At 58.1% G+C, this 115343-nt stretch carries 93 protein-coding genes and 1 pseudogene (2 of these 94 cut by a window edge); 54 read left to right on the top strand and 40 right to left on the bottom strand.

The features are described from left to right. The 6 genes from AV059_RS02120 to AV059_RS02145 form a co-directional block, all read left to right on the top strand. Positions 1 to 747, top strand: the 3' portion of a protein-coding gene (locus tag AV059_RS02120) for an ABC transporter ATP-binding protein (protein ID WP_058991885.1). It extends 3 nt beyond the left edge of the window; only the last 747 of its 750 coding nucleotides appear in the window; its start codon lies beyond the left edge, outside the window; its stop codon occupies positions 745 to 747. Continuing rightward, entirely contained in the window at positions 740 to 2173 is a 1434-nt protein-coding gene (locus tag AV059_RS02125; RefSeq protein WP_058991887.1) for a hypothetical protein, read from the top strand. Before AV059_RS02120 ends, AV059_RS02125 begins: the two co-directional genes overlap by 8 nt. A gap of 168 nt (positions 2174 to 2341) precedes the next feature. After that, the gene (locus tag AV059_RS02130) at positions 2342 to 2575 is read left to right on the top strand and encodes a DUF2249 domain-containing protein (protein WP_058991888.1); all 234 of its coding nucleotides are present in this window, start codon (positions 2342 to 2344) and stop codon (positions 2573 to 2575) included. Positions 2576 to 2678: 103 nt separating this feature from the next. Beyond that, a complete protein-coding gene (locus tag AV059_RS02135) occupies positions 2679 to 3554 on the top strand; it encodes a hypothetical protein (RefSeq protein WP_058991890.1) in 876 nt (291 codons plus the stop codon). A 70-nt stretch (positions 3555 to 3624) separates the two neighbouring features. After that, positions 3625 to 4461, top strand: a complete 837-nt coding sequence (locus tag AV059_RS02140) for a hypothetical protein (RefSeq protein ID WP_058991893.1) — start codon at positions 3625 to 3627, stop codon at positions 4459 to 4461. 203 nt (positions 4462 to 4664) lie between these two features. Next, positions 4665 to 5216 carry a hypothetical protein gene (locus tag AV059_RS02145; protein ID WP_058991895.1) on the top strand — a complete coding sequence of 184 codons (552 nt, stop codon included), beginning with the start codon at positions 4665 to 4667 and terminating at the stop codon, positions 5214 to 5216. 8 nt (positions 5217 to 5224) lie between these two features. Here the strand turns inward: AV059_RS02145 and AV059_RS02150 are convergent, their stop codons facing one another. Then, the gene (locus AV059_RS02150) at positions 5225 to 5728 is read right to left on the bottom strand and encodes a GbsR/MarR family transcriptional regulator (protein WP_058991898.1); all 504 of its coding nucleotides are present in this window, start codon (positions 5726 to 5728) and stop codon (positions 5225 to 5227) included. Between the two features lie 144 nt (positions 5729 to 5872). Here AV059_RS02150 and AV059_RS02155 point away from each other — a divergent pair, with 144 nt between their 5' ends. Then, positions 5873 to 6226, top strand: a complete 354-nt coding sequence (locus AV059_RS02155; protein WP_058991900.1) for a transcriptional regulator — start codon at positions 5873 to 5875, stop codon at positions 6224 to 6226. Between the two features lie 122 nt (positions 6227 to 6348). Further along, entirely contained in the window at positions 6349 to 7224 is an 876-nt protein-coding gene (locus tag AV059_RS02160; protein ID WP_058991903.1) for a fructosamine kinase family protein, read from the top strand. 44 nt (positions 7225 to 7268) lie between these two features. Here the strand turns inward: AV059_RS02160 and AV059_RS02165 are convergent, their stop codons facing one another. From AV059_RS02165 to AV059_RS02180, 4 genes are all read right to left on the bottom strand, one after another. Beyond that, positions 7269 to 8648 carry a sugar porter family MFS transporter gene (locus AV059_RS02165; protein WP_058991904.1) on the bottom strand — a complete coding sequence of 460 codons (1380 nt, stop codon included), beginning with the start codon at positions 8646 to 8648 and terminating at the stop codon, positions 7269 to 7271. A gap of 108 nt (positions 8649 to 8756) precedes the next feature. Beyond that, complete coding sequence (locus tag AV059_RS02170) at positions 8757 to 9962, bottom strand: ABC transporter substrate-binding protein (protein WP_058991907.1); 1206 nt, start codon at positions 9960 to 9962, stop codon at positions 8757 to 8759. Then, the gene (locus AV059_RS02175) at positions 9959 to 11140 is read right to left on the bottom strand and encodes an ABC transporter substrate-binding protein (protein WP_058991909.1); all 1182 of its coding nucleotides are present in this window, start codon (positions 11138 to 11140) and stop codon (positions 9959 to 9961) included. The genes AV059_RS02170 and AV059_RS02175 overlap by 4 nt, the downstream gene beginning before the upstream one ends. Then, positions 11137 to 12177: an ABC transporter substrate-binding protein gene (locus AV059_RS02180; RefSeq protein WP_058992131.1), complete on the bottom strand. Its 1041-nt coding sequence runs from the start codon at positions 12175 to 12177 to the stop codon at positions 11137 to 11139. Before AV059_RS02180 ends, AV059_RS02175 begins: the two co-directional genes overlap by 4 nt. Before the next feature lie 500 nt (positions 12178 to 12677). Between AV059_RS02180 and AV059_RS02185 the strand changes: the two genes are divergently transcribed. The 3 genes from AV059_RS02185 to AV059_RS02195 all read left to right on the top strand — a co-directional run bounded on the left by AV059_RS02185 (position 12678) and on the right by AV059_RS02195 (position 17472). Further along, positions 12678 to 13151, top strand: coding sequence for an Lrp/AsnC family transcriptional regulator (locus AV059_RS02185; RefSeq protein ID WP_058991910.1), 474 nt, complete (start codon positions 12678 to 12680; stop codon positions 13149 to 13151). A 438-nt stretch (positions 13152 to 13589) separates the two neighbouring features. Then, on the top strand, positions 13590 to 15077 hold the full coding sequence (locus AV059_RS02190) for a proton-conducting transporter membrane subunit (protein WP_058991912.1): 1488 nt from the start codon (positions 13590 to 13592) through the stop codon (positions 15075 to 15077). Then, positions 15067 to 17472, top strand: coding sequence for a DUF2309 domain-containing protein (locus AV059_RS02195; protein ID WP_058991914.1), 2406 nt, complete (start codon positions 15067 to 15069; stop codon positions 17470 to 17472). The genes AV059_RS02190 and AV059_RS02195 overlap by 11 nt, the downstream gene beginning before the upstream one ends. A gap of 256 nt (positions 17473 to 17728) precedes the next feature. Here AV059_RS02195 and AV059_RS02200 read toward each other — a convergent pair whose 3' ends face one another. Together AV059_RS02200 and AV059_RS02205 are read right to left on the bottom strand one after the other, a co-directional pair. Further along, entirely contained in the window at positions 17729 to 18757 is a 1029-nt protein-coding gene (locus AV059_RS02200) for an LLM class flavin-dependent oxidoreductase (RefSeq protein ID WP_058991916.1), read from the bottom strand. A gap of 671 nt (positions 18758 to 19428) precedes the next feature. Next, complete coding sequence (locus AV059_RS02205; RefSeq protein WP_058991917.1) at positions 19429 to 20433, bottom strand: HEAT repeat domain-containing protein; 1005 nt, start codon at positions 20431 to 20433, stop codon at positions 19429 to 19431. Between the two features lie 353 nt (positions 20434 to 20786). Between AV059_RS02205 and AV059_RS02210 the strand changes: the two genes are divergently transcribed. Both AV059_RS02210 and AV059_RS02215 read left to right on the top strand, forming a co-directional pair. Then, positions 20787 to 21308 (top strand): LUD domain-containing protein, encoded by a 522-nt coding sequence (locus AV059_RS02210; RefSeq protein ID WP_058991919.1) that lies wholly within the window; start codon positions 20787 to 20789, stop codon positions 21306 to 21308. Between the two features lie 2 nt (positions 21309 to 21310). Next, complete coding sequence (locus tag AV059_RS02215; RefSeq protein WP_058991921.1) at positions 21311 to 23491, top strand: LUD domain-containing protein; 2181 nt, start codon at positions 21311 to 21313, stop codon at positions 23489 to 23491. Between the two features lie 205 nt (positions 23492 to 23696). Here the strand turns inward: AV059_RS02215 and AV059_RS02220 are convergent, their stop codons facing one another. From AV059_RS02220 to AV059_RS02230, 3 genes are all read right to left on the bottom strand, one after another. Next, complete coding sequence (locus tag AV059_RS02220) at positions 23697 to 25046, bottom strand: DUF362 domain-containing protein (RefSeq protein WP_058991923.1); 1350 nt, start codon at positions 25044 to 25046, stop codon at positions 23697 to 23699. 124 nt (positions 25047 to 25170) lie between these two features. Next, positions 25171 to 26505, bottom strand: coding sequence for a glycerate kinase (locus AV059_RS02225; protein WP_058991925.1), 1335 nt, complete (start codon positions 26503 to 26505; stop codon positions 25171 to 25173). Positions 26506 to 27287: 782 nt separating this feature from the next. Next, a complete protein-coding gene (locus AV059_RS02230; protein ID WP_154020971.1) occupies positions 27288 to 28211 on the bottom strand; it encodes an NAD-dependent epimerase/dehydratase family protein in 924 nt (307 codons plus the stop codon). 355 nt (positions 28212 to 28566) lie between these two features. Here AV059_RS02230 and AV059_RS02235 point away from each other — a divergent pair, with 355 nt between their 5' ends. The 6 genes from AV059_RS02235 to AV059_RS02265 all read left to right on the top strand — a co-directional run bounded on the left by AV059_RS02235 (position 28567) and on the right by AV059_RS02265 (position 37332). Continuing rightward, positions 28567 to 29886, top strand: a complete 1320-nt coding sequence (locus AV059_RS02235; protein ID WP_058992135.1) for a glycosyltransferase family 2 protein — start codon at positions 28567 to 28569, stop codon at positions 29884 to 29886. 218 nt (positions 29887 to 30104) lie between these two features. Further along, complete coding sequence (locus AV059_RS02240) at positions 30105 to 31385, top strand: nucleotide sugar dehydrogenase (protein ID WP_058991928.1); 1281 nt, start codon at positions 30105 to 30107, stop codon at positions 31383 to 31385. A 167-nt stretch (positions 31386 to 31552) separates the two neighbouring features. Continuing rightward, positions 31553 to 32668 carry a non-hydrolyzing UDP-N-acetylglucosamine 2-epimerase gene (gene wecB / locus AV059_RS02245; protein ID WP_058991931.1) on the top strand — a complete coding sequence of 372 codons (1116 nt, stop codon included), beginning with the start codon at positions 31553 to 31555 and terminating at the stop codon, positions 32666 to 32668. A gap of 298 nt (positions 32669 to 32966) precedes the next feature. Continuing rightward, on the top strand, positions 32967 to 33944 hold the full coding sequence (locus AV059_RS02250; protein ID WP_058991932.1) for a DUF1616 domain-containing protein: 978 nt from the start codon (positions 32967 to 32969) through the stop codon (positions 33942 to 33944). Positions 33945 to 34845: 901 nt separating this feature from the next. Next, positions 34846 to 35814: a glycosyltransferase family A protein gene (locus tag AV059_RS02260; protein ID WP_058991935.1), complete on the top strand. Its 969-nt coding sequence runs from the start codon at positions 34846 to 34848 to the stop codon at positions 35812 to 35814. Between the two features lie 309 nt (positions 35815 to 36123). Further along, on the top strand, positions 36124 to 37332 hold the full coding sequence (locus AV059_RS02265) for a glycosyltransferase (protein WP_058991937.1): 1209 nt from the start codon (positions 36124 to 36126) through the stop codon (positions 37330 to 37332). A gap of 16 nt (positions 37333 to 37348) precedes the next feature. On the opposite strand, the gene AV059_RS02270 is transcribed toward AV059_RS02265, so the two are convergent. Continuing rightward, entirely contained in the window at positions 37349 to 38566 is a 1218-nt protein-coding gene (locus AV059_RS02270; protein ID WP_058991939.1) for a glycosyltransferase family 4 protein, read from the bottom strand. Positions 38567 to 38833: 267 nt separating this feature from the next. On the opposite strand from AV059_RS02270, the gene AV059_RS02275 reads away from it, so the two are divergent. From AV059_RS02275 to AV059_RS02285, 3 genes are all read left to right on the top strand, one after another. Continuing rightward, positions 38834 to 39778 carry a hypothetical protein gene (locus AV059_RS02275; protein WP_228841705.1) on the top strand — a complete coding sequence of 315 codons (945 nt, stop codon included), beginning with the start codon at positions 38834 to 38836 and terminating at the stop codon, positions 39776 to 39778. A gap of 445 nt (positions 39779 to 40223) precedes the next feature. Then, positions 40224 to 43091, top strand: coding sequence for an Ig-like domain-containing protein (locus tag AV059_RS02280; RefSeq protein ID WP_058991943.1), 2868 nt, complete (start codon positions 40224 to 40226; stop codon positions 43089 to 43091). A 257-nt stretch (positions 43092 to 43348) separates the two neighbouring features. After that, positions 43349 to 45157 carry a hypothetical protein gene (locus AV059_RS02285; protein ID WP_058991945.1) on the top strand — a complete coding sequence of 603 codons (1809 nt, stop codon included), beginning with the start codon at positions 43349 to 43351 and terminating at the stop codon, positions 45155 to 45157. Between the two features lie 98 nt (positions 45158 to 45255). On the opposite strand, the gene AV059_RS02290 is transcribed toward AV059_RS02285, so the two are convergent. After that, positions 45256 to 46743 carry a chitin-binding protein gene (locus tag AV059_RS02290; RefSeq protein WP_228841706.1) on the bottom strand — a complete coding sequence of 496 codons (1488 nt, stop codon included), beginning with the start codon at positions 46741 to 46743 and terminating at the stop codon, positions 45256 to 45258. Positions 46744 to 47977: 1234 nt separating this feature from the next. Here AV059_RS02290 and AV059_RS02295 point away from each other — a divergent pair. Continuing rightward, entirely contained in the window at positions 47978 to 49228 is a 1251-nt protein-coding gene (locus AV059_RS02295) for a glycosyltransferase family 4 protein (RefSeq protein ID WP_058991949.1), read from the top strand. Further along, positions 49221 to 51104 carry a heparinase II/III family protein gene (locus tag AV059_RS02300; RefSeq protein ID WP_058991951.1) on the top strand — a complete coding sequence of 628 codons (1884 nt, stop codon included), beginning with the start codon at positions 49221 to 49223 and terminating at the stop codon, positions 51102 to 51104. The genes AV059_RS02295 and AV059_RS02300 overlap by 8 nt, the downstream gene beginning before the upstream one ends. Before the next feature lie 120 nt (positions 51105 to 51224). On the opposite strand, the gene AV059_RS02305 is transcribed toward AV059_RS02300, so the two are convergent. The 5 genes from AV059_RS02305 to AV059_RS02325 are packed head-to-tail and all read right to left on the bottom strand — an operon-like array spanning position 51225 to position 55260. Then, the gene (locus AV059_RS02305; protein ID WP_058991953.1) at positions 51225 to 51659 is read right to left on the bottom strand and encodes a PTS fructose transporter subunit IIB; all 435 of its coding nucleotides are present in this window, start codon (positions 51657 to 51659) and stop codon (positions 51225 to 51227) included. Beyond that, positions 51656 to 53341, bottom strand: a complete 1686-nt coding sequence (gene ptsP, locus AV059_RS02310; RefSeq protein ID WP_058991954.1) for a phosphoenolpyruvate--protein phosphotransferase — start codon at positions 53339 to 53341, stop codon at positions 51656 to 51658. Before ptsP ends, AV059_RS02305 begins: the two co-directional genes overlap by 4 nt. Next, positions 53334 to 53621: an HPr family phosphocarrier protein gene (locus tag AV059_RS02315; RefSeq protein WP_058991956.1), complete on the bottom strand. Its 288-nt coding sequence runs from the start codon at positions 53619 to 53621 to the stop codon at positions 53334 to 53336. The genes ptsP and AV059_RS02315 overlap by 8 nt, the downstream gene beginning before the upstream one ends. Beyond that, the gene (locus AV059_RS02320; protein WP_058991958.1) at positions 53618 to 54094 is read right to left on the bottom strand and encodes a PTS sugar transporter subunit IIA; all 477 of its coding nucleotides are present in this window, start codon (positions 54092 to 54094) and stop codon (positions 53618 to 53620) included. Before AV059_RS02320 ends, AV059_RS02315 begins: the two co-directional genes overlap by 4 nt. Before the next feature lie 14 nt (positions 54095 to 54108). Next, a complete protein-coding gene (locus AV059_RS02325; protein WP_154020972.1) occupies positions 54109 to 55260 on the bottom strand; it encodes a PTS fructose transporter subunit IIC in 1152 nt (383 codons plus the stop codon). Between the two features lie 232 nt (positions 55261 to 55492). Here AV059_RS02325 and AV059_RS02330 point away from each other — a divergent pair, with 232 nt between their 5' ends. Continuing rightward, positions 55493 to 57451 (top strand): archaea-specific SMC-related protein, encoded by a 1959-nt coding sequence (locus AV059_RS02330; protein ID WP_058991959.1) that lies wholly within the window; start codon positions 55493 to 55495, stop codon positions 57449 to 57451. A 38-nt stretch (positions 57452 to 57489) separates the two neighbouring features. Here the strand turns inward: AV059_RS02330 and rdfA are convergent, their stop codons facing one another. Further along, positions 57490 to 58086 carry a rod-determining factor RdfA gene (rdfA, locus tag AV059_RS02335; RefSeq protein WP_058991961.1) on the bottom strand — a complete coding sequence of 199 codons (597 nt, stop codon included), beginning with the start codon at positions 58084 to 58086 and terminating at the stop codon, positions 57490 to 57492. 251 nt (positions 58087 to 58337) lie between these two features. Continuing rightward, positions 58338 to 58849 (bottom strand): annotated as a pseudogene (locus tag AV059_RS02340) (transposase); the annotation flags it as partial. Between AV059_RS02340 and AV059_RS22225 the strand changes: the two are divergent. The 8 genes from AV059_RS22225 to AV059_RS02370 all read left to right on the top strand — a co-directional run bounded on the left by AV059_RS22225 (position 58835) and on the right by AV059_RS02370 (position 67712). Then, on the top strand, positions 58835 to 59233 hold the full coding sequence (locus AV059_RS22225; protein ID WP_195156609.1) for a hypothetical protein: 399 nt from the start codon (positions 58835 to 58837) through the stop codon (positions 59231 to 59233). The pseudogene AV059_RS02340 and the gene AV059_RS22225 sit on opposite strands and share 15 nt — an antisense overlap. A 138-nt stretch (positions 59234 to 59371) precedes the next feature. Beyond that, on the top strand, positions 59372 to 59803 hold the full coding sequence (locus tag AV059_RS21820) for a hypothetical protein (protein WP_154020973.1): 432 nt from the start codon (positions 59372 to 59374) through the stop codon (positions 59801 to 59803). 355 nt (positions 59804 to 60158) lie between these two features. Next, positions 60159 to 60851 (top strand): hypothetical protein, encoded by a 693-nt coding sequence (locus tag AV059_RS02345; RefSeq protein WP_228841707.1) that lies wholly within the window; start codon positions 60159 to 60161, stop codon positions 60849 to 60851. After that, positions 60848 to 62158 (top strand): hypothetical protein, encoded by a 1311-nt coding sequence (locus AV059_RS02350; protein WP_058991964.1) that lies wholly within the window; start codon positions 60848 to 60850, stop codon positions 62156 to 62158. The genes AV059_RS02345 and AV059_RS02350 overlap by 4 nt, the downstream gene beginning before the upstream one ends. 210 nt (positions 62159 to 62368) lie before the next feature. Continuing rightward, positions 62369 to 63001 (top strand): GTP cyclohydrolase I, encoded by a 633-nt coding sequence (folE, locus tag AV059_RS02355; protein ID WP_058991966.1) that lies wholly within the window; start codon positions 62369 to 62371, stop codon positions 62999 to 63001. Positions 63002 to 63390: 389 nt separating this feature from the next. Next, positions 63391 to 65925, top strand: coding sequence for an FAD-dependent oxidoreductase (locus AV059_RS02360; protein WP_058992143.1), 2535 nt, complete (start codon positions 63391 to 63393; stop codon positions 65923 to 65925). A gap of 42 nt (positions 65926 to 65967) precedes the next feature. After that, complete coding sequence (locus tag AV059_RS02365) at positions 65968 to 66741, top strand: electron transfer flavoprotein subunit beta/FixA family protein (protein ID WP_058991968.1); 774 nt, start codon at positions 65968 to 65970, stop codon at positions 66739 to 66741. A gap of 2 nt (positions 66742 to 66743) precedes the next feature. Next, on the top strand, positions 66744 to 67712 hold the full coding sequence (locus AV059_RS02370) for an electron transfer flavoprotein subunit alpha/FixB family protein (protein WP_058991969.1): 969 nt from the start codon (positions 66744 to 66746) through the stop codon (positions 67710 to 67712). 48 nt (positions 67713 to 67760) lie between these two features. Here the strand turns inward: AV059_RS02370 and AV059_RS02375 are convergent, their stop codons facing one another. Beyond that, positions 67761 to 67940 carry a hypothetical protein gene (locus AV059_RS02375; protein WP_058991970.1) on the bottom strand — a complete coding sequence of 60 codons (180 nt, stop codon included), beginning with the start codon at positions 67938 to 67940 and terminating at the stop codon, positions 67761 to 67763. Positions 67941 to 68092: 152 nt separating this feature from the next. On the opposite strand from AV059_RS02375, the gene AV059_RS02380 reads away from it, so the two are divergent. Then, complete coding sequence (locus tag AV059_RS02380) at positions 68093 to 68686, top strand: cyclodeaminase/cyclohydrolase family protein (protein ID WP_058991972.1); 594 nt, start codon at positions 68093 to 68095, stop codon at positions 68684 to 68686. 84 nt (positions 68687 to 68770) lie between these two features. Here the strand turns inward: AV059_RS02380 and AV059_RS02385 are convergent, their stop codons facing one another. Next, the gene (locus AV059_RS02385; protein ID WP_058992145.1) at positions 68771 to 70516 is read right to left on the bottom strand and encodes a formate--tetrahydrofolate ligase; all 1746 of its coding nucleotides are present in this window, start codon (positions 70514 to 70516) and stop codon (positions 68771 to 68773) included. A gap of 316 nt (positions 70517 to 70832) precedes the next feature. Between AV059_RS02385 and folP the strand changes: the two genes are divergently transcribed. Then, positions 70833 to 73232: a dihydropteroate synthase gene (folP, locus tag AV059_RS02390; protein WP_058991974.1), complete on the top strand. Its 2400-nt coding sequence runs from the start codon at positions 70833 to 70835 to the stop codon at positions 73230 to 73232. A gap of 25 nt (positions 73233 to 73257) precedes the next feature. Further along, complete coding sequence (locus AV059_RS02395; RefSeq protein ID WP_058991975.1) at positions 73258 to 73491, top strand: hypothetical protein; 234 nt, start codon at positions 73258 to 73260, stop codon at positions 73489 to 73491. A gap of 113 nt (positions 73492 to 73604) precedes the next feature. Here the strand turns inward: AV059_RS02395 and AV059_RS02400 are convergent, their stop codons facing one another. Beyond that, the gene (locus AV059_RS02400) at positions 73605 to 74036 is read right to left on the bottom strand and encodes a hypothetical protein (protein ID WP_228841708.1); all 432 of its coding nucleotides are present in this window, start codon (positions 74034 to 74036) and stop codon (positions 73605 to 73607) included. 105 nt (positions 74037 to 74141) lie between these two features. Between AV059_RS02400 and AV059_RS02405 the strand changes: the two genes are divergently transcribed. Beyond that, a complete protein-coding gene (locus tag AV059_RS02405; RefSeq protein WP_058991977.1) occupies positions 74142 to 74750 on the top strand; it encodes a hypothetical protein in 609 nt (202 codons plus the stop codon). Between the two features lie 78 nt (positions 74751 to 74828). On the opposite strand, the gene AV059_RS02410 is transcribed toward AV059_RS02405, so the two are convergent. Next, positions 74829 to 76589, bottom strand: coding sequence for a BCCT family transporter (locus AV059_RS02410; protein WP_058991979.1), 1761 nt, complete (start codon positions 76587 to 76589; stop codon positions 74829 to 74831). A gap of 414 nt (positions 76590 to 77003) precedes the next feature. Here AV059_RS02410 and AV059_RS21825 point away from each other — a divergent pair, with 414 nt between their 5' ends. Further along, entirely contained in the window at positions 77004 to 77165 is a 162-nt protein-coding gene (locus AV059_RS21825; RefSeq protein ID WP_154020974.1) for a hypothetical protein, read from the top strand. Between the two features lie 5 nt (positions 77166 to 77170). Here AV059_RS21825 and AV059_RS02415 read toward each other — a convergent pair whose 3' ends face one another. The 4 genes from AV059_RS02415 to AV059_RS02430 all read right to left on the bottom strand — a co-directional run bounded on the left by AV059_RS02415 (position 77171) and on the right by AV059_RS02430 (position 84364). Continuing rightward, positions 77171 to 77614 carry a universal stress protein gene (locus AV059_RS02415; RefSeq protein ID WP_058991982.1) on the bottom strand — a complete coding sequence of 148 codons (444 nt, stop codon included), beginning with the start codon at positions 77612 to 77614 and terminating at the stop codon, positions 77171 to 77173. Between the two features lie 91 nt (positions 77615 to 77705). After that, complete coding sequence (gene ilvA, locus AV059_RS02420) at positions 77706 to 78968, bottom strand: threonine ammonia-lyase (protein ID WP_058991984.1); 1263 nt, start codon at positions 78966 to 78968, stop codon at positions 77706 to 77708. Between the two features lie 56 nt (positions 78969 to 79024). Next, complete coding sequence (locus AV059_RS02425) at positions 79025 to 81577, bottom strand: FAD-dependent oxidoreductase (protein WP_058991985.1); 2553 nt, start codon at positions 81575 to 81577, stop codon at positions 79025 to 79027. A gap of 216 nt (positions 81578 to 81793) precedes the next feature. Further along, positions 81794 to 84364 carry an FAD-dependent oxidoreductase gene (locus AV059_RS02430; RefSeq protein ID WP_058991987.1) on the bottom strand — a complete coding sequence of 857 codons (2571 nt, stop codon included), beginning with the start codon at positions 84362 to 84364 and terminating at the stop codon, positions 81794 to 81796. A gap of 370 nt (positions 84365 to 84734) precedes the next feature. Between AV059_RS02430 and AV059_RS02435 the strand changes: the two genes are divergently transcribed. From AV059_RS02435 to AV059_RS02445, 3 genes are all read left to right on the top strand, one after another. Continuing rightward, positions 84735 to 85691 (top strand): succinylglutamate desuccinylase/aspartoacylase family protein, encoded by a 957-nt coding sequence (locus AV059_RS02435; RefSeq protein ID WP_058991989.1) that lies wholly within the window; start codon positions 84735 to 84737, stop codon positions 85689 to 85691. A gap of 138 nt (positions 85692 to 85829) precedes the next feature. After that, positions 85830 to 87014: a hypothetical protein gene (locus tag AV059_RS02440; protein ID WP_058991991.1), complete on the top strand. Its 1185-nt coding sequence runs from the start codon at positions 85830 to 85832 to the stop codon at positions 87012 to 87014. A 78-nt stretch (positions 87015 to 87092) separates the two neighbouring features. After that, positions 87093 to 87953, top strand: a complete 861-nt coding sequence (locus tag AV059_RS02445; RefSeq protein WP_058991993.1) for a methylenetetrahydrofolate reductase — start codon at positions 87093 to 87095, stop codon at positions 87951 to 87953. A gap of 286 nt (positions 87954 to 88239) precedes the next feature. Here AV059_RS02445 and AV059_RS02450 read toward each other — a convergent pair whose 3' ends face one another. Both AV059_RS02450 and AV059_RS02455 read right to left on the bottom strand, forming a co-directional pair. Continuing rightward, positions 88240 to 89616, bottom strand: a complete 1377-nt coding sequence (locus tag AV059_RS02450) for a glycine cleavage system protein T (protein WP_058991995.1) — start codon at positions 89614 to 89616, stop codon at positions 88240 to 88242. 236 nt (positions 89617 to 89852) lie between these two features. Continuing rightward, positions 89853 to 90350: a dihydrofolate reductase gene (locus AV059_RS02455; protein WP_058991996.1), complete on the bottom strand. Its 498-nt coding sequence runs from the start codon at positions 90348 to 90350 to the stop codon at positions 89853 to 89855. Between the two features lie 128 nt (positions 90351 to 90478). Here AV059_RS02455 and AV059_RS02460 point away from each other — a divergent pair, with 128 nt between their 5' ends. After that, positions 90479 to 90754: a hypothetical protein gene (locus AV059_RS02460; RefSeq protein ID WP_058991998.1), complete on the top strand. Its 276-nt coding sequence runs from the start codon at positions 90479 to 90481 to the stop codon at positions 90752 to 90754. Positions 90755 to 90926: 172 nt separating this feature from the next. On the opposite strand, the gene AV059_RS02465 is transcribed toward AV059_RS02460, so the two are convergent. Next, a complete protein-coding gene (locus tag AV059_RS02465; RefSeq protein ID WP_058992000.1) occupies positions 90927 to 91580 on the bottom strand; it encodes a helix-turn-helix domain-containing protein in 654 nt (217 codons plus the stop codon). A gap of 408 nt (positions 91581 to 91988) precedes the next feature. Here AV059_RS02465 and AV059_RS22230 point away from each other — a divergent pair, with 408 nt between their 5' ends. Beyond that, positions 91989 to 92156 carry a hypothetical protein gene (locus AV059_RS22230; protein WP_195156606.1) on the top strand — a complete coding sequence of 56 codons (168 nt, stop codon included), beginning with the start codon at positions 91989 to 91991 and terminating at the stop codon, positions 92154 to 92156. A gap of 51 nt (positions 92157 to 92207) precedes the next feature. Here AV059_RS22230 and AV059_RS02470 read toward each other — a convergent pair whose 3' ends face one another. The 10 genes from AV059_RS02470 to AV059_RS02515 form a co-directional block, all read right to left on the bottom strand. Continuing rightward, positions 92208 to 93308 (bottom strand): carbon-nitrogen hydrolase family protein, encoded by a 1101-nt coding sequence (locus AV059_RS02470; RefSeq protein WP_058992002.1) that lies wholly within the window; start codon positions 93306 to 93308, stop codon positions 92208 to 92210. 99 nt (positions 93309 to 93407) lie between these two features. Continuing rightward, positions 93408 to 94646: an MFS transporter gene (locus AV059_RS02475; protein ID WP_058992004.1), complete on the bottom strand. Its 1239-nt coding sequence runs from the start codon at positions 94644 to 94646 to the stop codon at positions 93408 to 93410. Positions 94647 to 95282: 636 nt separating this feature from the next. Next, the gene (locus AV059_RS02480) at positions 95283 to 96794 is read right to left on the bottom strand and encodes an aldehyde dehydrogenase (RefSeq protein ID WP_058992006.1); all 1512 of its coding nucleotides are present in this window, start codon (positions 96792 to 96794) and stop codon (positions 95283 to 95285) included. Positions 96795 to 96797: 3 nt separating this feature from the next. Then, the gene (locus AV059_RS02485; RefSeq protein WP_058992008.1) at positions 96798 to 97862 is read right to left on the bottom strand and encodes a zinc-dependent alcohol dehydrogenase family protein; all 1065 of its coding nucleotides are present in this window, start codon (positions 97860 to 97862) and stop codon (positions 96798 to 96800) included. A 195-nt stretch (positions 97863 to 98057) separates the two neighbouring features. Beyond that, positions 98058 to 98867, bottom strand: a complete 810-nt coding sequence (locus AV059_RS02490; RefSeq protein WP_058992010.1) for an ABC transporter permease — start codon at positions 98865 to 98867, stop codon at positions 98058 to 98060. After that, a complete protein-coding gene (locus tag AV059_RS02495) occupies positions 98857 to 99777 on the bottom strand; it encodes an ABC transporter permease (RefSeq protein ID WP_058992012.1) in 921 nt (306 codons plus the stop codon). Before AV059_RS02495 ends, AV059_RS02490 begins: the two co-directional genes overlap by 11 nt. Further along, positions 99774 to 100907 carry an ABC transporter ATP-binding protein gene (locus AV059_RS02500; RefSeq protein ID WP_058992014.1) on the bottom strand — a complete coding sequence of 378 codons (1134 nt, stop codon included), beginning with the start codon at positions 100905 to 100907 and terminating at the stop codon, positions 99774 to 99776. Before AV059_RS02500 ends, AV059_RS02495 begins: the two co-directional genes overlap by 4 nt. A 64-nt stretch (positions 100908 to 100971) precedes the next feature. Continuing rightward, on the bottom strand, positions 100972 to 102165 hold the full coding sequence (locus AV059_RS02505; RefSeq protein WP_058992015.1) for a PotD/PotF family extracellular solute-binding protein: 1194 nt from the start codon (positions 102163 to 102165) through the stop codon (positions 100972 to 100974). Between the two features lie 190 nt (positions 102166 to 102355). Continuing rightward, entirely contained in the window at positions 102356 to 103138 is a 783-nt protein-coding gene (locus tag AV059_RS02510; protein ID WP_058992017.1) for an IclR family transcriptional regulator, read from the bottom strand. A gap of 431 nt (positions 103139 to 103569) precedes the next feature. Further along, positions 103570 to 104352, bottom strand: coding sequence for an IclR family transcriptional regulator (locus tag AV059_RS02515; RefSeq protein ID WP_058992020.1), 783 nt, complete (start codon positions 104350 to 104352; stop codon positions 103570 to 103572). A gap of 529 nt (positions 104353 to 104881) precedes the next feature. Here AV059_RS02515 and AV059_RS02520 point away from each other — a divergent pair. From AV059_RS02520 to AV059_RS02570, 11 genes are all read left to right on the top strand, one after another. Then, the gene (locus tag AV059_RS02520) at positions 104882 to 105979 is read left to right on the top strand and encodes an ABC transporter ATP-binding protein (protein WP_058992149.1); all 1098 of its coding nucleotides are present in this window, start codon (positions 104882 to 104884) and stop codon (positions 105977 to 105979) included. Position 105980: 1 nt separating this feature from the next. Then, complete coding sequence (locus AV059_RS02525) at positions 105981 to 106781, top strand: creatininase family protein (RefSeq protein WP_058992021.1); 801 nt, start codon at positions 105981 to 105983, stop codon at positions 106779 to 106781. A 55-nt stretch (positions 106782 to 106836) separates the two neighbouring features. Then, positions 106837 to 108195 carry a sugar ABC transporter substrate-binding protein gene (locus AV059_RS02530; RefSeq protein ID WP_058992023.1) on the top strand — a complete coding sequence of 453 codons (1359 nt, stop codon included), beginning with the start codon at positions 106837 to 106839 and terminating at the stop codon, positions 108193 to 108195. 9 nt (positions 108196 to 108204) lie between these two features. Then, on the top strand, positions 108205 to 109143 hold the full coding sequence (locus AV059_RS02535; RefSeq protein ID WP_058992024.1) for a carbohydrate ABC transporter permease: 939 nt from the start codon (positions 108205 to 108207) through the stop codon (positions 109141 to 109143). Then, positions 109140 to 109985 (top strand): carbohydrate ABC transporter permease, encoded by an 846-nt coding sequence (locus AV059_RS02540; RefSeq protein WP_058992026.1) that lies wholly within the window; start codon positions 109140 to 109142, stop codon positions 109983 to 109985. The genes AV059_RS02535 and AV059_RS02540 overlap by 4 nt, the downstream gene beginning before the upstream one ends. A gap of 40 nt (positions 109986 to 110025) precedes the next feature. Continuing rightward, positions 110026 to 111174: a hypothetical protein gene (locus AV059_RS02545; protein WP_058992027.1), complete on the top strand. Its 1149-nt coding sequence runs from the start codon at positions 110026 to 110028 to the stop codon at positions 111172 to 111174. A gap of 47 nt (positions 111175 to 111221) precedes the next feature. Continuing rightward, entirely contained in the window at positions 111222 to 112391 is a 1170-nt protein-coding gene (locus AV059_RS02550) for a mandelate racemase/muconate lactonizing enzyme family protein (protein ID WP_058992030.1), read from the top strand. 49 nt (positions 112392 to 112440) lie between these two features. Beyond that, positions 112441 to 113283, top strand: coding sequence for an SDR family NAD(P)-dependent oxidoreductase (locus AV059_RS02555; protein WP_058992032.1), 843 nt, complete (start codon positions 112441 to 112443; stop codon positions 113281 to 113283). A 5-nt stretch (positions 113284 to 113288) separates the two neighbouring features. Further along, on the top strand, positions 113289 to 113663 hold the full coding sequence (locus AV059_RS02560; protein ID WP_058992034.1) for a Rid family detoxifying hydrolase: 375 nt from the start codon (positions 113289 to 113291) through the stop codon (positions 113661 to 113663). A gap of 1 nt (position 113664) precedes the next feature. Next, complete coding sequence (locus AV059_RS02565) at positions 113665 to 114303, top strand: HAD family phosphatase (RefSeq protein WP_058992037.1); 639 nt, start codon at positions 113665 to 113667, stop codon at positions 114301 to 114303. A 323-nt stretch (positions 114304 to 114626) separates the two neighbouring features. After that, on the top strand, positions 114627 to 115343 hold the 5' portion of the coding sequence (locus tag AV059_RS02570; protein ID WP_058992039.1) for a DMT family transporter. 216 nt of this gene lie beyond the right edge of the window; 717 of the gene's 933 nt are visible here — the first part of the coding sequence; the start codon lies at positions 114627 to 114629; the stop codon falls past the right edge of the window.

Genomic DNA, 115343 nt, shown 5'->3' on the forward strand with positions numbered 1-115343 from the left:
ACAGCAATCGAGATCGAATCACTCCGGAAGTCCTACGGCGACGTAACCGCGATAGCAGACCTCTCGCTCAGCATCGACGATGGTGAGTTTTTCGGACTGCTCGGGCCGAACGGCGCCGGCAAGACCACGACGATGGAGATCCTCACCGGGCAACTCAGTCCGGACAGCGGGCAGGTGTCGGTGCTCGGTGTCGACCCGGCAACGCAGCCAACAGCGGTCCGCGAACGAGCGGGGATTCTCCCTGAAAAAGAGTCACCGCCGAGTTTCATGACGCCGCGCGAGTACTTCGACTTCGTCGGTGCTATCCGGGATATGCCCGACGACGAAGTGACAGCGCAGACCGAGTCGTGGGCCGACCGGCTTGGCTTTACCGAGAAGCTCGACACGCTGTCCTCGGACCTTTCGCGGGGCCAACAGCAGAAAGTGATGATCGCCGGTGCGTTCTTCCACGAGCCTGCTGTCGTGTTCATCGACGAACCGCTGGCGAATCTCGACCCAATCGTTCAGGAGCGGGTCAAGCGCTTCCTGCGTTCGTATCGGGACGCCGGCAACACCATTGTCGTCACAACACACGACGTAGATGTCGCCGCCGAACTCTGTTCGCGGGTCGGCATCATGTACGGCGGCGACCTCGTCGCCGATGTCCGACCGGCGGAACTCGATGCGGATGTAACGCTCCTCGACGTGTTTCTGGACAACGTCGACGCGACAGTGGAGCAGGGAGCGAAACCGCTGACACATGAGTGACGGACGGGCGCGCAGGGTGTTCGTCGAAATGCTTCGTGAGGAGTGGCGACTCCACAGTCGGCTCTTCCGCGGCAGTCACTTCTCCCTGTTTCCGGTATTCATCTGTCTGCTCGCTGGAGGCGCAGCCAAACTTCTCGCTGTTACCGGGACCGAACCGGAAACCGTGTTCGCCGGCCTCCACGCACTGGTGTTCGTTTTCGGTCTCCACACGGGGTCTATCGGCTTTGTGGGACGGGATGCCCTCCGGAACCTCCTCGGTGATATGACGCTGCTGGTCTTTTCGGCCCGCACGCTCCCGCTATCGCAGAACACGCTGCTGGGACTGTTCGTCATCAAGGACAGTGTCTACTATGCAGTGCTGTTTCTGCTGCCGATCTCTCTTGGAACGGTGCTTGCAGTCATCGGAGCCGTCGGGCCCCTCCTCGTAGCTGAGACTGTCTCCCTTCTGTGGACGACCCTGGCACTGACGTTCGTCTTCGGGATGGGAACGACGATTGCGGCCCTCGGTCTCGCTGGCCGCGGCGTTCCCGGTCTGGCGCTACTTTCGGCCCCACTCGTCGCCGTTGGTGCAGCGCTGGCAAGTGGTGTCGATATCGTCTCCTACACCCCCTACGGTCTGTTTCTCGCCCAGACCCCTGTGCGGGCCGGAGCTACGGTTGCCAGTATCCTGATCGTCTTTCTGCTCAGCGCTGCCACCTTCGATGCGACCGCGCCCCGCCCCACCCGAACGGTCGAACCGGCCTTTCGCCGCTGGTGGCGACGGATCGGTGACCCAGTTGCGACCAAGAGCCTGCTTGACATCCACCGAAGCGCTGGCGGGTTCGGGAAAGTCCTCTTTTCGGCCGCGGTGCTGTTCGGCGTCACTGCCGCATTGGTCGATTTCGCCGGACAGATTACGGGTGTGCCGCCGTCGACCGGTATCTCATTCGGCGCGATTCTCGGGCTCTCGGGATTTACCACCTACAACTGGCTCACCCAATCCGACGACGTGAGCCTGTATTTCGCCCACCCACTCTCTGTGAAAGCCGTTTTTGCGGGGAAATTCCGGGCGTTCCTCCTGCTCGGCCCGCTGGTCGGACTCGCGTTCTACGCACTCGCACTCGTCTGGCGGGGCGGGTCGGTCGCCGAGGCGGCCGTCGGGGCCGTCCTGCTCGTCGGCGTTGCCTGCTACATCTTCGGTACCACTGTGTACCTCACCGGCCTCTCTCCGAACGAGTTCCTCTTCGATACAGCCCTGTTCGCTGTTTTCGGCGCGGCAATGGTCCTTCCGCTAGTCCCGATCCTTATCGCCGGGTTCGCCATCTCGCCGCTGTCTGGGACCTTGCTTGCCGCGCTCGGTGGATTTGGTGGCGTCCTGGGCGCTGTCGGTGTCGGCCTTTACGGTCGGTCGCTACCGAAGTGGTCGAACCGGTATCAACAGGCGTGAACTGCAAAAGCGGTCGTCTGTGACGACGAACAGAACACAACCCACCGAAATGCATCGGTAACGCGGTCGATGTAACCGAATGCGGGCTCCGTGGTATCGCTGTTGGAGCCCTGCCCTGAATATATTCGCACAAAGGCTCTCTACAGTAGCTAGTGATCGATAGATCGCATGGCAGAACCGCAACTCGATCTTCGAGAGATTCCACCGCCGAAGCGACACCCGAAGATCTTCGATGCGTTCGAGGAACTGGACAGCGGAGAAGCACTGACGATAATTAACGACCACGAACCGACACCGCTCTATCACCAGATGGCCGCGGAGCGACAATCGTTCGACGCCGAGGGCTACACTGTCGACTGCATCGGTCCGAACGAGTTCATCGCGACCCTCCCGAAGAAGTAGCCTGCGACCGAGGTGGAAAAACTGGCTACGCCGACTGAGTGAGTGTGGTCATTGCGTGGCCGGCGTGACAAAGCACTTACAAAGCGATATAGAACCGTCTTCTATGGTTCCTGCCCGTCCTACCCGCGATCAGATCCCGGCCCTCTTGTTAATACTGGCCGGGATCGGTCTCGTGTTGTTCGCTGGCATCCAGATCTATGACCACTCCCGGACTCAGCACACATACTCCATCTCCGAACCTGACCGCGATATCTACCGGTACGGGGACCTCTCAGATGGTGGCCAAGAGCTGGTCAGGACAGCACACAATACCTCCGGTGAAGCCGCAGTCTCCGCGGAGGAGCTGGACGCAGCCACGGAGTTCCGTCCCGATTACGGCCCGACAATCGTTGCGGTCGATGGCACGTATTACTGTATTGATGCCGACCGCGGCCCTCGGGATGACGGGGGGACTGTGACTAGCGACAGAGGCTGTGAGAACCTCATCTTCGGCACGGGTCCCGTCGTCCACGACTTCGAGTCGCTGTCACCACAGGCTCAGGACGTGGTGTCACAGGCACTTGCTGACTCCGACAATGAGGTCTCAATCTACGGTGACTCACCGCCAGAGTTCGAGGGCGGCTCCGATGCCCCGTCGCTCAACGAGGGCATCTACTACATCCAGTACCAAGGGGAGTACTATCAACTCGATGTCGTCAGCAGGGGCGGTCTGGGCGTCGCGTTCCTGATACAGTTCCTGTTTTTCACTGGCTTTGTTGGACTGTGCCTTGCGGTTGTCGGCGCAGTCAGCTTCTCCCGCCGACAGGTGTTGGTTCCGACGGCCCTGCTCGTCGGGCTGGTTCTGGTCCTCGGTCTGTTCGCTACCCGAAACGCCGACCTGCTGCCGGTTGAGTTCGTCCTCTTCGACCTCGGTATCGAGTTCGTCGTCATCATTGGGGGACTTGTCGTCGTCTGGGTAGCGTACACCCGGCTGCGATAATCCGAACGAACACCAGTGATCGCATCGCGGTTTCCGAATAGCTTTTGTTTGTCAGTATTGGGACTGGGATATGGACCGTCGGACTGCGAGGCTACTGAACGGCGTGCTGGCGCTATGCTGTCTCGCGCTCGTCTTCGCCGCTGTGTATCCGTTCACCACTGTCGACCCTCACTCGAAGAAACCGGTCGATGAACGGTTCACGGTGCCCGAGTCCGACGACTACCGGGCGACGGGAGCGATTGTTGCGGATAGTGAGACAGCACTCGAATTCGAGGGTGCTGTGACCGCTGACGGCGGGCGCTACCTGCACATTGACGAAGGTGATGTCAGAACCGAACACTTTCAGGCATCGTCGGGCGACCCGGTCTACAGTCGTATCGTTGTCGAGGATGACGGCAGTACCGACCGACGACGAGAGCAGATCCAGAGCGATACTGATCGGGAACTCCTCCGGGAAAGTCGGACTGACGACGTTGTCACGTTCATTGTCAAACAGGAGACAAACGATCTGGCGGACAAGGTCTCGGGAGCGGCGTCGGTCGTCGTCAGGAGCCTGTATGTCATTAGATACGAGCGGGAAGCCGACACCTCTCAAGATGTGACCGTCTACAAGCCGAAAAACGGCTGGTACGAAGGAGTGGAACCGTACCACATCACCGGGACTACGGGGAAAGTACAAACAGTCGGTGACACGACTGCCGTTCGCTCCGCGACGGTTACGTGGGACCAGACAAGGCCCGCAGGGACGTATGCAGAACTCGCCCTGGTCAGGCTGACAGCCGATGCCCCGAAGACGTTCGACATCTCTTTCGAGTTCAAGTCGGGCGAGACGACAGTGACTCGGCCGGCGTGGGTCACCGAGGTCCGAACCGGAGCGGAGGCCGGACAGTCACGGAACTCATCGTAACGGGAAGGCTATCCTGTACGGTCTGTGTGGACCCGTCACACCCTTGCGAACCGTGCGAGAGTGACGACGAGGCGTTGTCGAGACTGGGGATGCAGGCAGCAGGGTGGCAACTGCGTTTCGGCGTTCTCTCCACGAGCTGAAAGTGCGATTCTGCCGTGTGTATGGTCGGTTTTTATTTCTCTCCCTGTGAACGTTCGGACAGCATGGCATCCTACGACGCGTTTGACCCGGCCGTCGAAATCAAGGGGCAAACGGTACTCACGATAGTCGAGGCGGCGATGGGGAAGTTCTCGGATGAGTACCGGGAACGGGCGCTAACGGCGCTCGCTGCCGAGGGAATCACCGAACCGGCGGCTGACGAGTGGTACCCACAGCAGGCCTGGCTGAACGCGTTCGAGACGATTGCCGATGACCTGCAACCGCACGTCCTCGACCGACTCGGCGAACAGATCCCTCACGTCGCGGATTGGCCGGACGACTTTGATACTGTTCCGGCGGGCCTCCGGTCCATAGACGAGGCTTACCAGCGGAATCACCGTGGCGGAGACATCGGGCAGTACCGCTTCGAATCCGTGGGCGACCGGACCGGCGAGGTGACGTGTGAGAACCCGTATCCGTGCCCGTTCGACCGTGGCCTCATCCGGGGCGTCGCCCAGCAGTACGCGCCGGTCGACGCGTTCGTGTTCCTCGAAGAAACGGGCGAGACGTGTCGCCGGAACGGAGACGATACGTGTACCTACACCGTCTACTGGTAACACGGTGACTACTGCTCGTACGCTTCAAGCGCCTCGCGGAGTTCGGCGGCCGAGTACTCTGATGTGAGCTGTACGATCTCTTCTAGGTCTTCGTACGTCTCGCGGAGGTTTCGAACCCGCTCTTGCTCGCGAGTATCTGCCGGCACTTCCTCTTCCGCCCGGCGGATGGTCCGGAGCGTCGTCTGAACTTCCCGTTGGATGTACTGCTGGAACACGTCCTGCAGGATGAACCAGACCTCCCGCTCGGCCTCGAACCGGACTCGCCTGCCGCCTCCTTCCGACGACCTGCGGTGGATGAGCCCGATACGCGACAGCGTCCGTGTGACGTTACTCACCGTCGATTTTGCGTAGCCAGTTTTGTCGACCAGTTCTGGGATAGAGAGCGGCTCTGCAGCGAAGTACAGCACACCGTAGATGCGCCCGGCACTTCGGCTGAGGCCGTACACTTCGGCCGATTGCTCCATCGATTCGATGACGCGTTCCCGTGCGACCGAACTGTCAGCATCACTCATGTATCCGAGCTGACTGCCCTGTTTGCCACGTTCTGCTGTGTCATATCTCTGGCTATTACTTCCGTAAGTATTAAATTGTTTGATTGGTTTGTTCGGATTGAGCCGAACAAACAGAAACGATCGCCGAGACCCTCCCTACAACCCATGGCAAGCGCTTTCCCACACCACCCACCGGTTGACTATGCACCCCGAGAGCAGACGAACGTCGTAGTCAACGGTACCGAGCCGACTGATGTTCTCCAGATCCTTTCATCCGAGGCCGCTCAGGAGATACTTGGGGCGGTCAGAGACGAACCGCGGACCGCATCGGATATCGCGGACACAGTCGACCGCTCGCTCCAGAGCGTCTCCTATCACCTCGACCGTCTCTGTGAAGCTGACCTTATCGAACCCGCCGAAACGTGGTACTCGGAGAAAGGGACGGAGATGACAGTGTATGCTCTCGCCACGGAACGACTCGTCGTGCAGTTCGGTGACAGCACTGACCGGTCCGTGTAGCGTCACTAGCTGGTTCGAGCACTGCCTGTTCCCGGAAGTCTGCAGTCAGGTTCGGACAGCTTTGTTTCCGCTGCCGAGACAGAGACAAACAGACCTATTGGACCGCTTTTCGTACGCCGAATATGGACGACGGGACGGGCGCGGAACGAACGAAGGCGACAGTCCTAGAGCGGGTTTCGAGCGTACTGGACGCCGACGCTCACGACGCGATGGAACTCGACGGCGGGGAAGTCGGGTCGGTCTACCGTGTGTCGTTTCACGACCGTCCTGATGTGGCGGTGAAAGTCGACAACTCGCCGCTCGGAATTGAGGCGGCAATGCTTCAGTATCTCGACCGTGACACGCCCCTCCCCGTTCCAGAGATCCTCCACGTCGAACCGGAACTGCTCGTCCTGTCGTTTATCGGCGGCGACGGCCGATTCGACGAGCGGGCTGAACGCGACCTCGCACGCCACGTCGCGGCTCTCCACGACATCTCGGCTGACGCGTTCGGCTTTCCGTTCGATACCCTCTCGGGCCCGTTCAGTCAGTCGAACCCGTGGACCGATTCGTGGATCGATTTCTTCCGCGAGCAACGGCTCCTCCCTTTTGCAACAGCCGCACGGAACGATGGAGTCCTGCCAGCCGTAGAGTTCGACCGAGTGCAGCGACTGGCGGAAACGCTCGATGCTCGCCTCGTCGAACCGGCCACGCCGTCGTTGTTGCACGGCGATATCCATCCCGGAAACACTGTAGTAGCTGACGGAACCATACGGGCCGTCCTTGACCCAGCGATTTATTTCGGCCACGCTGAAGTTGACTTGGCGTACGTCGACCGACTGGATTCGATTGGGGCCGCGTTCTACGACGAATACCGACAACACCGCGACATCTCTGCAGGGTACTTCAAAGAGCGACGCGACGTGTATGTCGCCTTTCACGCGCTGGAGAACGTCCGGTTTTTCGGCGAGGACGGACTCCCGAGGCTCGAACGTGCGTTAGACCGTCTCGGAATGTAAAAAAGACGCAACCGGTGGCCTCGCCGACTGTTCCGATGGCCGGCTCAGTCAGCCAGCGAGATGTTTTGCCGGAGGTCGTCTTCGATTGCCTCGAGCGTCCGGCCCTTGGTTTCGGGGACGTAGCGGTAGACAAACAGCAGTCCCGCGAGACTGCAGAGGCCGAACAGCCAGAACGTCGCAGAGGTTCCGACGCCGTCAGTCAGGACGGGGAACGTCAGCGACACGAGGAGATTTGCACCCCAGTTGGCGACGGTGACGACGCCCATCGCCGACCCGCGAACGGAAAGCGGGTATATTTCTGAGATCAGGAGCCAGAAGACCGGGCCGAGGCCGATCGCGAAAAAGGACACGAACAGCATCAGACTGATCGTGGCGATGATGCCGAGGCCGCCTTCAAGCCCGGGAAGGTAAAACACGGTGCCGAGGACGGCGAGGGTTGCAACCATTCCACCGACACCGACAAGCAGGAGTCGGCGTCGACCGACGCGGTCGACGAGCATGATCGCTACGACCGTCATCACGACGTTAATTGTCCCGATACCGACTGTCGCGAGGATCGAGGCCACATTTCCGAGGCCAGTGGACTCGAGAATTGTCGGGGCGTAATAGATGACCGCGTTGATACCGGTGATCTGCTGGAAGACGGCGAGTCCGAGTCCGACCACGAGCGCTGGGCGAAGCCACGGAGCTAGCAGGTCCCGAATGCCGGTTTCGGACTGTGTTTCGACGGTCTCTTGGATCTCGTCGAGTTCCTGCTCGACACCGTCGGACCGCGTTCGCTTGAGCACGGCTCTGGCCTCGTCTTTCCGCCCATGCTCGAAGAGCCAGCGTGGGCTCTCGGGCATTTTCAGAATACCAATAGCGAGCACGATGGCCGGGACCATCCCGGCACCGAGCATCCAGCGCCACGCGCCAGCGTCGGCGAACGCGTAGTTGACGAAATACGAGAGCAGGATTCCGGTGGTAACCATGAGCTGATTGAGCGAGGTGAGTCCGCCACGGATCTCTGGTGGTGCAATTTCGGAGATGTACAGCGGACCGACAATCGACGCGAAGCCGATAGCGACGCCGTCGATAAGCCGACCGGCGACGAGGACGGGGACGGTCGGCGCGACAGCCATCGTGAACGACCCGACGAAGAACACGATGGCCGCAATGAGGATGAGTCGACGGCGACCGAGGCGGTCGGCTAACTGGCCACCCACGGCCGCACCGGCCGCGGCCCCGGCCATCGCGCCACTGACGATGATCCCCTCGACAAGCGGCGACATGACGAACGAGTCCTGGATGAACAGGAACGCGCCCGAGATGATCCCGGTGTCGAACCCGAACAACAGTCCGTTCAGCGCGGCTAACGCGGAGACGACGTAGACGAACCGGTCGCCGTCACCGCGGAGGACGTTTTGAATGGTGGCTGTGGACATCTATGTAAAATTCACTCGAATCTGTGTAAAAGTCTTTCCAAGTCTTTTCGCACGACGTCGGAGCCACTGAGAGACACCTGTGGCAGGCTGTACCAGAAAACGGTGCCGCTATTCGTCTCTACCGTCGTTGATAATTGTCGCGAGGTGCTCCCGGTCGAATAGGTGCGCCTCTGTGAACTCCTCGGGGAAGTACCGCTTCGCGTACCGTTCGATCATGAATAGGTTATGGAGCGGGCCGGCGTAGATCGGGCCGCCGCGAAACACCCTGTCATTCTGGACGGCCCGCAACCGACTGCCCACTTCGTGGTCTTTCATATAGGCGAGTACTGAGTTCTCGAATTCCTCACGGGTCTTCCCTTCGCGATGGTATCGCAGAAGGAGTGAGTCCGGATCTATCTCAAGCAACGTCTCGTAATCGAGTGATTCCGAGCCGGAGTATCCTTCGACGCCGGTATCAGCAAAGGCGTCGGAAATTCCGAGCGTCTGGAAGTGTTCCTTGTTGGCTCCGCTCCCGCTGATCCGATACGGCGTGAACGCTTCCGGCTCCTCGCCGGCGAACATGAGCGCGGCGTTCGGTCGCTGCTCCGGTGCTGGGAGCCGAGCCTGCACCGTTTCGACCAGTTCGTCGTGGATTGAACGGATCGCCTCGAAGCGCGCCCGTTCCTGAACCATCTCAGCCACTTTCTCGAACGCCTCGTACAGCGAGTAGTACCGGTAGTCGTGCCAGTCGTCGGTCCGCCGGAAGATGAGGTTCCCGAGAAACGGTGCGACGTTCTCCCGAATCTCTGCGAGGTCCGACTGATTCCACGCCCCAAGCCAGTCGATAAGTGCGTTGGGATCGATGAGGTGCAGGTCTGCGTCCATCTCGTAGAACGGTTCTTTCGAGACGCCGTCGTTCCAGAGCTGTGTGAGCCCGTCGAGGTCAATAGACACTCCATCAAGCTCCTCATAGTGCAGCGTCTTGTACCGTCCACGGTACCAGATCGACTGTACTGCGTCGCCGTGACCGAGCGCGACCAGCATATCGATGTAGTCCGCGGTGAACGGAGCGATTGTCTCGGGCACAGTTTCGAACTCGACGGTTCCGACTGGCTCCATCGTCACTGAATACGCCCCGTCGGAAGTCGCTGGATCGGTCTCAGTACGGCCCGTTCCGGTCCCTGTGGTCCTGTCGCTGCCCTCGGTCACCGAAGACTCCTGACCACTATCGCCCGAACAACCGGCGAGTAATCCACCGAAGGCGAGTGTCCCACCGCCTTTCACGACTTCTCTTCGCGTCGGTCGTTCGAACGTCGCCCCGTCCGAGTCAGTCATTCGAACTCACCCGTGACGATATCGGCGATTTGCTGTCGGTCGAAGGTCTCGGTGTCGGAGGTCACGTCGCCGAAGATATCGGGATAGAGCTGTTGGGCTGCCCGTTCGGCCAAAAAGAAGCTGTGAATCGGCCCCTGTCGGAGGTAGCCACCGCGATACACGCGCCCGTTCTGTACTGCGGTCAGTTGACTGCCGACGCTGTGGTCCTGCATGAACTGCAGGACGGTCTCCCGGAACTCGGTCGCAGATTTCCGCTCGTGGCCGCGAATGAGGAGAACGTCTGGATCGACCGATAGCAGGGTTTCGTAGTCGTATTCGCCCCGATTGGTCGTACTGAGGTTCTGAATATCGGTTCCGGCAAGCGCATCAGTAACGCCGAGGTCACGCCATTGCTTCTTGCTCGTGCCCTTGTCGTTCAGTCGATAGGGCGAGAACGACTCCGGCTCGTTGGTGCCCTCGTAGGTGAGGAGGACGTTCGGACGCTCCTCGGTCGGCGGGAGTTGGCTCTGGAGGTCCGCGATGTAGTCGTCGTGTAGCTGTTTGAACGCCTCGTACCGTGCCTGTTCCTGGAAGACCTCCGCGACTTTCTCGAAGGCCTGATAGAGTGTGTAATACCGGTAGTCGTGCCAGGCATCCGAACGACGGAATATCAGATTCCCGATGAACGGAGCGACGTTTTCAGCGATTTCGTCGACGTCCGACTGCGACCAGTCGAACCAGTTGACGAGCATCTGTGGGTCATAGAGGTGCACGTCGCTGTCGAGTTCGTAAAACTCCTCTTTCGTCCGGACCTCCGGGTTCGCGTCAATCGTCTCTTGATCGACGGAAACACCGGGAAGCTCATCGTAGACGTACGTGTAGTAGCGGTCCGCTCCGCCGATACCTGTGAGGCCATCGGCCTGCCCGAGGGCCACGCCCATATCAGCGTAAGCGCCACCGTAGGGAAGCCATCGCTCGGGAACCGTCTGGAACGTAACGTCGCCCACCGGCTCCATGGTGACGGTATATGACTCCGTCTCGGTCGCCGTGGCTGTCTCTTTATCCTCGGTAGCGGTGGATTCTGAGACTGCATCGCCGGCACATCCGGCGAGCAAACTGCCACCCGCAATTATCCCAGCACCCTTGATATAGTCCCTACGTGTCGGTTGTCCACGCGGCGTTTTTTCGGCGTCAGTCACTGTCCTGCACCCGTGATTATGTCAGCGACCCGCTGGCGGTCGAACAGCTGTTCCTCGGCGGGGATTTCGGGGTACGGATCACCGTCGACGTAGCCCGGCCACTCGCCGAACTGGTTGGGGTACAGCTGTTTCGCGGTCATCTCAGTCTGGAACAGGTTCAGAATCGGACCCTGCCGACGGGCACCTTGCGCGTATATCCGCCCCTCTTGGACAGCAGTGATTTCCTTTGTAACCTCATTGTCCGCCAGTTGTGACCGAATATCGTCGAGATTGTGGGACCCCGCCATTGGCCCGAGGACGAGCAGTACGTCTGGATCAGCTTCGAGAAGTAGTTCGGTGTCGAGTGTAATATTCCGGCCGTCGTCGCCGTACCCGTCACCGACAGCATCGGCCAACGCATCGGTCGCACCCAGCGGGCGGGTGTGAGCAGCGTAGTAGCCCGGGTGGTTCATCTTATAGCCCCAGATTTTCTCCCCGGATGTGGACAACAGGACCAGTGCCGCGCTCGGCCGTTCACTTTCCGACGGCAGGCCCGCGTTGATAGTTTGCAGCATCGAATCACGGACAGATACGAACGCCGCATATCGGTCCCTTTCCCGAAAGACCTCCGCGATCTTTCCGAAGATTTCCCAGAGCGTATAGTAGTCGTACGCATCAGCCCAGTCTGATGGTGGGTCCTGTTGCGTGCCGCTGAGCGTGTTCCCGAACCACGGGCCAACGTTCGATTCTATCTCCCGGAGGCTGTTGTTGTCCCATCCCTCCGCTGTCGCAACCTTCGCCGGGTCAGCTATGTGGACATCGCTATCGAGTTCGTAGAGCTTCTCTTTTGACGGTGGCCACGAAGAGTACAGGCCCTCCCAGTCGATTGAGACGCCTTCCAGTCGGTGGAGGAACTTCTGATACAGCGATTGGTGGTATTCGGGTGCGTGCATTGCGTTGATCGCATCCTCTCGACCGAGTGCGACCAGCATATCCACGTGGTGGCCCAGTATCGTGAACACACTCTGGGGAACCGATTCGAAGTCGACGGTTCCCATGGGCGACATTGTAACAGCGTATCCATCCTCAGCCGTCGTCGGTTCGGCCGTTGATTGGCCTCCTGTGCCTGTCTGTGTCGGGGCTGCTTCTGATCCGGACTGACTTGCACAGCCCGCTAGCAAGCCACCACCCACCACCGCGCCGCTGTACTTCATGTAGTCACGTCTCGTCGGGCCCTCGCGATTCATGTCATATCTCGACATAAATGTTAGGCCAGCCTAAAAATACATAACTGCTTCGGAATTTAGGCGCGCCTGAAAACAAAAGCCTGCGACAGACTTAGCCCAGCTATCCCAACTGCTGGTCGCTTGCTGCGCTTTCATCCCGGACCTGCTCATTGACAGAGCCATCTCAGTACTGTCATACCAGACTCAGGTCTGACCCATCGATTGACAATGTGTCAAGAGCCATTGAAATCTCCTCGTCAGTGGTACTAGCCACAACAGCGCTATTGGGGGAACGTACAACAGTAAAGTGTCCTTGCTGTGGACACACTAGTATGGCTGACGAGGAAATCGACGACGTGGACAGAGCAATTCTGTACGCATTACAGGAAGATGCTCGAAATATGTCGTCCGGGGACATCGCAGAGCGAACCGATACGTCCGACAGCACCGTCCGCAAGCGCATCAACCATCTGGAGTCCAGCGAGGTAATCAAAGGCTACAGCGCTGATGTTGACTATCAGCAGGCGGGCTACCCGCTCCGGATGTTGCTCTACTGCACTGCATCGATTCCCGAGCGAGGCGATTTAATCCCCGAAATTCTGGCGATCGACGGTGTGGTATCGGTACAGGAACTGGTCACCGGCGAGGAGAACCTCCTCGTGACGGCTGTCGGCGAATCGGATAGCGATATCACGCCCGTCGCGCAGGCACTTCTCGATATGGGCCTAACCGTGGCCGACGAAGTACTTGTCCGGAGTCACGAGACGACGCCCTTCGGTAAGTTCGATTCCGAGAACGAGAGCTAGCTGCGAGCGGGGCTGCTGTTGCGGAGTTGTTTGCCGGACGACTGCGCCCACGGGACTACACGGCCTGACACGTCATCGAAGTAACTGCCGCGCTTCTATCACGGTCTGATTTTCGAACTGCCCCAACGAACAGTTTGGTAATATCGCCCCTTCTCGATATCCAATTCGCCTCTGAGAGCCGAACCTGTGTGCATATCAGCAGGGGACTCGCCGTCCAGGAAGTTTGCCGATACAGGCTGTGAAGCACCTGGCTACTACCACGGTAGTGCTTGTCGACGGAGCATCAGACACAAAACCATAATGTTCTATAATCCACTTCTTTTGGAACAAATTGGTAGTATAGAAGGATTTAATAACCAGTCCGTTCGCAGTAGGGATGAAGACAACCAGAATCGGTCGATCACATTCCGCGATTACCGTGATCGGCCACGAACAACGATGTCAGGACGCAACTCACCGAAGACGGTTGGATCACTCCCGGACACGACGGCTGACTCGCCGCTCGTGCCCGTCGCACTCACATGGCTCGTGTGGTCGATGTTTGCCGCGAGCATTGCTGTGCTTGCCGTCCGAATCCGAACCGGGTTTGTCTGGGAGATACCCGGCGCGGTTGCCATTGATGGGCTGACCGTCCTGATGTGGGTGGTCGTCACCTTCTTCAGCGGTATCGTTCACAGCTATTCGCGCCGCTATCTGGCGGGCAGTCGCCTCAAACCCTCCTTTTTCGCCACCGTGTTCGGATTCACGGTGGTTGTGATTGGGCTGGTCGCGGCTGACCACCTCGCCCTGTTCGGTGCGCTGTGGCTCGCGATGGGGCTGCTGATGGCGAAACTCATCGGTATCGTCAGCGGCTGGGACCAGGCACAGGCGGCTGCGACGGTCGCCCGCAAGTACTTCATCGCCAGTAGCGCGCTTCTCGGCGTCGCGCTGACGGCACTGTGGTGGGCGACTGGCGCGACTACGGTCTCCGGAATTGCGGCGGCTGCCGACACGCTTGCCGGTCCAGTGTGGCTGGTCGCCGCTGGCGCGCTCGTGCTCGCCGCAATGATTCAGTCCGCCCTGCTTCCGTTCCACGGCTGGCTCCTCTCCTCGATGACCGCACCAACGCCTGCCTCCGCGCTGATGCACGCCGGGTTCGTCAATGCGGGCGGCATTCTGTTGACTCGCTTTGCCCCGGTCATCACCGTCGACCCCGCGCTCATGCTCGCAATCGTTGCTGTCGGCGGTGCTAGCGCCATTGGCGGGAAGCTCCTGAAATCAGTTCAGACGGACATCAAGGGCAAGCTCGGCTGTTCAACGGTCGGTCAGATGGGATTCATGATTATGCAGGCCGGCCTCGGCTTCTTCGGGGCTGCTATCACCCACCTCATCTTGCACGGTTTCTACAAGGCCTACCAGTTCCTCAGTGCCGGCGGACAGGTCGAACACACGAGCCCGAGCGAGGGGACGCCGCACACGATAGGAACGACGACGAGCGTCGTCGGTATCGTCGTCACACTGCTGACCGGCATCGCCGGTGGCGCGGTGTTTGCAGTGCTGACAGGGAAAGGGACGACGGTCGACAGCGGCCTCCTGCTGACCTTCTTCGTGGTGTTCACGACGCTCCATGCGGCCCGCAACGCCGTCCAGCACACCTCGCTTCCGACCGCGGCCCGTTACGGGGCCGTCCCAGTGGTCTTCTTCCCGGCTATCGTCATCTACGCCGCGGTCTATACGGGCGTTTCGGGGCTCATGCCTGTTAGCCCGGCAACGACCGAACTGACCCTGCTCCACGGCATCATCGCCGTCGTCTTCGTCGGCATCTACACCGGCATCGAGACTGGGGTTCACGAGCGCAGTCAGCGTCTCTACGTAGCGCTGTTGAACGCCGGCCAGCCGTCGGCCGACACCGTGCTGACCACGACGGAGGACTACAATGAGTACTGAATCCACCATCCACGACAGTATCGACACCGCAGCGACCACCGTCGGCTCCCTCTGGCCCATCCACTCGTTCGTGACGGCAAACCCCCTCGCGGGGTTCGAGGACCAGCCTTTCAGTGAGGCGGTCACACAGGCAGCCGACCTGTTGGGCGGCCGTGGCTACCCCAGCACGGAGACGTTCCGTGCGGCGCTGCAGCGCGGCCAGATAGACCCGGAGATCCTCGATGCGGAACTCTCCGAGGCTGGCTACGAGAACGACCCTGAGATACTGCTTGACCGGATGGCCGAAGCGACAGATACCACGGACAGTGACTCCGGCACTGCCACGGAGCGCGTCGACCAAGTGTTGGCAAAATGGCTGTCAGCGTTCCTCGATGAGGGGAGCGCCCACTGGTCGATGCCGAACCGCGAAGCTGGGTTCTACGCTGCATTCCGTGGGATTGCCGAACACGACAGCGAAATCCCGGATGAAGGGATTATTGCCGAACTGCCTGAATCGCCCATTGAGACCATCGAGACCGTGCTTGCATCGCACCCTGAGAGTCAATGGGCCCCCATCTTCGAGGAGCAACTGGCCGCTCTCCCTGGCTGGACGGGACTCATCAAGCAGCGTGCCGACGACGAGGGCGCGTGGCAGTCGACGTACCCGATTTCGCTGGCTGGATACCTCGCGGCTCGTCTGGCCTTACTAGATGCCGTCGGTGCTGCCATCGCTCCCTCGAACGACAGCATCGACCCGGACCCGGCTGCCGAACTCGCCGGGGCGTTCCTGCGTGCCTGGGAAGCGAGCTACCGCGGCGACCTCGTCGAGACCGTCGCTGCGGAGAGCCAGTCGCTGGCTGACAGCGACAGTTCGGGCCGCCCAGACGCACAAATGGTCTTCTGTATCGATACCCGCTCGGAGATAATCCGCCGCCATATCGAGGCCGCGGGCGACTACGAGACCCACGGGTACGCCGGCTTCTTCGGCATTCCAATGGAGTATCAGGGCTACGACACCGATGTGTCGGTCGACGCTTGCCCTCCGATTCTCGACCCGCAGCACCACGTCACCGACGTGCCGACCGACGACGATACCCAAGAGAGCCACGACCGCTGGTCGGGCATCCGTGAAACCGCCGATGAAATCATCGAGACGCTAGAGGCCAACGCCGCTACGGCCTACGGCTTCGTCGAAACTGCAGGGAGCGGGTACGGCCTCGCGCTCGCGGCCCGCACGCTTGTCCCCGGACGCGTGCACGACCTATTCGATGCGGCTGATGGCTCGGTGCCCGACGATCACGAGTTCTGTGACCCGCTCGTCCACCACCAGCACACCTACACCGGTGATCTGCCGGTGGGGCTGACCACCGAGGAGAAAGTCGAGTACGCCGCCACCGCGTTCGACTTGATGGGCTGGGAGACGTTCAGTCGCCTCGTCGTCTTCACCGGGCACGCCAGTGAGACGACCAACAACCCCTACGATTCGAGTCTGGACTGTGGTGCCTGCGCCGGCAACCCTGGCGGCCCGAACGCCCGCGTGCTGGCGGCGATTTGTAACGACACCGAAGTCCGGTCCACGCTCCGCGACCGCGGCTTCGAGATTCCCGACGACACCGTCTTCATCGCCGGCGAACACAACACGACGACTGACGAAGTGGAACTGTATGACAGCGCCGTGCCCGAGAGCCACGCCGCCGACCTCGACCAGTTGCGCGCCGACCTCGCCACCGCTCGCGAGAACGCGGCTGCAGAGCGTGCCGAATCGATGGGGAGCGACGCATCGTCGGGGGTCAGCGAAACGGAACGCCGCGCCGCCGACTGGGCAGAGACCCGCCCTGAGTGGGGCCTGGCTGGCAACGCTGGCTTCGTTATCGGCCCCCGCGAACTGACGAGCGATGTCGACCTCGACGGCCGCGCCTTCCTCCACTCCTACGACTGGTCGACCGACCCTGACGGCAAGTCGCTGAAGGCGATACTCACCGGGCCGATGGTCGTCACGCAGTGGATCAACACCCAGTACTACTTCTCGACGATCGACAACGCCGTCTACGGGAGCGGGTCGAAGGTGACTCACAACCCTGTCGGCAACGTCGGCGTCTACCAGGGCAACGGCGGCGACCTGATGACCGGCCTCCCGCTACAGTCGCTCATGGCTACTGATGACGACTCCCATCACCAGCCGCTCCGCCTCTCGACGGTTATCCACGCTCCGGTCGACCGCGTCAACGGCGTCCTCGCTGACCACCCGGAACTGGCGGAACTACTCGACAACAATTGGCTCTCGCTGACAGTCGTCGATCCCACGCAGGACCACCGTGCCTTCCAGTACGAGCATGACTTGGAGTGGTCGCCTGTGTCTGAGTTGTCCGAAGCTGAAGCGCCGGAACCGATCGCACCCGCGGCAGCAGACGACTAGGCTGGTCCGAACAGGCGGTCTCTGGAACTGATGTCACACTAACTCTTTGCAGTTCTAAAATAGAATTTCGAAATAGGCATCTACTTGAGAAGGGTATATTCTGCACGAACCTATCTCAATTAGAAGTATATATCTACTTATACGGCAAATCAAAACGATACAGGCACAAAAAAGATATATTAGGCGAATTTTACTGGCAAATGAGGGACTTGTAATATTATCCTGCAGCGTTCCGTTCCCATCCAAGTAGTATGAGTTAGCGCGGTGTGAGGCCAACACCGTCTGCGAGCAACTCGTGGGAGCGGAGCGCGTCAGCGTGGTCGCCGACGACGTGCTGGATCATCACCTCGTCGACTCCGACGCGATCAGACAGCTGTTCGAGAAGGGCATCGAGTGTCTCCGGACTGCCGGAGATGGCTCGTGGCCACTCACCGGTATCCAGCGTGGCAGGCGTCGGTTCGGGTACGGCCCCAAGCTCGTCGATCGCTTCCTCGACAGATGGAGTCGTGCCAACGACCCCTCGCTCCATCCGCTTGAACGACGCTTCGGCCACGGCGCGGAGCCGCGCCGCTTCCTCGTCGGTCTCGGCACAGACCGCGTTCACCGCGACCATTCCCTGTGGCTCGTCGACGCTCCCGGCCAACTGCGAGGATTCGAAGTGGTTCCGGTACTCCTCAAACGAACGGGTGGCCAACTTCGGTCGAATGAACGCGGCGAAACAGTAGCGCAGGCCGAGCTTGCCAGCCAGCGCGGCGCTCGACGGGCTTGAGCCGAGAACCCACGGAACAGGCGTCTCCGCATCTGAATGGGGGATTTCGAGATCACTGTACGCGTGTCCGTCCGGGTAGCTGTCGTAGAGGTGCGAAACGACGGCCTCGATTTTTTCGGCGTGGTCTTCATCGGGGTTTCGGACGCGGCGGTCCGTCCCGAGTGCTCGGTCGACGGCTGGAGAGCCGTTGGCTCGTCCAAGCCCTGCGTCGATGCGTCCCGGAGCAAGCGCGTCGAGAGCGCCGAACAGCTCCGCGACTTTGAACGGACTGTAGTGGTTGAGGAGGACCGCACCTGACCCGAGTCGGATGGAGTCGGTTTCGGCGGCGAGGTTGCCGAGCAGTACCTCGGGTGTTGTTCCGGCGAGCTTGTTCCCCATCCCGTGGTGTTCCGCCACCCAGAACCGGGAATAGCCGAGGCGTTCGGCCTGCTGGGCTGCGTCGACGGTGTTCGCATACGCGTCAGCCGCGGTTCCGTCATTCGGAACCGGAGAGAGATCGACGATTGAGAGGTCCATATCCGCCCACAACGGTGGCGAGGTTTAACCGTTCGGCTACTCACAGTGCGTGGGTATCTCACTCGGGCAACCCACTTTGGTGGTCCAGAAAACCGAACTCATTGGGTTCAAAGTTATCAGCCACACTTTTACATGGTAGACCGTATCAGCGCTGCCTCCGGAATTGCATCAGAAGTTATGCATATTCCAAGATTGCTGTATCTACTAGTAACACAATATAATATGACATAGCATGATATTTAAATATGCTATATTTACTGATTTTTCCAGCCTTTTATCTCAGCACAGTACCGGATACAGATCAAGCGATATCATGCTCTTGGTTTTGCGCGTTTTTGCGTACAGCAAAACAGATAGGATTGAATCCATATTATACGGGGACAGTTGCCTTGTACACACAGCAGTTATTGGTCTTTGATGATGTGTATTGCGCAAATATATCTATAATAGTTGTCTATGTCTGTACCAATCTCGAAACCAGAATAAATCCTCCGAATATATGACTATCTTATTTGCGACGCTGTGCCTCACCAGTATCATCCGATCCCCACAGAAGTGGTACATATGACAGGTATCGGTACGAGATGACGCAGCGCTAGGTAATCGACTGCAACCATAGTCCTGTTAAAGGTGGACAGTGCTGTGAGCACTGTCGGTAAACCGCTGTTCGTTTACAGTGGGGTGCCACAGCCCGGGCACAGCGGGGGACCGGATTCGGGGAGTGAAAGCCCGCAGTGTGGGCATCCGCCATCGCCTTCCGGCGTCCGGATTTCTGAGACGATGTCGGCTGTCTGCGTGCGGATTGCATCTCTCGCGGCTATACCCGCGAAGCCCTCAGCAGGTTCTGCCCCGCGATACCGGGAGAGAGCGAACTGGGCTCGCTCTGCAACAAACTCCTCGTCCACGGCGAGCCTTTCGAGGTGTGCTTGCGGGAACGCCTCCATGCTATCAGTGCCGGCAAGCAATCCCAGCGCTTCGGCCGCTCGTCCACGGACGTATCTGCTTTCGTCTTCGAGGCACGAGACAAGTACTTCCTTGGCGTCTGCAAGCCGTTCGGGACACGCAGAACCGATAACGACGAGTGTTGTGCTCAGGTGATATCGAACTAATTCGCTGTCTGCTTGAAGATGCTCGGCGAGTGAGTCGACTTGATAGCGGAGTCTGTCGGGACTACCCAGGGCCACATGGACCAGCGCCTTCGCCAATTTCTCTGTTACTTCTGGTTTGTCGAACTCTAGACCGATACGAAGGTCTGCCACGACCGCAGGCGAGACGACGGCGTCGGGATGGTCGACGGCGACGTAGCCCAGCGCCTCTGCACACCGAGCACGAACGTAGTAGAACCCTGACTCATCCGCCAGTCGCTCGGCAAGCGTTGGGACAACCGGAACCACGCTGTCCGGCGCGCCCTCGCTGATCGTGACGACCAATTTCGCTGTCGTGAGCCGTGTTGGCCGCTCGCTGTCCTGTAAAAAATCGGTGAGCGATGGCAGTACGCCGTCGAACAGTTCCGGCTGCTCGTCGGCAGCCGCTTTGAGTGACCGCAAGCACGCCTGTTGGGTAGCCGGTCCGGCTGTCGAAAGCCGCTCAAGTGCTGCCAGTGCGTCAGCCTCTTTCCCTTGTTCAAGCAATGTTGCAATCTCTGTGTCTGGAGGTCCACTGGGTCGGTCGTCCATCGGTCCGTTGTCGGTGTTTCTTCGAGAACGCACAAAACCTCTTGCCTCTCAGTCATTGCTTGATCTGAAAACAACTGCTTAGCGTTGAATCTGCGATACCGTGAGTAATGTATCATCTGGTAGTGGATTCTTCATAGGCATATCTATCTGTCGAATATATCGATACGGAATACCAGGATTTGGTTATGTTATGGGTGCCGCTTCTATGAACACTGATCGTGATGTGCCCAAGTTCACAACATTGCAGTCACTGTAGGCTACCTTCTGAGTCACATTTTAGTATGAACTTGTCGGACGTCCATTCGTTTCAGACAAAAACTAAATGATGATGTAGGTTTACGGTTCGCGTATAGATGGAAAGCAAACGCGCGTCGTTCGAGGGCGCTCTCGAAGCCTTGGGTGTGACAGTTGCCAGCACTACTGAATCCGAACTCGAAGCCGCTGTCACCGAGGCGGTCACGGAGCCTGCCGTTGGGGTTGCGCCTGATGAGGCGGTTGCGGACGAGGCGTTTTCGCTCACAGAGACGCCGGTAACAGTTGACCCGACACCGGTCGCGCTTCGAGAGGCGACCACTGGCGTAACCGAGGCCGAACTCGGTATCGGCGACTACGGCTCACTTGTCCTCTCGATGACCGATCAGGCCAGCGAACTCGTGAGCCTGTTTGTCGAGCGCCACGTGGCCATTCTTTACGAGGAAGACATCCAGCCCGATATGGACGCAGCAGTGGCAGAGTTGGACGAGCGGTTCAACGAAACCGGCGGGAGTGCAATTATCGCAACCGGGCCGAGCGCGACAGCCGATATGGGCGCGCTGGTCAAGGGCGCACACGGACCCAGAGAGGTCCACGTCATCATCGTAGAGGAGGGTGTGTGACGATGGCAACCGCAGACGAAATCCGCGAGCTGATGCGGACCGAGGGTGCGGCAGTCGCGGAGAACACGCAGGGGTTCAACACGGGGCGTTACGACTCTGTCGCGGATTTAGAGGACTACGAGGAACTCAAGCGAGCGGCCCGGAGTATCAAGGAGGACGCCATCGAGGACCTTCCAGATCTCCTCGACCAACTGACGGAGACTGTCGAAGCGAACGGGGGAACGGTGTACATCGCCGACGACGCCGCCGACGCAAACGACTACATCCGCGACGTCGTCGACGAGCGAGCGGCTGACCGGGTCGTCAAGAGCAAGTCGATGACCAGCGAGGAGATCGAAGTCAACGAAGCGCTCGAAGCGGACGGCGTGGACGTAGTGGAGACGGATCTGGGCGAATGGGTGTTGCAGATCGCCGACGAAGCCCCCTCCCACATCGTTGCCCCCGCGATTCACAAGTCACGCGAGAGTATCGCGGAGCTGTTCAACGAACAGTTCGACCCCGATGAGCCACTGGAGACGGCCGAGGAACTGACCCATTTCGCTCGCGAGAAACTCGGTGAGCAGATCGTCGACGCGGAAGTCGGCATTACCGGTGCGAACTTCATCGCGGCCGATACCGGAACGATGGCGCTGGTCACCAGCGAGGGCAACGCCCGCAAAACGGTGGCTGCGACGGACACGCACGTCGCCGTCGCTGGCGTCGAAAAAGTCATTCCGACAGTCGCAGACCTCCATCCGTTCATCGAACTCATCGGTCGGTCGGGCACCGGGCAGGACATTACATCGTACGTCTCGCTGCTGACTCCTCCGGTTGACACGCCGGTCGTCGATTTCACCGACGACGAAACACCATTGTCGGAATTTGATTCCGACCGCGATTTCCATCTTGTGTTGATCGACAACGGCCGACTGGAGATGCGAGACGACGAGCAGCTTCGGGAGACGCTGTACTGCATCCGATGTTCCGCCTGTTCGAACTCGTGTGCGAACTTCCAGAGCGTCGGTGGCCACGCCTTCGGCGGGGAGACGTATTCGGGTGGCATTGCGACGGGCTGGGAGGCCGGCATCGAAGGGGTAGACGTGGCCGAGGAGTTCAACGACCTCTGTACCGGGTGTACGCGGTGTGTGAACGCCTGCCCGGTCGGTATCGACATCCCCTGGATCAACACCGTCGTCCGGGACCGAATCAACCGCGACAAGGACGCCCCCGGAGAGTGGCTCGTCGACGGACTCACGCCCGACGAGGAGGACGACGGTGCGCCACTGCAAAAGCGCTTCTTCGGCAACTTCGAGACCGTCGCAAAACTCGGCAGCGCCACCGCACCGGTGTCGAACTGGCTCGCCGGGACGACGCTCTCCCGCCGAGCTATGGACCGGATTCTGGGCATCGACCCGCGTCGGGACCTCCCGACGTTCGAGCGGGAGACGCTCGTCGACTGGGCCGCTTCCCGCGACTCGCAGGTGGCCAAACCCGAACGCCGAGCGGTACTGTATCCGGACCTGTACACGAACCACGTGCAGGTCGAGCGCGGCAAAGCCGCTGTGAAGGTACTCGAATCGCTGGGTGTCGACGTGGTTGTTCCACCGGCACCATCCAGCGGCCGCGCGCCGCTATCCCAGGGGATGATCGCGACGGCGACCGACCATGCGGAACGAGTCACGGAGACGCTCGGCCCCCACATTGAAGACGGTCGCGACGTGGTCGTTATTGAACCGAGCGACCACGCGATGTTCACGCGCGAGTACGAGCGGCTCATCGACGAGGCGGCGTTCACCAGCATCGCGGAAAACAGCTACGAGGTGTTCGAATACGTGTTCGGGCTGCTCGACAACGGGGCGTCCGTCGAGTCACTCTCGACAGCCACCGGCGCTGAAATCGCGTACCACAGCCACTGCCAGCAGCGGACCCTCGGGCTCGAAGCCCACACTGTCGCTGTCCTCGAAGACTGTGGCTACGACGTGGTCACGTCCGACGTGGAGTGTTGCGGCATGGCCGGGAGCTTCGGGTACAAGTCCGATTACTACGAGTTGAGCATGGACGTCGGCGACCGACTCCGGACGCAGTTGCGCGACGACGGTGTCCAGGACCGGCCCGTGGTCGCCAGCGGGACTTCCTGTCTGGAGCAGATCGACGCCCTGCTGGAACGACAGCCACGTCATCCGATCGAGCTACTGGCGACGTAACGACCGCTTCGGCTTGCAATTTGCGTGCGCACGGGACCCATCATACCTAACGCATGTACGCCCGTTATTTATCGGTCTTTATATCCTTCCGTGTGTCGGGTGTGTGTCGCTTAGACTTCGCGGTCTGAGACACCGCGTGAGTGTCGCGACGACGCACTATAGTCTGTCAGGTCCGCGCTCTGCAGTACAGCTCCGATATCGACAGCTACTCCCGGAGCGTCGGTGCGACGAGCTGTCCGTTATCAAACTCGACCGGCGACGGCGCTTCGACCACACGGAGGTCGTCGCGTTCGCGTGCGGCCTCGACCAGCGCCGGCGAAGCGTAGAGCTGGTGGAGATGCATCGTGTCGGCTGCACGGAGCATGCGAACGGTGTCGGTATCGACGACCCCTATCGTCGACAGCGCGGCGACGATGCCGGCACGGTCGGTTTCGACCACTGGCGGTAGTTTCACCCCGCGAATCGTGCTTGCGGTGAGCGCATTGATAAGCGACGTTCGCGCGTCAAGTTCTGCGACGACATCCTCGTGGACGACATCGGCGGAGCCGACGCCCATCGCGTTCCCGTGGGTCTTCTCTGTCAGCCCGCGTGTGAAGATGCGCTTGATGTCCGGTGTCTCTGGGGCCGGCTCGTTTATCGAGAACGGTCGGCGACCGATGACGTTGGTATCGAGTCCCTGGCCGCTGATCTCCTTCCCCTGGCGGTCGAATATCACGAGATCGAGATCGTCGAACGGGAGCTTCGGCATCAGTTCGTAGGCGGTCTCTAACAGTTCCGCCTCGCGGTCGAGGAAGCCACTCGGCGGCACGCCCTCTATCAGCGTCGTCTCGTCATGCTGGTCCTCGACGATTGCGACGCCGCCGACAATCGGCAACTCGTCGAGCAACTGCCCGGTGATCTCTGGAATCATCCGCCGGAACGACCAGTCGACGGCCCACTTGTGCGCGATCTGTGCGCCGCGTTGCTTGCCCATGCCGATGACGAGCATCTTTGAGAGCCCACTCTCGACTGGCCCGTCGAAGTCCGTGTGCGGCTTGACGCGGTTGATAGGGATGATTGCATCAGCCGCCACCGCGTTGTCGTCGGCGACGACGGGCACGTCCCGGTCGGGTGTTCGTCCGACCTCGACCACGTCCATCGTCGACCGGATTTCACAGCCGATAGCCGACTCGGTCACGCCCAGTTCGTTCAGCATCGTTCGCTGGCCCTCGCCAGTAGCCCCACCGTGGCTTCCCATCGCCGGGAAGACGAATGGCTCGTAGCCGGCGTCGGAAACCGCGTCGACGACACCGGCGACAATAGTGGGCAGGTTCGCGATACCACGGCTGCCGACGCCCAGTGCGACTTTGCCGCCTTCTGACACGTCGGCAAAAGACAGGGATTCGACCGCCCGGGCCGCGTGTGTTGCGACGTCGTCCGGCGCTATCGGGTCCGTTTCCCAGTTCTGTTCGATGACGCCGAGTTCGGGGAGCGGCGGGTCGCCACAGGCATCGATGATTGTTTCTTCTGGGACGGAGAGGGCGTCCGCCGCGATCTGTTGATCGGGTGTGTTCATACCCGGCCTATCAGCCTGTCCGTTGATAAACGTGAGCCACGGAGCGAACGGTACTGCCCTTCCATCGTGATGCGCAGTCCGGTAGTACCACTCGAAAATAGCCACCGTGTCTCGGGGGGCGGCACTACTCGTTCGGATCTGGGATAACGAGCACAGCCACGTCGTTGACGTTCGTCCCGGTCGGCCCAGTCTCGACTGTCGCCTCGATTTGAGAGAGGTACGAGCCGGCGTCGTTTGCAAGCAGCGCATCGCGGGCTCGTTTGCGGTCGTCGATGATGCTCGCATCAGCGATAGCCCCGGCTGCGTCGGAGCTCCCGTCTTCCCCGTCAGTGTCGACGGCGGCGATGACCGCGTCCCCGTCGTGGTCCAGTGCGCCGGAGAGGACGAACTCCTGATTGGGGCCGCCCTGTCCACCGTCTCCGGTCACGGTCACAGTCGTTTCGCCGCCGGCGAGGAGGACGGCCGGCGGCTCGACCGGTGTTCCCGTCGCCGTGGCTTCTTCGACGATAGCGACGAGCGGTTTCGCCACCTCACGGGCCTCGCCGCGCAGGCGAGACGTGAGCACGAGCGGTTCATACCCGGCCTCCCGTGCGACGGCAGCGGCGGCGTCAAGCGCGGTTGCGTTGTCCCCGATGAGGTGGTTCGTAACACGGTCAAAGACCGAATCATCGGGAAACGGTGTCTCCGATATTCGGCCGTTTTGTCCGACTTCGAGGTGGTCTCGAACGGCCGGCGGTGGAGTGACGTTGTACTGAGAAAACACGTCAAGGGCGTCCTCGTAGGTGGTCTCATCCGGAACTGAAGGCCCGCTACCGATGGTCGAGAGGTCGTTCCCGACAACGTCGCTGATCAGTAGCCCGGCGACAGTGGCGGGAGCCGCACGCCGTGCTATCTGCCCCCCTTTCAGGTCAGAAAGGTGCTTCCGGACTGCGTTGATTTCTTCAATCGGGACGCCGCCACTCAGGAGTCTGTCGGTCGTCGTCTGGAGGTCGTCCAGTGTCAGGTCCCCGGCCGGAGCCGACAGAAGCGCACTGGCTCCGCCGGTCAGGACAAACAGAACAAGTGTGTCTTCGTCGGCTTCGTCGACTCTTTCCAGTATATCGGTCGTCGCTTCGACGTTCCGGTTCGACGGTAGCGGGTGATCTCCGACGGAACTCCGGACAGTTTCAGTGTCGACAGCCTGCTTGACGACGATGTGACCGCCACTGAGGGAGTCGCTGAGAATGGATTCGAGCGCACGGGTCACGCCGCCCGTGGCTTTCCCGCCGCCGACAAGGACGACATCGGTGTAGTTACCGAGGTCGTACGTTGTCTCACCGACTGTCAGCGTCTCACCGTCGCGGCTGACGACCGACCTAGTGGCTACTTCTGGCGCAGCCGCGGCCACGGCGGCCTCGATACAATCGAGTGCCACCTCGCGTATAGCGTTGGCAGCCAGTGCGGCCCGGTTCTGAATCATACAATTGCTTCCATCCGAATCGGTAAAAATCCCCTCAGTACAGGAGTCAGCGAGCACTGTCTGCTGTCATAATATATCAGCCCTGCCGATAGGGTGATACTGACAGTGGGTCACTGGAAAGGCGAGTGACCGGCAATATTGGCCACAACGCGTGTCAATGCACCGAGCCAGTTACCGTCTGACGTGTCCAGAAGTAGCCCTGTCTCAAACATGGAGACGAATGCGCGGTGATACTATCACACACCCGACAACAGTGTTCGATAAGGAGGTTAAACATCTACTATTTAAAACCGGCTCGATATACCTCAGCCCTGCTGGAAACATCGTCCGAGGATATTCCCGAGTCAGGGTACTTGTAAACGAGCGGATTGCACCGGTCAGAGCTGGGTAGAGGGCAAGAAATAGAGAATTCTTATATTCGAAATCTGATATTTTCTCCATCAATATGGTCTGTGGCGGGTTTCCTGTTACGGCCAGCGTCCGATGCACCTCCGTTCTCATCGTGTCGGTATCCACCTTTCAACTCTTCTGGCTGTTCCAATCGCCAACTCTCAGTGTATTAACTTGGGCTGGTTGAGCAAGCCAAATGTTTTCGATCAGGACCAGTGGTAGATGTTGTCTTATTTCATTACGTATGGATTATCTGAGTCCTTCATATGGACATCACTGAATCGATGAAGCAACCAAGTATCTGCCTCTTTAATATTGAGATCAAATAACCGGTCTGAATGTGGATATCTTACTATATTTGTACATATCACTCGATCACTAACCGGCGGCGTTTATTCCCCTTCAGCACTGAGCGTCAGTTCAAGCCCCCTTTCGAGCGACACTGTTGGTTCATATCCAAGCAGTGTGCGTGCGTCACTGAGATCTGCTTCGCTCTCCCTGATGTCCTCCGTACGTTCGGGGACGTGATTTATTGCTACATCCGTACCGACGACATCACGGACGGTTTCGGCGAGTTCGTTGATAGTGATACTTCGTCCAGTTCCGACGTTGAACGGCCTGCCGATAGCATCCGTTGTAGCTGCAAGCAGGTTTGCACGTACGACATCATCGACGTGGACGAAATCTCGCGTCTGTTCCCCGTCACCCTCGACTGTGAGCGGGTTGCTTGCCTGCGCCTGACGAATGAAGGTGCCGATGACACCGGCGTACTCCCCGTCAAGCCCACGCGGCCCATAGACGTTGAAGTATCGTAACGGAACTGTCGGCAGGCCGTACCGTTCTGTGTAAAACTGCGCATACTGTTCACCGAGATGCTTCTCGATTCCATATGGAGTGCGTGGATCGGCCGGCTCCTCTTCTCTAATCGGGACTGTCTCGGGATTGCCGTAGACGGCGGCACTGGAGGCGAGTACGACCCGTGCATCCTGCCGTCGAGCGCAATCGAGAACGGTGACAGTTGCCGACCCGTTGACTTCGTGACAGTCGACCGGCTCCTCGATTGACTCGGGGACACTGACCATCGCGGCCTCATGAAAAACTATGTCGACGTCGTCCATCGCTTCGCTGACTGTTTCCTTATTTCGTATGTCTCCCTCAATGACAGTCACATCCTCCGGGAGGTTTGCTCGCCGTCCCGTCGAGAAGTCATCAAGGACTCGAACATCGTTCTCTACCGCTAACGTTGATGTTAGATGGCTTCCAATGAACCCACCTCCCCCGGTAACTAGCACCCGACAATTGCTGACCTCATTCATCGATATGTCATTCGAAGACGCGGTTTTCATGTTTTAAGTTATTCGTAGACATACGTCTCGTTTCTCGAGCGAGTCATCTCGGTCTCGTAGAGGCTGGGCCGAACTAAACCCATTTGAGACCGTAGCAGCTATGCGTTGTATCCCCACGTCAGACTATACTTTGTTACCTGCTTTTTGCGGATAATACAGGATTGGGGCGATCTCGGAAAGCTGGGAATAACAATGTGATAACTCGTTCACAGCAGAGCACAACGGGGTCCACTACTCGCTACAATGACACCACTATACGTACCGGAGCGTGTGGACGACCACACTGAACGACCGCCATCGAGAGCGGTTCCGGAGTGGGACTGAGATGTCGGATAGAATCCAGCAATCACCCGCTAGTGACGGTATCCGCGAGGTTTCGAAGAACTTGCCCGCGGTGGGACTAATCGCGACCGAGTCGAACGCTGAGTGGATCGCGGCTGAAATCCTTCGCATACATTCACGGGCACATCAGGCAATCGTTACAGCTGCTGTTGATGCTGACCTTCAGGCACTCACTTTTGCCAGGTGGCTTGATGCAGAGGTGGTTCTCCCTTCTGGAAACTGGGCTGAGACCGATACCCCTCGCGAGCGGTTGCGTCTGTTCGCTAAGCAAGCAGGGTATCCAGGACTCCTGTATCATGGTGAAGAGAAGGGATCAGTTAATCTCTCGGCGAGCCGCGAAGCCCTGGAGAGTACCGAGAAATTCACCGTCGACGCCCGTCTTGAACCTGTTACCGAGCCGGATCCGACCGTCATGGTCGGCATTCCCGCGTACAACGAGGCGGCGACGATTGGGGCAGTAGTGGAGTCTGCTAAGAACTATGTAGACACCGTTCTGGTGGTCGACGATGGGAGTACTGACGACACCGTCGAAGTCGCAGCGGCGGCCGGTGCGACAGTGTATGAGCACGACCGTAACATCGGGTATGGCGGTGCCCTCAACAGTATTTTTGACCAAGCTGACCGAGGTGACGCCGACCACTTGGTCATACTTGACGCCGATGGGCAGCACGACCCCAGTGATATCCCGGAATTAATCGAACAACAGCAGAAATCCGGAGCAGAAGTTGTCATCGGTAATCGGTTTGATCAGGATGCAGACACCGAGATCCCGTTGTACAGGCGGTTTGGCCTATTTGCGGTTAACCTCATGACAAACCTCAGCCTCGGAATCCTCAAGCCGGCAAATCAGATCAGCGATACACAGAGCGGATTCCGTGCGTATAGTACAGAGGCCATAACCTCGCTCGCTGAGGACAACTCAATCGGTGACCAGATGGATGCAAGTACCAATATTCTGTACCATGCCCACTCAAATAGCTACCAGATCACAGAGGTTCCGACGACGATAGATTACGACGTGGAGACTTCTAACAACCTTGGTCCAGTTGAGCATGGGCTTACGCTCGTTGGAAACATTATTCGGACGGTTGAGCGAGAACATCCTATTATGTTGCTCGGCGTGCCTGGTGTCTCCTGTGTTCTGATCGGATTTGTGTTTACTTACCTTACGATGTTTAGCTATCTTCAGTCCGGGACTTTCCCACTTGGACATGCTCTGGCTAGCACTACCTTCACAATTATTGGCATCCTCGCAGCTTTCACTGGGATCATTCTCCACTCCCTAGAATTGTACCGCCAATAGCCGCCCGTTCAAGTATTCACCAGTCAAATTAGGCTTCGTATCTTTCCTTCTCAGGTGTTGTTTACCAATATATCTGATTTTTGACTGGGAACAACTTCCGCATAACAAAGGGTAACCTATATTATTCGTAAGTCAATGCGGCACGAACCCATATCAGACTATCTGGAACGGGGACAGCGCTACGGGTCCATAATAAAACTACGGGAGGCACTGGATACATGACTATCTGCGTCCATGGGCTCGGCTATATCGGGCTTGCAACCGCATCGCTGTTCGCCAACGAAGGTACCGATGTCATTGGTTTCGATGTCAACGAAGATGTAATAGATCGTCTCCACGAGGGTGATCCCAAAGTCAGCGAACCGGCGCTTGAGTCGTACATTCAGGATGCGCTAGAGTGCAATCTAACGCCGAGCCGTCGTCCCCAACCCGCAGATGTGCACATAATCTGCGTTCCAACACCGTACGACGAACTGAACGACGAGGCAGATCTGACCTACGTGAAAGGCGCTGGGCGAAACGTGGCCAACGTTCTCAGGCCAGGCGACACCGTCATTCTGGAATCAACAGTGCCGCCGGGAACAACTACCGGAATCCTGGCGCCGATCATATCACGAGGCGATCTCAATGTCGGTGAAAATGTCCACTTGGGGTACACGCCGGAGACGGTGATGCCAGGGAACACGCTCACAGAACTCCGAACCAACGATCGAATCGTCGGAGGTGTTGATGAAGCCTCGGTTAGCGCTATCAAGTCCCTCTACGAACCGCTTACCACCGGAGAGATACATGTCGCCGCTGACCCAACAACCGCCGAGTTCGTGAAACTCGCACAGAACGCTGAGCGAAACGTCAGTATCGCGTATGCTAACACGCTCGCCCTCCTCGCAGAGAACTACGGCATCGATGTGCGGTCTGCGATCAACCTCGCAAACAACCATCCGCGGGTTGACATTTTGAGTCCTGGTCCAGGGGTAGGTGGACACTGTCTTCCTGTCGACCCACGGTTCCTGAGCGATGGTTCTGGTGCAACGGAGCTAATCGATATAGCGAACCGGGTCAACGACAGGATGCCTGAGCACGTTATCAGATTACTTGAGGACGCTATCGACTCGCTCGAAAGTAAGACTGTAGCTGTTCTTGGAATCACGTACAAGGGTAACGTCAGCGATACTCGAAATAGTCCAGGCTTGGAAATAGCACAACTGCTCGGTAATGTCACGGTGGATACACCCCCGGCCATGGATGGGGGTTGGGACGAGGGGGCAGTCACTATCCACGACCCACGGGCGACGGACTCCAGACTACAGCTCGTCACGCTCGATACAGCAGTAAATGACGCTGATGCGGTGGTATTTGGGGCAGCACACGATGAGTTTGCAGACCTTAACCCGGAAGACATCCGGTCGAAGATGACGGGCCGAACCGTGGTTGATCCGGTCGATGTAATCGACGTGGATCACTGGACTGAGCACGGGTTCGATGTCCGGACAATCTGAGTTGTTCTGGGAATACCATTCTGTTAGTAACAACTCCTTCGCGGACGCTGACCATTATCAACGGTGTAGGAGGCCCATAACAAATCTTGTTGACGACTCACGAAACGCTATGAAACTGATCGGGTGGAGATATTATCAGAATTCCGACCTACGAGGCGAGGACGACAATGACTGACAGCACTGTGGGTTTCATCCTCGGAACGCGTCCCGAGATTATCAAGTTAGCACCGGTAATCCAGGAGTGTCACCGGCGTGGCGTCGACACACACATCATCCACACTGGTCAGCATTATTCAGACTCGCTGGATACTGTCTTCTTCCGACAACTCGGGTTATCACCCCCAGATACGAACCTCGAAGTCGGATCTGACGATCACGGGGCGCAAACTGGTGCGATGCTCGCTGGCATTGAGAAAGAACTTCAAGATGCCGAGCCCACGGTGGTGTTTGTCCAAGGGGACACGAACTCGACTCTCGCAGGTGCATTAGCGGGAAGCAAGATGGATGTCGATGTAGCCCACGTCGAAGCTGGGCTTCGGAGTTTCGATGACGACATGCCCGAAGAGACGAACCGTGTCATCATCGATCACATCTCCGATTACCTCTTTCCCCCGACCGCCGAGACAGCGGCGTTGCTCCGTGACGAAGGGATTCCTGAGGACCGCATCACAGTCGCCGGAAATACGATCGTCGACGCAGTCGAAACTTTTGATGATGAAGCCGCAAACAAAAGTCAGATTCTGAGTGAACTCGGCGTTTCCGAAGGGCAGTTCGACCTATTGACTGCTCACCGGGCGGAAACAGTTGACGACCGGGAAGCCTTCGAGCGGATTCTCAGCGGTGTTGCACGGGCAAGCGCTCAAGCGGACCGGGAAGTCATCTACCCGATCCATCCCCGAGCGGAGGACCGCCTCGAAGAGTTCGGTATCGCAGTCCCCGATCAAGTTCGTCTTATCGAGCCACTGGGGTTCTTCGATTTCCTCAGATTAGAGAGCACAGCGGACCTGGTGTTCACCGATTCAGGTGGTGTCCAAGAGGAGACGAGCATCCTCGGGACACCGTGTGTGACGCTCAGGTATGGAACTGAACGCCCTGAGACGGCGTTTGTCGGTGCGAACTGCGTTGCTGGCCGGGAGCCGAGTAGTATCACTGCGGCGGCGACACAAATGCGCGGAAAGGCTGAGGATTGGACGACGCCTTTCGGAGATGGGACAGCCGCCATTCAGATACTCGATGCAGTTTCGGAACTCCCCGTCAGGGAACCTGTCACAGCGCCCGAGTAACCGGCCAGTAAGCACGGTGCGCCCGGTGCTGATTCGGGTAGTTTCCTGAGTACGAATTGACTGCTGCTCAACGACTTGTTTGGCCAGCGATAGAGGATGACGACCAAATCCGCACAACTGGAAGCCCGTGTTCTGTATGGTTGCTTTCCCGGTGGTAATTTACCGACTGACAACAGGTTACTCTCCATCCAATTAGCTTATTTTTGGCCAGATTCCGGACGAGAGTTCTTGCTACTAATCGGTTACATCCACTGGTAGTAACTGTCTAATTTTATTACTACGCCCGCACCAAGCGATAATGGCTACTGATGCAGATGCGAACATCGAGACGGAGACGCTCCCGATCGATCTTCTGCTGATCGGACTCCTCGGCTTCTGGCACCTCGGCGTTGCCCAGGGGTATTTCGAACAGTCTCCCGCAGGGGTTTTTTTAGGGTTGGGGGCGGTACTTGTTGCACCGGGATACGCTCTAGTTGCGCTTCTATTCCCACGAGGCTCTTCTGAGTCAGGTGGACTGTTTGACAACCGGGAAGGACGAATATCTACCGGTGAACGACTCCTCCTTGCAGTCGGGAGCAGTGTCTGTATAGTTCCACTATTGGGGCTTGGGTTAATCTTGGGCTCGCTTGGTGCGACTACTGGATCGTATCAACTCTCTATCGGAGTAACGACGGTACTCCTCACGTTTGCTGCAACGATCCGACGGTTGCAAGTGCCACCAGATGTGCGTTTCAGTCCCCTGCGGTGGGTGACAACTGTACGGAGCATAGCGGTTCTAAAACCCGCAGGCGGTGTCCCGGCGCTCCGTATTCTCCTTGTACTTGGCCTTCTTGTCTCCGGTACCGGGATCGGTTACGCGGCTATGTCAGCAGATCGGGGTGAACGGTTTACCGAGTTTGCGCTGGTAACTGAATCCGCCAACGGAGAACCCATAGCGTCTGAGTATCCGTCACAGATCCCGCTCGGCAGTTCTCGGACTGTTCAGGTCACCATCGGCAATCATGAAGGCCAAGATCTAAACTATACTGTTGTTGTCATTGCGCAGAGAATCGAGAACGGCAGTGTTCTGGCCACCGCACGGATTGACCGATTCAGAAACCGTGTCGCGGCGGGTGACACCCTCAAGCGGTCACACGAAATGTCCCCCACGCTGGTCGGTGATGACGTTCGTGTTTCATACCTCCTCTACCGCAATGAAGCACCCGTCGGGGCGAACCCTCGTCCCGAGAACGTGTATCGCCGCACACACATCTGGGTTAACGTCACCAGCGGCTGACAGCATAGACTTGCGCTCCGCAAGGACCAAGCTAGCCCCGTAGTGATTATTCGAGAGGTGTCTTTTCTGCTATGTATGGTTACCTATGCTTGGCACAGCACGCCTGTGAACAGCTCTTATTGTTTTCTAATACGGGATAGTATCAAAACGATGATTTCACAAGTCAGGAGGACTCTCAATTATTGTAGACAGGATACCACAGGTATTGAAGCCAGATGTATTCTCATTCAGAATCAATACAGTTCCGCCACCAAATTCTGAAGGAGAAAATGAATTGCGAAGACCGTTCGCAGCTCTATCACGTCGCACCTTCAAAAACACCGAAAAGGCTCAGACTACTGCAATGACCCGCTCAAATAGGAGGGAAAGGGTAATAAGCCAACCGACAAGCTTGACGACCTGTAGCCGACGCCACCACTGCCCGTCTGCCAGCGGCGGGAACACCTCACTAGTTACGAGTAGGGTCAGAAACAGTCCGACAAGATAAACTCGAAGATCAGTGATGCCAACGACCCAGATAGTGGCTAGCGAGAGCGTTTCCAGAGTCACAAACGATACGAGAAACCACTGGAACCGACTCTGGCTAGGCCCTGACATCGACATGGATGGTATCCACTTGGTCACCGGCATATGGATTACGTACTAAGCCATAGTGAGACCTGACAAATAGTAATTCCCCTGAAAAGCTAGGGTTCTGGTCGATAAGACATCGACTAACGATACGCTGTTTCATTATTTACGCGCTATCTCTTTCGAAACCAACCGAAGACATTGTCTGTATAACATCAATTCAGACCTACCATCTTGGGAGGTTATCACTTCGCCCACAAACCACTCTTGTCTGTCGGTAGCAATGTTGTACTTAACTATACCGGCATAGAAACTACAACTCAAAATTAACATGTCGGGGGAAAGCCGCACGAACGGTGAGAATCCGCTTGTGAGCGTAGTAATACCTACGTATGGGAGAGATGAACACCTGCCAGCCGCGATTAAAAGTGTACTTAAGCAACAGTACGACCGGATCGAACTTCTCGTCGTTGATGACGGATCACCGACACCGGTAGCGACGACATTACCCGAGGATATTTTGAGTGACGGGCGTGTGAAAACTCTCCGGCATGAAGAAAACAGGGGTGCAAATGTGGCCCGAAATACGGGTATTCAGACTTCAAACGGCGATTATGTCGCGTTCCTCGACGACGATGACCGGTGGGACGAGACGAAGCTCAGGAAACAGGTCGATACGTTCACTGAATCACCACCCGAAACAGGAGTCGTTTACACGTGGGTCAAACGTGAGAGTCCGACTGGAACAACGGTTTCAACCCCATCTGCGGCGGGCGAGGTGGTCACAGATCTGCTGACCGGCGCAAATTTCGGACAGTTCTCTTCGGTTCTGGTCGACACTGCGGTGATCTCCGATGCCGGACTACCCGACGAAAGATTTCCCGCGTGGCAGGACCGTGAGTGGTTCTTCCGACTCGCACAGGCTTGCGAGTTCCAACCGGTCCCGGAGACGCTTACGCATCGCCAAACTGGCCGAGAGGATAGCATCACAGCAAAGTTCGAACAGAAGCGAGACGTCGCCTATCCTCTGTTTGTCGAGAAGCACGGCAGCCTCGCAGCGGAGTACGGGAAATACTACAAGCGGACCTTTCTCGCGTCCATGCGACGCTCGCTTGCACGGTCAGCAATCCATGCTGGGCGGTACGACGAGGCCCGTAAGTACTTTTTACTGGCCTTTTTTGCCAACCCACTCTACCGTCCTGTCTACCCCCATCTGCTACCTTCCTTGGGAGGGGAGTGGACCTACGAGGTTGTTGCGACCTTGCGTCGGAAACTGACAGAGACAATACCTGCAAAATGAGGCCGTTCTGTGGTATTCGGCTTTGGAATCCCATTCTTACCTGGTCTCAGTTGACAACATTTCTGTCTGCTCAAGCAAAGTCAATCTGCTTGAAACGATTACGGATATCCGTATGAATGTACCACCTCGACAAACTGGTAGGTACCACGACTAAAATACGGCACCGACTAACTCGAACGGATAGCTTCCGCCCGATAGCAATTTCTACTTAACACAGTCTGTCCTACTTCAATGCCATCGGTCACATTAACTTTGGTACCGAACGAATCCAGTGACTAACAAAGTCTATCTGACGGGTCCAACACGATAATGGACGAGCCGACGCCTTCAGACAGTGCTGGTTCTGCTGTCTCGACAGTAGCCGAACAGAATATTCCAGCTGCGACGGACAGCGACCGACCACTGCTGGCCTTCTTTATTCCGGATCTCTCCGTCGGCGGTGCAGAGCAGGTCGCGATCACAATCGCGAATGGACTAGCCACCCGAGGGTACGACATTGACCTTCTCCTGTCACGGGCGAGCGGTGAACTCCGGGCAGAGTTGTCTGAGCAGGTCTCTATCGTCGAGCTTCCACCATCGACAACGCCAGTGGTGGGGGTGGCCGCACATCTGCCGTTTCTAGCCACATATTTAAATAAACACAAGCCAGCAGCGTTGTTTCCCCATCTTGAACACCCAAGCATTGTCTCGCTCGCCATCAATAAATTCCTTGACATCGAGACTACCGTGATTCCGACGCAACACTCTGCGTTCGGACACGAAGTGGAGGCGACATCGAAAGATCAGATAGTCAGACAAATCGTCCCTCGGCTTTACCCCGCCTCGGATCAAATCATCAGTGTTTCCGAGGGCGTCGCAGACAGCCTCACTGACAGGACTCCAGTCGAACGCTCGGACATCTCAGTACTTTACAATCCTGTGGATGTCGAACAGATTCGTCGGCGGGCCAGCCAAACAGTTGATCACGACTGGGTAGAGAACGATGATCGGGATGTCGTCTTATTTGTTGGGCGACATGCACGTCAAAAGAACCTGGATGGATGGGTCCGTGCGTTCGAGAAGGTAGTCAGTAGGAATGCGAATGCACGTGCAATCATAGCAGGAAAAGGACCGTGCCGAGCGAAAGTTCAGGCGACGGTCGAGCGACTGGGCCTGTCAGACGAGGTGTCGCTTCCTGGATTCGTCGATAACCCGTATCGGTATATGGCAAAGTCAGACGTTTTTCTCCTCTCCTCCCGGTATGAAGGGCTACCGACGGTCCTGATCGAGTGTTTGGCGGTTGGATGTCCGATCGTTTCAACGGACTGTCCGAGCGGTCCAAGGGAAATTCTCTCCGATGGAGAGTACGGGATACTTGTCCCCAGGGATGATGTGGATGGATTGGCTAACGCAGTCCGTGATATGCTTGCTGATCCTCCCGATCCTGACCGGTTGCGGTCCCGCGCCGACGACTTCTCGCCGCGACCTGTGTTTGACGAGTACGAGCGGTTTCTCGGAGAGCACGTCTTCACAACCTAACACTATCTGGTGGACATTAGTCCAAGACTTCAGCCGCTGGGAGCTGGCCGTCAGCGATGACTGATTCGTGGAGGTTCGCAAGTCGCTGACCGTGAGCTTCCCACGTCCATCCCTTCGATACCAACCGTTCCTTGCCGTTTGTTCCCATCCGCTCTCGCTCTTTTGGATTGGTGATGAGACTGTTCAGGGCAGTGGCAAGCGCATCGGAGTCTTTCTTTGGGATCAAGAGGCCTGTCTCCCCGTCCACCACCTGTTCTGGGATACCGGATACAGCTGAGGCGACAACCGCAGTTTCGCTGGCCATCGACTCGTATATCGTGTTCGGTCGACCTTCTGCGTGGCTTGGGAGCATGAAAATATCTGCGGCAGCGAACCACCGCCGGAGACCCAGCGGTGGGACTTCCCAGAGGACCCGATAGTTCTCGTGGTGACTATCTTTGAGTTCAGCGATGAGGTCTGTGCGGAGATCACCGTAATGACCGACGAAAACGAAGGCTACGTCGTCGTTATGAATTTCATCTAGGGCTTCACAAATCTCGTTAATCCCTTTTCGTTCCGTGTACCCACCACAGAACATGATCAGTGTGGTATCTCCATCAATTCCCAGTTCTCGCCGAATCGCCGCCTCGTTGTCCGTCGGATACCGCGCTGGATTCGCCCCGTTCGGGAGCACAGTAGCTTTCGGCGTTTCGGTGATATTGTTGGCGATTCGTGCGAGCGACTCACTCACACAAAAGATGCCGTCCGCGTAATTGAGGGTCTCTCTGATTTTTCTCCGACTGGTCTGTGAGAGGTTATAGAAGTTGTTTAAAATTTTCCCACGTCCCATGACTGTCAGCGGGACATCGTTGCGCCTACAATACGGCACTAACCCGTAGCCATCATAGTGGATGTGGCCAGCATGGCAAATATCCGGTATCTCAAAGTTTGTTGAGATGTACTCCGGGAGCATTTTCGAAAACGACCGTGACGACAACGTGTATTTAAATATTTTCTGCGGTAATAAGTAGAGAAATCTAGGGTAATGGACCTCGTGAGAACTGTAATCATGTCGGCTCGGTATGTCGCCGAACTCGGAGTAGGGACCTATTGGAGGCGCTCTCGGACGAGGAGTAACGACATCTAGACTAGTGTCTGTCATACTGAGCGCCCTGATGGATCGGAAATTGAACAGCCCCATGTAGGGATTAAAGGGGTCTGGATGGTTCATCGCGCTCACGACCGCATCGTACATGAATACTAACTAGAAGTAGGTCTCATTAAGTATGCATTCGGTACTGGTTGTCCTGTTTGTGTCATCCTCGTTGAAATCCTACTATATTAGGTAAAATTCACATAAGTACGCTTGTATAATATCCATATTGAACCGCGTAGCTACATTTGCGTCGGTCCATTCGCGATACTACGGGTAGAATATTTATAACTATACCATCCACTGCAAAAAGTCTGTACTGTGCAGACTAATATACACGAGTGGCTACGTACCCTTACAGGAGGCCAAGTGGATGGGGGTGAGGAGGGACTCCGATATTTTTTAGGTGGAGCTTATAATGGTCTATATTTCTCACTGACCACTCAGTACCCTCTCGGCACGAACATTTATGAGAAAGAGTGGGATTTACTGATCGTACTAGACGCCTGTCGTGTAGACGCGTTGCGGGAAGTCGCATCCGAGTTTGAGTTTATCGAGAGGGTTGATAGCGTGTGGTCCACAGGAAGTTCTTCTCATGAGTGGTTGTGTAAAACCTTCACCCAGGAACACGCAGACGAGATCTCCGACACAGTATATATTTCTACGAATCCACATACCCAGCCGACATTTAAAGACGGGAAACGGCCACCGCGAAAGTACGTTGTGCCGGTTACTTGGGCGGATTGGAACGTAGTGGACGAAAGCCAGTTCAAACTCCTGAAACAGCTTTCTCGCCACCACAGGTACGAGGACTACTTCGATACAATCCCGCCAAATATCGTGACCGACCAAGCGATTCTTGCGGGCCGAAAGCTCGACTTCGAGCGGATGATTCTTCACTACTATCAACCACACCGTCCGCATGTGGCATCCGCATACAGGAAACAGCGGGAGATCACTGATGCTGAGGATCACCCATGGGAAGCCATCGAACGTGGGGAAATATCCAAGCAAGAGGCCTGGGAGAATTATCTGGATAACCTTCGATTAGTCCTTGGCTCAGTCCGTCGCCTTCTCAGTAACATAGATGCGGAGCGGGTCGCCATCACTGCTGACCACGGTGAGTTATTTGGAGAGATGAAACAGTACGGACATCCAGAGGGGATACCACACCCCCATCTCAAAAAGGTCCCATGGGCTGTTACATCTGCCACAGATCAAAAAACCAGCAATCCGTGCGCGAGCGTTGCAGAGCAGGAAGAACCATCGAAGTCTGATGTCGAGGATCGTCTAAAGCATCTTGGATATGTATAATAGCTATACTTGCTGATTGTTGAGGGCTGAATTATCCGTTCCAGGCGACTTTCGGCCGTTAGGTCAGTAGTGGGGGAATATGAACTGGTAAGTATGCAGTTCACAAGATTTTGTATCGAACAATCAAATATCTATATAAAGTAACAATTTATAATATTATAGTCGGCTCGAATTCGGTACAGCATGTTAAGAGCGAACTACTTTGAGAATGAAGTCGTTACTGGAGCAAGAAATCAGTGTGAAACGAGCAAAGTAAATTCGGGCAGATACGGCTATTTCAGCCCGAGAAAATCAATTAAGGGTCTATTTACCGGACGTAGAAAGGTAACAGCGGAAACGGTCGTGAGGAATTCACTTAGAAAGATAGCAACCACTACCGCCGAGGCATGGACGGCCTCTGACAACAGGGCAGACAAGTCTGAGGAGACTAACCGGGAGGTTTCCAATGGCTAGACCGGCCTACGTGCCCGATAGTGCCGAAGACATCACGAATCACGGTGTTGTTCAAGATCACAATCCGGATGATCCAGACCTCTCAGCTGCACAAGAAGTTTTAAACGCGCTTCATCGTGCTATGGACGCTGCTGGGCCGAACGGATCGATATTTGTTCCGGAAGGGACCTACTACTTCGGTAGTGAGGACGTCTACTCCCTCATAGAACTAGGTGGAAGTCAGCCACGTGGCATCTCAGTTTACGGCGAAGGGCCTGCTAAGTCCACACTTGCAGTGACTGAACACATGGACCCTGCGGTTATCTCGAACCAGACGGCGTTTATCTACGATGGGGATGCAGACCATGGGGATGTCGAGATTCGTGGGCTTACGCTGGACGTAAACGCTCCCAATCTGGGCGATCTCAACCAGCACAGCGGCGGAGCAGATGGGTTCTCGCTTGCTGGTGATCCACTGTCGTTCTCGTTGTACAATGTTCGGATTACGGATACCTATACACGGGGTATTAGATGCAGGCAGTACCTCTCATCCGCGAGATACTGTACCCTCAACCGGATCGGAATCGAATATCACAAAGACAGCGGATCAAATACACATCCGTTTGACTCGCTACAGACGCCGAAAGGTAGCACCACTGTCATCGAAAACTGTAAAATAAAGAACTGTCCAGGCAGTGCAATAAACATTCGATACGGTGACGGAACCTACCGAATCCGGAACGTGTACGCCGCTGGGACAGGTAGTCAGTTCCTCAAACTCTCCGCCGGAGAGAGGGTTGAACTGCGACGCATCAACCACACAGCATACACAGCGGAACTGGAATCACTGCTCCCGGACGAGCCGAACGACGGATTCCTCGGTCGACACTTCATTCAGAGCCTGGGGGACCGTGGGGACACCAGCGTGACGTTGGATATGGAACAAGTGTCAACGAAGAATCACACTTCGTATGCATTCCAAGTCCGTGATTCGGTGGGTGGCCCATCTGATATCACGTGGATCGGCGATAGAATCGCATTCACCGGTTCGAACAGGTACACTGATGATGAGGTCATCCGCGACCGACAGGGGGCAGCGTTCAAGAACGTTGATGTTGGTGAGATATCGGTTCACGACACCGATGCGCAGGTGTTTGAAACCGAGGACTCGTACGGCTCTATCGCCACGCTCTCAACGGGTAACGTCGGTAGCGTCGGAAGCATGGGAGACATCAATGTAGGCAGTCACCTCTCCGGAGGGAGCGCGCTGAATGTGGATGTCCCGAGCGAGGACGAGGTCGGAGCGAAGAGCCAGAGTAGTACAGAGGAGGAAACGACTACTACTGAGACCGTAGACGACTCACAGAATGGCCTTCCAGACTGGACAGCCCGGTGGGGCGGTGACCCCTCGGATTGGTCAGTCGTCTCGAATGATTCAACAACGGGCGACGCATATGTCGAGTTCAGTGCCGGTTCAGTTAATTCGCATGCAATGTCCTGGGACGATGTCGGCAAAAATACCGATATCGAGGTACTTGGACTGGTCCGTGTCGGATCGGAAGACAGCGATGGCGACGGCTGGGGCCGTTTGATCGGACGGGGAGGCACCGACGCCAGCGGAAATATGGTCGGTTATTCGGCCTGGTTTGTTCGAAGCAATGGGAGCATCAAACTCCGCGTTGAGAAGGACTTCAATGGGTCACAAACCACAATTGGCGAAACTGTGGCCAATTCAAACCCCCTTGATGAATGGAGCTATCTTCGGCTCCGTATCAATGGTTCATCTGTACAAGCCAAAAACTGGAGCTATGGCGCGACGGAGCCTGATTCGTGGGATATAGACGTAACTGACGGGGACGTCACCGATCCGGGATGGACTGGGATCGGCTCTTGGTCGAGTGACACTCAGATGTTTGATTTCTTCAGTGTCGGTACCAGCGGTGAACCAGCTAGGCTTGACGACGCCAGGCCGGAAATCGCGTGGCAACAGCCCCTTTCTGAAGAAACAGTAGACGGAACAGTCACCTTGAAAATCAGCGTAACTGATGCCGAAGACGCTGCTGGCACGCCCACCGTAGAGTATCGCGTCGACGGTGATACGTGGTCGACTGCGTCGTTCAACTCGGATACGGGATACTATGAGGACAGCTGGGACACCTCAGGGCTATCAGACGGAAACCACACGCTTGATGCCACGGTGACCGACTCAGCCGGGAACTCGGATTCGAGCAGCATTACCGTTGCCACTGACAACAGTGGTACCAGCCCTGATGTCAACGGTCTATCGGTTTCACAGGTCGAGACAGACACTACAGATGCGGGCTTTGCGATTGACTGGGAGGTCAGCGATTCGGACGGGGATCTCTCGATCGTCGATCTGGGCCTGTACGATGAAACCAACAACGAGCAAGAAGATACGAAGAGTGTTGATGTCTCGGGTGGCTCGGCTACAGGAACAACGGAGCTCATAGCGAGTGGAGACGGCGGAACTGGAAACGAGTACACCGTTGTGCTGACCGCGACAGACAATAGTGGAAACGGCACGTCTGCTACCGCGTCATCGTCCGCATCTGGAGACGGCTTGAAACCACAGATCGGACGATTCAGTGTCTCCGAATCTCAAAAGGGTGACGGCAAAGCTAATATCACTGTCGTGTGGGACGTGCATAGTAGTGATAGCGAACTCCGGTCCGTTGACATCGATGTGGCTGGTTCAGATGCCGTGGTAGAGAGCGTCCAGTGGGAAGTCAACGGAAATACGGCTTCGGATATAGATATGTTCAATATCGATCAGGTCACCGAGACCAACTACAGTATTCAACTCACAGTGGTCAATAGTAGCGGGAAGTCTGTCTCTGCAACCAAAGCGGTAAGCGTCTAATAGCGGGACACACGATCTTTCCTCTCGCATTTCCGACATAGTCTGTGTGGGCTGTAGGATCTGTTTGTACTTTTCTCGGAAGAACAATTAAAACGCTACAGTACAGGATAGCGCTCCAGAACAGGTTAGGAGCGTACTAACAATCATATGGACTAGTCTATGGGCGTACAATACAAATGGTGCATACGCTCTCGACGAATACTATACCGGTCGATACAGATATCAATTCACTGGGCAATACCCGTGGGTAGCAATTCATGAGTGAAAACTCTGAACAGACCGTTTTCACTCACTCGCGAGCTACGGGAGCCATTGCAGTTGTAGGCGTCCTGCTACTTTCGATATCAACGGCTATTGCGGTAATTTCCCCTCCAGCCACCGAGTACGAGATATCGCTCTACGAATCATATCCGACTTCATTCTGGGGTTGTATCATTGGGTCTCTGTTTTCCGGGTCACTGTTGATATTTGGAAGCATCGGGAATTCGAACGAACGGTCGTGGGTCTTCGGTACTTCGCTTATGTTGGCTACCGACGCGTTACTGCTATTGATGCCCCTCATACGGGGATATGTGATGTACGGTGATGCCGACCCGCTGACGCACCTTGGATACGTACAGGACATCGTCAGCACAGGCACTACTGGGGCTAACATCTACCCTCTCGCACACCTGCTTGTGTTTGCTACTGCCGACGCTACTGGACTGGAGGCTATGACATTAGCGATGCTGACGCCGGTGATTTTTTCGGCGGTATATTTTGGCGGAATGGTTTACCTCTTGTTTCAGGTAGCCGATTCCCGAACGGGTTTCCTTCTGGGTCTCCCCTTCGTCTTGCTACCAATACTTGGATACAGCCATTTGCTGTTTCGTCCATTCGACTTTAGCATCCTGTTGATCCCGGTTGTTTTGTATCTCTTTTTCAAGAGCCAGCGGCATCCTACTCCTGCAATTAGGGCGGTTCTGGTACTCACACTCCTGAGTATTCTCCTCTATCACCCGCTAACCGCTGTGTTCGTTACAGCAATTTTTATGCTGTACTATATTGTACAGTACATTCCAAGAATACAGACGGTATATCAGAGCCCGACGAGCGCCTTTGGGATTTCGCTGGCGGTTATCATGAGTTGGTACTCGAATTTCCCCGGCGTTATACTGCGCTTCGATACCATCTATCGTGTCCTCTTTGGGTCGGACAGCAGCGATGCACCCGTTCAGGCGTACGCCCAAACTGCACAGGAGGCCACACCATCCCTGATCGATATTGTTCAGTTCGTTACCTTCAGGTTTGGGACCGAAATGGTACTGTTTGGCCTTGGCGGAGGCCTGTTCGGAGTCGCTCTCCTGTTCGGTCTTAAAAAGCGATACGTGCTGGACACGCGGACCACTATGATGGGGGCAGTTGTAGGCGTGTTCGGCACTGTTGGGATTTTATTCCTTCTCTTTGACCTGATCGTCACCCAAGAGCGTCCCTGGCAGGTGGCCAAAATTGGCGCGGTGCTTTTGCTTGGACCTCTGTTCCACATAATTCGGATCCGTCTCGGGCAACCCACCCGGTCGTTACTTGCCCGCAGCACAAAGCCAGCGATCACTCTTACAGTATTGGTACTCATCGTACTGTCCACGCTCACACTGTTTCCATCACCGCTGTCAGGAATGACTAACGACCAGGTCACAGCGATGGAAGTCGAGGGCAGCGAGTGGCTCACCGAACACGAGACCGGAAATAGGGAGCTATATCATTTCGATATAGAGTACCGACGGTTCCATCACGCAGAACACGGTGTGAGCGAAGGGTTACCATTTTGGGAAGTGTTTCTCCCCCCTCATTTCAATTACACAACCAGTCAGTACTTCGGTCAGAACTACGGTAGCGATAAGTACGTAATAATCAACAGAAAAGGCCGAATCTTCTATCAGGAGACGTACCCGGATTATCCGCAGAGGTGGAAATACACGTCACAGGATTTCCAGCGTTTTAATCGGGACAGAACAGTTGATCGATCCTACGATAACGGTGATATCAGGATCTATCTGGCTAACGGAACCAAAATGGAGGGGACGTAGCAAAAGTACTACAGGACCGATATCCTGTCCGGGTATACCGACATTGGATTTTCTCATTCAATTTAATTCCTCCTTCAATCCCCTGAACAGGAGTTGGATCACCTCTTCCGGCTATCCAGGTTTCCGGCTACGTCTTCACCAGAGGTGAGTGGGCTCACTCCTACCTCTTCTATGCTGGGAACCGCTGGACTGAAGCGCTCTTGGCCTTGGTTGTTTGCGTTGATGGTAACGTCACCTGCGTTCCCAATTCCATCTGTGCTGGAGTGGTTGAATGTATTTATTGTGCCTTGAGAGCTGGTGAACATGAATGCCTTAGCTTTCGAATTGTGTATAGATAGCCGACCAATGTCGATGTTGGAGAACTTCCCAGCACCATGGTCGCGAATGACTGCCTCGTCCCGAGCACGGTTGGTATTATAAATCGCAATCATGTCTCCCTTCCATATCACGTTCATCGGGCCATCTCCGATGGCGTCCTGTGCTTGGAACGCGTAATCAGACATGTCTCTAGAGAGAACGTTGTCCATGATGACGGTGGTCGGAGTGGTTCCTCGGTTCCCGAGGTTATTAATGAAAAATCGGCCGTGGAAATCGGGCCCGATATCCCGCTTATCGACCTTCTGCTCTAGAGAGGGGGTGTTCGCTCTGTGGTAGATATTCTTCAGTTCTACGACCTTGCCCGCGGACATTTTACACAGCCCAGACCCCGTACCACTGACATAACAGTTATGAATTTTGGTAACTCCATCGCCAAACCTAATATTGATCGCGTTTCCAGCACAGTCGATGAAACAGCTGTTCTTGACAGTAAACTCGTCGCCTGCCTGCGGTCGGACAGAGATATGGTGAGAGTTCGATTTTCCGCTGGTCGCGTTGTGGCGCCCGATCCCGTTATCCTGAAACGTACAGTTTGTGACAGATCTGAGGACAGCACGGCCACGAACCCCCGCTAAATGCCACCCCCGAATCCATGCACGCTTGAGATGGAAATTGCCGTTTTCCGACATCTGGAGGCCCCAAGAACCTCCGTTGTTCTCCGCAAGTCCGCTGACGTTTTCGTAGTTCCCGTCCAGTTTGATATCTGCGATCTCGACGGTCCCGTGATCGTATCCGTCGTACCAGATAAAGCCGCTCTGGTTTGAACGGTTTTCAGCAGAAGCATGTCTGGTAATTGCCAATGCTGATTTGTTCGCCCCCTCTCCGATGATTGAAATACCAGCAGGCACAGTTCCACCGAACTCCACGTATGGGCTATAGCCTGAATCGTCACGGCCGAAATAGTACTCTCCTTCAGGAACAAATATTGTTCCTCCATGGCCGGCAGCCCTTGCAGCCTTGAGAATGGCGTTGAGATTTCGCCTCGCTGCTGCCGCACTGGGATCGCTCGGATTCGGCTCTGAACCGTAGTCACTAATATTTTCGGCGTTCTGGACGACCTCGGGCTCGTCAGTCGGTCGCGTGGGCGTTGCAGTCTGCTGAACCGACGCCTTACCAGACTTTTCAGTCCCGTTTCCGTCTGGAGGTTCACCAGCACCCCTATGGAAACCCGGTAGCCAGGTGTAGAGTATGCCTGTGATGATAGTCACGATACTTCCAACGAAAGCGATAAGTCTGCGACGACTGACCTCCCCAGAGCCACTTGTCATGACAGAGATACGAGAGTGGTAATACCTAATATATTGAGTTGATTGGAGTGGTACCAACGATGGAGGTACGTGATCATTGCTCTCGTCTCAAGGTAATATGCTCAGGACATTAGTATGGGCTTCTTACAGACAAACCCGAATAAAGTCCCCAGCCCTATTTTTTGCATTCCCTTCGTCGGGAGCCAAACCCAACTCGTTTCAAAATTCAAATCAGCTTTAACTACATGTGTCACGGTTGAGCGAGTTGCCGAGATGTACTGAAGCCGGAATACTTCCATTTGGTATAACGGAAATGAGATCGGTCAGCTATATTAATACCAAACGAAAACCATTCCTGAAATGTTTTTATGATTTCTCCTCCTAACTGTGGCCCATGCACCGGGACTCACTGATCAGTTCAGAACAAGACTTTGCATCGCTCTGAGGCAACTGATTAAACGGAGGTATATCAGCTCTCTTATACGTACTCACTAAAATCCGTCATGTGAGTGTTGCTCTCTTGACCGAACGAGGTACTTGCACCTAAACTCCCCACTCCGATGGCTGCAGTTATCGCTGCTAACCCGAACTGGAAGAAAGACCTCCTATTAAGATGGGCCTTACCCCTTTCATTTGCTATTAGAGTGGTTGAGAATCCCGGAATCTTGTTGTCGTCATTGGTTGGTTTGTGCTTATCGGACATACACATATGGGTGAAGTAGGTATATGCTAATTAGCCGTTCTCACACTGTATGAACGTACTACATGTATCTTTACTGTATATATATTTAGGATGGTTACCAATTAGATCTTCACAACATACCAACTCAATCCGTAAACCTGTCAGGTGGAATACGGTATTCATCTTATATCTATAGTAGAGTATGATTACCGGGTGGGTCGGGGCGGGTTGATATGGTTTAGGGAATGGGATCTGCTATGTGCAGGTTGGGTGACCGGTTTACTCGAAACAAAGCAATGTCCCAGACCGAGCTAGAGCGACTTCAAGAGAACACATAACGGATTCAGATTTGAGGCGTCTCAGGAGTATCAGACGTATACTAATATTCCCGTCAAGGATACCGTGCAACGATTCGATGTCGATGAGCAGCGATAGACCAACGGACACGGTACCATCGTCGAGATGGAGAGAAGCATCTAAGATTGGGACAGCCGCCGTACATAATCCGCTCCGATGACGACTGACTGTGTCATCGTCTCTCAGCGGTATCCCCCGGAAAAGGGAGGCAATGCCTCCAGAATCCACGACACAGCTGTCAATCTTGGCGAAGACCTCGACGTGACAGTTCTGGCGCCGTCCCTCTGCTACCCACCGGGAAACTTCGAACGGACTTGGAAGCGTAAGCAGACAGAACACGAGAAGGGAGTGGTCGTCCACCGACTGTGGACGTGGCAGCCACAGAGTGAGAATCCCTCTCTGCTCCGCCGGCTCCCTTACTACCTCATATTCGCAGTCCATGCGGCACTCTGGTTAGTCATGAATTTCCGGCAGTACGACGTTGTCATGACATCTACGCCACCAATCACCACTGGCTTTCCCGGACTCGTGGCTGCTGCCATCGGGAACCCCTGGGTGATCGATGTCCGCGATCTGTGGATTGAGAACTCGATCGCCCTTGGATACATTACAGCAGACAGCCCACTGGTAAAAGCCGGGCGCACATTCCAGCGTCTTGCGTTACGCTCCGCTGATCGCATCACGGTAACAACTGAGACGCTCGGAGACGCAGTTGCTGACACGTACGGCAGCGATCTCCGGGATCGGATCCGAGTCATCCCAAACGGTGTTGACACCGGCCGGTTTTCCTCGGTTTCCACCACTGAAGAAGACAACTCGCGAATCGTATACACCGGGAATATCGGTAGTGCACAGGCACTCGAACCGTGTATCCGGGCGATGCAACACGTCTCAAGCGACGATGCTGTGCTCCAGTTAGTTGGCGACGGGGATGAAGTATCTCGGCTTAAAGGTGTAGTGGAGAGACTCGAACTCACAGACTGCGTGGAGTTTGTTGGATTGGTGGATCGTAAACGAATCCCGGAGATCCTTGACACCGCAACTGTCGGATTAGCCCCGATAAAAGACAGTCCAGAGCTGGACTACGCGATACCCACGAAGCTCTACGAGTACATGGCGTGCTCGCTACCCGTCGTCGTCACTGGGAGAGGAGAAATCAAGCGGTTCGCGACGGATACAGACGCAGGTATCCACACAGAACCCGATCCCGAGAGTATTGCGGCAGCGATTGACAGCCTCCTCGAAAATCCCGATCAGCGGGTGGCGATGGGTCGAGACGGACACCGAATCGTTTCCAAAGAGTACGACCGGAAAGCCATCGCGGGCCGACTGGGCGAGGTGTTCCGGACGTTGACAACGGGCGAACAGCAAGAATTGTCCACAGCCCCAAGTACTGACCATGACTGAGTCCCTGCGGACGCTTCCGAAAACGGTCCAGTTGTACGGGCACACGCTCACACAGTTGGAACCTGCTCAGGTACTCGGAATGGCTGAACGAACGACTCGGAATTCCGTCCTCACGCGACTCCCGCTCGACTTCGACGGGCGATACGACGCGGCGATTCCCCAAACTCTCTCGGTGGCGATCAGTCCAGTCGAAACAGACCTCGACCTGCTTCGGGATGAACTTTCAGAGTCGACCGTCCGGACGTTCCAGCAACGGAGTCGCCAAGCGGCCGACGGCAACCTGACGTTCCTCAACAGGACAATACAGTTTCGGTCGCCAGACCAGCCTAACTGGTTCGACGACCGGTTTGACGACTATCCGCTTCTCTGGCCGCTGAAACTATACGCGTTCGAACCTCTCCGATGGGCGACGCTGGGATTCAAAGACCCGCAGGTTGCTCCCGACAGGGTTGTCGAGGTGTTCGACCAGTGGATGCGGGACTGGGCCGATAGTATCGGAATCGGTCAGCCGGGCTACCTTCGAAATGCGTGGACACCGTGGGCAGTATCACTCCGTATTCAAACACTCGTGCGATACCTCGCGTGGCGAACTGGGGGCACCCAGGAAGGCGTTTCAGAGAGACTTACTGAGGCACTTGCTCGAGAGATATATCGGAATTCGCTCTTCCTCACAAACCACGTCGAGGGTGATGTCGGCGGTAATCACCTCGTCGAAAACGGGCTCGCACTGCTCATGGCCGGACTCACCTTCCCAGAGAATGATAGCTCTTGGGTTTCGAAAGGACTGTCCATTCTCGGCCGTACAGGGGCTAAGCAGTTCCTATCTGATGGCGGACATTACGAGCGGTCGCCGATGTATCATACAATCGTTACAACACGCTACGTGACAGCGTGCTCCGTACTGGCAGCCAGTAATCGCACGGTCCCCAACTGGTTGACAGCGATGACAAGGCAGGCCGTAGCGTATCTGCGGTACCTCTGTCCCCCAGACAAGCGGATCCCGCTGTGTAACGACGCCGTGTTCGGTCAGGCACTCCCACTTGCCGACTGTCTGGGGTACGCTGCTGCCGCCGGATTCGAGTCAAATGACCGTCCAGCACCAGCACAGAGTCCGGCGAGTGGGGAATCAGGGTACTACTGGCTCGATACGGACCATGGACGTCTATTAGTGGATGGCGGCCCCGTCGGACCCCCGCATTTACCCGGTCACTCACACAACGATATGCTGAGTGTCTTGCTCTGGGTCGACGGACACCGAGTGCTTACTGATACCGGTGTGTATGATTATGCCAGCGACGAACGACGACAGTACGTCAGAAGTGTTGCTGGACACAATACGGTGCAGGTCGGCGATACGGAGCCGATAGAGATCGGTGGAAAGTATCTGATGGGGGCGCGAACGGAACCGACGGTACGCCACGAGAAGACAGAACCGGCGGTTTTCGACGGATGCTACGAGACAGCATCTGATGCATCAGCGTCGTATCGGCACAACAGGACAATCGTTGCGGCGGACGACTGGTGGCTTGTTCGGGATATACTTGGCGGACCCGACACTGAGACAGAGCCGAGCGTCTCCCGCCTCCATTTCCATCCGGACATTGCCGTCACAGTCGATGAGTCTGGACCGATACGGGTGTCTCACCGGGCAGCCACTGACGATGATCCGTCCTTACTGAGTGTCTACCCGCTGGGTACTAGCGACGTTCGCACCACTACAACCCAATACTTCCCCGAGTTTGGCGTCACCCAGGATCGACAGACAGTGGAACTACGGTCCGGTCCCGAATCGGGGACAACAGCTCTGGGGTATCTCCTCGCCCCGGGTGCCAGCGGTGGCGATATATCTGGCTCCTCGGGCGACGGTGCGGAATAACCACCAGCGAGCTACAACCGCTAGCTCCCTCCGATACTGTCGGTTTCGTGGCTAAGGGACCCGTCCACTCCGCAGTGAGCGGGGGAGAAGCCACTTACCTCGGCACGATCTAATTCCGAATCAACTAAGCAAACGCTTCAGCCGAGCTACGAGGCTCTTCGAACGGTCACCGCCACGGCGGCGCTGCTGATCAGACTCAGTATCTGCGGATTTGGACCCCTCTCCCTCGCTTCCAGTGGCCGATGCGTCGCCGTCGGCGGCCGCAATCGCGTCAGAGATCATTCCTTCAGCGTCGTTGACGGCGTCCTTGACGGTTCCGTCGATCAGCGGGACGCTACTGAATCGGTCCTGACTGACCGACGTGTCGGAGGCGATGATGGCGGCATCGGCGGCTTCAATGTCCCCGTCAGAGAGTTCGTTCTCCGCGCCCATTGCTCCCTGAACTTCTACCTTGATATCGTGGCCCTGTTCTTCTGCCGTCTGTTCGAGGTTCTCAGCTGCCATCTGACTGTGTGCGATACCAGTCGGACAGGAGGTGACTGCGACGAGTTTCATGTATCTATTGTGGTATTGACTTCGCTTCGCGTTGCGGCGAGTCGGGCGCGGTCCCCGCGCTCGCTCGCGGTACTGTACTCGGTTTCGCTGATGGCCGTCTTGACTTCAGGAATCGTCACGGCGCTCATGCTGAGTTCGTCGAGACCGAGACCGACAAGCAGTTCCGTCAAATCGGGGTCGCCGGCCATCTCGCCGCACATCCCCACCCAGGCGTCTTCGGCGTGGGCTGCGGTAACTGTCCGATGGATCGCGCGCAGGACCCCCGGATGCGTCGGGTCGTGTAGGTCATCGACGCGCTCGTTCTCCCGGTCGGCGGCCATTACGTACTGCGTGAGGTCGTTTGTCCCGATAGAGAGGAAATCCACCCGCGTGGCGAGTTCGTCGGCCATGAAGGCGGCGCTCGGCGTTTCTATCATAACGCCGACTTCGGGATCAACGGCGTCAGCGTTGCAGCCTTCAACCTCGGCCGCAGCTGCGTCCAGCGTGTCTAGTGCAGCCTCGAGTTCCTCGACAGTGGCGACCAGCGGGAACATGATGGAGAGGTCTCCGGCTCCGTCCGCCCCAGCACGCAGGAGTGCACGGAGCTGCGTGGCGAACAGGTCCGAATCCGGGTCGAGCGAGCGTCGGATTCCCCGCTCACCGAGGAACGGGTTCTCTTCTTCCGGCAGGTCCAGGTACGGGATGCGCTTGTCGCCCCCGATATCCAGCGTCCGGACGACGACGCGTCCGTCCGGAAACGTATCGAGTGCCTCTCGGACGGCCTCGTACTGTTCGTCCTCCGACGGCGGCGTTTCCCGGTCGAGAAAGAGGAACTCGGTCCGGTAGAGGCCAACGCCGTCAGCACCCCGTTCTGCTGCGGGTTCCAGTTCCGCCGGCTGGCCGACGTTCGCCGCCACTTCGACGTGTCGTCCATCAGTTGTTTTGACTGACTCATCGACGACAGCGGCTCCCGAGTCGCTTGCTGCGGCCGCTCGTTCGGTGTCATCAGGACTGACCAGCAGGGTCCCGTTGTCGCCGTCGACCACGACCTCTGTTTCGCCCTCAACAGATTCGAGCGCGTCGCCGATTCCAACGACGGCTGGCAAGGCCAGCGAACGGGCGAAAATCGCCGCGTGGGACGTCCGGCCGCCGGTTACCGTGGCGAACCCGGCGACGCGTTCTGGGTCGAGTTGTGCCGTGTCACTGGGAGTCAACCGCTCGGCGAGGACGACACTGCCCGCCGGTAAGTCACCGAGGTCGACCCGCTCCCCGTCCGTCAGCAGACGGAGGAGTCGGTCACGGACGTCGCGAAGGTCGTCCGCTCGCTCGGCCATCCGCCCGTCCATCCCCTCGAACTGTTCGATGTGTTCGCTGAACGCGGCATCGACGGCGTTCGGTGCGGGAATCCCATCGGCAATCATCGTCTCGACTGCGTCCTCGATTGTCGGGTCTTCGAGGAACTGGATGTGCGCATCGAACACCGCGGCCTCGTCTTCGCCGACACGTTCGGCGGTCGCCTCGCGCTCAGATTCCAGTTCAGCGCGGGCGGTGTCGACCGCGTCGGCGAACCGCTGGACCGCCGTCTCGGGATCGACTTCCACGCCGTCCGGGTCCGGGAGCGAGATGTCGCGACCGTACCAGACAACTGTCCCGACGCCGGAGCGAGGCGTTGCACCGGTCCCGTGGAGCGTGCGTTCAGCCATCGTCAGTGTCCAGTTCCGCCTCTGGTGTTGTCAGTATCCGCTCCAGTTCGTCGAGCACTGCCTCCGCATCCGGCCCGTCGGCGACCAGTTTGATGTCGTCGCCCTGTCCGACGCCGAGGCTGGTGACGGCGATCATACTCGCCGCCTGGACGAGGTCACTATCCGGGCGACCGGCCGAGACTTCAGCCTCGTGGTCGTTCACAGCTTGGACGAACGCCGACGCCGGTCGAGCGTGTAGGCCCGCCTCCGGAACAATCGTGACAGTACGCTCGACCGTCATGCGATGGCCTCCCGGAGCGCGTCCTGAACGGTCGCCTCGTCCTCTGCTTCGTGGAGTCGGTCCCGAACGTCGTCGTGCATCAGAGCCCGCGAGAGGGAACTGAGGATGTTGAGGTGCTCTTCGCCGCCGGCTTCCGGCACGAGAATCATGAAGATGAGCGTCGCGGGCTCGCCGTCCATCGAGCCGAAGTCGACGCCTTCCTCGGAGCGGACAAACGCCAGCGACGGGCGCCTCACGGCGTCAGTCTTCGCGTGCGGGATGCCGATACCCATGCCGACGCCCGTCGTGGTCTCCGATTCGCGTTCCAGCAGCGCGTCGAGTGCGCGTTCGCGGTCCTCAACCCTGCCACCGTCAACTAATAGGTCGAGCAGGGACTCGATACACGCTTCCTTCTCAGCTGGTGGCTCGGACAGCGAGATGTGGTTGGCCGGAATCAGTTCTTCAATATCGTCCGCTGCGATTGCGTCTGTCATTGTAATCACCGTCGTTAGTCGTCCGTCGGTTGCGTGCTGCTCGTCTCTGCCCCGGCGTCGACGCGGTCCTCGAAGTCCGGCTTGATAACCGTCGCAACAACAGCCGTCACGAGTGAACCCAGCAGGATGCTGCCCAAGAATGCGAGTGGCTGGTTCGACAGCAGGACCACGAAGATACCGCCGTGGGGCGCAGGCATCGTGACGCCGAGGGCCATCGATGTCGCACCGCCCACAGCGCTACCGGCCACGATAGCCGGGATGACGCGGAGCGGGTCCGCGGCCGCGTACGGAATCGCACCCTCGGTGATGAACGACAGGCCGAGTACGATACCGCTTTTCCCGTTCTCGTACATCTCCGCCGCGTACTTGTGTGGCGCAATGAAGTTCGAGAGCGCGAGGCCGATCGGCGGAATCATCCCGCCGATCATCACCGCGGCCATCGGCGCGTAGATCTCCTCCGTGATGAGCCCGGTCGCGAACACGTAGGCGACCTTGTTGACTGGGCCACCCATGTCGAAGGCCATCATCCCGCCGAGGATGAGGCCGACGACGATAGCCTGACCGCCCTGCATCGACTGCAGGAACGAGGTTAGGCCCTCATTAGCGAGTGCGACGGGGACGCCCAGCACGAACAGCATGATGGGTGTCAGAACTGCCATCGTTGCGGCAGGGATTAGCAACACTGGCATCATCGGCTGGATGAACTCGGGGACGTCGAGGTTCTTGAAGAAGCGCGCGACGTACCCAGCCAGCAGCCCAGCGACGATTGCGCCGAGGTAGCCGGCACCGGCCTCGCCACCGGAGATGCCGATTACCGTCGCCGCTTCGGCGACGACGTTCCCTTGCTGGAGAATGTATGCCAGCAGGAATCCCGGAGCGAGTCCCGGGCGGTCCGCGATGGCGTACGCGATGTAGCCCCCGAGGATGGGAACCATAATTGTCAGCCCAGCAACGCCGATCTGTGCGAGGAACCAGCCTGCCGAGCCGGTGTTCTCGAACACTGTCTGTGTGTCCCCTATCGCGTACGCGACGGCGAGGAAGATACCCCCGATAGTTACGAAGGGAATCATGAACGATACGCCCGTCATCAGGTCCTCCTTGACGGAGGTTACGTGAGCGCGAAGCGCACTCTCGGCCCGGTCTTGATCTGTCATGGTCAACGACATCGACAGCTACGCCCATTGTGTGATATAAAGGTACACGTTTGAGCGTGTTATTTACCGAAATTGTTTGCTATCTGGATTTAGGCGATTGTTTCTGCATGGAACTAGGTCCGCAAATCCGATGGAATAACAGACATATGCTTGTTAGCCGCGGGCAACTACTGGGGTATAAATCCGAATGGGCGGTGCCACGCGCGCCATAGTGCTTATATCCGTCACTCGCACACACCGAAATATGGGTTCACTCTCGGTATCCGGGGAGGTGGCAACCGTCACCGTCGAGAAGATCGGGGGGATCGACGAGACGACAGTCGAGGTTCCACCAGGGGTGACAGTGCTTCGAGGCCGGAATGCGACCAATCGGACGTCGTTTCTTCAGTCGGTGATGGCCGCCCATGGGAGCGAGTGGGCGAGCGTGAAAGGTGACTCAGACCAGGGGCGCGTCGAACTCTCACTGGGAGAGGAGACGTACTCTCGGACACTGACCAGAACCGATGACGGTGTTGTCGGGTCGGGCCTCGGACTGCTTACTGACCCAACAGTTGCGGACCTGTTCGCGTTCCTGCTCGAAGACAACGAGGCCAGGCGAGCTGTCGAACGGGGTGAGGACCTCCAGGAGATCATTATGCGGCCCGTCGACGTGGCGTCTATTCACCGACAGATACGTGCGGCCGAACAGCGCAAGGAAGAGATCGACGAGGAACTCGATCGTATCGCGTCGCTCAAGCGTGATCTTCCAGATCTCGAACGGCAACAGGCAGCTCTGCGCGACGAGATCGCTGAGACCAGAGACGAACTCCAGCACGTGGAGGAACGAATCGACGAGCGGGACGTAGATTTCCAGACGACCCAGGAAAACAGGGACGAACTCGAAACGGCCCTCGATGAACTCCAGGCGACTCGATCCGAACTGAAACGCGTGCGAAACGATATCCAGTCAGAACAGGAGAGTATCTCGGCACTGCGCGACGAGCGGGGTAGCCTCGCGGTCGAACGGTCCGGACTTCCGGAATCGCCGGACGAACGACTCGAAACGCTCGAATCGGACATCGAGCGGCTCCGAGAGCGAAAGCGGGAGCTCTCAGAATACACCACGCGACTACAGAACGTCATCGGGTTCAACGAGGAACTGCTGGCTGGCGAACACCGGGAGATAACCGATGCTATCGACGCAAAGCCCGAGAGCGTGGGAGACATCACGGACCAGCTCTATCAGGGGTCCAAGACGACCTGCTGGACCTGTGGCTCGCGAGTGAAGCCGGACCGTATCGAGTCGACGCTCCAGAGCATGCGCGACCACCTTCAAGAAACAGTCACAGAGATTGACGATATCGAAGACGAACTCGACGAACTGACCGACCAACGTGACAAAATTGCGGAGACACGCACGCGAGCGCAGGACCTCACCACAACGATTGAGGAGGTCGACGCCGAAATCGAGCGTCGGCAGACGACTGTTGTCGACCTCCGAGAGCGACGCAACAACCTCTCCGCTCGCGTCGAGGAACTTGAGGAGCGGGTCACGTCGATCCGGACGGAAGAGTTCGACGAGGTGCTCGAACTCCATACGAAAGCGAACGAACTTGAGTTGGAACTGGACCGACTCGAATCGGAACGAGACGAGGTGAGCGAAGAGATTGCCGATATCGAGTCAGAGATCCGCCGAAACGACGAACTGGCTGCCCAACGGGAAGAGGTGGTGGACGAGCTGATCGACCTCCGGTCACGTATCGACCGCCTCGAAGCTGAGGCGACCGACCAGTTCAACGAGAAGATGGACGACCTGCTCGACATTCTGAGCTATGGTAACATCGAACGAATCTGGCTCGAACGGACCGAGACACCCGATGACCCGGTCCATAACAGCGACGACAGTGTCACGGGATCGACGTTCACGCTCCACGTCGTCAGAAGTACCGACGGTGGAACTGTCTACGAAGACACGGTTGCCCATCTGAGTGAGAGCGAGCGAGAAGTGACCGGACTCGTGTTCGCACTCGCCGGATACCTCGTCCACGATGTGTACGAGGATGTTCCGTTCATGCTGCTCGACTCGCTCGAAGCAATCGACTCGGAGCGTATCGCTTCACTCGTTGAGTATTTCGCGGAGTCCCCCTCCTATCTCGTTGTCGCGTTGCTCCCTGAGGATGCGCAGGCGCTTCCGGAGAAGTACAACCGGATTACCGATATCTGACCCGGTTGTGGCTACCAAAGAGCGGACCTTTTGAACGCTCACTCACAGTTACAGCCGCCGCGGTCGAGAAGGTCGCTAACACTATAGCGCGTTTCGCAGTCCTGACAGCGGATATCGATGTTCACGAACACTCGATAGTCGCCCAAAGTGAGCTTGTCTGCGGTGTTCAGTCGGTCGACCGTATCCCGGACGATTGTCTCGACGCGACTGCGGAGGCGGTCGATAGTTCCACGCTCTTGCTCGACCTGTGCAGCTTCTGATTCAGGTTCGTAGCACACATCACGAACCTCTGTGAGGTAGTACCGAATCGCCTGATACGTGACGAACTGGCTTTCCAGCGTATCGACGTCGATGCCAGTCCGTTCGAGTCGGTTCCGCGCTTCGGTTCGCTTGCCTGCACTGACGTCGTCATCTGTCAGCAGTCGATAGAAGTTCGCCGGTTCGCCGTCGATAACATCCATACCCGCATCGCGGATTGCAGCCACAAGCAAAGCTTGATTGAACCGATCAGCGAGGTCACGAAGACTCTGTCGTTCCCCATTCTTCCCAAGCCATGCGTGCTCCAGTTCCGTCCCCATCGACGTCAGTCCATGCCTCTCGATCAACTGTGCGACTTTCGACTGCGCTGACCCCATTATCGTCAGAACGCGTCGATCCGGTTTAGCCGTTTTGTTGCGATATCTGCGCGTTTAATCTGGAAGATGAGACTACAGCGGATTTAGCGGGCCTGTAATGCATTTTTCGGACGAATTAGAAATCAGGATCTGGTTCTAACTGCTTTCTGAGCGGCCATTTCTGTTACCTATACAACTGATTCGGGGGCAATCCGAGACTCCGGATAGTGTCGCCACTCAGACGCCGCGCTCTCATCGAGAGAGTCTTGTTACTATCCGATTCCAGTCTCCTTCTTCAGCAGCGTCAGCGGGGTATCAGCCGTCACGATCGGTGAGTGTTCATACTTACCGGTCAACTGGACCTGCACGAGTAGATCACCCGCTCGGCATATCGAGTACAAGAGACACGCGAACGCGAAGTAGAAGAACCGCAGGCCGAAGTGTTTCGACGTTGTGGCGGCCATGAACCGTTTGATGGACTTGTAGCCGCTCTCTATTTCCCACCGGGAGCCGTACTCGGTGAGGTGCCCGCTCCCCCGATTCGTCATGAACACCGAATACTGCCGATGATCGGTATGTTCGGAGTTCTCTCTGCGTCGGTAGACCAGCGTCGTGGAATGCCACTCATTATCGCCGAGATGCAGTCTTCGGTCGGTTTCCTAGCGATCCTTTCCCTTCTTGAGGAGTCGTTTCGCTGGGCTTTTTCGCTGGTCTGCATCCGCTTCGGGACGACATAGGAAAGCCCACGCTGGCTGATCATCTCCAAGATGTGCTGGCTGTCAAACCTGAAAGTACAGAAATCTCAATCACCGGTGAAAGAAATAGGAAGAAATTGGATGTTAGCTTCCCCAATCCTCGGGAGAGGGGTCTAGTTGAGGATCCGGACTTTGAAGTTTCTGTAATCAGTAAGCCTAGCAAGTCCTCCGAAGAAAATCCAGGTATATTTGAGTTCTCTGTGACTAATACTCAAGATCAGCCTGAGATATTTAGATCTGTCTGGACAAACACAAATTATGGTTGGAGCAATACCATTGAAACGGAGTTTAAGCCCAAAGAAACTATAGAGACGAAACAGTATGTACGTCATAATGAGCTAGGGCTTGAAACAAAGGAAACAGAATCATATGTACTTGATTATGGGGAAGATCCAGTGGAGGTGTCTGCATAATTTGTAAAATATGGAATAATCCGTAGACGAACAGTTTCATTGCTTTGGTCTCTCACTCCTGGTAGCCGCAACAAAGTCTTTATCGATGTGGGTGGATCTAAATATATGAACCGTCGGGGTTTTGTTTCCATGATTACGGTGTCATTCGCTATTTTATCTGGTTGTAGTAGTGATAATAATCCATCAACTGGGGCAGGAACCGAAAGCGATCAAACCACCACGGATAGTAATAATACTAACACAAATACTGATATCCAAGATGTGAGCTCATCAAATAGTGGTACCTCATGTCCACCATCTGGTGAAGTTAGAGCTCGAGTTGCTCAAGGTCCTTCGAATAAAACAATAATCGATGCAAATGGAAGTGATGTTACTGAGAATAAGTATATTGTTGAAGCATTATCAAAAGCAAAGGAAGCAAATAAAAGAGGGAGCAGAAATAGTGTTCATGTAAGTGTTGATGATATACAAAATAGTGGTGTAGAGGAAAAAATTGGTTACGCAAATGAAACATATATAAAGTATTCTAATGATATTTACGAAATTGCTTTTTATGTAATTGAATGTTAACTATGCATACTCACTAAGCGACCAAGTCAATCTAAGTCCTCTGAATGAAACCGGTGGTAATACCATATGCATTGAGATGACCAGCCTCAACTACTGCTTTAATCACCACTTCGCAGCCAGACTTCTTGATCACAGAAGACACCACTCACGGGAATATGCTTGACTCCAGATATATGTGATATGGGCCAATAGAATCACATATAGTTACATAAGCCCGACATTCATAGATATATAGGCACTAGCCGTAGGAGAAAACAGGTTCTGAATCTATTCTTCGGTATATATGGTGCGCACTCGGTAACGACTATCTACCACGAGAATTTTATACCTGACATTACAAGCGAGAAATTACACGATGGTCCCCTCCACCCGACGTACCCTCCTCCACAGCGCATGCGGGCTAGCGACGATGCTGGCTGGCTGTAGTGGGATGTTCGAGAGCAGCGACGAATCGACACGCACCGCTTCCGAAAACAATGGCTCGGCCGCTCCGGGAACTGGCATGGAACCTGACCCGGAGTCAGTTGTCACACGCGTGGACGCCGACCGTCGGCCTGTCTGGCTTAACGATGGAGACGGCCGGCCAACCGAAAGCCGACACTCCCGTCGATTGGAATCCAAGATTATCGATACGGCATCCAGAGCAGACCGGCTCGCCGTCGCCGAAGACGTGGACCGTTCGCTGATCGAAGCCTTCCTCGACGAGACTGACTTCGACACGGAAACGGTCTACGTCCAGACTGTGACGATCGAGGAGTGTTTTCGATTGACGCTCTGCCGGATCAGTTGGACGACAGACAAAATCTCAACTGACTACGGCCGGGTGAGCCGCCCCTACGACGAACCTTGCACAGCGGGCAACACGGTGTACGCGGTTTGGTTCATCCGGATTCCCGACACAGTCAACGCCGACGACATCTCCAGTTATTCGTCCTCAATCGGAGGCAATAGCTGTGACAGCCAGCGAGTCAGTGCTGAGGGGGAAAGCGGGGGCGGATCAGCATCAAGTAGTAACCGCCGCACCCAGACTGGTGGTGGCCAGGCATGACTGACGACACGTCCGAGACGGGCGGGGACTACGCTTGGATGACTCGGCGTGGTGTGCTCGCGCTAGCTGGAGCCAGCGCCATCGCTGGCTGTAGCAGTATCGACAGTGTGGGTGGGGGAGGCGAGGCAACTATCGATATCTACAACCTTCCCGATGTCCAGCGTGAGGAAAAGCGAGAAGCCCCAATCCCCCCGGCAATCCCGGTCGACATTGAAACGAGCCATTTCGATGCCGCGCGAGAGCGTGTTCGATCGCTTCTGGCGACGCTTCCGACCCCGCTCGGACCGGAAGAAATCCCGAACGGTCACATCCGCCAGCACCTGACGGATGCCGCCAGTGACGCCTCAGACGGCCTCGACGATGCGCGGACGGCCCGAACCGGGTTGATGGTGCTCCGGTCGTTGCGGCGGGCTCGTGAAAACGCCCGCTACGCCGCTGCGGGGTGGAGGGTTGTCGAGAGCGGCCGTACCGCTGCTCCGCTCCAAGACGAACACAGCAGGACCGTGTCTGCGGCCCGTGAAACCCGGCAGGAGCACGAATACGTCGGGATGGACCCGGTGCGCGCGGCGCTGGTCCACGCCCACATCGAGGCGGGACTGGTGCGGGCCAGTGACATGGATGTCATGTCCAGGGAAGAGTCAGAGCTGCTGTCTGTTGCCGAATGGGGTGAGACGGCCGAGTCGGCACAGGCGTATCTCGACGACGCTCGCCACGTCGGGGCGCAGTTCGCTGCCTCACTCCCAGCCGACGCCGGGACGGTCAGGCCGACGCTGAGTGATGCAGCAGAAGCACTACTGGCGGACGTCCGCGACAGGCAGGCGGACTTGCCGCCGGAAACACCCGTTGACGACCGCACTCCTGGGCAGATGGCTCTGGAAGAACTCCGCTGGGAAGCCGAGAGCGGAACCAACCGCCTCACGGAAGCCGTCGGGCCCGCGAGTGCTGTTGTCGACGCGAACAGCCGGCTCGCCCGGTTCCGAGCGCTCGACCGCATTCAGTCAAGTCGGGAGGCGGAAGCGCTCGCTCGGCCATCGGACGGGACAGCAGTTCGCGACATCAGACAGACCGCGTACAAGGCACTCACTGCGGCCCTCGAATCGAGTTCACAGCCGGAACTGGTCCGGACGGTTCTCGTTGACGCCGGCCACAAGATCATGGCCGCTGACCGTGGGTTGACGCATCATCAGGGAGAGATTGCGGCGTCCGCTCTCGATAGAAGCGTTGCGGACTACTGGCACGCAACAGCACTCGCCCGTTCAGCATCGGCGGCGACCCAACAAACGGTTCAGGCGCTACAATCTGACTGAACCAGCGTTACGAAAACCATGTTTCAGCTGGTGCCGGTCAACGGAAACGCGCTTACTGCCGTGCAGGCGAACTCGTTGAACGATTTATACTACACGACATTCACGGTCTATGATATGTTGTAGTACGAAATCACAATGTTACCACTGTTATTCCAGTACTGAACTAGTGGGGAACAGAGACTTTGTACGTTGAGCTCCTGTTTTGCTGTAATGGATTCCCGGGAACAGGAACCTGCACAGCAGCACGAGACTGCGACCCAACCAACAGATGGCTTCGACGAAGAGAAGGCGCGACGTGGCGCTCGCCTCTTGCTTGAAGCCGCTGGCCGTGACCCCGATTCGGCAGGACTATCGGACACCTGGAGCCGACGTGTCCCGGAAATGTTCGAAACGCTGACCGCAGGCTCTCGGCCTGAGTCCAAACCGGTCATGCGCACCTTCGATGCGGAGACCGACGGTCTCATCGTCAAAACTGGAATTCCACTTCACAGTATGTGCGAACATCATATGCTCCCCTTTCAGGGCGTTGCCCACGTGGCGTACAGACCCGGGGAGGAGATGGTGGGATTGTCAAAGCTCATCCGGTACGTCCGGTGGCAGTCACGCCAGCTGACGACACAGGAGACCCTCACGCGAGATATCGCAGTCGGTCTAGCCGATGAACTCGACGCGCACGGCGTCGTCGTCGAGATGACCGCAACGCATATGTGCGAAGTAATGCGGGGCATCGAGACGGAGACTGAAACGACGACCAGAGAGCACGTCGGAACCATCAGCGAAGCGGACCGCACGCAGTTCAGGGAATCGATTCGACGGTATGCTGGCGGGCCCAACGGCCAGTGAGTACCAATGACCGCGTCCCGTGGGACGGAGTTCTGGAGTGAAGTGGTCCAGTCCTCACCACGCGGATGTTCGTCGTCAGTGGACTACTCAAAACTCATAATGTTAAAACTTTGAAGGTCTGAGTATTTTGCCTGCTTTCGCCAGTGCCGGACCACAGCCGTGGACCCGACGACGGGTCTCCGTGCTGGAGCAGGTGTTTGCCGCTGCTAAGACTCCGGACAGCGACTGCTCACTGGTAATCAGTGCCCCGGTGGTATATAAATCGCCGCAGAACTGTGGTTCCTGCTTCTTTCCCGAAAGAGGCCACGCTCAAAACGGACGATGTTGAGAGCTATCACCACAAGAGGCGAGAGTACAGTTCGGTCCGCCAGCATACGGGTGAGACCGCGATGAGTTCGAACTCGCTGCCGTCAGAGGCGAAGACAGTAATCATCGGTGGCGGTATCGTCGGAAACAGTCTCGCGTATCACCTCGCCCGGATGGGGCGAGAAGACATCGCAATTCTGGACAAGGGGCCGTTGCCCGACCCCGGTGGCTCGACGGGTCACGCCTCGAACTTCCTGATGCCGGTGGAACACTCCAAAGAGATGACCCACCTCACCCGGCGGAGCATCGAGCAATACAGGGACATGGACACGTTCACCAACAGCGGCGGTATCGAGGTGGCACGCACCGAGGAACGGGTCGAGGAGCTGAAACGGCGCGTTCAGTCGGCGAAGGCGTGGGGAGAACCGGCAGAGCTGTTGACCCCCGAAGAAGTCGAAGCGCTCGTACCCTACGTCAACACCGACCTCATCAAGGCAGGGTTCTACAGCACCGGCGCCGGGACGTGCGACCCGCTCCGGGCCGGTGAAGTGATGCGAGCGCGGGCGGACGAGTACACTGACGGGGGTCTGCACGTCTCGCCCAACACCGAAGTGCTCGACCTTCACGTCGAAAACGGGTCGATACAGGCGATCGAGACCGACCGTGGGACGATATCGGCCGACGAGGTGGTCATCGCAGCGGGGCTCTGGAGCCCGAAGATCGCCGAGATGGCCGGTGTCGATATTCCGCTGACACCGGCAGTCCACCAGATGGTCAGCGTCGGCCCGATTTCCTTCTTCGAGGACTACGAGGGCGAAATCTCGTTCCCGGTCGTCCGCGACATGGACACACAGATGTACGAGCGCCAGCACGGGAACGACCTCGAAGTGGGGTCGTATCAGCACCGGCCGATACTCTGGGACGTCGAGGACATCCCGTCCATTGACGAAGCGCCGCTGTCGCCGACGCAGCCGCCGCTGACCGACGACGCGTTCGAGCAGTCGATGGCCGATGCACTGGAAATCGTCCCGGAACTCCTCGACGACCCCGAGGCTGGCATCCGCCACGAAATCGACGGCCTGCTTTCGCAGACACCAGACGGTGCGCCGCTTCTGGGCCCGCTGCAGGATGTCGACGGGCTCTGGTCGTGTGCCGCAATCTGGATTAAGGAGGCCCCGGCCATCGGCGAGGCGGTCGCCCAGTGGATGACGCGTGGGTGGTCGGATATCGACCTCCACGGGGCCGACGTGAACCGGTTCTACGAGTACGGGACCTCCCGCTCGTTCGTCAAAGACCGGGCCAGCGAAGGCTTCCAGAAGATATACGATATCGTCCACCCGGCCGAGCAGTACCAGTCGGCGAGGGAACTCCGGACGAGCCCGTTCTACGAGAAACAGGCCGACCTCGACGCGGAGTTCTTCGAGGCGGCGGGCTGGGAACGGCCGCAGTGGTACGAGTCGAACAGCGACCTGCTGGACCGGTACGAGGACGAACTCGCCGAGTTCCAGCGGCCGAACGAGTGGGACTCGCGGTGGTGGTCGCCGATCATCCTCGCGGAGCATCTCCACACCCGCGAACACGTGTCGATGATCGGCGACATGGGCTTCAGCATCTTCGACTTCCGCGGGTCGGACGTCGTCGACTACCTCGAACGGATGGCTGTGGGCCGCATCGATGTCGACGTTGACAAGACCGTGTACACGCCGATACTCGCCGAGAACGGCGGCTTCATCTCGGACCTGACTATCGCCCGCCTCGGTCCCGAACACTACCGGATCGTCACCGGCGGCGCGGCGGGCGGGTCCGACCGGGCCTGGTTCGGCGACCACATCCCGGACGACGCCGACGTGACGATGATCGACCGGTCCGAGTCGCTGTGCACCCTGGGCGTCTGGGGACCGAACGCCCGCGATATGGTCGACAGCGTTACCGAAGAGGACATGTCCCACGACGCGTTCGAGCCGTACACGGCACAGGAAATCACGGTCGGCGAGGTCGATGCCTGGGCGATGCGGCTCTCCTACATCGGCGAGCAGGGCTGGGAGATTTACGCACCGATGGGTCAGGGCCGCCGGCTCTGGGACGTGCTCTGGGAGGCCGGCCAGGACCACAACGTCCGACCGGCCGGCATGGGCGTCTACGGGACGACCGGCCGCCTGGAGAAGGGGTATCGGTTGTTCGGGCACGAACTCGAACTGGAGTACAACCCAGCGGAAGCGGGGCTAACCTTCCACGGCGTCAAGAACGCCGATTTCATCGGGAAAGAGGCCTACGCCGAGGCTATCGACGAAGAGAATACGGCCACGCTGTGTACGCTGTCCGTCGACGACCACGCTCCTGAGGGCGGCGAGCGACGCTTCATGCTCGGCAACGAACCGGTCCTCGACGGGAACGGGGATGTTCTGGTCGACGACAAGGGTCGTCGGTCCTACGTCACAAGCGCCGGGACCGGTCCGAGCGTCGGCGAACATCTTCTCATGGCGTACCTCCCGCAGTCCCACGCCGAGGAGGGGCAGAGCCTCCAGGTCGAGTACATGGGACAGCAGTATCCGGTGACGGTCGAAGTTGTCGGGAGCCGGCCGCTGTTCGACCCGGAGAACGAGCGCATCAGGAGCTAGCACACCAGTGAACCGATCGCAACCGAACGAAGGTGACACGACATGGACACCGTAGCCTGTATCAAACGCGTGCCGGACACCGGCGCGAAGATAACACTGACCGATGACGAACAGGAGATAGACACGAGCCATCTGGGGTTCACGATATCGCCCCACGAGGAATGCGCCGTTGAGGAAGCGATCCAGGTGGCCGACGACCACGACGGGACGGCCACCGTGCTGTCGCTTGGATCGGCGGACACAGAAGAACAGCTCCGGACCGGGCTCGCGATGACGGCCGACGAGGCGACGCTGCTGGAAACCGACGGGGAAGAGTGGCGCCCCCGCAAAACGGCGGCCACCCTTGCAGATGCCCTGAGCGACGACTCCGACACCAACCCGGAGTTCGACCTCCTCCTGTTCGGCAACGAGTCGGCCGACGTGGCGAACCACCAAGTCGGGGTTCGCGTCGCCGAGCGGCTGGACGTGCCGTTCGTCGCAGGTGTGTCAGACTTGGCGATTGAGGACTGGACAGCCGTCGCCAAACGCGACGTGACCGGCGGGACCGAGGTGTACGAACTCGACCTCCCGGCGGCCGTTGGCGTCAAAGAGGGGCTCAACCTACCCCGCTACGCCTCGATGCGCGCCAAGATGCAGGCACGCAAACAGTCGATCGGGCGGCAGGACCCGGTCGCCGTTGAGTTCGACGGAGGAATCGAGAAAGTCCGGTTAGAAGCGCCAGAAAGCACGGAGGGCGCGGCCGAGGTGCTCGGCGAGGGACCGGACGCCGTGCCTGCAGTCGTCGACCTGCTCCGCGACGACCTGGAGGTGATCTGACTGTGATACTGACCCTCGTCGAACACGCGGGCGGGAGCCCCGAAGAGTCCTCGCTGGAGGCGCTCACGCTGGCCCGAGAACTGTCGACGGCGACCGATGCGTCGCTCGAAGCCGTCGCGTTCGGCGCTGAATCGGCGGCACTCAGGGAGGAACTCGGCGACTACGGTATCGAGACAGTCCACCGCGTCGCCGACGACCGACTGGACACGTACGCACCGGAGGCCTGGGCGGAGAGTATCGCGCAGTTACTCGATACTACGGACACGGACGCAGTCGTCGCCCCGGGGACTGACCGCGGACAGGAGGTGCTGGCCCACGTCGGTGCCAAGTGTGACCTGCCGATGGCGGCCAACTGTCTCGACGTCGAGGCCGGCGACGTGTACGAACTGTCGCGCCAGCGATGGGGTGGTAGCCTCGTCGAACACGCACGTCTTGACGGTGACCCGAAACTACTGACGGCGGCGCCACACGAGTTTTCGCCAGAGACGGTGACAGCGACCGCTGAGACAGCAGTCCAGCCGTTCGAGCCGTCGCTTGAGGAGAGCGCGTTCCGGGTCACCGTCGACCGCGTCGAGGAGTCCGGCGAGACCGGTGTGTCGCTCGGTGAGGCCCGCGTCGTGGTCGGTGGCGGGCGCGGCGTCGGCAGCCCAGAGGACTACGACAAACTGGAGACGCTGGCCGAGAGCCTCAGTGGAACCGTCGGCGCGTCACGGGCCGCGGTCAACGAGGGCTGGCGACCGCACGACGACCAGATCGGACAGACAGGAACGAAGATCAGCCCGGACCTCTACGTCGCCTGTGGCATCAGCGGTGCAGTGCAGCACATGGTGGGCTGCAAGGGCGCGGACAACATCCTGGCGATCAACACCGATCCGGAGGCGGCCATCATGCAGAAGGCCGACTACGCCGTCGTCGGCGACCTCCACGAGGTCGTACCGGAACTGAACGACGCGCTCGCCAACGAGCGCTGAGAGGACCGGCCTTCAGGTTACAGGGAGATGAGGGCTGGCCGACTCGACTCACTCCTCGACAACATAGTCCCCGAAGTTGTCGATGCTTCCCACCGGCGGCGCACCGAAGGCAAGCCAGCCGTGTATTTCGTCAGTGTAGTTACAGAGCTTCCGGACCTCAGTATCACAGGTGTTGAACTGTTCCGTGGACACCGTCGCTGGCTGGGCGATTTCGTACGAAGATGCCATACACTGTTTTGACACAGTCTGTCCATAGCCATTGTGACGGTAGGGCCCACATGGCGTCCGAATACCTTCAGGGAAATCATTAGGCGAATGGGCTGAGAGTGCCGCAGTATGGACAATCGATCACCAGAGATGAGCGACGTTGTGTCCGACAGATGACGTTTGCGGACCAGCCAATTGGTGAGTTTCTCGACGACGTCGCGTCGGGGCAGGTGACCCCAAGCGGCGGTGCAGTCGCGGCCGTCGGCGGCGCGATGGGCGCGGCGCTCTGTGAGATGGTCTGTATCCACACTGCCAGCACAGACGGCTCCAGTGTAGAGTCCGGTGAGCTATCGACGCTGGCGGACGCTCTGGCCGACTGCCGGGAACGGCTGCTTGACCTCGCTGACGAGGACGCGGTAGCGGTTGACGCGGTTGGGGCCGCGTTCGAGTCCGGAGACGACGCCCGGGTTCAGGCGGCTTCGAAGCGCTCGACGGAGGTGCCACTGGAGACGGCCGAGGTCTGTCTCGATGTCGTCGAGCACGCCCGCACGGTGACTACGAAGGGGACAGCGGTCGCCGTCCCGGACGCGGCGGTCGGGGCGATGCTCGCGGCGGCGGCACTACAGGCGTCCGTCTCGACTGTTCGGGCCAATCTCGACATGATAGACGACGAATCATTCGTGGCAGCCATGAAACGGCGGGCAGACGAGACAGAAGCGGCCGGCGAAGCGGCGCTCGACGAAGCGGTCGCAAACGCGGAGCGGTGAGCGGCGTCCCTTTGTCGACTGCTGGGCGGTGTCCGTTGAAAGTCGAGGCGGCGAAACGCGAAGGCTGGAACGCAGGACCGGGTTTCAGAACAGGCCCGAAATGTTCCCGTCCTCGTCGATGTCCATGTCGGCCGCGGCCGGCCGGGCCGGTAGGCCGGGCATGGTGAGCGCGTCGGCCGTGAGAGCGACCAGGAAGCCCGCGCCGGCGGATGGGTACACTTCGCTGATTTCGAGTTCCCAGCCCTCCGGCGCACCCTTCTGACTCGCGTCGTCGCTCAGCGAGTGGAAGGTCTTGGACATAACGACCGGGTAATCGTCGAAGTCAAGCTCGTTCATCTGCTCGATATCGTCGAGCGCGCCGCCGGTGTATTTCACGTCGTCAGCGCCGTAAATCTCGGTCGCGACGGTGTGGATCTTCTCCTTGATGCTGTCCTCGTCGTCGTACAGCATCCGGAAGTCATCCTCGTTGCTCTCCTCGGTGGCCTCGATGACGTTCTCCGCGAGGTCGACGCCGCCTTCGCTCCCGTCGGAGAAGACGTTCGACTCTGCGGCACGGACACCGAGGTCCTCACGGCAGTGGTCCAGCACGGCCTGAATCTCCTCGTCGGTGTCGTCCGGGAAGCGGTTGACGGAGACGACGACCGGGACGCCGAACTTCTGAAGGTTCGTCGCGTGCTTGTCGAGGTTCGAGAAGCCCGCTTCGACGGCTTCGACGCCGGCTTCGTCGATTTCGTCGTAGTCGACCGGCCATTGGTCGAGTCCGTGGTATTTGAGCGCGCGGACCGACGCCACCAGCACGACGGCGTTCGGCGTCATATCGCCTTTGCGACAGACCACATCCATGAACTTCTCGGCTCCCAGGTCGGAGCCGAAGCCGGCCTCAGTGACGAGGTAGTCGCCCATGCCGAATGCGGTCTTGTCGGCGACCAGCGAGTTCGTCCCGTGAGCAATGTTCGCGAACGGCCCGCCGTGGACCAGTGCCGGCGTCCCCTCGATAGTCTGGACGACGTTCGGTTTGATCGCATCCCGGAGAAGCATGGTTGCTGGGCCGGTCGCCTCAATGTCCTCGACGGTCACCGGGTCGCCGTCTTCGTCGTAAGCGACGATGATGCGACTGACCCGTTGTTTGAGGTCTCCGATATCGCTGGCCAGACAGAGGACTGCCATCAGCTCGGAGGCCGCCGTCAAAATGAAGCTATCCTCTCGCGGGGTCCCACCGGTTTTCCCGCCGAGGCCGACGACTGTCTCCCGGAGCGCGCGGTCGTTCATGTCGATAGCGCGCGGCCAGGAGACGTTGTTGATGTCGATGTCCAGATCGTCGCCCTGCGAGATTTTCGCGTCAAGCATCGCGGCGATGAGGTTGTGCGCGGAGGTGAGCGCGTGGAGGTCGCCGGTGAAATGGAGGTTGATGTCCTCCATCGGAAGGACCTGCGACCGGCCGCCGCCTGCCGCACCGCCCTTGACACCGAACACCGGGCCAAGCGACGGTTCCCGGATGGCGATCATTGCTTCCTCGCCGACGTGATTGAGCGTTTGCCCAAGACCCACAGTAGTTACCGTCTTCCCTTCGCCTTTCGGCGTCGGCGTCATCCCGGTTACCAACACAAGGTTCTGCTCCCTGTTTTCGGCCTGCTCGCGGAGGCGCTCGATGGCGTGTTGTTTGACTTTCGCGGTGTATTCGCCGAAGTACTGGAGGTCGTCGAGGCCGAGTCCCCACGGTTCGACCAGTTCCCAGATCGGCTCCATGTCGGTCGACTGGGCGATGTCGTAGTCCGTCGGAATCGGCTCCTGTGTTTCTTCGGTCGCGGATTGCTCATCCTGTGAAGACATCTCGACTAGCATTTCCCTGCACCGTCGTAATAATGTTAGTGAAGCTGACACTACCGGGATAGGATGTGTTCGAGATGCCGTTGCAGACCTCGGAAGCCACATCATGTATCTCGGCTTACGAGAGTAGTTCTCAGACCCGGGAGCAGGCCGGACAGTAGCGGCCGCGAAGTCAAGATTTGGGAGGGTACTTGACCGGTGTCTCAGGTCCAGTATTGGGCGTTTGTCCCGATTCAGCCCGAGTTGGCATCGGTTCGCACTGTCGAAACAGGTTCTCTCTGGCGATAAATTAATCAAGCCGCCGCCGCCCAATTGTGCTATGGAGTACCACGAGTCGGCGGACTACCTGCAGTCGCTACAGCGTCGTCGGCCCAAGTTGGGGACCGATACGACGGCGCGGATGCTCTCACATCTCGGTGACCCAGACGGCAGTTTCGACAGCGTACAGATCGCTGGGTCGAACGGAAAGGGAAGCACCGCCCAGATGACCGAGAGTGTGCTCAGAGCCGCCGGGCTAGATGTCGGCCTGTTCACCTCGCCAGGGTTGAACGGCTTCCGGGAGCAAATCACGGTCAACGGCGGCCGGGTACCGAAAGAGCGGGTGACGGAGTTCGTCGAACAGATAGCGCCCTGTATCGACCAGTTGGCTGCCGAGGACGACAAGCCGACACATTTCGAGGTACTCACAGCGCTGGCGCTGTATCACTTCGATGTCGAAGACGTCGACGTGGCAGTCCTAGAAGTCGGTATTGGTGGTCGGTACGACGCAACAAGCGCGGTCGATCCCGTCGCAAGCGCCGTCACTAGCATCAGTTTAGAGCACACCGACCTGCTCGGCGATACAATCGAGGAGATCGCTTGCGACAAAGGGCAGGTCGCCCCAAGAAACGCCCCGCTCGTGACGGGAACGACCGGCGCTGCCCTTGATGCAATCCAGGGAATTACCGACACCATCACTGTCGGTGGTGAGGCGGCCGATGTGACCGCCACGGAGAACGGTATGCGCTCGGCTGTCGAGAACCGTATCTCACTCACGGGCTCGAACTGGGCCCTCGAATCGAACCTCAAGCTGCTCGGACAGCATCAGGCGGAGAACGCTGGCGTTGCCGCGACGCTGGCCCGACAGCTTATCGACGTGGACACGGAAACCATCTCCGAGGGGCTGCGGGCCGCGACGCTGCCAGGCCGGTTCGAGATCCGGTCGACCGACCCGATGGTGGTCCTCGATGGCTCCCACAACCCCGGTGCGATGGAGACGCTGACAACACTCATCGAGCGATACGAGTACAACGACCTCCACGTGGTCTTCGCCGCGATGCAGGACAAGGAGTACGAACGGATGATTGCGACGCTTCCGACCGTCGAGACAGCCATCGCCGCGCGCCCGGAAATCGACCGAGCCGCGGGAACCGGATCGCTCGCTGCCGCGTTTGAGGGGCAGGCAGCACAGATACAGCAGATTGAGTCCGTCCCCGAAGCCACCGAACGAGCAATAGCTACGGCCGGCGAAGACGACTTCGTGCTCGTGGCGGGGTCGCTCTACGCGGTGGCCGAAGCTCGGGACCGTTGGAGTCGGCTGGTCGTTCCAAAGGATAACCTCCAGCAAGCGTCGACGGGAGAGACTGCTGGAGCCGGTAGTGACCAACAACTCCACCAGCAGATGCTTTCGGTCACATTGCGGCGCGACCAGGCGGGAGTCGTCAAACAAGAGTTCGAGGATTGCGGCGGGACCTGTACCTGTTCGACTGTCGGGATGCCGGAGAAACTCGTCGACACGACGCTTTCGGGGACGCCGCGACAGTTTCAACAACTCACTGACCGGCTGGCTTCGGCGGGGCTTGGGCTCGGTCACCTCGCCATGCAACTCGAAGATCGGCTATCTGAGCGGTCGTTTCCGCCGCCGTTTGACGGTGAAGAGGCGGCTGTGATGGGTATTCTCAACGTCACGCCAGATAGTTTCTACGACGGTGGCGAGTACAACCGTCGAGACCTTGCAATCAGTCACGCGGAACAGATGATCGAATCCGGGGCCGATATCGTCGATATCGGCGGCGAGAGCACGCGTCCTGGGGCAGAGCCGGTGTCTATTGAAACGGAAATTGATCGCGTAGTACCGGTCATAGAGGCCGTTTCGTCGCTTGACACGACTGTCTCCGTAGATACCCGAAAGGCTGCCGTCGCTGACGCGGCGCTGGATGCCGGTGCCGACATCGTCAATGACGTATCGGGACTGTCAGACCCCGAGATGCGGTTCGTGGTTGCCGACCACGATGCGTCCGTTATCCTGATGCATAGCCTGTCTGCGCCAGTGGACCCAGGTCGGACTGTGACCTACGACGATGTCGTCGATGACGTGCTTCGAGACCTCACGGAGCAGATACTGCTCGCCGAGCAGGCCGGTATCGACCGTGAACAGATTATCATAGACCCCGGCTGCGGGTTCGGGAAAAACGCCGCCGAATCGTTCGAACTTGTCGACCGGCTCCACGAGTTTCAGGCGCTCGGCTGTCCGGTGTTGGTCGGGCACTCCCGGAAGTCGATGTTTGCCGAGATGAGCGACGCAGAGGCGGACAGGCTGCCGCCGACGCTGGCAACGACAGCGCTTGCCGCTGAACGCGGGGCTGACGCCATCAGGGTCCACGACGTCTCCGAGAACAACGCCGTGCTCAAGACCGTTTCAGCGACGGCGGCTCGGCCATCCCAGTTTCGACAACAGTGATACCTGTGCAGCCCGAAGAAGGTGTATGGTACAGTTCCCGGTTCAGCTCGGCTCGGGTCTGCTTGAGTCCGTCGGGCAGGTGGCAGCAGTCGCTGGAACCGTTGTCCTTCTGTTGATTCTCGTTGGTCTGGGTGCCTTCGCGTACAAGAGCCTCATCGGAGACGGTATCCGCTGGCCCGATGAGCGAGAAGAGGTGGATAGTGAGGAGGACGACGGCGTCGTGCAGGGGGGCCGTGAGGACGACTGGAAGTATTACTGACGGCGGAATCCAACTCGCGTGTGAGCGGACAGCACTCCACTCTTCATCTGTAGCCGTTTCGAAGCAACACACAGTCGGCCACACGACGGCACTCCAGTTGGTGTGCCCATCGTCTAATCGGTACTGCGGTCGTAGGAGTGTTCGAACTCCCAGTGGTACCGACAGTCCGTGCAGGTCGCCCACTCCGGGATGTCGAACCGCTCGGGGTGGCGTTGCCCGTGTTCCATCCGTTTTCGGCAGACCGGGCACGTGAGATACAGGAGGGTCAGGTCAGCAAATTCGTCGTGGCCGTATTCACCGACACACCGCGGACAGTCGATGCTGTCACGCGCGTTATGCTGGAAGATTTCCGACTCACATCGTGGACACTCGACTGTCGCTGGCGGTCGTCTCGCCCACCCGATGTCACCGTCGTACGTCGTTGTTGCCGTGTCCATGCTCGACAGCCTGAACTTGTTCGGCCCGTCACTCCGCTGGAGTGGCGCAGCGACTCGCTTGCCAACCCAGACAAGCTTCGAGAGCAGAACTCCGGGCCATTTAGACACTGTGACATGATATGTATTCTGACTGCTTAAATTTCCGGGCGGGGCGACGCTGACCCGGTGCTGTGCGGTCGATAGGTTTTCACGGCGACCCGCGGTATGTGGAGTATGAGTTTTGACGCAGCTGCCAGTGTCGCACCGAGCCTCCCGAGGCTGGTGGCAACCATTTGGGACCCCGTTGTGGGACAGCTCGCGCCCGGCGTTAGCACCGAACTGTCTAGACCGCTCCGTGGGCTCGGCTCGTTCGTTCTCGTGCTCGTGGCTGGCGCACTGGTACTCCGCCTGCGACAGAGCTACCTCGACGAGTCTATCAACGCGATTTTGGACAGCCCGGCGACGGCTGTCCTCTACGGCATCGCTGGGTACATGATCGTCGGTATTGTCGGCCTCTACGGGGCAACGACGCTGGCCCGCCTCAGTGTCGCTGGCGGGGTGTTCGTCCGCATCGCGATTCTCGTCAGTAGCGCGTTCGTTCTGGTACTCACAAGCTTCGGGTTTCTTGTCGTCGGCACGCTCGTCACTGATATTCTGTCCAACCGACAACCGGCGTTGGGCCTGCTCATCGGCGCATCACTCAGTGCTGTTCTCTGGGTCCTGTTTCCACTTGCTGGCAGTATCGTGTCTAGCCTTGCCATCGCCGCGTTCGGATTCGGCGGCGCTGCCCGGCTCTGGATACACTCTGAACGGACGGTGAAAACAGAACTGGGTGGTCGGTAGTGTGAACAGTTTCGACCACTGTTAGCGATAGCGCCCAGATCCGACCGGGCGAGGCGGAAAACGCTAAAGCCGAGTGCTTCAGTCAGTACCCGTTGCCGTGTCGTCTCCCGGGTCGGAGATATCCGTCACCATCTCGTCACCAGAGGTCACGACGTCGACGTCATCCCGTTCGGAGAGGTCCTGAATCGTTTCTGCGAACTCTTCGGATTCGAGTATCTGGTACTCGTTATCGAGCCCCAGATACACCGTGTAACACATCAGACACAGGATGAGCGCGAACGGGAGCCCTGTGGTGATTGCGGCCGTCTGGAGCGCCGTCAGCCCGCCGCCGATGAGCAGAATCGACGCGACAAGCCCCTCAGTGAGGGCCCAGAAGACCCGCTGTGTTCGCGGAACGTCGTGTTTCCCGCCAGAGGTCAGGTGGTCGATGACCAGTGACCCCGAGTCCGACGACGTGACGAAGAACGTGATGACCAGCAGGGTCGCCAACAGGCCGCTAATCACGCCAAGCGGGAACTGTTCCAGCAGGGCAAACATCGCGACGGTCTGGCCGACTTCGTTGTACGTCGCCAGCGCCTGTCCGTTCCCCATCAGTGAATTGAACATCGCGCTGCCGCCGAACACCGACAGCCAGAGCGTCGAGAACAGCGACGGAAGGAACAGGACGCCCAGAACGAACTCTCGGACGGACCGGCCCTTCGAAATGCGTGCGATGAACATCCCGACGAACGGCGACCACGCGATCCACCAGCCCCAGTAGAACACGGTCCATGCGGTGGGGGTCCCGTTCGCCGCTTCATTGAGCGTTCCGGTAAAGAACCCGAGCGCGAGGAGGTTCCCGAAGTACGCGCCCAGCCCTTCGGTCCACGTCCCGAAGATGTACACCGTCGGGCCAACGATAACGAGGAACCCAAGCAGTGCGAACATCAGGTAGAGGTTGAGCGTACTCAGCCGCTTGACACCGCCATCAAGCCCCGCCGCGACCGAGAGGGTCGCGACGAGCGTAATCCCAGCGATGAGCGCGACTTGCGGCCAGGTTCCTGTCGGGATATTTACCGCGCCGAGCATATCACCGCCCACGTAGGAGAGTCCCGTGTTGACCTGCGCAACACCGAGTCCCAGCGAGGTTGACAGTCCGAACAGCGTCGCGAACACCGTTACGAGGTCGATGATGTGGCCCGGCCAGCCGTAAATCCGCTCGCCAAGCAGGGGCCAGAATATCGACCGGAAGGTGAGCGGGAGCCCGCGGTTAAAGGAGAAGAACGCGAGGCCGAGTCCCACGAGGCCATACACCGCCCACGGATGAAAGCCCCAGTGGAAGAACGTCTGTGCCATCGCGGCGGACGCTGCCGCACCGGTTCCAGCTTCAGCCCCGAAGAAACTCGGGGGATTCTGGAAGTAATACAGTGGTTCTGAGACGCTGAAGAACATGAGGCCAATACCCATGCCGGCGCTGAACAACATCGCCATCCAAGAGAAATCACTGAACTCTTTTTCGGCTTCAACGCCGCCGATTCTGATATTGCCGTACTTGCTGAAGGCGAAGTACAGCAAAGTAATGATGAACACGTTCACCGCCAGCAGGTAGAACCAGCCGAAGGTGTCACCGATGGTGTTGAACAGCCATGTGTACGCAGAGGCTGCTGTGTCGCCCAGCAGTATCGTTATGGCGATAAATAACGCAATGATCGCCAGCGCTACCGGGAAGACCACCGGGTGGATATCGAATCCAGCCGCCTGGATGTTCGTGTCACCGGGCTCGCGGTCGGACTCTGGGTGGAACAGTTCTACCTGGAGCCCGTCCGACATTCCGCCGGTTTGGTCGTCACTATCTGCCATACGTTACCCCTCTCGAACGCGGTAGTGATCTGTGGTGTCTCATTGTCGTAGTTACGGTCTTGCTCTGTCATGGTCCGTTGCTACCGTCATGCCAGCGACATCCCGGCGTAGGGCGGCTGCAGCATTCGCATCCTGGTTGTCTCACTGTACTCGCCTGTGCGGGAACGGCATGCCCGCGGGCTACTGTCGACGTGTTTTATGTGCTACACAGTCTCATACATATGCACTAATGCAACTCTAATAAAACTTCACCTTAGACAGCAGTATATTATGGATTGAGGCGCTGTACTGCGGTGGTTCGGCAAACACGTATTCAATCTAGTATATTGAGGTTTGCTAGCCCTCGATGAGTCGTTCGATAATCTTGCGGTCTAGTGGGCGCGTATTTATTTCGGAATCCCACATACCACCACTATGGGACGACTTCTGGCAACGGGGGCAGCCGCGGTGGCAGCACTGCTGATGGGCGTCGGCCTCATTGGGATGACAGCTGGGGACTTTCGGCTTGCAGGGTTCAGTTTCCTCAGCGCCAGTCTGGTGATCTACATACGCGAAACGCGATTGATAGACGCGTAGTAGAGTCAAATATCGTTGACGCTCATCCGCTGGCTGATGACTGGAATGCTCGACGTCCGGACCACTTTATCTGTTGTCCCACCGAGCAGATTTCCGAGTTTCCCGCGGAACGCCGAGCCAAGAACAATCGCGTCCATACCTTCGCCTTCGGCGAACTCGACGATCTCTTCGCTGGGCGCGCCCGTTTTGAAGTGCGTTTCGTAGTCGACACCGTGTTCTTCAGCGATAGTCCCGAGATTCGCCAGTACCTCCTCCCCGTACTCCCGATACTCCTCGCGCATCTCCTCCTCATCGTCTCTGAGCGCGAGCGCACGGGGTGTGCCCGGCAGATCGATGACGTACAATGCATGGACTGTCGCGTCGAGTGCAGCGGCGAGTTCGATGCCGTGTTCTGCCCCTCTCCGGGCCTCATCGCTGCCGTCATACGGGACGAGTATGTGGTCGTACATGGTACCTGACTCATGTGTACTTCCCACACACACCTGTTATAGGTTTCCCCACTCACGGCGTCGGTCCGTCTGTCTGAACGCTGATTCCCGCTTACAATGCGCCGCTTTTCGCTTCCCGTGCAACGTTATCAACGGGATAGCCCGCGTCACGTATCGCTGTGATGATCGTCTGTGCGTGCTCGGCACCGCTCGTCTCGACGTTGAATACGAGATACGCCTCCCCGATTTCGAGATTCTCGACGGACCGTTCGTGCCGAACGTCGTGGATATTGGCCCCTTGCCGGGCGATAACGCCCGATATCTCCTCCATCACACCCGGCTGGTCGTCGATCCGAACCCGGAGCTGAAGGAGCTGCTGGCGCTCCGTGAGCGCATGGATGAGAACTTCTCGCATCTGTGTCATATCGAGGTTCCCGCCACAGAGCAGCGGCATCACCGTTTCACCCGACACGTCAAGGCTGTCACTCAGTACGGCAGCCACAGAGGCGGCCCCGGCACCTTCTACGACCTGCTTGGCCCGTTCCATCAACAGGAGAATCGCCTGTGCGATATCGGTGTCCGAAACCGTCACGACCTCATCGACGTTTGCCTCGATAATGTCGAGCGTCGTCTCCGAGATACCGCCCGTAGCGATACCGTCGGCGATGGTGTCGACTTCGTCAAGCACGACCGGAATACCCTTGTCGAGACTTTCATGCACCGTTTCAGCGCCGGTCGCCTGAACGCCGACGACCCGCGTCTCGGGCGAGAGGTGCTTGATTGCGGTCGAGACACCGCTGATAAGTCCACCGCCTCCGATGGGGACGATGACTGTGTCGACATCGGGGCAGTCGTGGTACATTTCCGTTCCGAGGGTCCCCTGTCCGGCAATGATGTCCAGGTCGTCGTAGGCGTGGACGAACTCAGCGTTGGTCTCCTCGACGACCGCTTTGGCGTGGGACATCGTCTCCTGAAAGTCGTTGCCGACCAGTTCGACGCTTCCGCCGTAGGACCTTGTGGCGTCGATCTTGGCCTGTGGTGCGTTTTCCGGCATGAAAATCGTCGACTCTGCCCCGCATTTCGTCGCGGCAAGGGCGACGCCCTGTGCGTGGTTCCCGGCGCTGGCAGCGACGAAGGAGTCAACGCCGTCGGCGACATCCTGCGAGATTTTGTTGTACGCGCCTCTGGTTTTGAACGACCCTGTCCACTGGAGGTGCTCCATCTTCAAGTACACCTCGGCGTCAACGAACCCACCAAGGGACGAGCTCCGTTCGACCGGCGTCTTCTTTACAACTGTGTCGTCGTCCAGGCGTTCGCGGGCTCGTTCGATGTCCGCGTATGTGACGGGCAGGGTGTCCGATTCGGTTTGTGTCATGTGTTCGTATCGTCGCGGGCCTTATGTCAAAGTTGGTGGGTCAGTGCGCTGTCCTGTCATCTGGTGATGCGCTCCCGAGCCGGATCGAACAGTGGCTCGTCACGCACCGTCGCGTCGTAGGTCTCGCCCTCACACTGTATCTGAACCGACGTGCCGGCTTCGGCGTGTTCGGTCGGAACGTACGTGTACGCGATTGACTCGCCGAGACTGTAGCCGTAGTTCCCGGCCTGCACGTAGCCGATCGCGTCGCCGTCTTTCAGCACCGGCCGCCCACTCAGCATGATGTCCGTCGAGTCGTCGAGTGTGAGCGGCGTGATCTTGCTGTCGATGCCCTCCTCGCGTGCGGTCTCAAGTGCCTCCTTGCCGATGAATTCGGTGTCCATGTCCACGGCGAAGGGCAGCCCGGCCTCGAAGGGGTTCGAGTCCGTGTCGATGTCCGTCCCCCAGAGGCGGTAGCCTTTCTCTAACCGCATGGAACTGAGCGCGCCGCCGCCCATCGGCCGAACCACAAGATCCTCGCCGGCGTCCTGCAGTGTCTCCCAGAGTCGCTGGCCGTACTCCGTCGGCGCCCAAAGCTCCCAGCCGAGTTCACCGACGTACGAAACTCGCAAGGCGATGACCGGCACGTCCCCGACGTACATCTGCTTGGCGCGGAAGTACGGGAAGCCATCGTTGGTCACGTCTGCGTCAGTACATCGCTGGAGGAGGAGCCGCGCGTTCGGTCCCCAGAGGCCGATCGTTGACTTCGCGCCCTCCTCAACATGGACCGATACGGTCGCCGGAGCCTCGTCTTCGAGGTGGCCGCCGTGGATGCCGGGGGAGTTCCCACCGCCGGTCGTCACCATGAACTCCTCGTCGTCGAGTTTGACGACTGTGATGTCCGCGAGGATGCCGCCGCCCTCGTTCAACAGCAGCGAGTAGCGGACCTGTCCAGTTTCGAGGTCCATATCGTTGCTACAGACCCGCTGGAGGAACGCCTGGCTCCCCTCGCCCTCGACCATGATCGAACTGAACGTCGTCATGTCGAACATCGACACCTTGTCGCGGGTGTGGAGATGCTCGGCGGCCTCGATCTTTGAGCGGTTGATTCCCTGCCAGCCGTCCTGATCGGGAATCCGGTCCTCGTACTTCTCAACGAGGTCGGCGTTCGACTCGTACCACTGTGGCGTCTCCCAGCCGCCGCTCTGGTAGAACTCCGCGCCAAGTTCCTTCTGCTGGTGGTAGAATGGACTCGTCCGGAGTGTGCGGTGGTCGTCGGGCTGCCACCGGGGCTCGACGATACTGTACACCTGCTCGTAGCGCTTGGCCCCGCGGTCGACGAAGTAGTCCTTCTCGCCCGCGTGGGGTTCGAACCGTCGGACGTGAATGCCGCCGGTATCGACCGGCCCGGACGGCAGGCGCGGAACGCCGTTCTCCATCCACTCCGCGAGGATGCGGCCGTACCCCCCGGAGTGGGTCCACCAGATGGCCAGCCCTGTCCAGAGACCGTCGACCTGTGCTGTCTCGCCGACGGCCGGCATCCCATCGGGCGTAAAGACGAAGATACCGTTCTCAGTGGCCTCGTATTCTACGTCCTGTGTCGCCGGCAACAGTTCGTCGAAGGCCTGCTTCGCAGACTTGTCCCGGCCACGGTGGGTTGGCGTCTCCCAGTGTTCTTTCGTGAACCCTCTCACTGATGCCTGGTGTTCCTCGGTGTTTTTCCCCATCGCCTCGGGGTCGACCGAGAGCGTCTCGTGGTTGTACGACCCCATCCCGAGCGCGTCGCCGTGGGTCCGGAAGTACAGCGAGTGGTCCTGGTCGCGACCGACCGGCTGGTGTGGCCCTTCGCTCATGTACTCCGCGATAGAGCGGTCCCCCGGAACGTCCAGCCCAGTCGTGTTGTCGCCGACAGAGGATTCGACGCCGGCGAGTTCCTCCATCGGCTCGGTGACGACGTACTGGTGCTCAACCGGGGCAATCGGAAGGTCGAGCCCGGCCAGCTGGCCGGTCTGGTAGCCCCAGTTGTTCGTCGCAATAACGGCTCGCTCACAATCGATTCGACCCTGATCGGTCTCGATAGCGTTGATTTCGCCCCCCGAAACATCCAGGTCCGTGACCTCCGTGTTCCCGTAGAACGACGCTGAAGAGTGCTCCATGTACCACTGGAGCGCGGCGATACCGTCGACGCGACCGTCGGTCGGCGAGTAGTAGCCACCGAGGATTTCGTCCTCGTCGACCAGCGGGAGGTGCTCGGTGACTTCCTCGGGCGAGAGCAACTGCGGTTCCGGAAGCCCGTAGGAAGTTGCCCACTCGACGCGCCGACGGAGGAAGTCCATGCGCTCCTCGCTGCGGGCCACTTCGATGCCGCCGACCTCGTCGTAGACACCGGCGTCGGAGAGGAGCCGACTGGTGTAGTGCGCGGTCTTCGTCTGTATCTTCGACGGCGACGTCTGGAACATTATTCCGGGGGCGTGGACCGACGAGCCGCCGGTGACCGGGAGCGGTCCCTGGTCGATGACGACAACGTCCTCCGCGCCGAGTTCCGTCAGGTGATACGCGACGCTACACCCGACGGCCCCGGCACCGATAACAACAGTATCCGCCCGAGACGGGGGAGTCTCTGTGCTCATGTATCTCGTTTGGGACTGTTTCTGTCACAATCTTAAATACACCGGTGAGTAGACCCGCTTGTAGAAGAGATATCCGGTTAGAGCGGTCAATTACCGTCATTTCGCCCGGTATTGGAACGTCTGCTATCCGGCGGCGGGGAGAATAAACGGCGATGCGGGACTGAACCACAGCGTGTTACAATTGCGATAGAACCAGCGACGGGTCCCAGACCGCTCTCAGACCAGCGGTTCCTCGCGGACGGTTGCGTCGTACCGCTCGCCCTCGTAGAGGATTTCGACGCTGGTCCCGGGTTCAGCGTACTCGGGTGGCAGATACGTGTAGGCCACGCAAGCGCCGACGGTGTAGCCGTACTCGGCGCTGTGGAGGTAGCCGATGGTCTCGTCGCCGTCGAGGACCGGTTTGTTATCGAGCACAACAGCGTCCTCGTCATCGAGGGTCAGACAGGCTACCTTGTGGTCGATGTTGTCACCGTCGGCGGCTGCTGCGACTGCCTCCTTACCGATGAAGTCGGTTTCGAGGTCAACGGCCCATCCGAGTCCGGCCTCGTAGGGATTGTGCTCCGTGTGGAGGTCCTTCCCCCAGAGTCGGAACCCTTTCTCGATTCGCAGCGAATTCAGCGCACCGTTGCCGTATGGACGAATGCCGTACTCCTCGCCGGCCTCCATTATGTGCTCCCAGAGGCGTTCGCCGTATTCCGACGGCGTGTAGAACTCCCAGCCGAGTTCACCAGCATAGGAAACGCGGAGTGCAGTCACGGGGATGTTCTTGACGAAGAACTGCTGGCTCGTGAAGAACGGGAAGGCGTCGTCGGAGAGGTCGATGTCGGTGACCTTCGAGAGGACTTTCCGGGCGTTCGGGCCGGTACAGACCATCGCCGCCAGACTGGAGGTCACGTCGTTCACGACCACGTCGTCGGGGGACTGCTCGCGCACCCACGCGACGTGGTTGTTCCCGACTTCGCGACCCGTCGTCAGCAGAAGGTAGCGGTCCTCGCCGGTCCGCGTGACCGTGATATCCGCCCGGACGCCACCGCCTTCGTTGCACATCAGCGTGTACTTCACGTCACCCACGTCAATGTCCATGTCGTTCGTACAGAGGTACTGGACGAACTCGCCGGCGTCGCTCCCGATGACCTCCATTTTGTTGAAAGAAGTCATGTCGTGGAGGCCGACGTTGTTACGCACGTTCAACGCCTCGGCTCCCTCGATTGGTGACCAGTACTTCGCTTCCCAGCCCCCGCGGTCGGGAATCCGGTCGCCGTACTCCGCTAGCAGGTCGGCATTGGAGTCGAACCAGTGTGGTTCCTCCCAGCCGGCCTCGGCCCACAGCTCGGCGTCGTACTTCTTGTGGGTGTGGTACATCGGGGTTCGGCGGATATCCCGCTGTGTGTCGGTCCAGACCCACTTGGGGTGCATGATGTTGTAGACAATGCGGTACTCCTCACCGCCGATGTCCCGAGCGAAGTCCCAGCTGCCTTCGTGCTCGTCGAAGCGGTTCACGTCACAGTGGGCGAGGTCAATCGGGCCGGATGGGAGCCGCGGAACACCGTGTTCCATCCACTCGGCGAGCGCCTTGCCGGCACCGCCGGCGTGCGTGACCCAGATGGCCGCTGCCGTCCAGAGGCCGTCGTACTCCTGCACGGGACCCATCACGGGGAGTCCGTTCGGCGACTCCGCGAACATCCCGTTGTACTTGTGTTCGAGTTCCTTGCCGGCCGTCGCGGGCAGCAGTTCGTCGCTGGCCTGACGAGGCGCCTTGTCCGGCCGGTCCGGATGGGTCGCGTTGTTCATGTGATAGTCCGTGAACTCGTGGACCGACCCCTGCTCGCCGTCGGGGTCGTTCCCGCCGAGGTCCTGCGGGTCGGGCACGATGGGGTCGTGGTTGTACGAGCCGATACCGTAGGAATCCCCGTGGTTCCGGTAGTACATCGCGTTGTCCTGGTCACGGAGAATCGGCCGGTCCGGACCCACAAGAAGTCGCTTTGCCTTCTCGCCGGAGACGTTCTCGTAGTTCTCGAACAGCGGATGGTCGGTGATATCGACCGCGCTGTCGGCCAGTTCATCGAGGGACTCCGTCATCGTGTACTGGTGCTCGACCGGCGTTACCGGCAGATGCACGTCGAGTTTCTCGCCGAGCTGGCGGGCCCAGATGTTCGTTGCGATGACGACTTCGTTGCACTCGATACTGCCGTTCTCGGTGACGACGGCCTGCACTGAGCCGCCCTCAGTCTCGACGTCCTCGGTGCGCGTGTGTGGGACGAACTTCGCACCCCTCTCCATCGCTTCTCTGGCCAGCGCATCACAGGCGACGACGCCCGAGACCTGCCCGTCTGTCGGGGAGTAGTAGCCGCCCTTGATCTGGTCGGCGTCGACCAGCGGGAGGTGCTCGGTGACTTCTTCGGGCGAGAGCAACTGCGGGTCCTCGATGCCCCAAGCCTTGGCATACTCGACGCGGCGCTGGAGGAAGTCCATGCGCTCCTCGCTGCGTGCGACTTCGATGCCACCTGTTTCGTTGTACGCCTGCTGCCCGTCGGCCCCTTCGAGGTCCGAGTACAGCCGCCGGCTGTAGTCCGCAAACTGGCTGAGGACCTTCGGTTCCGCGGTCTGAAACATGATTCCGGGGGCGTGCGTCGACGATCCGCCCGTGGTCGGCATCGGCCCTTGATCGACCACGACCACGTCCTCGCGGCCGAGCTCTGTCAGCTGGTAGGCGATGTTGCAGCCGACGATTCCAGCACCGACGATGACGGTATCGGCCTGGGTCGGCAGGCTATCGGTAGGCTCCATAACTCTGGGTAGAACGTGCTATGGCGTGGCAATATAGTTACCGCCTGCCCTACTTCTTTTGCAAATTGGCACTAGAACTACACTTAGTGTTTCAGAATAACAGGAGTACCATTGTTAATAGATTTGGGTCTCCCATGGTGATTGTCACTTCTGTTCAGGACCCTCTAATTGCTCCCAACTGCCTGATTGTACTGTAAAGTTATGTGTTAACACTCCCCTATAATGATTTCCACATGGTACTTTCACACCATTGAGGGCCACTGTATCGGACAGAACTTCTGTTCTGAAAGAGTATCACAGCCCCGCTCCATACGCCACAGCGGCCCTCCTGCTCCCACCGTTTTTTGTCTGCGCGCCACCAGACAGTGATATGGACTACACGGCCGTCACGCACACGACGACTGACCGACGGCTCGGACGACTCCCGTCAGGACGAGACGTGTCCGTGACTGTCCACCAGTACGTCGGCGGCTCCGGACCGACAGTGTACATTCAGGCGGCACAACACGGCATCGAACTCAACGGCCCAGCCGCGCTACGGCGACTGCACGACCGCCTGACCGACGCGGCTATCGCCGGGACAGTACTCGTCGTCCCGGTAGTGAACCAGCTCGCGTTCGACCACCGGTCATATATGACTCCTGGCGAGTACGACGTAATGAATCCGAACCTAAACCGTGTGTGGCCAGGCGACGAGTGTGGAAGCCTACAGGAACAGTTTGCCGCTCGGCTGTGGGAGCTCGTGAAAGACGCCGACGCGGCGGTCGATCTCCACACTGGCACGGCAGATATGCTGGAACACGTCAGATGCCGGGCGGGCGACCCGGCCGCCGAGCGCCTCGCCGAAGCGTTCGGGACCTCCTACAGGCTTATCGACGGGTCCGAGGACACAGGCGACGACGGCTCTGGCGGGACGTTCCGTGCTGCGGCTGCAGAAGCTGGGATTCCAGTTATTACTGCAGAACTCTCGAACAGCCGCCGGATAGCACAGGATGCGGTTGCGGCGGGCGTCGATGGGATACAGAACCTCCTGCGCGAGCAGGCAGTCCTCCCCGCGGAGCCGGAGTCGAAGGCGACACAGATGGTACTCCGAAACGATGCGGAGCCGGTCACTGCATCGGAATCGGGCCTGTTTGAATGTCGACCGGACATCGCCGTCGGCGACACCGTCGACGCCGGGGAACGACTGGGGACGGTCTACGAACCCTCCTCGTTCGAGCAACAACAGGTCGTCTCGGCGACAGAACGAGGGGTGATATTCTCGCTTGCCAGGGAGTCTGTCGTCGTGAAAGGCGAGCGTCTCGCAGGCATCGCGACACCGCGTTAGCCGAGACGTATCCGAGGAGCCGCCCGCGGGCACTGTTTCAGACGTGTGTTGCTAGCCGCAGTTTTGGGGAAGTTTATAAATGGGTTCGGTATTCCACACCTATCTCTACACCATAACGTGTCATAGTCACTCAATGACATGGGACTTCACACCGCTTTCACGGTGCTCGCGGAGGTCATCGATGCGTACGAATCCCGCGGTCGGTCTATCGAGACCGTCGAAGCATCGCCGGCCGACACCGGTGATGCAGTCCTCGACGTGACGGTGGCGATGCCGGTCTCACTGCGTTCCGGCGGCGGCGCTGACGAGGGTCTCACGCCGGAGACAGCGAGGCTAACCAGCAGTGGCGACCTCGAAGTCACGTTCTCACCGTCGGCCACAGAACTCCCGTCAACCGCTGGTGCCGCACTGTCGATAGGTGATGCCTCGGCTACGGTCGCTGACGACGGCTTGCTCCTAACGGTACAGTTGACGATCGACGCCACAGGTGCGCCAGACGAGGCAGCCAGCGTCGACTGTGGGCCTGACCAAGGTGACTCTAGCGACACAGCGACAGCTAGTGCAGTGAGTTCAGCTGGTACCGACGGTGGACCCTCACTCACCGATGCTGATATCGCGGATTCAGAATCTATCAGTGAGGGGGGCGACGGTTCACAGGAAAATCCACAGTCAGACGGCGCGGCTACAGCGACTCCTCAGTCTGGTCGCGAGAACGACTCTGAATCCGACCCGTTTGCCGCCGTCCGCGACGACTCCGTGCCACCGTACGAGGACACCGACTACCTGCAAGCACTGTACGACGAGTGCGACAACTTCAGAGCGATCGCCGAGCAGATCCAGATGGACGTCTCCTCCGAGACAGTCCGACGGTACATGATAGAAGCGGACATCCACGTCCCGAACACGTACAATACGTCCAGTGATGGCGAGGAAAAATCGTCGGCTAAATCAGGGACCTCGGATGAGGACGCGGCCCAGTCTGGGGCTGTGGATGAGGACGAGCAAATCAATGTCGCGGAGCCCGTCTCAACCGAGTCGTCCGGTTCGGTCGGAGAGCTCCCCGACGAGCAGCTGGTCACTGACGGAATTGGACTCCCGGCTGACGTCCAGCTAGAGGATGTCGCGGACGCGGTCGTCAATTCGGACACGGTGTACGAGGTCCAGCGACGCCTGAGTCTCGACCGTGGCCAGACCCGAGACCTGCTGGAACAACTCAATCTTCTAGATCTCGTCCTCTGCCGGCTCGCAGATGAACCTGACCATGCTGTCTCCTACGGGACTGTGGCCAGCCGGATCCGGCAGTGTGCGCCTCATAGCGCGTGATAGAAGCGACATCTTATAAATGGGTTCGATGCCCCACCCACAGAGAAAAGTACGGGTACGCCTTATCTCTGGCAACTCATGGCCCTCGGAACACACGCTATCTCAGACAGTCAGGGTGTCCGGACGCTGCTGACGAGCGCCCGGTTCGAACTGATGCCGTTCGAGAGCTTCGACGAGGAGATCACCCACCTCCCTGACGACGCGACTATCGCGATCACGACCTCGCCACAGCTCGGCATCGAGAAGACCGTGGAAAAGACGGAGGAAGCCGCCGAAATGGGGTTCGGTGTCGTGCCACACATTGCGGCCCGCTATGTAGAAGATCAGGAGCAACTCGAAGCGATCGCCGAGCGACTGGAGCAGGCAGGCATCACGGACATCTTCGTCCCAGGTGGAGACCGCGAGGAACCGGCCGGTGAGTACGAGTCGGCACATGACCTGCTCGAAGCGCTCGCAGAGACCGACTACTCCTTCGAAGAAGTGGGAATCACAGGCTACCCAGAGGGCCACGACTTTATCGACGACGAAACGTTGGCGGAGTCGATGGCACAGAAAGCACCGTACGCGACGTACATCGTCACGCAGTTGTGTTACGACCCGGATACCGTGTTAGAGTGGGTCGAAGACATCCGTGCTCGCGGTATCGAACTCCCGGTCGAAGTCGGTATCCCGGGCGTGATGAACTACCAGCGCCTGATGCAGATATCTCAGAAAGTCGGCGTCGGTGACTCGATAAAGTTCCTCAGGAAGACGACGGGCATTCTCGGGTTCGTCAAGCAACTGGTTGGCTCCCGCGGGACCTACGAACCTGACGAACTCATCGATGGGCTCGCGCCCTACGTCGGAGACGACGAGTACAACATCCGCGGCGTCCACATCTACACGTTCAATCAGACGCCTGATACGGAGAAATGGCGGCACAACCGTCTCGACTCATGAAACCGACCTGCTTACTGTCTGGACTCGGGACACTCAACTACAAGTAGCCTATTTACGACATCTCGCTGGCAGAGACTACCAGCGTGTCATACTGTGGCCAGCGTATCGACGCAGTCCAACAAGAAGCGTCAGTTGAGCTTTTCCGGGCAGCATCTATACGGCCGCGGAACTGCAGGAGAGGGGGACGGAGCTACAACGGTATCAGTGAAAACCGGAAGCGGCAACCGGGCGATAAAAGATCGGCGAACGAAAGAGAGGTGCGTTGCTGGGACAGCCGGAGTGAGGATTAGTCGTCGCTTTCGGCCTCTTTCCGGGCGTTGAGCTTCGCCTGCTCACGGGCGCTCGGGTTGACAGACTCCTTGAACGGCACTTTCGCGGCGGTCGCGAACACCGGCTCACCGGGTTCGTCGGCGTACTCGTCGGGGAGATGGACCTGAAACTCTAAGTCCAGCTCCTCATCGTATATCTCGTCGTTGAGCGGCGTGTCAGTGACTTCCTGAATCTTCTCAGCCGGGACAAAGCCCATGCCGATGTTGGTCTCCAAGTCCGGGTTCCACCATGGAGAGGTGAGGTAGCCACATTCCTCGCCCGTGTCCGGGTCGGAGATGAGCCAGAAGTCGGGGGCGTAGTCACGGATCGGTTCGCCAGCGATCTTCAGGCCGATGAGTTTGTGCTCGAACGGGTAGTTGCCGTTCTCGATCTGTTCTTTCTGTTCTTCGAGAACCTCTTTGCCGATGTAGTCGGCCTCCTTGTCGTCGGGAACGTGGTAGCCCAGGTTGACCTGGAACGGCGAGGTCTCGTGGTCGAGGTCCTGACCCCAGGACATGATACCGGCGGCGATGCGGCGGTGGTGTCCCGGTGCGATCTGGCGACCGTCGTGGTCTTTGACGGACTCCATAACGGGGTCCCAGACCTGTTCGGCGTTTTCCATCGCGTCTTTGACGTAGACCTCGAAGCCTTTCTCGCCCGAGAAGCCGGTCTGGCTGATCAACACGTCACAGCCGTTGATTTCGGCGTCCATCAGGCCGTAGTACGGGACATCTTTGACCTGGTCACCGACGACATCGACCATCACGTCGAGCGCCCTTGGGCCCTGGATCTGCATCGGCGCGACGTCGATCTCGTCGATTTCGACGTCGAACTCGTTGTCGACGTTGACGCCCTGCAGCCACTGCATCAGCGTCGAGTCCGAGATGGAGAACCAGAACTCGTCTTCCTCGGGACGCAGGAGAACGGGGTCGTTGAGGACGCCACCGTCCTCGTTACAGAGGATGACGTACTTTCCGTCCATGGCGTCCATGCCTGTCACGTCGCGGGTGACGACGTAGTTCGTCAGCGCCTCGGCGTCGGGCCCTTTGACCCGAATCTGTCGCTCTACGGCGACGTCCCAGAGGGTGACGGTGTTAGTCAGTGCGTCGTACTCCTTCATCACGCCGCCGTCCTCGGGCTCGATGAGGCCGCGCGGGTGATAGAGGCGGTTGTAGACGGTTGCCCGCCAGGCACCCTCCTCGTTGAAGGACTTGTGGAAGAACGGGGACTTTCGAACGCGCGTTGACACCAACATCTCGATGTTGGGGTCACCAGTCTGGCGGAGGTTACGGGGGACGGTCCGGTCTGACTGGTCGACACTGGGATAGTTAGGATGTTCCTCGTTACCGGTCATGCCTATGAAAGAAGATGTGAAATACTAATAAAGGATATTGTTACTTGCTTCTGGGGTTTATATGCGGGGAGACTTTGCAGGCAGTGACGATACTCTGAACCGTTGTTTAACAGCCCCAGAGCATGAATATTCAGCGAAATACGGTATCGCGTTTCTCGGCTGAGACTGGTAGCTGTCGTACGAAACGACCGGCACGGAACACGACCGAGCGGGCGCTGTGACTGCTCGGAAAAATATCAGTCCGAGTCACTGCTGATTCGGGTGTATTTGACGATATCGAAGTCGCTGTGTGTCGTTCGTTCCGTCTCGGACCAGCACGACCAGTCGACCGTCGGGAAGACGGTATCGCCGTCGAAAGCCGCCGTTAGTTCCGTGAGGATTAGCTCGTCGGCCTGTGGGAGAAACTGCTCGTACACAGTAGCGCCACCAATGACGTAGGTCGTAGATGCTCCGCTGTCGGCCGCTTCGGTCAACGCCGCCGTCGTCGAGGTGACAGCTGTGACGCTGTCAGGAAGGTGATGCGGCGTCGTAGTCAGAACAATGTTTACTCGCTCCGGCAGTGGGCCGTCGAGATCGCGGCGGATGCTCTCGAAGGTCCGCCGCCCCATAATCACCGGATGACCGACAGTTGTCTCTTTGAAATGTGTCAGATCCTCGGGATACTGCCACGGAATGTCGCCGCCGGCACCGATCACTCTGTTTGCCGCGACGGCGGCAATCAACGAGAGTTTCATGCACACACCTATGTTGGGCTGCTGGTAATAAAGCCGTCCTAGCACGACTTCGCGACGGCAGTGCTACCCCGGACCGTGATATCGTATCTCGCGCGCGACTTATGATGTTCTGCCAGATAAAATGCTGTATGGATACGATTCACCTGTCGCCCGGTCCCGCCGCTGCTCAGGCGTTTCGCCTGGGAATCATCGCGAGCGCAGTCGGTGGACTCGCCGGGATCGCGACGCTGTACTGGCTAGATGTCCTGACACTGGTGTTTGCTGGATACGCACTCGTTCTTCTGTTCCCCGTGTATCTCGTCTTCGCCGCAACAGCGTTGAGCGTGTGGTTGGGATACAACAAAGACGCGACAGCATTACGACCGGTCTACCGTCAAAAGGATTCGAGTGGACGGTCCGAGTGAACACCACCGTTAGATAGGTCCAGAATCCGCCCTGAAGACTCTCTTTTTGATAGTTTTACATACATACTATAGAATTCAGTTTCAAATGCGATTCGATGTCACGAGAGTTGGTTTAAATCGGTAAAACGATTGGGAGCGCCTTCCGAGCGCTCCCAGTGACGGATTTGTGAACTCACTCCTCTCTGTCGATTATTGTTGCTGCAATGAGGTTCCGCATTCCCCGCCGGAGCCGGCCGCTCATCGCTGTCGAAGACAGTCCGATTTCGTCGGCGACTTCGTTCAGGGAGATATCCCTGGGTTCTCCGAAATAGCCGTTTTCGTATGCGGTTGTCAGCGCGATCCGCTGTTCATCGGTCAAGCCGTACGACGACTCGCCGCCGGTATCCGTGTTCCCGTAGATTTCGATGATATCGAGCGAGATGTCGTTCTCGTTTGCATACTCCCAGATCGTATTGAGCGCTTCGCGGTCAGGGAGCAAGAGTCGGACGAGCCACCCGGTGCCCTTCGTCTCTGTATGGACGAGGAATCCGTTGACATCCGTGACGACAGAACTGATGAGTTTCGTTTCAGGAGTGTGTTCGATGTAGTATATGCCGGTCTGGTCGGTCCAGTCGACGAGTTCGTAGCTCTGGACTGTCGGATCAGCATCGAGCATCTCTTCGAGTCGGTCTCTGTCACGATACTCGATGAGGAACGGAAACACCGTGGAGCCCGGATCAGTATTTCCCTGCGTGATGACCCGTATCGCTATGTCTTCGAGGTTCTGTAACGTTGGAACCAGAGCGAGGCGTTCGTGTTCGATGTGTATTTTCGTAGTTATTGACATTTTGTGGTACGGAGATTACGATCGAGGCGTCAAAAACGAATACCAGTTCGACAACGGGGTATCATCATCTGTGAACTGCTGTATGTACGCGGGGTCTCAACGTGAATGTTTACATACACAGATGCACACACGAGGGCAAAAATAAAAAGCTGACTACCATCTCAAATACCCCTATCGTGTTAGCGAGACTGTATTTTCACCAATGAGAACGAGTCTACGGATGCAGTCTAAGCGACGAAGAAACGAGAAACAACTCAGACGACTTGTGTCATTGGAATACTCAATTCGGCGAGCAACACACCTCTCTATCGGAATCTGGATTAACAATCATTTATAATTTCACGTAATAAATACCCGTGATTATCCTACAATGAGCTTAGCAGGCTGTACCCAGTATAGTATATTGATATGAGTGAACCGCAAAACCAATCCACCGCGGATAACGAGTTCTCAAACGACGATTTCTATCTACCGGCAGTCGCGCTACCACCGAACTTCGGTCGTATCGAGGCGGCTGTTTCCGACCTCTTTGACTTCCACGGCGTCGTGCTGATTCCAGATAGTTACAATAAGTAACTCAGCCGCGTAGCATTGTGTGATTTTTGACAGATATCCAACCAATCGTGGTTAGTCGGTCAGTTTATCCACGACCGCTTCGACAGCCTCGACAGGAACGTCGTACTCGTCGGCGACCGCTTGTGCCTGTGCTGCCGAGAGTGAACCGGTTCCAGCGACTGTATGTTTGCTGGCTTCTTGAGGCTGTGAGGGGGCCAACGTTTCGTCGCTGATAGACAGGCTCACTGCGTCCCAGCGGGTGTAGTGACCCATTGCATCGAAGTACGCCTTTGTCGCCCGCCGTTCGTCGTCCCGGAACTCTGCAGTCAGGAGCCCCTCTTCGCCGACCAGCGGACCGGCTTTGACAATCCCCGCCGGGTTGACCAGCATACTCCCGCCCGCTGCGACGTTGAATCCGAGTTCGTCCTCCGAAAATCCGTCCGGCACAGCCTCGCTCATGTACGCCGAGCACGCAGCGACGAACGACTGGGTTTCGAAGGCGTACTCACGCATGGCAGGATAGATATCACAGGTATCCACGGCTTCGCTCGTCTCCGCTCGGGTTTTGTCTCCAGGATGACCGTGCTGTTCCCAGAAACCGGGCCAGACAGCAGCGTGTATCTCCTCACCCATTGCGGTCAGCGCCGCTTTCGAGAGCGTCATATGGTTCTCATAGCAGATGAGCCCGCCGAGTCGGCCGACATCCGTTTCGTAGGTGGCTAGGCTCGACGGGTCGCCACGCCCCCAGATGGCACGCTCCTCGTGGGTCGGCATCAGTTTTCGGTGGCGACCCATCAGTTCCCCTGTACTGTCGAAATAAAACAGCGAATTGTAGAGCGTCTCGCTGCCCTGCCGGTCGCTGACTTCGTTCGTCCCCAGCACCAGCGTGAGGTCTGCTTCCGCGACTGCCTCGCCGAGTATCTCGATAGCCTCGTCGTCAACGTGGAGACTGTGCTTCTGGAGGTCCACCATCAGATCAGTCCACCTGGAGATAGAGACGCTGCCTCGCCAGTATGGGTATCCCGGGAAGTACGTCTCCGGGAAGACGACGATGTCCGCACCGTCCCGACCCGCCTGCTCGATGTACCGGCATGTCTTGTCCAGCGTTCCCTCCTTGTCATGGTAGACGGGCTCTACCTGCGCGGCCGCGAGTGTGAACGATTCGGCTGGCATTGGTTTCCAATTCACAGGCCAGCGACAAATCAGTTGAGCCGATATCTTGGGTCGCGGTCTTAGAAGCGTATCGTGAGAGACGGGGTTGAGCGCCCTATCCTACTGGCGTCCCGGTTCTGGAGCCTGCCAAGCGACGATGATACCGGCGACGGCAACCGCGCCAGCCAGTAGAAACGCCGGCTCGAATCCAGCTCTGTTCACCACGGCGCCGCCGACAATCGGTGCAACAAACGCCCCCGCAAGGCCAATACTAGTCTGGAACGCGACCGCCGTTGCAGCGACGCGTGGGTCAACGAGTTCGCGGACGTACGTAAACGAGAGGCCAAGCGTCAGTTGGACCGCAAACCCGATCAGCAGGAGGACAGCAACAAGTAGTGCCAGCGAGCGAAACTGCGTAAACCCGAGGAGAAGCGGAGCGGCAAGACCGAACGACCACAGCACGACCGGTCGCCGTCGGCCGTCGAAGACCCGGTCCGAGATGAGGCCGCCGCTGATTCGAGATATCACCCCAACAGCGGGGAATACGGCAACGACGAGCCCGCTCACGGCCAGAGAGAAGTCCAGACCCTGCGTGAGGTACGACGAGCCCCAGCTATTCACGAACAGGTACAGCGCGTAGCCAAGGAAGCCGAGGACTCCGACAAGCCAGACACTCGGGCTCCGCAGTACTGCCCCGAATTCTCGCAACGATGGGGCATCGCCTCTGCTCCCGCCGTGCCCGCGGCTCGCTGGCCAGAACACTGCCAGGCCCACAATTGCAGGGGCAATGAAGGCCAGAAAGACAGCCGGCCAGCCGAACCGCTGGGCAATGAGCGGCCCAGTTCCCTGTCCGAGCGCGAAGCCGACCGGCCCGCTGGCGGTGAAGATGCCGACTGCTGTTGCGCGGTGCGAACCATCGACCGCCCGGCTTACCATGTCGATGCCGGCGTTCCAGACGACGACATACGCGGTGCCCCCCAGTACGCGTGATGCAATGATTGCCTCGTACTGGCCACGCCGACCGGCTCGCCAGCCCCACACCCCAGCGACGACTAATATGCCCACCGCAAGTGCCATCGCAGTTCTCGAATCGGTCCGGTCCAGCGCAGCACCAGCAGGGAGGCTGACGACGACAGCGGTCCCGAACATGACTCCGACCAAGAGGCCGGCAGCTGTTGGCCCGACCTGTAGTGAGTCCTGAATAAGCGGTGTAACGCTTGCGGGAACGATCTCGTAGGCAGCCAGTCCCATCGAAATCAGGCTCGCACCAGCCACGAGCCACCACGTCGAGTTGGCTGTGCGGACAGATGTCTCAGCAGTGGCATCCGACATATCGGAATCAGTAGCCTGTGGTGTCATTCTGTCAGAGGGGAGCGTTCGGTCATCGCACTGTCGTAGTTGGCATCGGAGCGAGAAGTGAGAAGCGCAGCCAGTTCGAGTGGCGAACGTCTAGCGAACAGTTCCCGAACAACACCGAAAAAACTGCCTGGTGAGGAGCGGTGGCGACTGAGAGTCACTGTTTGCGAATGAGATAACAGGGCGTATTGAAACCATGGGGCCTGAAGCGGATGATACAACAGAGTGGTTGCCGAGTGCGGCGTAGCATGAACGTGGAACCCGTGGCACGACCACAAACAGAAACAGGAAAGCAATCGGATATATAGACGCCCACCCATATTATAGGAGTAAACATAGAAATAGGGCCTGGTATTTCCCGGTTTTCGTTTTATCTTTCCGTTTATACCGCCGATTAGTCTAAACTCAGTATTCTGTGGAGCCGTATTGAAAAGAACTGTGCCAGATATGTTTATACTCGCGAGAGGTGATACGTGATTCAGTATTTGTATTGAGTCTCCAGGGTTGGCTATCACATCAGATCAGTGTGTTCCATCGGGCAAGTCGAGGAGACTCCACTTCCCCACCGGGATATCGGTTCCAAAGACGCTAGAATATCGTTGAAAAGGGTCGACCGCCGGATTTTGCGGCATTCTAGCGTCAGATTTCGGGGCTGTCGAGGTTGACGTACACCGTTTTGGGTTGCTGATACTGCTCTACCGCCGCCCTGCCGAGGTCGTGGCCGATACCCGACTCCTTGAACCCGCCGTACGGACCTTCGGGTCGGATCGGTCCGTACGCATTGATGTAGACGACGCCTGCATCTATGTCTGCGGCAGCTTGGTGGGCGATATCAGTCGATTCTGTCGCGACCCCGCCAGCAAGGCCGAACTCCGTATCGTTCGCCAGCGCGACGGCCTCGTCATACGTCTTGAACGACTGGACAGTCTGGACGGGGCCAAAGATTTCTTCGCGCGCGATTCGCATATCGGGCTCGACATCTGTGAACACAGCCGGTGCAACGTAATGGCCGTCGGCGAGAGCGTGGTTCTCCGGGGCACTGCCGCCAGTGACGAGCGTAGCACCCTCGTTTCGGCCGATGGTGACATAGTCCGACACCGTCTCAAACTGGTCCTCGTTGGTCAACGGCCCCAGCGTCGTCTCATCATCGAGCGGGTCACCGAGCGTGTACGATTCAGCCCGGGCCACCAGTCGGTCGACGAACTCGTCGTGGATGTCTTCGTGGACGATTGCTCTGGACAGTGCGTCACAGATCTCACCGGTGCTGTAGTAGACGCCTGCTGCGGCAGCGTCGACAGCCGTTTCCATGTCCGCATCAGGAAAGACAACGAGCGGCGACTTCCCGCCCAGTTCGAGCGTCACGGGAGCGATACGGGCGGCGGCAGTCTGCATGACTTCCTGGCCGACGCTGCCACTCCCAGTAAACGAGAGCTTCCGGACATCTTCGTGTTCAGTTAGTGTGGCCCCAGTCGTCGACCCACCACCGGTGACAACGTTGATGACGCCGTCAGGGAAGATCCCATCTGAGAGCTGTGCCATCCTGACCGTTGTTAACGGGGTGTACGCGGATGGCTTCAGGACAGAACAGTTGCCGGCGGCCAAAGCAGGCCCAAACTTCCATGCAGCCGCCCACGCGGGGAAATTCCAGGGCGTGATCTGTCCGACAACCCCGTATGGCTCCATTCTCGTGTACATATGGAGGTCCCCCTGTGCCGGAATCTGACTTCCCTGTTGTGTCCTGGCTACTGCCGCGTAGTATTCGAGCGTCCTGAGCGCGCCTTCGACTTCGCCGCGCGCTTCACTCAGTGGCTTGCCAGTATCAAGACACTCTAACAGGGCCAGTTCGTCAAGGTGTGCCTCCAAGACGTCAACCCACTCCGAAAGGCGCTGGGATCTTTCCGTGGGTGTTCGGTCACTCCATGTTTCAAAGCCGCCCCAAGCGACTTGCACGGCTTGGTTGACTAGGTCGCCATCACAGACCGGGACTGTCGTTATCGGTTCGTCGATGACTGGATCGCGCGTCGGAATCGTCTCTGAACCCGAGACAGAGGCCCCATCTATCCACGGCTCGATAACGATGTCCGCCAGCGCGTCCTCATGGGCCTCCAGATGTCGCTCCCGTATAGCGGTTCGCGTCTCGCTGTCAGGCATAGCTCAGGCGAACTCGTTGACAACGGGAATCCCAATTGTCTCGTAGTCGGTCATGGCAGCCAGTTCGTCGCTAACGCCCTCCAGACCGATTTTGTCGGTTATGACGGCACCGGGGTCGAGCTTGCCGTTCTCGACCATCCGGAACATCTCACCGTACTTCGACGGCGGGAGGCCGCTGGAGCCCTGCACCTGAATCTCGTTCATCACGATTGTATCCGTGGGCAGCGAGTTGTACCCTCGCTGTTCTTTCGTCGTCAGACCGATCTGGACGTGTCGCCCGCGCGTTCTAAGCGATTCGATAGCGTTCTGGCAGGTCTCCTCAATCCCCAGTGCGTCTAGAGAGACGTGCGCGCCGCCGTCCGTGATATCTCGGACCGCCTGTACGACATCGTCCTCTTCAGCTGCATTGACGGTGTCAATGGCCCCGAGCTCTTCGGCCATTTCGAGTTTCTCGTCCATCAGGTCGACACCGATGACGTTTCCACCCAGTGCGTCCGCGATGTGGACCGCCGACAGTCCGATACCACCAAGCCCCTGAACGACGACGTACTCGCCGCGACTCACGTCGGCCTGATGGGCCATTCCACGGTACGATGTCATGAATCGGCACCCCATGCCAGCGACCTCGACAGGGTCCACACCATCTGGGAGCTTCACAGCGTTGATGTCGGCGTTCGGAATCGGGACTTCTTCGGCAAAGGCCCCCGGCGCTCCGGGCTGGAAGCCGAGCCCCAGATGGTTCTCACACAGGTTTTCATAGCCAACACGGCACTCGTGACAGTGGCCACAGGCGAAATTGAACGGGATGGCGACCGTGTCCCCTTCTTTGACTGTGTCAACATTCTCGCCGACTTCGACGACCGTCCCCGACGGTTCGTGGCCGAGAATATGGCCCCGCGGTGGCTTATAATCAAACCAGTCCCAGTTGCCGACCCATCCGTGCCAGTCGCTCCGGCAGACACCGCAGGCGTCGACCGTAGCGACGACGCCATCCGGGTCCGGGTCCGGGCGTTCGACGTCTCTGATAGCTAGCGGCTCCTCGTACTCCTCTAACACAGCTGCTCGCATACATATTGTGTGACGGTACCACATTATAAAAACATTTTCCCGATCTGCTCTTCAGATTGGGTGATATATAATTTTTTGAGAATTACTTAGTAGCGGCATCGTCATTTAGTCTTGGACCAGAAATATAGCAATCTCAGAAATTCAGTTTTACCTGTTAGTCCGGCAGCATCACAATCGAAACGTCTCCCTGAAAATTCAGGACAACCGTTTCGCCACGAATTCGATATTTGTGGCGAGAGCGGCGGCGAGAAGCCCGACAACGGAGATGAGGATGAGGAATGTCGAGACGACACTGACGATGGGCGTAAGGGACTGGCGCAGGGAGTTCCAGGCCAGCACGGGAATCGTCTGCGTCTGATAGTTCGACAGGAACAGCGCCATCACGAACTCCTGCAGGCTGATAATGAACGCCAGCAGCGCAGAAACGAGTATCCCGCTTTTGACGTTCGGCAGAATGACGTGGATGAACACTCGGATCGGATTCGCCCCAAGGTCCATCCCAGCGTCGCGCAGTTGCCAGTCGAACCGCTGGAAGACGGACTGCATCACAAAGAACACGAGCGGGGTGGCCCAGAGACTGTGGGCCAAGATGATGCTGAGATACGACGACCGAAACCCAAGCCTGCTGAAATACACAAGCAGCGTCACCCCAAGGATGACCGGCGGAATGAGCAATGGTAGAATGACGATGGGCGTCAGGATATCACCGAACCGGCCTCTGTGTGCTTCAAGACCGAACGCCGCCGTGATCCCCATGAACGTAGCGACGACCGTCGTTCCGACACCGACGACGAGACTATTGTCGAACGCTCGCAGCCACACCACGTCAGCAAAGAACGCGCTGTACCACTTCACGGAGAGCGCTTGCGGCGGGAACTGTAGGTTCCCCGACGCAGAGAAGGACGTCGCGATGACAATCCCCAGCGGTAACAACATGACGACGAATATCGCTATGTAGCCGATGCGGAACGCTGCCGTCCCCAGCCGTTCAACGTTACGTGGCATTCGTAACGTCACCCCCAAAGCGACCGAGAACAGTGTAGATGACCAGAATGCTCACGAACATCAGGACGAGCATTACCGTCGAGAGGGCAGTGGCTATCGGCCAGTTGAAATTGACTAGCATCTGCTCCTGCACTTCGAGCGCGAACGGACGGTCACTCCCTGCACCGAGCAGCGCCGGTGCGGAATACGCGCCGACGCTCCAGGCAAAGGAGATAACAGTCGCGACGGTGATTCCTGGCATAATCTCTGGCAGAACGACCGCGAAGAAAGACCGGGTTCGGCTGGCTCCGAGGTCCCTGGCCGCCTCGACAAGCTCCCATTCAACGGTTGTCAGGACGCTGTAAATGGCCAGCATCGCATACGGGAAGACGATATATACTTGTCCGATGACGACGCCAAGCGTGTTCGGGACTATCTGCAGGGGTGCCTGAATGAGGCTGACTGCGAGCAGGAGGCTGTTGGCCGTCCCGTTCGGAGCCAGCAACGGAACCCACACGTACGTCTTGATTACGAGTGTCGTCAGTAGCGGCAGCACAACCGAAAATAACAGAGCCGATTTCCGCACCCCGCTCGCGCGCCAGGTGGCATATGCATAGAAAACCGCGAGGACGACTGTGAGTAGCGTCGCAATGATGCCGAGCTTGAACGAATACACGATGATTCCCTGGAGCAACTCAGACTGGAGGACCTGCACGTACGATGCGATGGAGAACGTCCCCTCGGCATACGGGAGGCCCTGTGACTGTTCGCTGAAACTGATGCGAACCAACAACAGAAACGGAACCACGAACACCAGCAACTCGAACAGGATCAGTGGGCTCATCAGCAACAACGAGCGGCGAGAGCCGGATTGCCCTTCGAACGGCGACCAGAGGCGGTCTAACACAGTCGTTCGGGAGTCGACACTCATTGTCGGTCCCTCACTCTCGTGCCGTCGGGACGGAACACCAGTATGTCATCGATATCCCAGCTGAGCTCCACCGTATCTCCCTCGTCAATTGCTGAGTGGTCAGTAACGCTCTGTTCGACGAACAGTTGCTCCCCGCCGATGTCGACGACATGGCGGATGCTGGAGCCGCGATAAATAGTGCTCTCTACGGTCCCGGAAACACCACCACCGCCGTTACCGTCGGCACGGGTCTGGTGGGATGCCCGGGTTGAGTCATCGGTGAGAGGAGCTATTTGCATGAACTCGGGACGGAGCGAGACAGTAAGGGACGCTTCGGGCTGGATTTTCGAAGTCACCGGTACACGGATCTCCGAGTCGAACTCCGTCACCAGGTAGCCGTACTGGCCGTCAATGTCGCTTACAGTACCACTGACGAAGTTTGTATCACCCAGGAATTCCTCGACAAACTTGTTTTTCGGGTCCCGATACACCTCATTCGGCTCCCCGACCTGCACCAGTCGCCCATCGTTCATTATGCCGATACGATCAGCAAGGGTGAACGCTTCGTCCTGATTGTGTGTGACGTGAACGAACGTCTTCTGAAACTCTTCGTGAATGTCTTTCAGTTCGATCTCCATCTCCTCACGCAATCGCTTGTCCAAATTCGAGAGGGGTTCATCGAGCAGTAGCACGTCAGGGTCCACTGCCAGCGACCGTGCCAGCGCGACACGCTGCTTCTGGCCACCCGAGAGGTCAGTTGGACTGTGACTTTCATACCCGTCCATGTGGACGCGGTCCAGCATCTCACTGGCGCGGTCACGCCGCTGCTGTTTTCCCATGCCACGCATCTTGAGACCGAACGCAACATTCTCGAGTACGGTCTTGTACGGGAACAGCGCCCAGTTCTGGAACACCATCGAGGTGTCCCTGTCGTAGGCCGGTTCGTCGGTCACGTCCGCATCTCCGATGTAGACCGTCCCGGACGACGGTGTCTCCAGCCCACTGATCATTCGCATCGTCGTCGACTTGCCACAGCCACTGGGACCGAGTAAGCACAGCAGTTCCCCGTCTCGAACAGACAGGGAAACGTCTGTCACCGCATCGATATCGCCGAACGATTTCGAGAGGTTCTGTAGTTCTATCTCCGACATGAATTATGCAATTCGTGTTGGCCACTGAGACACTGGTCCGTTGTAAACATCGGTCCCGACATCGCTAGTTCGAACTCGCCTCCATCTCCGAGATCCGCTGGTTGAAGCTGTCAAAGTTCGAGTTGATGTAATCGAACTCCGGCCAAGCGACGAGCGCTGCTTCGTCACTGTTGTTGGGGAGGTCCTCGTTGAGTTTCTCAGTCGCGTATTCCATGTCCGTATTCGTAAACAACGTCGGGCTGTTTTCCGACCACCGTGTCTGGGTCTCGGCGTCCAGCAGGAAATTCAAGAAGTCCTCCGCCATCCGCCGTTTGTCAGTGCCACGGACCGGACACCAGTGGTTGACGAAACCGCTGTTTCTGTCCGGTGCGGTGTGGCTCAGGTCAGGATAGTCGTCAATATCGTACGCGGTCTGTTCGTAGTACCACTGCGCGTGGTCGATAATGCCGTTCGCGAACAGTTGCCAGATGTCTTCCCCGGAAGACGCCCAGCCCTGGATGTTCCACTGCTCTTTCATATAGTCAAACACGTTCATCGAGAGGTCCTCATCGTACACTTCCCCGGCAAGCTCCTTTTCATCCATCGCGACAGCAGCGTCATGCTGCGGGAACCACCAGAACCCTTTGTCGATGCCGATTCCATTTCCGTTGGCGGCTTCTGGGGCGGCAAGGTCGGCCCAAGTGGTCGGTTCGAAGTCTAGATCGTTTCGATAGATGAGCGTCGTCGGTGCACCGTCGACGGGGACGCCGAACTCCGTGGTTCGGAAGTCAGTGTAATAATCGATGACGCCGTCCAGATTCGGCACGTTCTCCTCTCGTACCGGCAAGAACAGGTCATCGTTGCGACCAAGGAGGTAAAAATACCCCTCTGTGATGGTGACATCGAACGGCGGCTGCTCCGCCGGTGCTGATCTGATTTTCGCCAGGATCTCGTTCCAGCCGCGGTTGACCTGTAATCGACCACCAGTCCGCTCCTCGTACATCGGCTTTATCGTTTCTTCGAAGCGGTCAGCGTAGTTCCCGCTCCAGACCATTACGCGCAGTGTCTCACCGCTGAAATCCTGGCCACTACTACTGTCGCCCGTGCTGGCACCGCCACTTTCACCACCAGTCCCACCGTCGCCGTCATCGCTGGCTAACGAAGCGCAGCCAGCGAACACTCCGACGGTTCCGGCTCCGGTGGCGGTCAGGAACCGTCGACGGCTGGTTCCAGACTGTCGGATCGGTTCGCTCTCGGTATGCTCGTTATTGCCACACATTGCTATACGCACATATTCCACGCATATTATAAAAAACTACCTTCGATACCCCCACTCTGATACAACCACAGTCCGCGATTCCAGCAGAAAGCATCGCTTGGGAAGAGATGAAGTGGGATGTTGCAGCCAGAGACGGACTAGTAGTCGGTGGCTAGAAAACAGGGTGTTGTTACGAAACGCGCTGCCAAGATTAGCTCGTCGTTCGGAGGCGCTCTTCAAGTTCGTCGACGACATCCCTGAGCGCATTCGGAACTTCCTGTTCGAGAACCATCCCATCAACCCGATACGTCGGTCCCGAGACACTGAGCGCGCCAATCACGTCCCCCTCCGGCCCGTGAACAGCTTTCCCGATGCTTCGCATCCCATCAGTGTACCCCTGGTCGTCGACAGCGTAGCCGCGTTCTCGAATCTGCTCCAGTTCGGCGTGCAACTCTTCCCGCGACGTGATCGTGTGGTCAGTCCGTGCAGGGAGCCCCCACCGCTCGATAACGTCTTCGACGCGGGACCTGGAATAGGTGGCTAACACTGCCAGCCCAGAGGCGGTCGCGTGCATATGATAATACGACCCAGTCCTGGCCCGATACTCCTTCGATGGCCCCTCAGTAGTCGTATCCCCGAACTTTGCCCACTTGTGATAGGACTCGGCGATTGTGATAACCCTGCCACGGTCCGGAGCCACGAAGTCACACTCTTCCTCTGTGCGTTCGGTGAGAGCTGCGATTGCTTCCTCGATGTGCGGGTAACCGGGCCATCGACTTCGTGCCTGCTCGCCGTAATTCAGGAACCGCAACCCGACCTGATATATTTCGCCGCGTTTGACCAGAAAGCCGCTATCGCGGAGCGTGGTGAGATGCTTGTGTGCAGTACTCTTGGCCACGTCTACCTCTTCGACGATGTCCCGAAGCCGTGCACCGTCACGGTCGGAGACGATATCGATAATCTCGATCGATAGTTCCGTGGTATCGACGGACATATATCAGTTGTGCGTCTGATGGGATTTAGTAGTTCGGTAGAGCAAAACCAGAATTGTAAATTGTCATACGCTATTATGTTTTGTGTGAGCGTGTAACAATATCTGTGGGGCTAGTTCGATTGAGCGAAATAGTGTCGATGTACCCTGCTGGCATCGGAAGAGAAATAACAGAAGTACAGACGTTATATGGGGCGTGGTCGGACCCGAGAACTAGTCGCGCAATCAGTGTGAGAAAGGGACTCAGATGGCTTCCCAACGATGGTTCCCAGTTCGATTATATGAAACAGTTGGGTCGAAACACGGGATTTAGAGTTGGAACCGGAAGGGCCCAATAGCCACGTAACGAATTTTGGTGATTAAACTCCGTCCAGGCTGTCACTAATTCTCTAATTTTATGTATGCAATATCGTGCTTCAACGTCAGCCACCCGTCTATCCGTCTATAGTACTGTATTCGTAGTATTGGCTTCGAACTTCGATTTCGTTTTTCGTATATCGAAGTATCTCTAACAGATTCGCCATATACCTAGAGGTAAATCTATCTCTGGGGCCAGTGATACCAAGGGAGACCATGACTTCCTGTTCGTCATTGAATATCGGAACGGCGACACCTCGAACGCCCCTGAGATGCTCTTCATCGTCTATCGCATAGCCCTGGTCACGGATTCGCTCGAGGGCTGCTTCGAGAGCGGCCCGGGATGACAGCGTGTTGTCAGTCCCTTTCGGAAGCCCATGGTCAGCAACGATTTCGTTTCGTTTTTCCACCGGAAGATGTGCCAGAATAACTTTGCCCAGCGATGTCCAGTGCATCTCGGTATGATTACCGATCGGGATTTCGTCGCCCGCAGCTTTTCCGCCCGAACTTCTGTAGAGGATGACCCGCTGTCCGTTCTCCTCGATGCCGGCACCAGCAATCTCGCCAGTTTCTCTGCTGAGGTCTTCAACTTTATTGCGAAGCAGTCGGCCGATATCCAGTCTCTGCCGAACACTGCCACCGAGCTCCAGAAAGCGGAAAGACCGGCGATACTGCCCGGATTCCTTGACCACGTAATCACGCTGGACGAGTGTGTTGAGGTGAATAAACACAGTGCTTGTGGGAATATCCAGATGAGACGCAAGATCTGAGAGACCGACCGGTTCACGTTTTTCGAGCGCGGCGAGAATATCCAGCGTTGTCTCGACCGCACTGATCGTTTTCTTGTTTTGCGAGGGCATAGATGCGCTTTTTTTTGCAGGCTGAAATAGATTCCGCCGAGAGCCAAAACGTTTCCCATCACGTTGGAAAATGGTACTGTCAACTGGTATAGCCCATTCTAACAGGAGTACGGATGTTATTTTTTACAACCTCGCCACTCGCGAAGAGTGGCAACACATCACATGAAGATGCGGGCCGGGTGACTCGGACCCTAATTCAGCAGTTACAGTTCCTCTAGCGTCGTTTTGTGACATTCGTCTGTTCTACACGAGCGCAACAGGTGGCTTTCAATCTCGTTGAAAGTGATTGGAACCGCTCTGATATCCCATTTCCCGCGAGGAAGCAGTTCTCTGCTCCGTCTTCTGTATCACGGAGTGGGTTCGTACGTACGGGTGTGACGTTTTGGCCTCGGTTCAGAACCGCCGGCTACGCGGTCAAACCGGGCGTTACTCCGCATGGTGCTACCGGTTTCGATGTGATCGGTCTACCTAACTGTGCAAGTACTACCAACATTTATTAATGATGATTGCGATGCTTCTTCTACTCGGTATGAGCGAAGTTACACTATCAAACGTCAGCAAGGTATACGACGACAACGTCCTTGCAGTCGAAGACCTTTCTCTGGCCGTCGAGGATGGGGAGTTTGTCGTCGTTGTCGGACCATCCGGGTGTGGGAAGTCGACCACGCTTCGGATGATCGCCGGGCTCGAAACAGTCACCGACGGCGAGATCGCCATCGGCGAGGACGTCGTCAACGACGTCCGTCCACAGGACCGGAACATTGCGATGGTGTTCCAGAGTTACGCCCTGTATCCGCACATGACCGTGCGCGATAACATGTCCTTCGGGCTCCGGCTGTCAGGCGAGTACGATGATCAGATCGAGCAACGCGTGACCGAGGCTGCCGAACTGCTGGAGATTTCGGACCTCATGGAGGACCTACCGAAACAACTCTCGGGTGGCCAGCAACAGCGCGTCGCGCTCGGGCGGGCTATCGTCCGCGACCCGGAGGTGTTTCTGATGGATGAACCGCTGTCAAATCTCGACGCCAAGCTTCGGACACAGATGCGCACGGAGATACAGCGGATTCAAGAAGAGCTTGACGTGACGACAATTTACGTTACGCACGATCAGACGGAAGCGATGACGATGGCCGACCGTATCGTGATTCTCAATCAGGGGGAACTCCAGCAGGTTGCGCCACCGGAACGCTGCTACGATGAGCCCAACAACAAATTCGTTGCGGGGTTCATCGGATCACCGTCGATGAACTTCTTCGAAGTGAGTGTGACTAACAGCGGCGGGCGCGCGACGCTGCACTCGGCGACTGTCGAGTTCACGGTCGACGTCGATATTCCGGACGGGGAGTACACGCTGGGCGTACGGCCGGAGGATTTCGTCGCCGGAGACGCTGGGGAGTACATCGAGACAGTCGTCGATGTCGTGGAACCAATGGGCTCTGACAACTTCCTCTATCTGGAGACTGGGGGCGGATCGAAAGAAGTCGTCGCCCGGGTCGATAGCGAATACCGTCCGGAGCGGGGCGACAAAATCGCGCTCGGGTTTCATACAGAGGATATGCATCTGTTTGGTCCCGATGGCGAGCGAGTGGAACTGAATCAGCCACAGCGGACAGAATCAGTGTAATATGTTGTACGATACTATCGGACGGAAAGAGAGCGAGTGGGCTGGAATGACTGCGAGTCAGATCCGAGGTGTCGGCGAACAGCCGGGCTCGGTCCTTGTTATTCCCGTCGGAAGCGTCGAACAGCACGGGAACCACCTCCCAGTCATCACCGACACACTCCTCGTCGAGGCGATGGTCGACACTGCTATCGAGCGCCTAGATGGCGTTCCTGTCGTCGTGACACCGCCGGTCTGGAGCGGGTTCTCACCACACCATCTGTCGTTCGGTGGGACCCTCTCACTCGAATTCGCGCACTTGCGAGCGACACTTGAGGATATCGCACACGCTGGCATCCAGAACGGATTCGACGCGGTGCTGTTCGTCAACGGCCACGGCGGGAACAGTTCACTCATCGACGCCGTCGTGAGTACCGTGGGCGTCGACACTGATGCGGAAGTCCTCGGAACAACGTACTTTCACCTTGCGTCGGATAGAATCGAGGAGCTCCGAACGACCGAGACCGGGGGGATGGCGCACGGCGGTGAGTTCGAGACGTCCCTCATGCTCGCGCTCCGACCAGACCTCGTGGGCGACCCGGCGGTCCGTGACGGTGAACCGATGGATGAACACTACAGCTGGGGCGGGCAAGACTTGCTCGACGGAGGTACCGTCTCCGTCTACCGCTCGTTCGACGAGTATTCCTCATCCGGAGCTATCGGGACGCCGAAGCAGGCGAGCGCAGAAACAGGCGAACGAATACGCTCGGTCATCGGCGACGAACTCGCGGCCCTCATGACCGCGATCCACGAGAACAATGCCTGACCAATGAGCGACACAACACAAAGAATTATGTACATGGAAATAGGTGACATTAACGATGCAGCCCGATAACAACGACAGGTCTGTCGAGGACAGTATCGACCGCCGACGGCTTCTCCAGGCGCTTGGCGCAGGCGGCGCCATCGCCATCGCCGGGTGCAGCGGCGACGGTGGGAGCGGCAGTGACGGTGGTGAGGGTGACAGCGAAAGCGGCGGTGATGGCGGCGACGGCGGTACGCAGAGCGTGCAGTTCCTCACGATGGGCGTCGGGGACAACATCAAGCAGTTCTTCGAGGAGAACAATGCGGCCTTCGAGGACGAACACGACGTCGACGTAGAGTTCACCAGCGTTACGTGGGACAACGCACGGCAAACCGTGAACAACCGCGTCGACGGCGGCGAAGCACCCGATGTCAGTCGGTGGCCTGCGCGCTGGATCCCCCAGCTCGTGGGCAAAAACGCGCTGGAACCGCTCGATGGCATGATGGACGGGGAGTTCGGTGAACAGTTCTACGACGGCGTGGCCGAAGGGACGATGTACAACGGCTCCCACTACGGCGTGCCGTGGGCCGCCTCGAACAAGTGTCTCTACTACAACAAGGATGTCTTCGAGGCGGCGGGGCTCGACCCCGAAGACCCATCGCTCGACTCGTGGCAGGATATGCTGGATGCCGCAACGCAGATCCGCGACAGTGATGGGAGCGTTCCAGCACTGGGCCTTGCAGGGGCCGACGCAATCGAAACCGGGTCGCAGTACTACCACTACCACTGGTCACACGGCGCAGACCTCGTCAACGACGAGGGAATGCCGGTCGTGAACTCCAGTGGCGCTGTCGATGCCCTCTCGTTGTACACCGACCTCCATCTCGAACACAACGTCACGCAGTCATCGCCGCTCTCCTCGACCCGGCAGGACATCCGTCAGCTGTTCGAGAACGGTGACCTCGGGATGGTTATCGGGCACGTGTACACGGGACTCAACATCACCGCCGCGAAGGAAAACGGTGACGTCGACTTCGACTACGGTATCGTGCAGGTGCCGCGTGGCCCAGAGGGCCGGTACAGCCTCTTTACTATCGACACGCTCGCAATCCTGAGTCAGAGCGAACACAAGGACCTCGCCCGGGACCTGATCCGGTTCTACTTCGACGAAGAGCGGCGGTTCCAGTACTCGAAGGAGAAAGGGTTCCTCCCCGTCGTCGAAGCCGTCGGGGAGCGCTCGTACTTCTCAGAATCGAAGAACTGGGGACCGTTCGTCGAGGCAGGGCAGTACGCCCGTGCCCGACCGAAGCTCAGTAACTTCAGCGAATTCAACGACCGGATGGTCCAGGCCATTCAGGAAGCACTGGCGGACCGGAAGTCACCACAAAAAGCGCTCAACGATGCCCAGAGTGATCTCGAAGATGCCATGGAGTGACAGACAGGGATGAGTCTGGCAGAGGAATACACCGAAACATCTGATAACTCGCGTCTCGAACGAGGGCTGGCGTATGTCCAGCGCAATAGCCGCGCGTACCTCCTCATCGCCCCCGCAGCGGTGTTCCTGCTGGCCGTCGTCGGATACCCGATTATCGAGACGTTCCGGCTGTCACTGTACCAGTCACCCGCCGACTCAAACATTGAGACGTTCGTGGGACTCCAGCATTACGTCGAAATATTCAACAGCGACATCTTCTACCGACTGCTCTGGCAGACCGGTCGCTGGGTCGTCGCCGGTGTCGCGGGCAAGACACTGCTTGGACTGCTCATCGCCGTTCACCTCAAGGGAGATATCCGCGGTCGGAAGTTCTTCCGCACGGCGTTTCTCATTCCGTGGGGGATTCCCTACGCGATTTCCGCTGTGGTGTTTCGCTGGATAGAGCACCCGCAGTTTGGCTACCTCAACGCGATCTTGCTGAAACTCGGCATCATCGAACAGGGTATCGGTATCCTCGGAAATCCGAGTCTGGCGTGGCTCGGCGTCGTCGTGGCTGATATCTGGATTGGGACACCGTTCATGGCAATCATCTTCCTTGCGGGGTTGCAATCGATACCCCAGGAACTGTACGAGGCAGCTGCCATCGACGGTGCCGAGAAGTGGCATCAGTTCCGGTACATCACGCTCCCACAGCTGAAAAGCGTCGTCCTGATTGCCACGCTGCTGTCGACAATCTGGACGTTCGTCAGCTTCGACGTCATCTGGACGATGACCGGTGGGGGGCCGATCAGTTCGACAGCAACGCTCGTCATTCACATCTATCAGGTGGGCCTCCAGAACGGGAACCTCGGGCGCGGAGCCGCCTACAGTGTCATCGGGTTCCTGTTCCTGTTCGTCTTTGCCATCATCTACCTGCGCATCTACACGCGCGGGGGTGACGAGCTATGACGATGGCAGGCCACGACCGGAGCAGTCTTCGAAAGGTTCGCCTCTACGGCGTGCTGATCGGACTGCTCGGGCTCATGATGTTGCCGTTCTACGCGATGTTCTCGAGTACGCTCAAGCCGGAATCGGAGATATTCGCTGCGCCAGCGACACTGGTCCCCAGCGACCCCAGCGTCCAGGCGTATCTGCAGGTCTGGACACAGACCGACGTGTTGCTCTGGGTCGGGAATAGCTTCATCATCTCGGTAGGGACGGTCGTGTTGACGCTGCTGTTGGCGATACCGGCCGCGTACTCGTGTGCCCGGAACGACTTCGTGGGGAAACGGACCTTTCTCCTCTCCGTGCTGGTCGTACAGATGTTCGCACCGGTCGTGTTAATCGTCGGCCTCTTCGACGTTATCTCCCAGATGGGACTGTTCAACACCTATCTGGCTGTGATCGTCCCGGCGGCGGCGTTCACACTGCCGTTCAACGTCTGGATGCTGTACGGGTATTTCAAGACAATCCCCGTCGCGCTCGAAGAGTCAGCGCGTATCGACGGCGCGAGCCAACTGCAGATCCTCACGAAGATCGTGCTCCCGCTGACGAAGCCAGCGCTTGTCGCCAGTGTCACCTACACCTTCCTCTACGCGTGGAATCGGCTGCTGTTCGTGCTCACCTTCCTCACTGACAGTGCGAAGTACAACATCCCGCGCGGTGTCTTCTCGATGGTCGGTGCGCTGCAGACCGACTGGCGGATGATGCTCACCGTCTCTGTTATCGGTATCATCCCGCTCCTAATTCTGTTCGCCTTCCTAGAGGAGTATATCGTGGCTGGCATGACGGCTGGCGCAGTCAAGGAGTAACCGCCTCTACTTTTATTATCGCCGCGATAGTTGTCCGCGTATGGAATTTGCGATGTGGGCGTACCCATGGGACCTGCTTGACGAAGGGCCGGCCAAGGTGGAAACACGACTGCGTGGCGTCGGCGTTGACGAACTGAACCTCGCGACGAACTATCACACTGTGCAGGCATTCACGCCACACAATCCGGAGCGACGGACGCTGTTTGCCCGCGCGAGTTCGTATTTCGAGCCCGGGCCAGAGTACGGGGACCTCGAACCAGTGCCGTACGAGCAGATGGACGGGGACTGGGTCGCGGACGTCGCCGCCGGCCTGTCAGAGCTTTCACTCACTTCCTGGACAGTCGGCTGCCACAACTCTCGGCTCGGGATGGCCAACCCCGAGTACACGCTGGAATCTGCACACGGTGACGACCTGATCTTTGGCCTGTGCCCGTCCCAGCCCGCAGTCCAGACGTATCTCTCGGCACTGGTCTCGGATCTGTCGTCTCGCGATGAGTTCGCTCGGATCGAACTGGAAACGTTCGATTACTTCTACGGGACGGGCTTTGGATGGCACCATCAGAAGATTCACGCACGGCTGGGGGTGCTCGGAGAGTTCCTGCTCGGGATGTGTTTCTGTCCACACTGTCAGGAGAATGCGACGGCTGCGGGTGTCGATGCTGAACAAGCACGCGAGACGGTAGCCAACGCGCTGGACAGTATTGTCGCTGGCGACGTACCACACGACCGCACACCGGAAGAGTGGCTCGCGGAGCACAGTACCGTCGCTGCGTACGTCGATGTCCGCGAACAGACGTTGTCATCACTGTACGCCACGCTGGCCGACGCCGCGGGAACGACACCGCTTGGCTACTACGTCGGTGCCCCGGAACCCGGCCGCGAGTGGATTGTCGGGGCGGACCTGCAAGCGCTCTCGGAGCACGTCGATTATTACTGTCTGCCGGCCTACGAGTCGTCACGTGACGCAGTCATAGAGGCGTACAACGCCGTTGAGACAGTGATCGATGATGTGCCACTTCACGTTGGCCTCTTACCGGGCCATCCAGCCATCGACGACGAGGCTACCGTGGTCGATATCGTGGAAACCCTCGACTCGAAGGGAGTGCCGCGGCTCTCGTTCTATAACTACGGACTGCTTCCGGAGCGGTCACTGGAGTGGGTCGAAACCGCCATCGAGACAGTGAGCTGAGAGGGGGAAGCGGTACTTTGATATCGGTTCCCGGACGACAGAATGGCATGGAGATAACCGGCGTGTCAGCGGTAACTGTAGATGTACCGTTGGCCGACTTGGATGAGTACCTCGGAATCGGGCCGTACGTGACCAACCACGGAGAGTTACAGTCGATGGAACGCGTCCTCGTCCGTGTCGACACGAATGAAGGCATTAGCGGCTGGGGCGAGATGCGTGTCTTCCTGTCACCAGAGGCTACTGAGTCGATTATCGAAGACGGTGTCGGCCCGATGATTGAGGGCCAGTCGCCGTTCGAAATCGAGCGCCTCCGCCGGCAGGTGTTCGTCGAGTACACCAACGTCGATATGTTCTTTGCCGCCGTCGAAACGGCCTGCTGGGACATCGTCGGGAAAGCCCTCGATAGACCTGTGTACGAACTTCTCGGCGGGTGGACAGCACCGACACAGGGGGCTCAGCAACACCGACAAAGCGTCGATGGCAACAGTACTGCACCCGCTGACGTCCCCGTTGCCTTCTGTCTCGGCATCCTCTCACCCGAGGAGTCCCGTATCAAGGCGCGAGAAGCGCTCGAAGCTGGCTTCACTGTCCTCAAAACGAAGGCTGGGCGGGACTGGCGACGGGATGTCGAGCGAATCAAAGCGATGCACGATGAGGTCGACGGGCAGTTAGCGTTCCGACTCGACCCGAATCAGGGCTGGACGCTCGACCAGGCGGTTCGGGTCGGGGCGATGCTCGAAGATGCGGGAATCTACCTACAGTACATGGAACAGCCGATTCGGGTCGATTCACACACGTCGCTAGCTCGGCTCAGGCAACGACTCCGCCAGCCGATCGCGCCGAACGAGGACACGTATATCTCGCATAATCTGCAATCGCTCGTGGAAGCTGGCGCGATGGATGTCGGCGTTATCGACCTGACCCCAGCCGGCGGCATCAGTGGGATTCGACAGCAGGCCGCTATCCTCGAAGACGCCGGAGTTCCCTTTACACACCACTGTGCGTTCGATTTGGGGATTCGGACTGCGGCGATCCTCCACGGGGTCACCGGCATCCCGGGCTTTTCGTTGCCCCCGGATTCGACGTACTACGGCTGGGAAGCGGACGTCATCGAGGCACCGTTCGAGGTCAGCGACGGCTGCCTCCCAGCCCCTGAGGGACCCGGCCTCGGTATCACTGTGGATATGGCTGCCATTGAGGAGTATCGAATCACATGAGCGGACAAGAGCAACTTTCAATAGGGCAGCTTACGTGGGTGACCCTGTCATGGTAGAGTTATCACTAGCGGACCGGCCGGCCATTGTGACTGGCGCGTCGCGGGGTATCGGGCGCGAAATCGCAGCCCGGTTCGCCGAAGCGGGTGGCGACGTCGTCGTCTGCTCGCGCACCTACGAGGATGTGGAAGCGGTTGCGACGGAGCTAACCGACACACATGAGGGTCGCGTTGTTCCGGTCGAGTGTGACGTCACAGACCGTGAAGCGGTGCGGGACCTTGTCGACACGGCCATCGAAGAATTCGGGGACATCCGGGTACTTGTAAACAACGCTGGCGGGGCAGACGAATCCGCCAACCTGTTGCACCGGTGTGACGAGGAGACCTTCGAATCGATGGTCGACCTGAACCTGAAGAGCCAATTCCTCCTGAGCAAAGAGGTACTGCCGGCGATGGTCGCTGCTGGCGGCGGGTCGATAATCCACATGGGCTCGGTCAACGGCCTGTTCGGTATCGGGCTCTCCGGCTACTCCGAGGCGAAAAGCGGACTCCTGGCGCTCTCCCGAAACATCGCCGCCCACTACGGACAACACGGGGTCCGGTCGAACGTTATTTCAGCAGCGACCATCGAAACGGCGAACAGGCGGGCAGAGATGGAAAACACGGAAGAACGGACCGGTGAGACCAGCGCCCGGGAGCGCTGGCTCGACCAGTATCCGCTCGGTCGGTTCGGCACACCGCGGGAGGTCGCTGATACGACCCTGTTCCTTGCCTCCGAAATGTCGAGTTTCGTTACCGGTGAGAATCTGGTGCTTGACGGCGGATTGACGACGAGCCTGCCGACATCGTTCATCAACAAAGTCTACGACGCGAACGACCAGCCGACAGCCAATTAACACCCATGGAAGAACTAACAACTGACGACGCACCTGATAGTATCGGCCCGTTCTCGCAGGGAATCGCTAGCGGCGACCGTATTTACGTGTCTGGACAGGGGCCAGTCGACCCGGACACCGGCGAGATAATCCAAGGCACGCCCGGTGAACAGACCCGACGCACACTCCGGAACGTCGCTGCCGTACTGCAGGCCGGTGGCGCTTCGCTCGACGATGTCGTGAAATCGACGGTGTTCGTGAAGGATATGCGATACTACGACGAGGTGAACGAGGTGTACGGTGAACTCATGTCACCCCCCTATCCCGCACGCAGTGCTGTTGAAGTCGTTAAATTGCCAGTCGATATCGACGTTGAGATAGAGGTTGTTGCAGAACGGTAGTATGTCGCATCTGGTAGTGTTCGACCTCGACGGGACACTCACCCGACAGCGCGGCGGGTTTGAGCTGTTGCACACCCTCTATGGAACGACACCGGAAGCCGAGGCGCTGATGGACCAATTCGAGGCCGGAGAAATTACGTTTGCAGAGTGGTGTCGAGGAGCAGTCGATGTGTGGCGTGCGAACGATATCACCAAGTCAGACATCGAGCGCGCGACCCGGGCCGTCAAGCCGAAAGCGGGTGCCGTCGACCTCCTCAACCATCTCCAGCATACGGATATCCGATTCGGCATTCTCAGTGCCGGCGTTGCGAACCTCGCGACGCAGTTCGAGCAGTACGAGCCAGCGTTTGTTCGCGGAAACTGGCTTCGGTTCGAGGATGGGCGGATTTCGGGTATCGATGTCTGTGTCGGTCCCGATCAGAAAGGAGAACTACTGAGAGAGATCCGAACCAAACAGAACCCTTCTTCAATCACCTATATCGGTGATTCACACACTGATACCGAGGCGTTCGCCGAGGCAGATACCGCGGTGTTGTTCGACCCGGACGACCGCGTTCCCGAGACAGCAATCGAGGAAGCGGATACAATCGTCGAAGGTGCGGATATACGAGAGGTTCAAAACCGTATTCCAAGAATTTAGTCATATATTTTTCAGAAAAGGCCAGATATTCTCAAAAATATAGATTATCCCAGTATTTTCTACGATACGTGCCTTCAGAATCGTTATATCCTAGGTCATATGGGAGAGAGTATATCCAGACACCCGTTCTGAAGGAGACGGAGCGTGCGGTGTGAGAGTTGGACCGCTGTCGAAGTTACGTACTGGTCCCAGCCGATATTACCCGGACAGATACGACGTAGCCGTCAGCACTGGTCGGGTGTTCGCTGGCGCAGTGGCAACATCTAGCAATTTGCAACGGGCTTCGACGGCCCTTTTACCGTCGGGGGGTGACTGACAATTGAATGAGTCGCTATCGAACGACCGGTTGCTTTCTCCTCCTGGCTGCAATCTGGGGTACTGCATTCATGGCGACAGACGTCGGCCTCGCCGACCTGCCGCCGGTACCGTTCGCCGCCGCCCGCTTCGACATTGCCTCCGTTCTCCTGTTTGCTGCGTTGGCTGTGACAGGCTCCTTAGAACGGCCACAGACGCGCGACGACTACGTGTACGTCCTCGCTGGGGGGACGCTCATGATCGGAGTCCACCACGTATTCCTGTTCACCGGGCAGCAGTACGTCACCGGGGCCGTCGCCGCCGTGTTGCTCGGTCTCGTTCCCGTCGTGACGCCCGCACTGACGAAGCTCGCGTCCAGCGATGACACGTTCACCGCGAATACGGGAGTCGGCGTGGTACTCGGGTTCATCGGCGTTATCGTCATTGCTGACCCCGACCCGGCGAACCTCCTCAGCAGCACGATCGGAATCGCGCTCGTGTTCGCGTCGGCGCTGGCATTTGCCATCCCGGCCGTCGTCACGCACGACACCAGTCCGTCAATGTCGTTTCTGGCCACGCAAGCGTGGTTGATGGCTATCGGGGCCGTTGTCCTCCATGTCACCGTGCTCGCGCTCCCCGGACAGTCGTTTGCAGACGCATCGTGGACGCCGTCCGCGTTTGCGGCGCTGTTGTATTTAGCCGTCGTCGCCGGTATCGGTGGTTTCCTGCTGTACTTCCGGCTACTT

The sequence above is a fragment of the Haloarcula sp. CBA1127 genome (assembly GCF_001485575.1).
Lineage (GTDB): Archaea > Halobacteriota > Halobacteria > Halobacteriales > Haloarculaceae > Haloarcula.

Excerpts from the sequence above, each read along its gene's own strand:
- AV059_RS02125 (WP_058991887.1), top strand. The coding sequence starts at position 740 with ATGAGTGACGGACGGGCGCGCAGGGTGTTCGTCGAAATGCTTCGTGAG.
- AV059_RS02130 (WP_058991888.1), top strand. The coding sequence starts at position 2,342 with ATGGCAGAACCGCAACTCGATCTTCGAGAGATTCCACCGCCGAAGCGA.
- AV059_RS02135 (WP_058991890.1), top strand. The coding sequence starts at position 2,679 with ATGGTTCCTGCCCGTCCTACCCGCGATCAGATCCCGGCCCTCTTGTTA.
- AV059_RS02140 (WP_058991893.1), top strand. The coding sequence starts at position 3,625 with ATGGACCGTCGGACTGCGAGGCTACTGAACGGCGTGCTGGCGCTATGC.
- AV059_RS02145 (WP_058991895.1), top strand. The coding sequence starts at position 4,665 with ATGGCATCCTACGACGCGTTTGACCCGGCCGTCGAAATCAAGGGGCAA.
- AV059_RS02150 (WP_058991898.1), bottom strand. The coding sequence starts at position 5,728 with ATGAGTGATGCTGACAGTTCGGTCGCACGGGAACGCGTCATCGAATCG.
- AV059_RS02155 (WP_058991900.1), top strand. The coding sequence starts at position 5,873 with ATGGCAAGCGCTTTCCCACACCACCCACCGGTTGACTATGCACCCCGA.
- AV059_RS02160 (WP_058991903.1), top strand. The coding sequence starts at position 6,349 with ATGGACGACGGGACGGGCGCGGAACGAACGAAGGCGACAGTCCTAGAG.
- AV059_RS02165 (WP_058991904.1), bottom strand. The coding sequence starts at position 8,648 with ATGTCCACAGCCACCATTCAAAACGTCCTCCGCGGTGACGGCGACCGG.
- AV059_RS02170 (WP_058991907.1), bottom strand. The coding sequence starts at position 9,962 with ATGACTGACTCGGACGGGGCGACGTTCGAACGACCGACGCGAAGAGAA.
- AV059_RS02180 (WP_058992131.1), bottom strand. The coding sequence starts at position 12,177 with ATGGGAACCGTCGACTTCGAATCGGTTCCCCAGAGTGTGTTCACGATA.
- AV059_RS02185 (WP_058991910.1), top strand. The coding sequence starts at position 12,678 with ATGGCTGACGAGGAAATCGACGACGTGGACAGAGCAATTCTGTACGCA.
- AV059_RS02190 (WP_058991912.1), top strand. The coding sequence starts at position 13,590 with ATGTCAGGACGCAACTCACCGAAGACGGTTGGATCACTCCCGGACACG.
- AV059_RS02195 (WP_058991914.1), top strand. The coding sequence starts at position 15,067 with ATGAGTACTGAATCCACCATCCACGACAGTATCGACACCGCAGCGACC.
- AV059_RS02200 (WP_058991916.1), bottom strand. The coding sequence starts at position 18,757 with ATGGACCTCTCAATCGTCGATCTCTCTCCGGTTCCGAATGACGGAACC.
- AV059_RS02205 (WP_058991917.1), bottom strand. The coding sequence starts at position 20,433 with ATGGACGACCGACCCAGTGGACCTCCAGACACAGAGATTGCAACATTG.
- AV059_RS02210 (WP_058991919.1), top strand. The coding sequence starts at position 20,787 with ATGGAAAGCAAACGCGCGTCGTTCGAGGGCGCTCTCGAAGCCTTGGGT.
- AV059_RS02215 (WP_058991921.1), top strand. The coding sequence starts at position 21,311 with ATGGCAACCGCAGACGAAATCCGCGAGCTGATGCGGACCGAGGGTGCG.
- AV059_RS02220 (WP_058991923.1), bottom strand. The coding sequence starts at position 25,046 with ATGAACACACCCGATCAACAGATCGCGGCGGACGCCCTCTCCGTCCCA.
- AV059_RS02225 (WP_058991925.1), bottom strand. The coding sequence starts at position 26,505 with ATGATTCAGAACCGGGCCGCACTGGCTGCCAACGCTATACGCGAGGTG.
- AV059_RS02230 (WP_154020971.1), bottom strand. The coding sequence starts at position 28,211 with ATGAATGAGGTCAGCAATTGTCGGGTGCTAGTTACCGGGGGAGGTGGG.
- AV059_RS02235 (WP_058992135.1), top strand. The coding sequence starts at position 28,567 with ATGTCGGATAGAATCCAGCAATCACCCGCTAGTGACGGTATCCGCGAG.
- AV059_RS02240 (WP_058991928.1), top strand. The coding sequence starts at position 30,105 with ATGACTATCTGCGTCCATGGGCTCGGCTATATCGGGCTTGCAACCGCA.
- wecB (WP_058991931.1), top strand. The coding sequence starts at position 31,553 with ATGACTGACAGCACTGTGGGTTTCATCCTCGGAACGCGTCCCGAGATT.
- AV059_RS02250 (WP_058991932.1), top strand. The coding sequence starts at position 32,967 with ATGGCTACTGATGCAGATGCGAACATCGAGACGGAGACGCTCCCGATC.
- AV059_RS02260 (WP_058991935.1), top strand. The coding sequence starts at position 34,846 with ATGTCGGGGGAAAGCCGCACGAACGGTGAGAATCCGCTTGTGAGCGTA.
- AV059_RS02265 (WP_058991937.1), top strand. The coding sequence starts at position 36,124 with ATGGACGAGCCGACGCCTTCAGACAGTGCTGGTTCTGCTGTCTCGACA.
- AV059_RS02270 (WP_058991939.1), bottom strand. The coding sequence starts at position 38,566 with ATGTACGATGCGGTCGTGAGCGCGATGAACCATCCAGACCCCTTTAAT.
- AV059_RS02280 (WP_058991943.1), top strand. The coding sequence starts at position 40,224 with ATGGCTAGACCGGCCTACGTGCCCGATAGTGCCGAAGACATCACGAAT.
- AV059_RS02285 (WP_058991945.1), top strand. The coding sequence starts at position 43,349 with ATGAGTGAAAACTCTGAACAGACCGTTTTCACTCACTCGCGAGCTACG.
- AV059_RS02295 (WP_058991949.1), top strand. The coding sequence starts at position 47,978 with ATGACGACTGACTGTGTCATCGTCTCTCAGCGGTATCCCCCGGAAAAG.
- AV059_RS02300 (WP_058991951.1), top strand. The coding sequence starts at position 49,221 with ATGACTGAGTCCCTGCGGACGCTTCCGAAAACGGTCCAGTTGTACGGG.
- AV059_RS02305 (WP_058991953.1), bottom strand. The coding sequence starts at position 51,659 with ATGAAACTCGTCGCAGTCACCTCCTGTCCGACTGGTATCGCACACAGT.
- ptsP (WP_058991954.1), bottom strand. The coding sequence starts at position 53,341 with ATGGCTGAACGCACGCTCCACGGGACCGGTGCAACGCCTCGCTCCGGC.
- AV059_RS02315 (WP_058991956.1), bottom strand. The coding sequence starts at position 53,621 with ATGACGGTCGAGCGTACTGTCACGATTGTTCCGGAGGCGGGCCTACAC.
- AV059_RS02320 (WP_058991958.1), bottom strand. The coding sequence starts at position 54,094 with ATGACAGACGCAATCGCAGCGGACGATATTGAAGAACTGATTCCGGCC.
- AV059_RS02325 (WP_154020972.1), bottom strand. The coding sequence starts at position 55,260 with ATGTCGTTGACCATGACAGATCAAGACCGGGCCGAGAGTGCGCTTCGC.
- AV059_RS02330 (WP_058991959.1), top strand. The coding sequence starts at position 55,493 with ATGGGTTCACTCTCGGTATCCGGGGAGGTGGCAACCGTCACCGTCGAG.
- rdfA (WP_058991961.1), bottom strand. The coding sequence starts at position 58,086 with ATGGGGTCAGCGCAGTCGAAAGTCGCACAGTTGATCGAGAGGCATGGA.
- AV059_RS02345 (WP_228841707.1), top strand. The coding sequence starts at position 60,159 with ATGGTCCCCTCCACCCGACGTACCCTCCTCCACAGCGCATGCGGGCTA.
- AV059_RS02350 (WP_058991964.1), top strand. The coding sequence starts at position 60,848 with ATGACTGACGACACGTCCGAGACGGGCGGGGACTACGCTTGGATGACT.
- folE (WP_058991966.1), top strand. The coding sequence starts at position 62,369 with ATGGATTCCCGGGAACAGGAACCTGCACAGCAGCACGAGACTGCGACC.
- AV059_RS02360 (WP_058992143.1), top strand. The coding sequence starts at position 63,391 with ATGAGTTCGAACTCGCTGCCGTCAGAGGCGAAGACAGTAATCATCGGT.
- AV059_RS02365 (WP_058991968.1), top strand. The coding sequence starts at position 65,968 with ATGGACACCGTAGCCTGTATCAAACGCGTGCCGGACACCGGCGCGAAG.
- AV059_RS02375 (WP_058991970.1), bottom strand. The coding sequence starts at position 67,940 with ATGGCATCTTCGTACGAAATCGCCCAGCCAGCGACGGTGTCCACGGAA.
- AV059_RS02380 (WP_058991972.1), top strand. The coding sequence starts at position 68,093 with ATGACGTTTGCGGACCAGCCAATTGGTGAGTTTCTCGACGACGTCGCG.
- AV059_RS02385 (WP_058992145.1), bottom strand. The coding sequence starts at position 70,516 with ATGTCTTCACAGGATGAGCAATCCGCGACCGAAGAAACACAGGAGCCG.
- folP (WP_058991974.1), top strand. The coding sequence starts at position 70,833 with ATGGAGTACCACGAGTCGGCGGACTACCTGCAGTCGCTACAGCGTCGT.
- AV059_RS02395 (WP_058991975.1), top strand. The coding sequence starts at position 73,258 with ATGGTACAGTTCCCGGTTCAGCTCGGCTCGGGTCTGCTTGAGTCCGTC.
- AV059_RS02405 (WP_058991977.1), top strand. The coding sequence starts at position 74,142 with ATGAGTTTTGACGCAGCTGCCAGTGTCGCACCGAGCCTCCCGAGGCTG.
- AV059_RS02410 (WP_058991979.1), bottom strand. The coding sequence starts at position 76,589 with ATGGCAGATAGTGACGACCAAACCGGCGGAATGTCGGACGGGCTCCAG.
- AV059_RS21825 (WP_154020974.1), top strand. The coding sequence starts at position 77,004 with ATGGGACGACTTCTGGCAACGGGGGCAGCCGCGGTGGCAGCACTGCTG.
- AV059_RS02415 (WP_058991982.1), bottom strand. The coding sequence starts at position 77,614 with ATGTACGACCACATACTCGTCCCGTATGACGGCAGCGATGAGGCCCGG.
- ilvA (WP_058991984.1), bottom strand. The coding sequence starts at position 78,968 with ATGACACAAACCGAATCGGACACCCTGCCCGTCACATACGCGGACATC.
- AV059_RS02425 (WP_058991985.1), bottom strand. The coding sequence starts at position 81,577 with ATGAGCACAGAGACTCCCCCGTCTCGGGCGGATACTGTTGTTATCGGT.
- AV059_RS02430 (WP_058991987.1), bottom strand. The coding sequence starts at position 84,364 with ATGGAGCCTACCGATAGCCTGCCGACCCAGGCCGATACCGTCATCGTC.
- AV059_RS02435 (WP_058991989.1), top strand. The coding sequence starts at position 84,735 with ATGGACTACACGGCCGTCACGCACACGACGACTGACCGACGGCTCGGA.
- AV059_RS02440 (WP_058991991.1), top strand. The coding sequence starts at position 85,830 with ATGGGACTTCACACCGCTTTCACGGTGCTCGCGGAGGTCATCGATGCG.
- AV059_RS02445 (WP_058991993.1), top strand. The coding sequence starts at position 87,093 with ATGGCCCTCGGAACACACGCTATCTCAGACAGTCAGGGTGTCCGGACG.
- AV059_RS02450 (WP_058991995.1), bottom strand. The coding sequence starts at position 89,616 with ATGACCGGTAACGAGGAACATCCTAACTATCCCAGTGTCGACCAGTCA.
- AV059_RS02455 (WP_058991996.1), bottom strand. The coding sequence starts at position 90,350 with ATGAAACTCTCGTTGATTGCCGCCGTCGCGGCAAACAGAGTGATCGGT.
- AV059_RS02460 (WP_058991998.1), top strand. The coding sequence starts at position 90,479 with ATGGATACGATTCACCTGTCGCCCGGTCCCGCCGCTGCTCAGGCGTTT.
- AV059_RS02465 (WP_058992000.1), bottom strand. The coding sequence starts at position 91,580 with ATGTCAATAACTACGAAAATACACATCGAACACGAACGCCTCGCTCTG.
- AV059_RS22230 (WP_195156606.1), top strand. The coding sequence starts at position 91,989 with ATGAGTGAACCGCAAAACCAATCCACCGCGGATAACGAGTTCTCAAAC.
- AV059_RS02470 (WP_058992002.1), bottom strand. The coding sequence starts at position 93,308 with ATGCCAGCCGAATCGTTCACACTCGCGGCCGCGCAGGTAGAGCCCGTC.
- AV059_RS02475 (WP_058992004.1), bottom strand. The coding sequence starts at position 94,646 with ATGACACCACAGGCTACTGATTCCGATATGTCGGATGCCACTGCTGAG.
- AV059_RS02480 (WP_058992006.1), bottom strand. The coding sequence starts at position 96,794 with ATGCCTGACAGCGAGACGCGAACCGCTATACGGGAGCGACATCTGGAG.
- AV059_RS02485 (WP_058992008.1), bottom strand. The coding sequence starts at position 97,862 with ATGCGAGCAGCTGTGTTAGAGGAGTACGAGGAGCCGCTAGCTATCAGA.
- AV059_RS02490 (WP_058992010.1), bottom strand. The coding sequence starts at position 98,867 with ATGCCACGTAACGTTGAACGGCTGGGGACGGCAGCGTTCCGCATCGGC.
- AV059_RS02495 (WP_058992012.1), bottom strand. The coding sequence starts at position 99,777 with ATGAGTGTCGACTCCCGAACGACTGTGTTAGACCGCCTCTGGTCGCCG.
- AV059_RS02500 (WP_058992014.1), bottom strand. The coding sequence starts at position 100,907 with ATGTCGGAGATAGAACTACAGAACCTCTCGAAATCGTTCGGCGATATC.
- AV059_RS02505 (WP_058992015.1), bottom strand. The coding sequence starts at position 102,165 with ATGTGTGGCAATAACGAGCATACCGAGAGCGAACCGATCCGACAGTCT.
- AV059_RS02510 (WP_058992017.1), bottom strand. The coding sequence starts at position 103,138 with ATGTCCGTCGATACCACGGAACTATCGATCGAGATTATCGATATCGTC.
- AV059_RS02515 (WP_058992020.1), bottom strand. The coding sequence starts at position 104,352 with ATGCCCTCGCAAAACAAGAAAACGATCAGTGCGGTCGAGACAACGCTG.
- AV059_RS02520 (WP_058992149.1), top strand. The coding sequence starts at position 104,882 with ATGAGCGAAGTTACACTATCAAACGTCAGCAAGGTATACGACGACAAC.
- AV059_RS02525 (WP_058992021.1), top strand. The coding sequence starts at position 105,981 with ATGTTGTACGATACTATCGGACGGAAAGAGAGCGAGTGGGCTGGAATG.
- AV059_RS02530 (WP_058992023.1), top strand. The coding sequence starts at position 106,837 with ATGCAGCCCGATAACAACGACAGGTCTGTCGAGGACAGTATCGACCGC.
- AV059_RS02535 (WP_058992024.1), top strand. The coding sequence starts at position 108,205 with ATGAGTCTGGCAGAGGAATACACCGAAACATCTGATAACTCGCGTCTC.
- AV059_RS02540 (WP_058992026.1), top strand. The coding sequence starts at position 109,140 with ATGACGATGGCAGGCCACGACCGGAGCAGTCTTCGAAAGGTTCGCCTC.
- AV059_RS02545 (WP_058992027.1), top strand. The coding sequence starts at position 110,026 with ATGGAATTTGCGATGTGGGCGTACCCATGGGACCTGCTTGACGAAGGG.
- AV059_RS02550 (WP_058992030.1), top strand. The coding sequence starts at position 111,222 with ATGGAGATAACCGGCGTGTCAGCGGTAACTGTAGATGTACCGTTGGCC.
- AV059_RS02555 (WP_058992032.1), top strand. The coding sequence starts at position 112,441 with ATGGTAGAGTTATCACTAGCGGACCGGCCGGCCATTGTGACTGGCGCG.
- AV059_RS02560 (WP_058992034.1), top strand. The coding sequence starts at position 113,289 with ATGGAAGAACTAACAACTGACGACGCACCTGATAGTATCGGCCCGTTC.
- AV059_RS02565 (WP_058992037.1), top strand. The coding sequence starts at position 113,665 with ATGTCGCATCTGGTAGTGTTCGACCTCGACGGGACACTCACCCGACAG.